This is a genomic window from Variovorax sp. Soil_C_33, from assembly GCF_057656935.1.
This window is the reverse complement of record NZ_JBDGJK010000004.1, coordinates 1-106,648: the sequence shown is the minus strand read 5'-3', so window position 1 is coordinate 106,648 and position 106,648 is coordinate 1. Positions and strand designations below refer to the sequence as shown.

Here is a 106,648-nt window from a genome sequence, read left to right as displayed (position 1 = left end):
CGAGCACGATGCGATCCGCTTCCTCGGCATCCGCAGCGTCGATGCCGACGAGAAGGCCGCGATTCGCGCGCTCGGCCTGCATGTGTTCGACATGCGCCACATCGACGAACACGGCATGCGCACGACGATGACCGAGGCGCTGCAGGACATCGACGAAGACACGCACCTGCACGTGAGCTTCGACCTCGACTGCCTCGACCCCGACTATGCGCCGGGCGTCGGCACCGGCGTGCGCGGCGGGCCGACCTGGCGCGAGATGCAGCTGTGCATGGAGATGATCGCCGACACCGGCCGGCTCGGCTCGCTCGACGTGGTCGAACTCAATCCGGCGCTCGACGTGCGCAACCGGACGGCGGAAGTGGCGGTGGAACTGATCGAGAGCCTGTTCGGCAAGTCGACGCTGGCGCGCTGAGGGAGCGCAAAAGCCACCGGAGCGTGACTTTTTCATCTCCGCCGAATAGACGCATAGTCTTACATTCTTTAGTACTCATTTCGACAACGGAGTACTGGACATGGACGTACGGAAGATTGGCTTGCTGGTGGAACAACCCTTCGACGGTTCTTATTACTGGGTGATTCACGAGGACGTGCGCCACGACGGCCATTTCGAGCCGCTGCACCGAGCCGAACGCTCCTTCGCCACCTATTCCGCCGCACTGGCCCAGGGCTACGGCGTGCTACAGCGCCTTTGCGGCCTGACCGGCCTGCCGGCCTACGCGGCGCGCACGGTCGCGCTTTGACTTCGAGTCAGCCCCGCGAGGGTGTCAGCGGCACCGGCCGCAGCGGCGCGTCGGTGCTCGGCCTCGGCGGCTCGGGCGGTGCGACCGGCATCACCTCGACCGACTCGGGCACGAGGAAACGGTCGATCAAGGCGAAGAAGCGGTCGTAGAAGCGCTCGTCGGTCAGCGTCTCGCTGGCCACCTTGACCAGCGCATCGTCGCTGGACGAGAACGGCAGCGACAGCGAACCCAGCGCGCCCACGCCCACGCTGGCCGAGTTGTTGACCTTCTTCAGGCTGTAGCGATCCTGCAGCGCGCTGGCGAAGGCGACCGTGCTGCTGGCGCCACCCTCGCGTGCGCAGACCACGCGCAATTCGACTTCCACGTGCACCTCGCCGGTCGGCTGGAAGCTCTTGCGGCCGGCCACCAGGTCGGCATTCGCGGCCGTCACCAGATAACCCTGGCTCAAGAGCGCGCGACGCGCGGCCTCGCAGGTCTGCGCCTGCGTGGCGCGGAAGACACGCGTGTGGGTGGTGGTCGAATCGAATTCCTCGGGATCGTAGGAGACGCGCTTGGCAGGCGAGGCGCAGCCCGCCAGGACGAGCGAGAACAGCAGCGCGGCGGTGCACGAGAACGGAAGGCGCATGTGAAGCATCGGAATGGGCGAGCCGCGAATGCTCGCGGCACGCCGCCGGCGTCGCCGGCTTTTCTTGGAGGGCCCGATGCGCGCGGCGTTCCCTCTTCAGCGCTCGTGCCGAACCACACGGTGCGCCCGGCCGCGCGTGGCGGCGATGCGGCGCGCATTGGGCTCGTCCGTGTCTGCCGCCCAGGCCAGCGCGGCTTCGCGGCTGCGGCCGAACTGCTGGTGGCGCTGCACCAGGCGCTCCACGCGCAGGCTGTCGTCGTCGACTTCCACGTACCAGACCTCGTCGAGCAGCGGCGCGACCTCGGCCCAGGCGCCTTCCTGCAGCAGCAGGTAGTTGCCTTCGGTGATGAGCAGCTGCGTCTGCGGCAGCACCGCGATCGCACCGGCGACCGACTCCTCGATCTCGCGGCGGAACTCGGGCGCATAGACGATCTCGTCCGCGCGCTGCTCGCGCAGGCGCCGCAGCAGCGCGACATAGCCCGCGGCGTCGAAGGTGTCGGGCGCGCCCTTGCGCCCGGCCCGGCCGAGTCGCTGCAACTCCGCGTTGGCGAGGTGGAAGCCGTCCATCGGCACCACCTGCGCGCGCCCGGGCAGGGCCTGCTGGAGCGCCAGCGCGAGCGTCGACTTGCCCGAGCCGGGCGCCCCGACCAGGCCGAGCAGCTTGCGCCGGCCGTCGGCCAGCAGGGCGTCGATGCGCGCGCTGTCGTCAGGCGTCATGGATAGAGGCCGCGCTCCTGCCGCGCCATCAGGATGCGTTCGCAAGCCACCGCGAAGGTGGCCGTGCGCAGCGTGATCCTGTGCTTGTCCGCCGTGTCCCAGATCTGGTTGAGCGCGTTCATCATGATGCGGTCGAGACGCACGTTGATCTCGTCCTCGTCCCAGAAGAAGGACGAGAAGTCCTGCACCCATTCGAAGTAGCTCACCGTCACGCCGCCGGCGTTGCAGATCACATCGGGCACCACGAGCACGCCGCGCTCGGCCAGGATGTCGTCGGCCGTCGGAACGGTCGGACCGTTGGCGCCTTCGAGGACCAGCTTCGCGGTGGTCTTCTGCGCGCGCTCCGCGGTCAGCTGGCCTTCCAGCGCGGCCGGGATCAGGATGTCGCAGGGGATTTCCCAGAAGGCCTCGTTGTTGATGACGTCGCCACCCTTGAAGCCCACCACGCCTTCGGTGCGCGAGAGCGGCACCAGTTCCTTCAGGTCGAGGCCCTTGCTGTTGACGATGGTGCCGGTGTGGTCCTGCACCGCGACGATCTTGGCGCCGGCCTCGGCGAACAGCTCGGCCGCGACCGAGCCCACGTTGCCGAAGCCCTGCACCGCGACGCGCGCGCCGCGCAGCTCGAGCCCGAGGCGCCGCGCCGCCTCGCGCCCCGTGACGAAGACGCCGCGGCCGGTGGCCTTGACGCGGCCCAGCGAGCCCCCAAGGTGCAGCGGCTTGCCGGTGACCACGCCGGTGGCCGTGCCGCCGACGTTCATCGAGTAGGTGTCCATCATCCAGGCCATGATCTGGGCGTTGGTGTTGACGTCGGGCGCCGGAATGTCCTGCTGCGGGCCGATGATGATGCCGATCTCGCTGGTGTAGCGGCGCGTGACCTTCTCGAGCTCCTGCAGCGACAGCTTCTTCGGATCGACGCGGATGCCGCCCTTGGCGCCGCCGTAGGGCAGGTTCACCGCGGCTGTCTTCACCGTCATCCAGGCCGACAGGGCCATCACTTCTTCCAGCGTCACGTCGGGGTGGAAGCGCACGCCGCCCTTGCCTGGGCCGCGCGACATGTTGTGCTGCACGCGGTAGCCCTCGAAGTGGGCGATGGTGCCGTCGTCCATCTCGATCGGCACGTCGACGATCAGCGCGCGCTTGGGGCGCTTGAGCGTCTCGACCCAGCGCGCCAGGCCGCCCAGGTAGGGAACGACGCGGTCGACCTGCGAGAGATAGGTGCCCCACGGGCTGTTGGCGGTCGGTTGAACGTAGGACAGATCGGCGCTCATGGCACTCCTGGTTGCTGTTGGGATGCCGCGGACGATAGCCGCGCGGCGTCCGCGGCGCCATGACCTATGCGCGTTGCGTTGCCCCTTATGCGCTTGCGGCAAGCAGCGCGGCATTGCCGCCGGCCGCAGTGGTGTTGATGGTGAGCGTCTGCTCCGCGCAGAAGCGCAGCAGGTAGTGCGGCCCGCCGGCCTTGGGCCCGGTGCCGCTCAGCCCCTCGCCGCCGAATGGCTGCACGCCGACCACCGCGCCGATGATGTTGCGGTTGACGTAGATGTTGCCGACATGGGCGCGCACGGCCATGGCCAGGGCGCGGCTGTCGATGCGCGTCTGGATGCCGAGCGTGAGGCCGAAGCCGAGCGCGTTGATCTGGTCGATCACGGCCTGCGGCTCGCCGGACCAGCGCACGATGTGCAGCACCGGGCCGAAGATCTCGGTCCTCACGTGCTCGATGGCGGGCAGTTCGTAGGCATGCGGCGCGATCAGGTTGGGCAGCGGCGATGCGGAAGACGCAGGCGCCACCAGCACGCGGGCCTCCGCGTTCAGGCGCTGCAGATGGCGCTGGATGCCTTCGAAGGCTTCACGGTCGATCACCGGGCCGACGTCGGTCGCGAGTTCGGACGGGTCGCCCGCTGCAAGCTCATTCGCCGCGCCGCGGATCATCTCGATCACCCCGTCGGCAATGCTCTCGTGCAGGAGCAGCAGGCGCAGCGCCGAGCAGCGCTGGCCGGCCGAGCGGAAGGCGCTCTGCACCACGGCATCGACCACCTGCTCGGGCAGCGCGCTGGAGTCGACCACCATCGCGTTGATGCCGCCGGTCTCGGCGATCAGCGGCACGATCGGGCCGTCCTTCGCGGCCAGCGCGCGGTGGATGAGCTTCGCCACCTGGGTCGAGCCGGTGAACACCACGCCGGCCACGCCGGGCGCCGCCACCAGCGCGGCGCCGACGGTGTCGCCGGGGCCGTGCAGCAGCTGCGCGGCATCGGCCGGCACGCCTGCGGCATGCAGCAGCCGGACGGCTTCGAGGGCGACGGCCGGCGTCTGCTCGGCCGGCTTGGCCAGCACCGTGTTGCCGGTCGCGAGCGCGGCCGCCACCTGGCCCAGGAAGATCGCGAGCGGGAAGTTCCAGGGGCTGATGCAAACCCAGGGGCCGCGCCCCGTGAGCCGCAGCTCGTTGCTCTCGCCGGTGGGGCCGGGCAGCACGACCGGCCGCATGACCCGCTCGGCCTCGTCGGCGTAGTAGCGCAGGAAGTCGACCGCCTCGCGCACCTCGGCGACCGCATCGCCCCAGGTCTTGAAGGCTTCCTTGACCAGCAAGGCGCAGAAGCGCGGCAGCTCGGCATCGAGCGCGTCGGCCGCGCAGCGCAGCACGGCGGCGCGCTGCGCCACGGGCGTCTTGCTCCACGTGCGATAGCCGGCCGCCGAGGCGGCGACGGCATCGGCGGCCCGCTCTGCATCGAACTCGGCCACGGCCGGCACGGTGCACTCATCGTAGGCGGCAAGAAGCGGCGCACGCATCGATTCGACCGCGAGGTCCACGCCGTTGCTGTTGCGGCGCGCCGGCGGCGGGCCGTAGAGCGCGCTCGGCAGGGGCAGCGAGGCATCGCGCTCGAGCCAGAGCGGCGACACCAGCAGTTCGTCGACGGCGATCGATTCGTCGCCCAGCTGGTTGACGAAGGAGGAATTGGCGCCGTTCTCCAGCAGCCGGCGCACCAGATAGGCCAGCAGGTCCTTGTGCTGGCCCACCGGCGCGTAGATGCGCACCGGTGCGGTGGTGCTCTTCATCACCTCGCGATAGATGCCCTCGCCCATGCCGTGCAGGCGCTGCAATTCGAATGTGGCCCCCACGCTCGCCACTGCGTGTGCTTCGCTGCCCCCCGAGGGGGCTGCTTTTCCTTGGGGCGGCCCGGCGGAAAAGCGGCGATCCCCCGCCATCTGCAGAATGGCCGCAATGGTCCCCGCGTTGTGCGTCGCGAACTGCGGATAGATCGCGTCCGGCGCGGCCAGCAGCGCGCGGGCGCAGGCCAGGTAGCTGACGTCGCTGTGGTGCTTGTGCGTGAACACAGGGTAGTGCGGCAGGCCCAGCTCCTGAGCGCGCTTGATCTCGGCATCCCAGTAGGCGCCCTTGACCAGGCGGCACATCAGGCGCAGCCGGTACTTGCGCGCGATCGCGGCGACGTGCTCGATCAGCTCCAGCGCGCGCGTCTGGTAGGCCTGCAGCGCGAGGCCGAAGCCGCGCCACTGCGGGCGCTGGGCCGCCACCTTCGCAGCGAGCGCCTCGAACACTTCGAGCGAGAGCTCGAGGCGGTCGACCTCCTCGGCATCGATGGTGAGGTTGAGATTCGCGTCGGCCGCGAGCTCGCACAGCTGCCACACGCGCGGCACCAGCTCGCGCATCACGCGTTCGCGCTGCGCGTCTTCGTAGCGCGGATGCAGCGCGCTGAGCTTGATCGAGATGCCGTCGTTGTGCTCGGGCATGCCCTCGCTGTCGGCGCCGGCCGAGATGGACCGGATCGCGTTGGCGTAGCTGTCGAGGTAGCGAAGCGCATCGGCATCGGTGCGTGCGCCCTCGCCCAGCATGTCATAGCTGAAGCGCAGGGCTTCCTGCTTCCGGTGCGCCGATCGGGCCTCGGTCATCGCTTCCTCGATGGTCTGGCCCAGCACGAACTGGCGGCCCAGCAGCTGCACCGCGCGCAGCGTGGCGGCGACCACGGTACGCGCGCCGAGGCGGGCCATCAGTCCCGGCTCCGATCCGGGGTGCCCCGGGTCGGGCAGGAAGCGCTTCGACAGCGCGATGGCCGACGAAGAGAGGCGCGACAGCGTCGAGTCGGCGGCGCCATCGAAGTCGGCGCGGCCCAATTGGTCGGCGGTGAGCGCGATGGCGGTCTCGGCATCGGGCACGCGCAGCAGCGCTTCGGCCAGGCGCATCAGCGCCAAGCCCTCGGCGCTGGAGATCGGGTATTCGCGCAGCAGGCTTTCCATGGCCCAGAAGGGCGGCGGCCGCTCGCGCACGGCGCGCACCCAGGGGGTGGCGACGGCTGCGGCCGCGGTCCAGTCGAGCGCGCCCTTCAGGGCGGCGAGGCGGTGCGAAACGATGTCGGCTTCCGGCCGATAGGGGGTAGGCAGGCGCATGAGAAAGCTCCGGTGTCGATGCAGCGATGGTCCGCCTTTCGCCGCCGAGTTATTCACCAAATATTGGCCTGCCGCTGGATAATTCTCCAGCCATGAGCAACGAACCAGCCAATCTCGACCGCATCGACATGAAACTCCTGAAGATTCTTCAGGAGGACGGTCGAATCTCCAACCTCAAGCTGGCCGAGACCGTCTCGCTGTCTCCGACCGCCGTGCTGGCGCGCGTGCAACGGCTCACACGCGAGGGCTTCATCCAGGGCTACGAGGCGCGGCTCGACCCGCACAAGCTCGGCCGCGGCTTCACCGTCTTCGTCGAGGTGCTGCTGGACCGCACCACGGCCAACGTGTTCGACCAGTTCAAGGCCGCGGTGCAGGTGCGCGACGAGATCATGGAATGCCACATGGTCGCGGGCGGCTTCGACTACCTGCTCAAGACCCGCATGGCCGACATGGCGGCCTACCGCGAATTCGCCGGCACGGTGCTGTGGCAGCTGCCCGGCGTGCGCGAGACGCGGACCTATGCGGTGATGGAAGAGGTGAAGAGCAGCGCGCGGATTCCGCTGGGCTTCTAGCGCGCGCCGAAGACCGCCGTGCCGACGCGCACCATGGTGCTGCCGGCCGCGACCGCCGCTTCGAGGTCGGCCGACATGCCCAGCGAAAGCGTGTCGAGCTCCAGTCCCGCCGTGCGCAATGTCTCGAAAAGAACGGCCGCGTGCAGGAACACCGCGCGCTGTGCCTCGAAATCCGGCGCCGGTTCGGGGATCGCCATCAGCCCGCGCAGCCGCAAACGTGGCAAGGCCGCCACAGCGCGCGCCAGTTGCAAGGCCTCCTCGGCCGGCACGCCGGACTTGTTGGCGCCGCCGTCCACGTTGACCTGCAGGCACACCGAAAGCGGCGGCAGATGCGCCGGCCGCTGCTCGGCCAAGCGCTCGGCGATCTTCAGCCGGTCGATGCTGTGCACCCAGTCGAAGTGCTCGGCCACCGGCCGCGTCTTGTTGCTCTGCAGAGGGCCGATGCAGTGCCATTCGAGCTCGCCGCGCAGATCGGCCAGGGCCTCGATCTTGGCCACGCCCTCTTGCACGTAGTTCTCGCCGAAGGCAATCTGTCCGGCGGCGCGGGCCTCGCGCACGGCCTCGGCCGGGAAGGTCTTGGACACTGCAAGCAAGCGCACGCTCGCCGGATCGCGGCCGGCGGCCGTGCATGCCGTCACGATCCGGGCCCGAACTTGCTGGAGCTTGTCACCAATCATCGTCATAATCGTCAAAAGCGTATCAAAACGTCACCGAGGAGCTTCGTGGACATCACCCAACTGCTGGCCTTCAGCGTCAAGAACAAGGCTTCGGACCTGCATCTCTCGTCCGGCCTGCCACCCATGATCCGGGTCCATGGCGACGTGCGGCGCATCAACGTCGACGCGCTCGATCACAAGGCGGTGCATGCCATGGTGTACGACATCATGAGCGACATGCACCGCAAGCACTACGAAGAGTTCCTCGAGGTCGACTTCTCGTTCGAGATCGACGGCCTGGCGCGCTTCCGCGTGAATGCCTTCAACCAGGCGCGCGGCGCGGCCGCTGTGTTCCGCACCATTCCCTCGAAGATCCTCACGCTGGAGCAGCTCAACGCGCCGAAGATTTTCGGCGACCTCGCGCTCAAGCCGCGCGGCCTAGTGCTGGTGACCGGGCCCACCGGTTCGGGCAAGTCGACCACGCTGGCGGCGATGGTCAACTACCTGAACGAGACCGAGTACGGCCACATCCTGACGGTGGAAGACCCGATCGAGTTCGTGCACGAATCGAAGAAGTGCCTGATCAACCAGCGCGAAGTCGGGCCGATGACGCTCTCCTTCGCCAACGCGCTGCGCTCGGCGCTGCGCGAAGACCCGGACGCGATCCTGGTCGGCGAAATGCGCGACCTCGAAACCATTCGCCTCGCGATGACCGCGGCCGAAACCGGCCACCTGGTGTTCGGCACCCTGCACACCTCCTCGGCCGCCAAGACCATCGACCGGATCATCGACGTGTTCCCGGGCGAGGAAAAGGACATGATCCGCGCCATGCTGTCGGAGTCGCTTCAGGCCGTGATTTCGCAGACACTGTGCAAGACCAAGGACGGCCAGGGCCGGGTGGCGGCGCACGAGATCATGCTCGGCACCTCCGCGATCCGGAACCTGATCCGCGAAGGCAAGGTCGCGCAGATGTATTCGACCATCCAGACCAGCAGCGGCCAGGGCATGCAGACCCTCGACCAGAACCTGACCGACCTGGTGCGCCGCAGCGTCATTTCCGCGGCCGAAGCGCGCGGCAAGGCCAAGATCCCAGAAAACTTCCCGGGCTGAAGAACAGCCCCGCCCGCACCGGAGTACCGACATGGAACGCGATCAGGCCAGCCAGTTCATCAACGAACTTCTCAAGCTCATGGTGAGCCGCAACGGCAGCGACCTCTTCATCACGGCCGAATTTCCGCCCGCGATCAAGGTCGACGGCAAGGTCACCAAGGTCTCGCAGCAGGCGCTCGGCGCGCAGCACACGCTGGCACTGACGCGTTCGATCATGAACGACCGCCAGACCGCCGAATTCGAGCGCACCAAGGAGTGCAACTTCGCCATCTCGCCCACCGGCATCGGCCGCTTCCGCGTCAACGCCTTCGTGCAGCAGGGCAAGGTCGGCATGGTGCTGCGGACCATTCCGGCCAAGCTGCCGACCATCGACGCGCTCGGCATGCCGCAGGTGCTCAAGGACGTGGCGATGACCAAGCGCGGCCTCACCATCCTGGTGGGCGCCACCGGCTCGGGCAAGTCGACCACGCTGGCCGCCATGATCGACTGGCGCAACGAGAACTCCTACGGCCACATCGTGACGGTGGAAGACCCGGTCGAGTTCGTGCATCCGCACAAGAACTGCGTGGTGACGCAGCGCGAGGTCGGCATCGACACCGACAGCTGGGAAGCCGCGCTCAAGAACACGCTGCGCCAGGCGCCCGACGTGATCCTGATGGGCGAGATCCGCGACCGCGAGACCATGGAGCACGCGGTGGCCTTCGCCGAGACCGGCCACCTGTGCATGGCCACGCTGCACGCCAACAGCGCCAACCAGGCGCTGGACCGGATCATCAATTTCTTCCCCGAAGAGCGCCGCGCCCAGCTCCTGATGGACTTGTCGCTGAATCTGCGCTCGCTGATTTCGCAGCGCCTGGTTCCGACCGAAGACGGCCATGGCCGCATCGCCGCGGTCGAGATCCTGCTCAATACGCCGCTGGTTGCCGACATGATCTTCAAGGGCGAAGTGGGCGAGATCAAGGAGATCATGAAGAAGAGCCGCAACCTCGGCATGCAGACCTTCGACCAGGCGCTGTTCGACCTTTTCGAAGCCAATGCGATCTCCTTTGAAGAAGCGATCCGCAACGCCGACTCGGCCAACGACCTGCGCCTGCAGATCAAGCTCAACAGCCAGCGCGCGCGTTCGACCGACTTGTCCGCAGGCACCGAGCACTTCGCCATTGTTTAGCTCTCCCCCAGGCTTCGCGCACTTCGTGTCGCTGCGCCAACCCCCTCACCGGGGGCAACACCAGCGGCCCGGCACGGTTCCGCGGTGTTCCCGGAACCAGCCCAGCAGCGGTGGGCGCTAAGCTAGCGCCCATGAGCAGCCTCAATCCCAAAACCTACGATCCCGTCCCCGCGCAAAAGCTCGCCTTCCTCGGCCTCGGCGTGATGGGCTTCCCCATGGCCGGCCACCTCGCGCTCGCGGGCCACGATGTCGCGGTCTACAACCGCACCGCCGCCAAGTCTGCGGACTGGCAGAAGGAATTCGCGTCCCAGGCCAAGGGCGCGCTGCGCCACGCGGCCACGCCGCGCGAAGCCGCCTCGGGCGCAAGCATCGTCTTCTGCTGCGTCGGCAACGACGACGACCTGCGCTCGGTGGTGCTCGGCGACGACGGCGCCTTCGCGGGCATGGCCCCGGGCTCGGTCTTCGTCGACCACACCACCGCGTCGGCGGACGTCGCGCGCGAACTCGCGAAGGCGGCACTGGAACGCGGCCTGCAGTTCATCGACGCGCCGGTCTCCGGCGGCCAGGCCGGCGCCCAGAACGGCGCGCTGACGGTGATGTGCGGCGGCGACGCGGCCGCCTTCGAACGCGTGAAGCCGGTGATCGCGACCTTCGCGCGCGCCGTCACCCTGCTCGGTGGCAGCGGCGCGGGCCAGCTTGCGAAGATGGTCAACCAGATCGCGATCGCCGGCCTAGTGCAAGGCCTGTCGGAGGCGATCGCCTTCGGCCAGCGTGCCGGCCTGGACATGAACGAGGTGCTGGCCGTGATCGGCAAGGGCGCGGCGCAGAGCTGGCAGATGGACAACCGCGGCAAGACCATGATCGAAGGCAAGTTCGACTACGGCTTCGCGGTCGACTGGATGCGCAAGGACCTGGGCCTGGTGCTCGACGAAGCCAAGCGCAACGGCGCGCGGCTGCCGGTGACCGCGCTGGTGGACCAGTTCTATGCCGACGTGCAGCAGGCCGGCGGGCGGCGCTGGGACACTTCGAGCCTGATCACCAGGCTCAAGTAGGAATCAGCGAACCGGCGTGGCGGTCGCGCCGCCGGCTGGCGGTGAACCCGCCGGCGGCAGCGGCTCCATCGGCGGCAGCGGCACGTTGGAACGCGAAGCCGGCGCCGGCCCGGTGCCGCCCTGCTGCGCCTGGTTCGCGAGCTCCGCTTCGCTGACGATCTCGACCACGCGCACCACCTTCTCCACGCCCGACACGCCGCGCGCGATGTCGGTCGCGCGATCGGTTTCGCGCCGCGTGGCCAGGCCCATCAGATACACCGTGCCGCGGTCGGCGACGACCTTGAAGGAATTGGCGAAGACATCCTTGGCATCGAGCAGCGAGGCCTTGATCTTGCCGACGATGAAGGCGTCGTTGGAACGCTGCGGGAAGGTGCTCGGCGGCCCCACCGTCAGCTCGTTGACCACCGAACGCACGTTGTCGACGCGGCGCACCACCTCCTCGACGCGCCGCCGGTCGGCGTCGCTGCCCACCGCGCCGGTCAGGAGCACCTGGCGGTTGTAGCTCGTGATGGTGACGTACATCTGGTCGTTGGCGATCTCGCGCACCCGCGCGCCGCCGCGCAGCTCGATGCCCTGGTCGTCGATCTGCGCGCCCGAGCTGCGGCGGTCGGTCGCGACCATGCCCGCACCGACGACCGCGGCGCCTCCGACCACCAGCGGCACGCAGGCGGAAAGGCCGACAGCCAGCGCGGCGCCCGCGGCCAGAGTCAACGCGAGGCGTCGGGTGGATGTCTTCGTCATGTGGAACCTTCCTGTTCTCCGAGTAACTGGGCGTCCACGCCGTCGCACAGGCAGTGCAGCGCGAGCAGGTGAACTTCATGGATTCGTGCCGCGCGTTCGTGCGGCACGCAGATCTGGACATCCGTTTCGCGCAGCGCGCGCCCCACGGCGCCGCCTGGGCTGCTGCTGGCGCCGCCGCCCGCGGCATTGCCCAGCAGGGCGACCACCGTCATGTCGCGTGCATGGGCCGCCTCGACCGCAGCGAGCACCGCGGCCGACTGGCCGCTGGCGCTCAGGGTCAGCAGCACGTCGCCGGCCTGGCCCAGGGCCCGCACCTGGCGCGCGAAGCGGTCCGCGTCGTTCGCGTCGGCGGTATCCGCGGCGGGGTCGGTGGTGTCGCCCGGCAGCGCGATCGCGCCGAGCTCGGGGCGCTCGCGCTCGAAACGGCCGACGAACTGGGCGGCGAACTGCGCAGCGAGAAGCCCCGAGACGCCGGAGCCGCAGGCCAGGATCTTGCCGCCGCTGGTGACGCAGGCGAGCAACGCCTGCATTGCCTGTGCAATCGGTTTGCTGAGTAGCGGGCCTGCCTGGTACTTGAGGTCCGCGCTGTCGATGAAGTGCTGCTGGATCCGTTGCTCGAGCATGGGCCGGGATGATAACTGCGGGTTCTGAAACAAGACGTAGGTGCTGCGCTTGAGTATGGGGCAACGCATCGGTTCCCTCGGCGGCTCAATCCGCGTCGAATGCGGCCTGCATCCACGCGATGCGCTCTTCCACCAACCCGACGTCGAAGCGGCAGGGCGGCAGCGTGCGCAGGCGGCTCAGATAGTGCCGGGCAGCGAACACGATGCGCCGCTTCTTCACGCCGGTGATGCTGCCGGCCGCGCCGCCATGCGTGGCGCTGGCGCGTTGGCGCACCTCGACGAACACCAAGTGCCGTCGCGCGGATCGCGCACGATCAGGTCGATCTCGCCGCCGCCGCGGCCCGTGGTTCGATAATTGCGCGCGACCAGCACCAGGCCGGCCGCCTGCAGATGGGCGAGCGCGGCGTCTTCCGCCGCATCGCCGCGCTGCTTGGTCGTCACTTGAATGCCTCCCTGCCGTCTTGTTCTGGAGAAAACTCATTGAACTCTCTCGCTCCCGCCTCGTTCGCCGCCGCCCTGCAGGCCGCGCGCGATGCTGCGGGTGCGCAGCATTATCCGGAAGGCGCGCTCTACGTGGTCGCGACGCCGATCGGCAACCTGGCGGACATCACGCTGCGCGCGTTGCAGGTGCTGCAGCTGGTCGATGCCGTCGCCTGCGAGGACACGCGCCACACGCAGAGCCTGCTGCGCGCCTACGGCATCGACCGCCCCTCGGCCCGGTTGCTCGCCGTGCACCAGCACAACGAAGCCGAGGCGGCGCAGGCCGTGATCGCGCGGCTTGCCCTCGGTGAACGCATCGCCTATGTCAGCGACGCCGGCACGCCCGGCGTGAGCGACCCGGGCGCGCGCCTGGTCGCGGCCGTGCGCGAGGCAGGCTACCGCGTGCTGCCCCTGCCTGGCGCGAGCAGCGTGACGACGCTGATCGGCGCGGCCGGGCTGGTTGCGACGGGCGATTCGAGCAGCGCCTTCGTGTTCGCCGGCTTCCTGCCCAGCAAGTCCGGCGAGCGCGATGCCGCCGTGCAGGCGCTGGCCGCCGAGCCGCGCAGCGTGGTTCTGCTCGAGGCGCCACATCGCATCGAAGCGCTGGCACGCGCGCTGGCCGTCCTGGGCGAGCGGCGCGTGACAGTTGGCCGCGAACTCACCAAGCAATTCGAGGAGATCGCCACCGTGGCCGCCGCCGCCCTGCCCGACTGGTTCGCGCGCAGCCGCGACCGCACGCGTGGCGAGTTTGCGCTGGTGCTGCATCCGAAGCCCGCGGCAGAAGATGACGGCAACGCCGAAGCCGAACGCGTGCTGCGCTTGCTGCTTGCGGAGCTGCCGCTCAAGAGCGCGGTGCGGCTGGCGGCCGAGATCAGCGGCGCGCCGCGCAATGCGCTCTACGACACCGCGCTGCGGCTGCGCGACGAACCGAGCGACTAGGGCCTGTTGACAGGCCCTAACCGTCGAGTTCCGGATAGCGCCGGAAAATGCCTTCCTCGTTGAAGGCGACGCGGCGCGGGCTCTGGAGGTAGTTGTGCACGCGCTGGCGGCGGCCCACGTTGGCATGCAGCTTGGCGACCGCGGGCGTCTCGGCCAGCACGCGTGCCGCGGCCTTCGGAAAGGCATAGCGCAGACCCGCCACCAGTTGGAACAGCGACAGATCGGCATAGGTCAGCGCATCGCCGACGAGGTGCAGATCGCCTGCGGGATTGCGCGCGAGCACGCGCTCGAACCAGCCGAGGAATTTCGGAATCCGCTCTTCGCGAAAGCACTTGGCGCGCTCCTGCGCGGCCTCGCGCTGCTCTTCGTAGTAGCGGCCGGTCGAGATCGGATGGTGCGTGTCGTGCGCCTCGGCCACCATGTCGGCGATGGTGAGCTGCAACTGGTGCGTCCAGAGCGCGTCGGCCTCGCCGATGCCGGCGAGCCCGAGCCGTGGGCCGAGATAGAGCAGGATCGCGGCGGTCTGGCCGACCACGATGTCGCCGTCGACGAGGAAGGGCGGCGCGAAGGCCGCGCGCGGGTTGTCCGGGTCGTCGAGCGATCGCGCCAGCGCCGCCTCGCCGCCGCCCTTGCCCGCCGGCTCGCGCGCCACGTCGACATACGCGGCGCCGGCCGCCTCGAGTGCCAGGCGCACGAACTCGCCGCGGCCCTGGATGCTGGGCCAGTAGTGGAGTTGGTAGGTCAAGGAAGGCCCTCCGCGAAGCCGCCAGGAATCGAACCTGGATCTCAGCCTTCGGAGGGCCGAATTCTATCCGTTGAAATACAGCGAGATGGGGCTCCAGCCAGCGGCCGGAGCCCGTCATTATCGCCCATCAGGCCGCGGCCTTGCAGTCTGCGTCGACGACCGCGGACGGGCGCTCGAACCCGAGGCCTGCCAGGTAGACGCGGAAGATGTGGCGGCCGGCCGGCACGAGGTCGAAGGCCTCGGGCTCCAGCAGCCAGTCCTGGATCAACCCGCTGATCACCGCATGCAGGCCGTAGGCCGCGGTCTTGACCGGGATCGGCAGCTGGATGCCCGCCTGCCGCGCCGCGTGCTGCAGCGCATTGCCGAAATCGACCACGCATTCGTTGCGCGCGCTGCGGTGGCGCTGCAGCACCGCCTCCATGTCGCTGGTGTATTCGACCTTGAGCGTGGCGACCTCGAACACGCGCCGCACCTGCGGGTCGCTGACCATCAGGCTCAGGGCCTGGACCATCACCCGCTCGATCGCCGCCAGCGGATCCTCGCCCGTCGTGCTGGCCTCGCGCGTCGCCGCCTCCAGCGGCAGCGTGACCCGCTCCATCATCGCGTTGAAGAGGTCTGCCTTGTCCTTGAAGTGCCAGTAGATTGCGCCGCGCGTGGCGCCGGCCTGCTGCGCGATCTGCTGCAATGAGGTCTGCGAAACGCCTTGGCCTTGAAACAGCACTTCGGCAGCATCGAGCAACCGGTGCCGTGTCGCCAGCGCCTCTTCCTTGGTACGTCGGACCACTATGCCCCTTTATTCATGTGAGGGTAATCACTATACATCCATGAATGTATGTAAACTCGGGTCCCTCCCGATGGCCTGACTCGCCGTGATGGTTTAAGCACCTCGCCGCGACGTACCGTCCCCCTTCTTTGCTCAAAGGATTCGCATGCCTCAACTGCATGTCTCGCGTCATTCGTTGTTTTCGCCGCGCCGCGCAGCCGTCGCGGCCGCGGTCGCTGCGGGGCTTGTGCTCGCAGCCTGCGGCAAGAGCGGAGCGCCGGCCGCTGCCGCCCAGGGCGGTGGTGCCGGCGGCGGTGCACCGCCGCCGCCCGAAGTCGGCGTGGTGGTTGCGACGCCGACCGACGTCGGCCTGGTGACCGAGCTGCCCGGCCGGCTCGAAGCCTCGCGCGTGGCCGAGGTGCGCGCCCGCGCCGCTGGCATCCTGCAGAAGCGGCTGTTCCGCGAAGGCAGCGACGTGAAGGCAGGCCAGCCGCTGTTCAACATCGACCCCGCGCCCTACGCCGCCGCGGCGCAGAGCGCACAGGCGAGCCTGGCGCGCGCCGAAGCCAACGCAGTGCAGGCCAAGGCCCTGGCCGAGCGCTACAAGCCGCTGGTGGAAGCCAACGCCGTCAGCAAGCAGGAATATCTCAATGCCGTGGCCGCGGCCAAGACGGCCGAGGCGGATGTCGCGGTGGGCCGCGCCTCGGTGCAGACCGCGAAGATCAATCTCGGCTACGCGAGCGTGACGGCCCCGATTTCCGGCCGCATCGGCCGCGCGCTGGTGACCGAAGGCGCACTGGTGGGCCAGGGCGATGCGACCGCGCTGGCCGTGGTCCAGCAGATCGACCCGATGTACGTGAACTTCACGCAGTCGGCCAGCGACGTGCTCAGGCTGCGCCGCGCGATGGAGGCCGGCCAGTTCAAGCGCGCCAGCGGCGCCGACGCAGCCAGCGTGCGCGTCGTGCTGGAAGACGGCAGCGAGTACGCGCTGCCCGGCAAGCTGCTGTTCTCCGACCTGACGGTCGACTCCACCACCGGCCAGGTCACGCTGCGCGCCGAGGTGCCGAATCCAAAGGGCGAGCTGCTGCCCGGCCTCTACGTGCGGGTGAAGGTGGAGCAGGCCCAGGCCACCAACGCAATCACCGTGCCGCAGCAGGCCGTCACGCGCACCCAGCAGGGCGACACGCTGACGGTGGTCGATGCCGAGGGCAAGATGCACAAGCGCACAGTGAAGATCAGCGCGGCCCAGAACAACCAGTGGATCGTGCTCGATGGCCTGAAGGCCGGCGAGCAGGTCATGGTCGACGGCTTCCAGAAGCTGATGATGATGCCGCCCGGCGCGCCGGTGAAGGCGGTGCCGTGGAAGGCGCCGACGCCGGCTTCCGCGGGCGCCGCGAACGCCGCTCCTGCTGCCACGGCAGCTGCTTCGGCTCCTGCCGCGAAGCAGTAAGGAGCGCCCCCGCATGGCTAAATTCTTTATCGACCGTCCGATCTTCGCGTGGGTGATCGCGCTGTTCATCATCGTGGTGGGCGCCGTGTCCATCACGCAGCTGCCGATCGCGCAGTACCCGCCGGTGGCACCGCCGGCCATCGTCGTCAACGTCGCCTATCCCGGCGCCTCGGCCCAGACGCTGGAGGACAGCGTGCTCTCGGTCATCGAGCGCGAGATGAACGGCTCGCCGGGCCTCATCTACATGGAATCGGTCGCGCAGGCGGATGGCACCGGCACCATCACCATCACCTTCGAGACCGGCACCAACGCCGAGCTCGCCCAGGTGGACGTGCAGAACCGGCTGTCGCGCGCCACGCCGCGGCTGCCGGCCGCCGTGACGCAGCAGGGCGTGCGCGTGGACAAGTCGCGCAACAACTTCCTGCTGTTCACGATGCTGTCCTCCGACAACCCGGCGATCGACACCACGGCGCTGGGCGATTACGCATCGCGCAACGTGGTGCCCGAGCTGCAGCGCGTGGCCGGGGTCGGCCAGGCCCAGCTCTTCGGCACCGAGCGCGCGATGCGCATCTGGATCGAGCCGGCCAAGCTGCAGGGCTACAACCTGTCGGCGGCCGACGTCAACGCGGCGATTCGCGCCCAGAACGCGCAGGTCTCCTCGGGCACCATCGGCGACCTGCCCAACGTGGCGGGCCAGGCCATCGCGGCCACCGTGGTGGTCAACGGCCAGCTCACCTCGACCTCGCAGTTCGGTGACATCGTGCTGCGCGCCAACACCGACGGCTCCAGCGTGCGGCTCAAGGACGTGGCGCGCATCGAGCTCGGCGGTCAGGCCTACTCGACCTCGGCGCGGCTCAACGGCGAGCAGGCGGTGGGCATCGGCGTGCAGCTCGCCCCCGGCGGCAACGCGCTGCAGTCGGCCAAGGCGATCCGCGCCAAGATGGCCGAGCTCGAGCGCTACTTCCCGCAGGGCGTGAAGTGGACCATCCCCTACGACAGCTCGCGCTTCGTGAACATCTCCATCACCGAGGTGGTGAAGACGCTGTTCGAGGCGGTGGCGCTGGTGTTCCTGGTGATGTTCCTGTTTCTGCAGAACTGGCGCTACACGCTCATCCCGACCGTGGTGGTGCCGATCGCGCTGCTGGGCACCTTCGGCATCCTGCTGGCGCTGGGCTTCTCGATCAACGTGCTGACCATGTTCGGCATGGTGCTGGTGATCGGCATCGTGGTGGACGACGCGATCGTGGTGGTGGAGAACGTCGAGCGCATCATGAGCGAGGAGGGGCTCTCGCCGCTCGAAGCCACGCGCAAGGCGATGCGCCAGATCTCCGGCGCCATCATCGGCGTGACCGTGGTGCTGATCTCGGTGTTCGTGCCGCTGGCCTTCTTCGCCGGCTCCACCGGCAACATCTATCGCCAGTTCTCGGCGGTGATGGTGGCCTCGATCGCCTTCTCGGCCTTCATGGCGCTGTCGCTCACGCCGGCCCTGTGCGCCACGCTGCTCAAGCCCGTGGAGGCCGGCCACCACCACGAGAAGCGCGGCTTCTTCGGCTGGTTCAACCGCAGCTTCGCCCGTACCGCCAAGGGCTATGAGAGCCTGGTGGCGCGCATCCTCAAGCGCGCGGCGCGCTACCTGGTGATCTACGTGGCCATCATCGGCGCCGTGGTGCTGGTCTACCGCCAGCTGCCCACCTCCTTCCTGCCGCAGGAAGACCAGGGCTACATCATCGTCAACGTGCAGCTGCCCCCGGGTGCGACGAAGGAGCGCATGCTGTCGGTGATGCAGGATGTCGAGAAGTACATCCTGAAGCAGCCCGAGGTGGAGAGCATGGTCGGGGTGCTGGGCTTCAGCTTCTCGGGCCAGGGCCAGAACGCCGGCCTCGCCTTCGTGACGCTCAAGGACTGGGACCAACGGCACGACCCGAGCCATTCGGCCGAGGCGGTGGCCGGCCGCGCCTTCGGGGCGCTGTCGGGCATCCGCGACGCCTTCATCTACCCGCTGTCGCCGCCGCCCATCCCCGAGCTGGGCAACGCCAGCGGCTTCAGCTTCCGCCTGCAGGACCGCGGCGGCGCCGGCCACGAGGCGCTGATCAACGCGCGCAACCAGCTGCTCGGCATGGCCAGCAAGAGCGCGATCCTGACGCAGGTGCGCCCGGACGGCCTGGAAGACGCGCCGCAGCTGCAGATCGACATCGATCGCGACAAGGCGAACGCGCTGGGCGTGAGCTTCGATGCCATCAACAGCACGCTGTCGACGGGGCTGGGCTCGACCTACGTGAACGACTTCCCGAACCAGGGGCGCCTGCAGCGGGTGGTGGTGCAGGCCGACGCGCCGGCGCGCATGCAACCCGAGGACCTGCTCAGGCTCAACGCCAGCAACACCAAGGGCGAGCCGGTGCCGCTGTCGGCCTTCGCGAGCACGCGCTGGATCACCGGCGCGCAGCAGACGGTGCGCTACAACGGCTACCCCGCGGTCCGCATCTCGGGCTCGGCCGCGCCGGGCTCCAGCTCGGGCGCCGCGATGGCCGAGATCGAAAAGCTCGCCGCGCAGCTGCCGCCAGGCTTCGGCTACGAGTGGACCGGCCAGTCGCGCGAAGAGAAGCTCGCCGGCGCGCAGGCCATCATCCTCTACGCCTTCTCGATCCTGGCCGTGTTCCTGTGCCTGGCCGCGCTGTACGAAAGCTGGACGATTCCGCTGTCCGTGATCATGGTGGTGCCGTTGGGCGTGCTGGGCGTGCTGCTCGCGACCCTGCTGCGCGCCTATTCGAACGACGTGTACTTCCAGGTCGGCCTGATCACCATCATCGGCCTGTCGGCCAAGAACGCGATTCTGATCATCGAGTTCGCCAAGGACCTGCAGGCGCAGGGCAAGGGCGTGGTCGAGTCGGCGCTGGCCGCCGCCCACCTGCGGTTCCGCCCGATCATCATGACCTCGCTGGCCTTCGGCCTCGGCGTGCTGCCACTGGTGCTGGCCTCGGGCGCGGGCTCGGCGAGCCAGCGCGCGATCGGCACCGGCGTGATCGGCGGCATGGTGACCGGCACCGTGCTCGCGGTGATTTTCGTGCCGGTCTTCTTCGTGGTCGTGCGCAGCCTGTTCAAGGGCAGCGAGCGCCAGCATGAGGTCGACAGGCGCCACGCGCAAGCCGCAGGCATCGAGGAAAGCCCCGCCCATGACTAAAAAGAAATTCCTTTCCACCGCGCTGGCCGGCGCCGCCGCGATGCTGATGGCCGGCTGCTCGCTGATCCCGGCCTACGAGCGCCCTGCCGCGCCCGTGCCGGCGGCCTATCCGGGCGCGCAGGCCGCCAGCAGTGCGCAATCGCCCGCCTCCACGCTCGCCTGGCAGGACTTCTTCACCGATGCGCGCCTTGCGAAGCTGATCGAGACCGCGCTGGCCAACAACCGCGACCTGCGCGTGTCCGTGCTCAACATCGAGCAGGCGCGCGCCCAGTTCCGGATTCAGCGCGCGGCCCAGTTCCCCGCGGTCGATCTCACGGCCAGCGGCTCGCGCTCGAGCCCGAACGCGCTCCAGGCCGTGGGCCTGGGCGGCAGCGTGGCATCGAGCTATTCGGTCAACCTCGGCATCACCGCCTGGGAACTCGACTTCTTCGGCCGCGTCGCCAGTCTCAAGGAACAGGCGCTGGCGCAGTTCCTCGCCACCGAGGAATCGCGCAAGGCGGCGCAGATCAGCCTCATCGGCGCGGTCGCCAGCGGCTGGCTCACGCTGATCGCGGACGACCAGCTGCTCGAGCTCACGCGCCAGACCCTGGCCACGCGCGAGGAGTCGCAGAAGCTCACGCGCATGCGCTTCGACAGCGGCGTGGTCTCGGAAATCGACCTGCGCCTGGCCGACACGCTGGCCGAATCCGCGCGTGCCTCCTACGCCGAGCAGCAACGCCTGCGCATGCAGGACGAGAACGCGCTGGCCCTGCTGCTCGGCGCGCCGGTGCCGGCCGAGGCGACCGAAGGCGGCCGCGGCCTCGATGCGATCGCGCTGATGCCGGAGCTGCCGGCCGGCCTGCCCTCCGACCTGCTGGGCGAGCGGCCCGACATCCGCGCCGCCGAGCAGCAGCTGATCGCGGCCAACGCCAACATCGGCGCCGCGCGCGCGGCCTTCTTCCCGCGCGTCACGCTGACCTCGTCGATCGGCACCGCGAGCAGCGAGTTCTCGGGGCTGTTCGACAAGGGCTCCAAGGCCTGGTCCTTCGCGCCGCAGGTCACGCTGCCGATCTTCGATGCGGGCGCCAACCAGGCCGGGCTGGATTCGGCCCGGGCCGGCCGCGAGATCGCGGTGGCGCAGTACGAGAAGTCGATCCAGACGGCCTTCCGCGAAGTCGCCGATGCGCTCGCCGGCCGCGCCACGCTCGGCGAGCAGTTGCGGGCCCTGCGCGCGCAGTCGAACGCCGAGGAGGTCCGCTTCAAGCTCTCCGACCTGCGCTACCGCAACGGCATCGCGAGCGCGCTCGACCTGCTCGATTCGCAGCGCTCGCTCTACAGCGTGCAGCAGGCCGCGGTGCAGACCCGGCTGCTGCAGTTGCAGAACCAGGTCGCGCTCTATAAAACGCTGGGCGGCGGCTGGGCCACGCGTTGAGGCGGGCGCCCCTGGGCGCCCTATCTATAATCGCCGGTTGATTTCGAAAACGCCCCCGAAGAGCCCCCGATATTGAGGACGCCAATGAGCGACGACCCGCACTACCAGGCCACAGAAGACGCCCACACCGGCCCGATCAAGAACCCGAAACAGCTGCTGCTCGCGGTCTTCTTCTCGTTCATCGCTCCCATCCTGATCATCGCGGGCCTCGTCTCCTACGTGGTCTCCGGCACCCATCCCTCGGGCGATGCGCAGGGCGACAGTATGTCGCTCTACGGCGTGTCGAAGGAAGCGCGCGACCGCGAGATCGCCGAACGCCTCAAGAAGGTCGGCTCGATCGAGATCCGCGACGCCAACCGGCCGTTGGCCGCTGGCGAAGCGGTGTTCAAGGCGCAATGCGTGGCCTGCCACGGCGCGCCCGGCATTCCGACGGCTCCGCACCTCAACGATGCCGCGGCCTGGGGCCCCCGCATCGGCCAGGGCTACGCCACGCTGCTCGAGCATGCGCTCAAGGGCAAGGGCGCCATGCCTCCCCAGGGCGGCGGCGACTTCGAGGATGTCGAGATCGGCCGCGCGGTGGTCTATCTGGCCAATTCGGGCGGCGCCAAGTTCCCGGTGCCGGACCGTCCAGCGGCGGCGGCGCCCGACGCGGCGGCATCCGATGCGGCTGCGCCGGCGAAGCCCTAGGCGCACCAGGCGCACTCTCGCCCCTCGACCAAAGAGCCCGCATGCGGGCTCTTTTTTATGGGTGCGCCGGCTGCCTGAGCGGCTGCCCGGCGGCCGGGCTCATGACATGGCCGAAGCGCGCGGGCAGCTCCGCGGCACGCACGTTCTGCGGCGCCCAGCGCCCCGCCTCGATCGCCTCGGCCGCCACGCCCACATCCTGCGTATGGACCAGGCCGAGCCCGAGCGGCGCCACCAGGTAGAGCCGGCCCTCCTCGTCGAGCAGGCAGGCCGAGGGTTCGACGTCCAGGCCGCTGTGCGAATGCACCGAGAAGTCTTCCGCGACGCGCCAGATCCACGGCGCGGCTTCGAGCTCGACGTAGACGCGCTGCGGGCCGTTCTGGAAGAACCACTGCCCGCGCTCGTCGTGCTCGTAGTTGCGCTGGATGAAATCGATCAGCTTGTCGTGCCTGAGCAGCGAGCCCTTGGCCGCCGGGAAAGGCCCCATGGCCTGGGTGCGGTCGTCGCGCATGTACCAATTGCCGCGCGCGTCCAGGCCGAGCCAGCCGTAGCAGTGCGGCACGTTGGGCCACTTGGCGAGCGCCTGTCTGACGATGTCGTCCATGAATCTCATTCTGGCGCGGATCGGGCCGCGCGGCTGTAGTTCAAGCGCTCAAGTGCTGCGCCAGCCAGCCGCCGACGCGCTCCGGCATGCCGCGCACATGGCCGGGCGGCGCGCCCAGCGGAAAGCCCACATGGCCGCCGTGGGCCGGCTGCCAGAGCGTGACGTGGCGGCCGACCTCGCTCTGGCGCGGCAGGCTGGCCGCCGGCACGAAGGGATCGTTGGTGGCGTTCACCGCCAGCGCGGGAATGCGGATCGCGTCCAGATGCGGCTTGGCCGAGCCGCGCGTCCAGTAGTCGTCGGTGTCGCGAAAGCCGTGCAGCGGCGCGGTGAACACGTTGTCGAAGGCGTAGAGGTCCTGGGCCGCGAGGAGCTTGTCGCGGTCGAACAGGCCCGGATGCTGGGCCAGCTTGGCCAGCGCCTTGGGCTTCATGGTCGACAGGAACATGCGCGTGTAGACCAGCCGGTTGAAGCCGCGGCCGATCGCCGCGCCGCCGGCGGCCAGGTCCAGCGGCGCCGAGATCGAGGCCACGGCGCTGACCAGCTTCGAGGCCTCGCCGCCCGCCTCCTCTGTCCAGCGCAAGAGCGCATTGCCGCCCAGCGACACACCGGCTGCCAGCATCGGCCCGCCATGCTGCGCATGCAGCCGCCCGAGGATCCAGCCGACCTCCTCGTAGTCGCCGGAATGGTAGGCGCGCGGCGCGCGGTTGAGCTCGCCGCTGCAGCCGCGGAAATGCGGCACCGCGTAGTCCCATCCGCGGACCCTCGCGAAGGCCGCGAAAGCCTCGGCGTAGTGGCTCTTCGACGAGCCTTCGAGGCCGTGGAACAGGATCAGCAGCGGCTTCGACCCGGGCCCGGCCGCATCGAGAAAGTCCACGTCGATGAAGTCGCCGTCCGGCGTGTTCCAGCGTTCGCGCCTGTAGGCCGGCAAGGGTGCGTCCACGCGCCGTGCATAGAGCGCGGGCCAGATGGTTTGGAGGTTGCCGCCGGGCAGCCAGAGGGGCGCGACGTATTGCATGTCAGTGAAGCGTCTGGGGCGCGGCGTCGTCCTCGTCCTCGGGCGCGTGCACGCTGCCCGGGCTTGCATGGTGCGCCACCATGCGCCAGCCCTGGGCGGTCTTGTGATAGACGTTGGTGGCCAGCACGAAGGCATGGCGCGGCCCCTCGGCGGTGAGCACCTCGATGCGCTCCAGCACGTTGTGCACCGCGCTCGCGAGCGACTCGACCCGGCGCACGCGCGCCGGCGTGGCGTGGATCGCGCCGTTGGCGAACATGTGCTCGAAGGCGGCGCGGATCGCCTCGGTGCCCACCAGCCGCGGGCCGCCGGGATGGACGCAGAACACCTCGTCCTCGTCGGCCCAGCAGGCCATCAAGGCGTCGATGTCGCCGCGCTGCAGCGCTTCGTAGAAGGCGGTCTCGACGTCGTCGGCGGTGCCGCCGACGGCTGCGGCGCGGAGTTTGGTCTTGGGCATGGCAGAGAAAACAGGCAACTGGCCGTGATTGTGCGGCGTCCTTGCACCAAAGCCGGCCGCGACCGGACAGACCAAACACTCCATTTTGGACCATTTGGTCCAATCCTGATCGATGCAAACGCGTAAGTGGTTGATTTCAAAAGGCTTGGCCGAGTGGCACGGCCTATGCATAAGAGCGTCGGCGCGCGTCCATCGACGTTGCGCCCGCAGCCCATCCCTCACCTTCGGTCCAGGAGCGCAACGCATGAACGTCGGCATCTTCATCCCCATCGGCAACAACGGCTGGCTGATCTCGGAGAACGCCCCCCAATACAAGCCGAGCTTCGAACTCAACAAGCAGATCACGCAGAAGGCCGAGCACTACGGCGTGGACTTCGCACTGTCGATGATCAAGCTGCGCGGCTTCGGAGGCAAGACCGAATTTTGGGATCACAACCTAGAAAGCTTCACGCTGATGGCCGGGCTGGCCGCGGTCACCTCGAAGATCAAGCTCTTCGCCACGGCGGCTTCGCTGGTCATGCCGCCGGCCATCGTGGCGCGCATGACCTCCACCATCGACTCGATCTCCAACGGCCGCTTCGGCCTCAACCTGATCACCGGCTGGCAGCGGCCCGAGTACTCGCAGATGGGCCTGTGGCCCGGCGACGAATTCTTCGCGACGCGCTACCGCTACCTGTCTGAATACGTGCAGGTACTGCGCGAGCTGTGGACCACCGGGCAGTCCGACTTCAAGGGCCAGCACTTCCAGATGGACGACTGCCGCGTGAGCCCGAAGCCGCAAGCCCAGATAAAGGTGATCTGCGCCGGGCAGAGCGATGCCGGCATGGACTTCTCCGCCAGGTACGCCGACTACAACTTCTGCTTCGGCAAGGGAGTGAACACGCCCAAGGCCTTTGCGCCGGCGGCCGAGAAGCTCGTCGAGGCGACGAAGAAGACGGGCCGCCACGTGACCTCCTACGTGCTCTTCATGGTGATCGCCGATGCCACCGACGAGGCGGCGCGCGCCAAATGGGAGCACTACAAGGCCGGCGCCGACCAGGAGGCGCTCGCCTGGCTCACGCAGCAGAGCGCGGCCGACACCAAGTCGGGCGCCGACACCAACGTGCGCCAGATGGCCGATCCGACCTCGGCCGTCAACATCAACATGGGCACGCTGGTCGGTTCCTACGCGACCATCGCGCGCCTGCTCGACGAAGTCGCCGAGGTGCCCGGCACCGAAGGCGTGCTCCTGACCTTCGACGACTTCGTGCCCGGCGTGGAGGCTTTCGGCGAGTACATCCAGCCCCTGATGAAGAGCCGCACGCACATCGCGAGCCCCGTGCCTTCGCGCGTCGCCGCCGAGCGCCTGGCCGCCTGAAACGCAAAGGCCGCTGCCATGAGCACCGCCAAGAACAACACCACCATCGCCTCCAGCACGCCGGTGGGCGTGCCGAACGCGCCCGGCGCGCCCGCACCGCTGGTGCTGCCGGCGCGGCCCGAGCCGCTGGCGCTGCATGCCGCCAACTCGGCGCTGATCGTCGTCGACATGCAGAACGCCTACGCCTCGATCGGCGGCTACGTGGACACGGCCGGCTTCGACATCTCGGGCGCGCAGGGCGTGATCGCCAACATCGCGCGCACCATCGCCGCCGCGCGCGCGGCCGGCATGCTGGCCGTCTTCCTGCAGAACGGCTGGGATGCGCACTACGTGGAAGCCGGCGGCCCCGGCTCGCCCAACTGGTACAAGTCCAACGCGCTCAAGACCATGCGCCAGAAGCCCGAGCTGCAAGGCCGCTTCCTCGCCAAGGGCGGCTGGGACTACGCGCTCGTCGATTCGCTGCGGCCGCAAGCGGGCGACATCGTCATCCCCAAGACCCGCTACAGCGGCTTCTTCAACAGCACGCTCGACAGCAGCCTGCGCGCACGCGGCATCCGCAACCTGGTCTTCACCGGCATCGCCACCAACGTGTGCGTGGAGTCCACGCTGCGCGATGCCTTCCACCTCGAGTACTTCGCCGTGATGCTCGAGGACGCAACGCACGAGCTCGGTGGGCCCGCGATCCAGCAGGCCGCGGTCTACAACGTCGAGACCTTCTTCGGCTGGGTCTCCAGGGTCGACGATTTCTGCAGAACCTTCGCGCCCGAGACCGCCACCCGACCCGTACCGGCCGAAGCGGCCGCCGTCTGATTCTTTTTTCGACAAGGACCCATCCATGCCCAAGCAAGCCATCATCCCGCCCGGCACCGGCGTGCCGCTCGCACCCTATGTTCCCGGCACGCTCGCCGACGGCGTGCTCTACGTGTCGGGCACCCTGCCCTTCGACAAGGACAACAACGTGGTCCACGTCGGCGACGCGAGCGCGCAGGCGCGCCATGTGCTCAGCACCATCCAGGGCGTGGTCGAGGCCGCCGGCGGCAGCATGGACGACGTGACCTTTAACATGATCATGATCAAGGACTGGGCCGACTACGCGAAGATCAACGCGGTCTATGCCGAGTTCTTCCCCGGCACCAAGCCGGCGCGCTATTGCATCCAGTGCGGCCTGGTGAAGCCCGACGCCTTGATCGAGATCGCCTCGATCGCGCACGTGGGCAAGAAGGCCTGAGCATGCCGTTGCACTACGAGGTGCACGGACCGGCCGAGGGCGAGGCGGTACTGCTGTCCTCGGGCCTCGGCGGCTCGGCCGGCTTCTGGTCGCCGCAGCTCGCTGCGCTGATCGAAGCCGGCCATCGCGTGATCGCCTACGACCAGCGCGGCACCGGCCGCAGCCCGGCGGAGCTGCAGGCCGGCTACGCGATCGCCGACATGGCGCGCGACGTGCTCGAGATCCTCGACGCCACCTCGACGCCGCGCTGCCACCTGGTGGGCCATGCGCTCGGCGGCCTGGTCGGGCTGCAGCTCGCGCTCGATGCGCCCTCGCGGGTGGCCAGCCTCGTGCTCGTCAATGCGTGGTCGAAGCCCAATGCGCATTCGGCCCGCTGCTTTGATGCGCGGCTGGCGCTGCTCGGCGCCTGCGGCCCGCGCGCCTATGTCGAGGCGCAACCCATTTTCCTCTACCCCGCCGCCTGGTGCGCCGCCCATGCGCAGCGCGTGGCCGACGAGGTCGAGCATGCGCTCGCGCATTTCCCGGGCGAGGCCAACATGCGCGCGCGCATCGCAGCGCTGCGCGCCTTCGATGTCGACGCGCGCCTGGCCGAGATCGCCGTGCCGGCGCTGGTGGCCGCCGCCACCGACGACACGCTGGTGCCCTGGACCTGCTCGCAGCGCCTCGCCGAAGGCCTGCCCCGCGCGCGCCTCGAATGCGTGCCCCATGGCGGACATGCGCACAGCGTGACCGGGGCCGAGCTCTTCAACCGCAGCCTGCTCGCCTTCCTGGCGCGCGTGAACGCATCGGGAGTCCCCGCATGAAAGCACTGGACGACGACGCCCTGGCGCTTCTTTTCACCGAAGCCCGCTCGCACAACGGCTGGCGCCCCGAGCCGGTCTCCGACGCCCTGCTCGAACAGGTCTACGCGCTCGCGCGCACCGGGCCGACCTCGGCCAACTGTTCGCCGGGCCGCTTCGTCTTCGTGCGCACGCCCGAAGGCAAGGCGCGCCTGGCGCCGGCCTTGTCGAAGGGCAATCTCGAGAAGACGATGAACGCGCCGGTCACCGTGATCGCCGCCTGGGACAGCGCCTTCTACGACAAGCTGCCCACGCTGTTCCCGCATGCCGACGCCAGAAGCTGGTTCACCGGCAGCGTCGAGGCCGCGCGCGAGACGGCCTTTCGAAACGCCACGCTGCAAGCCGCCTACCTGCTGCTCGCCGCGCGCGCGCTGGGGCTGGATGCGGGGCCGATGTCGGGCTTCGACAGGGCCAGGATCGACGCCGCGTTCTTCACCGGCACGCCCTGGACCACCAACTTCCTGATCAACCTGGGCCACGGCGACCCCGCGAAGCTGTTCGGCCGCCTGCCGCGGCTGGATTTCTCGCAAGCCTGCGCGCTCGCCTGAGGAAGGTACCGACGCCATGAACGCCTTGCCCAGGAGCGACTACCGCGATGCGATGGCCCGCCTCGGCGCGGCCGTCCATGTCATCACCACCGACGGCCCCGCTGGGCGCGCCGGCTTCACCGCATCGGCCGTGTGCAGCGTGACCGACGAGCCGCCGACGCTCCTGGTCTGCCTCAACCGCTCGGCCTCGGTCTATCCGGCCTTCCAGGCCAACGGCGTGCTCTGCGTGAACGCGCTGGCCGCCGGACAGCAGGCGCTGTCGGGCCTGTTCGGCGGCAAGACGCCGATGGACGAACGCTTCGCCGCGGGTCGCTGGAGCCGCAAGCGCACCGGCGCGCCGGTGCTCGAGGGTGCGGCCGTGTCTTTCGACTGCCGCTTGTCGCAGGTGACGCGCGTGGGTACGCACGACGTGCTGTTCTGCGAGGCCGTCGCCATCGCGATCGGCGGTACCGCGCACGGCCTGATCTACTTCGACCGCCGCTACCACGACATCGTCGCCGCGCCGCACTGAGCGCGCGGCGCGCTCAACGCGTGGTGATGCCGCCCAGGACGATGCGCTGCACGTTGTCCACCGTCTCCTCGAAGAACTCCGGGTCGTCCAGCGTGCGGCCGGTGATGGCCTGTACCTGCACGCCGAAGTCGGCGTAGTGCTGCGTGGTCGCCCATAGGGCGAAGATCAGGTGATGCGGATCGACCGGCGCGAGCTTGCCGGCGGCCACCCAGGCGCGGATCACTTCGGATTTGCGCGTCACCAGATCGCGCAGTTCGCGGTCGAGTTCGTCGCGCAGCAGCGGCGCGCCTTGGATCATCTCGAGGCAGAACAGGCGCGAGGCATCGGGCTGGTCGCGCGAGATCACCAGCTTGCGCCGGATGTAGTCGCCGATCGCCTGCCGCGGATCCTGCTCGGCGCTGAAGCCGCGCAGCGGCTCCAGCCACACGGCGAGCAGCTCGCGCAGCACCGAGACGTAGAGCTCCTCCTTGTTGGCGAAGTAGTAGAGCAGGTTGCTCTTCGAGACATCCGCGCGCGCCGCGACCTGGTCGACGCTGGTGCCGTGCAGGCCGAAGCGCGAGAAGAGTCCCAGCGCTGCGCGCAGGATCGCCGCGCGCTTGTCCTCGATCTGGCGCAGCCGCCGGTTCACCGACGTGACGCTGCGCGCCACGGGTGCGCGTTTCGGATGCACGCGCTTGGACTGCGGCGCTTCGGCGGCCAGCACGGCCGGCGCCTTGATGCTGCTGCTGCGTGTTTTCGGCATGGGTTGCTTTGCTTCCTTCTCCACCTGGGATTCTCGTTGCCTGCGACGCGGCCCGCACGCGCGAGCCGTACCGCCCATGGTACGCACGTACGCACCACGGCAACACCGGGCGCACGCATTCGCCGCGCCGCGCCGCTGCCCGCGCACCACGCCGATGCAGCAGTTCGCATTTGTCCATTTGGTCCAACTGGCATGGACGTTGCATGTCGAAGCGCCGCCACCGTCACACCGAAGGATTGAAAGCATGACCCTGCTGTCCGTACCGATCATCGATCTGGCACCCTTCTTTTCCGGAACGCCCGCAGGCAAGGCCGAGGTGGCGCGCAAGGTCGACGAGGCCTGCCGCAGCATCGGCTTCCTGGTCATCACCAACCACGGCATCGCGCCCGAACTCATCGCACGTGTCTCGGCGGCGTCGCGCGAATTCTTTGCCCTGCCGCTGGCCGAGAAGCGCAAGGTCGACCGCCCGCGCGACGATGCGGTGCGCGGCTACAGCGCGGTGGGCGAGGAAGGCTTGTCGTACAGCCTCGAAGAAGCGGCGCCGGGCGATCTGAAGGAGTCCTTCTCCATCGGCCCCTCCAATGTGCCGACCGACGAATACCACCGGGGCGTTGCGGCCGGCCCGCACTTCGAGCCCAACGTCTGGCCTCAACTGCCGGGCTTCCAGCCGGCCTTCGACGACTACTTCGAAGCGATGAGCGATCTCTCGCGTTCGCTGATGCGCATCTTCGCGCTCGCGCTGGAATTGCCCGAGACCTTCTTCGACGACAAGATCGACAAGCACATCAGCATGTTCCGCGTGCTGAGCTATCCGCCGCAGACCGAGGCTGCATTGCCGGGCCAGCTGCGCGCCGGCGCGCACAGCGACTACGGCAGCCTCACCGTCGTGCTACCCGACGACAAGGGGCTGCAGGTCTTCAACAAGGCCGGCCAATGGGTCGACGTGCCGATGGTCGAGGGCGGCCTGGTGGTGAACATCGCCGACCTCATGATGCAGTGGACCAACGATCTGTGGGTCTCGACGCTGCACCGCGTGGTCAACCCGCCGCCGGATGCGGCCAGCACCAACCGCCGGCAGTCGCTGGTGTTCTTCCACCAGCCCAACTACGACGCGATGGTCGAATGCCTGCCGAGCTGCCTCGCGCCCGGCGAGGCGCCGAAGTACGCGCCGATCTCTTCCGGCGACCACTTGAAGTCGAAGTTCCTGAAGCAAACGACTTTCGGCGGCACCAAGGTCACCGCCTGACCATGGCCCATCTCTCCTACGTCAACGTCTTCGCCAAAGACGTGGTCGCGCTCAGCGGCTTCTACCAGCGCGTGTTCGGTTTCCCCGAGATCGAGGCCATCCGCTCGCCGATCTTTCGCGGCCTGGACACGGGAAAGTCCAGCCTGGGCTTCAACGCGCTCGATGCCTACGAGCTCTTGCAGCTGGCCGAGTTCTCCGACACGCGCGGCGTCAAGTTCCTGCTGAACATCGATGTCGATTCGCAAGAGGAAGTCGATTCGCTGGTACCGACCGCCGTCGCCGCCGGCGCCACGCTCGTCAAGCCGCCCTACCTCACCTACTACCACTGGTACCAGTCGGTGCTGCTCGACCCCGAGGGCAATGTGTTCCGTATCAATTTCATGATGAAAGGTCCGAGTGATGTTGCGTAAACCGATTTCCTGCGCCGTGGCAGCGCTCTTGGCATGTGCAGCGCTGGCCGGCCCGGCCGCGGCGGCCGACGGCTTCACCCTCAAGGGCAAGCCCAAGATCGCGATGCTGTACTTCGGCCCCAAGAACGACGGCGGCTGGACGCAGGCCTTCGACGAGGCGCGCATCAAGGTCGAGAAGGAAACCGGCGAGAAGATCCAGTTCGTCGAGAACGTGCCGGAAGACGCCTCCGCCATCAAGCCCGCGGCCGAGAAGTTCATCCAGCGCGGCGCCAACATCATCATCGGCACCGCCTTCGGCTATTCCGACAGCTTCAAGGAGCTCGCGGCCAAGTACCCGGACGTGGCCTTCCTCAACGGCTCGGGCACCAGCAACGGCGCCAACCTCGAATCCTTCTACGGCCGCACCTACGAGAGCCAGTACCTGTGCGGCATGGCCGCGGGCGCGGCATCGAAGACGGGCAAGCTCGGCTTCGTCGCGGCCAACCCCTTCGGCGTCGTCAACTGGACCATCAACGCCTTCGCGCTCGGCGCCCAGAAGATGAACCCGAACGCCACGGTGAACGTGATCTACACCGGCTCGTGGAACGACCCCGTGAAGGAGCGCGCCGCAGCGGCTGCCCTGATCGACCAGGGCGCCGACGTGATCGGCCAGCACGTCGACAGCCCGACGCCGCAGATCGTGGCGCAGGAGCGCGGCGTCTACGGCACCGGCCACCACCGCGACCTGCGGCAGTTCGCGCCCAAGGCCACGCTGTGCTCCTCGGTCTGGGTCTGGGACAAGTTCCTCACGCCGGAGCTGAAGAAGATCATGGCAGGCAACTGGAAGCCGGCGCCCTACGGTGCCTTCATTCCGATGAGCGCGGGCGGCACCGACATCGCGGGCTTCGGCCCAGGGGTGCCGAAGGACAAGGCCGCCGCCATCAGCGCCGAGCGCGACGCGCTGCTCAAGGGCAAGCAGATCTATGCCGGCCCGCTGACCGACCGCGACGGAAAGGAACGCGTCGCCAAGGGCGCCGTGCTGTCGGACGCCGATCTGTGGAAGATGGACTGGTTCGTCAAGGGCGTCGTCACGCAGAAATGACGACCGCACTTCAGCTCAGCGGCATCCACAAGTCCTTCGACGGATTTGCGGCGCTTACCGACGCGCACTTCTCGGCGCGCTGGGGCGAGGTGCATGCACTGCTGGGCGAAAACGGCGCGGGCAAGTCCTCGCTGATGAACATCGCGGCCGGTCTTTATGCGGCGGAGGCCGGCGCCATGCTGGTCGACGACAACCCGGTGCGCTTCAGCGGGCCGCGCGATGCCGCGAAGGCGCGCATCGGTATGGTCCACCAGCACTTCAGGCTGGTGCTTCCCTTCACGGTGGCGCAGAACATCCTCCTGACCGTGCCGCGGTCCGAGCGCTTCGAAGGCCACGGCAAACGCCTGCGCCGCGTCGAAGAGGCCATCCGCGACAAGGCGCGCGAGCTCGGCTTCGACATCGACCCGGCGCAACGCGTGGACCGACTGTCGGTCGCCGAGCAGCAACGCGTCGAGATCCTCAAGGTGCTCCTGGCCGGCGCGCGCATCCTGATCCTCGACGAGCCCACCGCCGTGCTGACCGACCAGGAAGCCGAGCGCCTGCTCTCGACCGTGCACGGGCTCGCGCGCCGCGGCGCGGCGGTAGTGCTGGTCACGCACAAGATGGCCGACGTCAAGCGCCATGCCGACCGCGTGAGCGTGATGCGCGGCGGCCGCACGGTCGCGACGGTCGACCCGCAGCAGATGCCGGTGGGCGAACTGGTCCGGCTCACGGTCGGCGAATCGATCACCGCGCCCGCTGCCGGCGCGACGCGCGCGACACCGGGCGCGGTGCGACTCACGGTGCGCGGATTGCGTTCGCCCGAAGTGCAGGGCCGCCGCGTGCTCGACGGTGTCGACCTCGATCTGCGCGCGGGCGAGATCTACGGGCTGGCCGGCGTCGGCGGCAACGGCCAGGGCGAACTCGCGGGCGCGATCATGGGCCTGCCGGGCCAGACCGAAGGCGAGATCGCGCTCGACGGCCATGGCGATCTCAAGGCCACGCCGACGACGGCGCGCCGCGCGCTGGGGCTGGCCACCATTCCCGCCGACCGCTACGGCCTCGCGCTGGCGGGCGGCCTCTCGGTCTCCGAGAACCATGGCATCGGCCAGGTCCACAGCGGGCGCTACGGCTCGGCCTGGCGCCTGAAGCGCCGCGAGATGGACAAGGACGCACAGGCCGCCTGCGCCGCCTTCGATGTGCAGGGCGTGCGCTCGATCGCGCAGAAGGCCGCGCTGTTGTCGGGCGGCAATGCGCAGAAGCTGGTGCTGGCGCGCGAGTTCGGCAAGTCGCCGCGGCTGGTGCTGGCCCACAGCCCGAGCCGCGGACTGGACGTGCGCGCCGGCGCCGAGGTGCATGCGCGGCTGCGCGCGGCGCGCGATGCCGGCGCGGCCGTTCTGCTGATCAGCGAAGACCTCGACGAGGTGCTGGCACTGGCCGACCGGGTGGGCGTGATGACGCGCGGCCGCATCGTGGCCGAGTTCGCGCAGCCGGCCAATCGGCAAGCCGTCGGTCAGGCCATGGTGGACCATGGCTGAGCCTTCGCTCGCGATGCCGACGCAGGCGGCGCCGACCGCTCGGGCCGAGCCTGTCGAAGCCTGCGCCGGCCCTTCGACGGGCTCGGGGCGACCGGAGGCAGGCGCGGCACGCCAGCCTTGGGTCGCGCGCCGCTATGCGCTCGAGATCCGGCAGCACATGGCCTGGCACTGGCAGGCGCTCATCCTCGCCGCCGCCATCGGCATGGGGCTCCTGCTCTCGGCCGCCATCCTGGTGGCCGCGGGCGTGCCGGCCGCCGAGTTGGCGAACGAGTTCATCGTCCAGACCTTCCTCGATGGCCAGAACTTCCGCGCGGTGCTGTTCCAGGCAGCGCCGATGATCCTGGTCGGGCTGGCCGGTGCGATGGCCTTCCGCGCACGCTTCTGGAACCTCGGCCTGGAGGGCCAGATGATCTGGGGCGCGATCGGCGCGACGGCCGTTTCCGTCTTCGAGATCGGCCCGCCTTCCTTGCGCCTGCCGCTGATGTTCGTCGCCGCGCTGGCCGCCGGGTTGCTGTGGGTGCTGGGCCCGGCGCTGCTCAAGCTCAGGCTGGGCGTCAACGAGATCATCTCGACCTTGATGCTCAACTACATGGCGGCCAACTTCCTGCTGCACCTGGTGTACGGCAGTTGGAAGGACCCGAAGGACAACTTTCCCTATTCGCCGCAGTTCCGCGCCTTCGAGCGGCTGCCCGATCTTTTCGCGGGCGTGAACAGCGCGATCGGGCTGGCGGCGATCGTCGCGCTCCTCGGATGGTGGCTGGTCGGCGTGAGCCGCGCCGGCCTCTACCTTCGCTTCGTCGACGCCAACCCGCGCATGGCGCAGGCGGCCGGCGTGCCGGTGGCGCGCGTCATCTACGGCGCGGTGCTGCTCTCGGGCGCGATGGCCGGTCTCGCGGGCTTCGCCGTCGCCGCGGGGCAGGAGGGCCGGCTCACGCAGGCCTTCTACCAGGGCTATGGCTTCTCCGGCATCCTGATCGCCTTCCTCGCGCGCAACAATCCGCTGGCCGCCAGCGTCGTCGCGCTGATGGTCGCCGCGCTGTTCGTGACCGGGCGCAGCCTGCAGGTGTTCTACCAGGTGCCCTTCTCGATGGTGCAGCTGATCCAGGCCGTGATCGTGGTGTGCGTGGCGTCGAGCGATTTCTTTATCCGGCATCGGCTGCGCCGCTTGGGGGCTGGAGCCGCGTGATGGACATCGTGCTCAACTGGCTCGCCAACACCCCCGACTTCGCGGTGCCCTATGCATTGGCCGCACTGGGCCTGATCGTCTGCGAGCGCGCGGGCGTGCTCTCGCTCGGCGCCGAAGGGTTGATGCTGGTCGGCGCGCTGGCCGGCATCGGTGCGCAACTCGCGTTCGGCGAGCCGGCGGTGTCGCTGCTGCTGGCCATGCTGGCGGCCGCCGTCGTCTCGATGCTGTTCGCGGTGATGGTGATCTGGCTGCGCGTCAACCAGGTGATCGCGGGCCTGGCGCTGGTGTTCTTCTGCCAGGGGCTCACGGCACTGATCGGCACGCTGGCCCAGTGGACCAACCAGGCCACGCCAGGCATCGGCACACTGGCGCTGTGGCCCTTGTCGATGCTGCCCGTCGTGGGGCGCCTGTTCCAGCAGAACGCGATGGTCTGGCTCACGCTGCCGGTCTTTGCGGCCGTCACCTGGTTCCTGCTGCGCACCGATGCGGGCCTGCGGCTGCGCGCGGTGGGCGAGAACCCGCAGGCCGCCGATGCGGCCGGCCTCTCAGTCTCGGCCTGGCGCTTCGCGGCGGTGCTGGCCGGCTCAGCCCTCGTCGGCCTGGCCGGCGCCTACATCTCGGTGGTCAGCACCAAGCTGTGGATCGCCGGCATGACCGGCGGGCGCGGCTGGATCGCGGTCGGCCTCGTGATCTTCGCGCGCTGGTCGCCGTGGAAGGCGCTCGTCGGTGCCCTGCTCTTCGGCTGCATCGAGGCGTTGATCCCGCAGCTGGCCGCGGCCGGCGTGCAACTGCCGCAGTACTTCGTGCTGATGACGCCCTATGCGGTGACGCTGGGCGTGATGGTCTGGGTGGCGCTGGCCCGACGCGGCGGCGATGGCGAACCGGGCGCCTTGGGCGTGCCCTACGTGCGGGAGGAAAGGCGATGAAGGCCTACGTCTACGAGAAGCCGCGCGAGCTGGACGCGGGCTTCGAGGACTACCTCGACCCGGCGGCCACCGCCGTGATCTCGATCGACATGCACCGCGGTCATCTCGACGAAGGCCCCGACTGCCCCTGCCCGGCCCCGCGCGCACGCGAGCTGGTGGCGCCGATCGACGCCTTCCACGACCAGGCTCGCGCACTGGGCGTGCCGATCGTGCACGTGAAGTCGGTGCTCAGGCCCGACGGCGCCGACGACCTGCGCGGCATCCCGGCCGCATGGCGGCGCACCTTTCCGCTGCACGTGGGCGAGATCCCGAACGCCGATGCCCATGCGATCGAGGGCAGCCGCTGGACCGAGTGGGTCACGCGCGTCGAGCCCGGCGACCTGCGGGTGGAGAACAAGCGCCGCCTCTCGGCCTTCTATCCCACCGATCTCGACTTCCTGCTGCGCAACCAGGGCATCCGCACCGTCGTGCTCAACGGCGGCTTCACCGACTGCTGCGTGCTCAACACCGCCTTCGACGCCAACAACCACAACTACCGCGTGATCGTGCTGCGCGACCTGGTGCGAGGCACCGACGCGCACCTCGAGGCCGCGGCGCTCAGCATGGTGTCGCTGCACCTGGGGCTGGTCGTGGAGGCGGCGGACCTGCTGGCGCACTGGCAGCAGTACTTCTCGTTCGAAGTTCATCCATGAGCCGCCGGGCCGTTCCCAAGGCGAATACCGTAGCGCGCAGCGCGAAGGCTATCCAATGACATCCATTCCCCTCATCGATCTACACGGCAACATCGACCCGCAGGCACCGCTGGCGCGCGAGACCGCGGCGCGTCTTCACGAGGCGCTCAGCACCATCGGCTTCGCCTACATCGCGGGGCACAACGTGGCGGCCGCTTCGCGCGACGCGGCCTTCGCGGCCTCGCGCGAGTTCCATGCCTCGCCGCTCGAACGCAAGCAGTCGATCGCGATCAACGGCTTTCATCGCGGCTACATGGGCATGGCCACTTCCACCATCGTCACCTCCTCGGTGGCGAAGGTGACGCGGCCGAACATGAGCGAGTCGCTGATGCTCATGCACGAGCTGCCGCCGGACGATCACCGCCTGCTGGCCGGCCTGCCGCTGCAGGGGCCCAACCAGTGGCCCGGCTGGGTGCCGGACTTCCAGGTGCGCATCGAGCGCTACATCGCCGAAGTCGACGCGCTCTCCCGCTACCTCGTGCAGCTGATCGCGATGAGCCTGGGGCTGCCGGCGCATGCGCTGGATCATCACTTCGAGAAGCCCACCACCTTCCTGCGCCTCTTGCACTACCCGCCGCAGCCGCCGCTGGAAGACGAGCAGATCGGTTCGGCCCCGCACACCGACTACGGCGTCGTCACGCTGCTGGCGCAGGACGACGCGGGCGGCCTGCAGGTGCGCCCGCGCGGCGGCGACTGGATCGAGGCGCCGCCGATTGCGAACACCTACGTGCTGAACGTCGGCGACATGCTCGCGCGCTGGACCAACATGCGCTTCGTCTCCACGCCGCACCGCGTCATCAACCGCTCCGGCGGTGACCGCTATTCGCTGCCTTACTTCTTCGACCCGGGCATGGACGCGCTGATCGAATGCCTGCCGAGCTGCACCGGCGAGGCGAACCCGCCGAAGCACGCGCCGGTGCGCTACGGCGACTACCTGCTCGACCGCCTGAACCGCAACTACGACTACCGCCGCGCACCGGCCGGCGATGCCGTCACCGCCTGATTCCTTCACTTGCCGCCTGAAAGATTCCATGCACGCCTTCTCCAACCGTCGCGACCTTCTTCTTCGCAGCCTCGGCGCTGCCGCCGGCCTCGCGCTGCCCGCCCTGCCCTCCTTCGCCGCTTCGCCGCTGGTGGTCAACACGTACGGCGGCCGCTGGGAGAAGTTCTGGCGCAGCGACCTGCTGCCGATGCTCGACAAGACGAGCGGCGTGCAGCCCACGCTCGACGTCGGGCTGGGCAAGAACTTCATCGCCAACCTGCGCGCCGCCGGCATCGAGAAGCCGCCCTACAGCGTGCTGATGGTCAACGAGAACATCGCGAGCGTGGTGCGCGGCGAGGGCTACTTCGAGCCCATTCCCGCCGCCAAGGTGCCCAACCTCGCGAACGTCTATCCGAACCTGCGCAACGCGGGCGACAACGGCGTGCGCGGCATCGTGTCGACCATCGGCATCGGCTACCGCAAGGACCTGGTGAAGACGCCGCCCAAGTCCTGGACCGACCTCTGGAGCAACCCCGAGTTCAAGGGCAAGATCGGCCTCTACCAGATCGGCAACACGGCCGCGATGCTGTTCCTGCTGATGACCGCCAAGATCCACGGCGGCTCGCAGGACGCGATCGACCGCGCCTTCGTCGAGATCAAGAAGCTGCTGCCCTTCACGCAGGCCGATTGGAGCGGCACGCTCTCCACCATGCTCACGCGCGGCGACGTGACGGTGGCGGTGATCGACTTCCCCGAGATCGTCGCGTTGAAGAAGAAGGGCGTGCCGGTCGAGATGGTGGTGCCGAGCGAGGGCGTGGTGGCCTTCGAGCAGTCCTTCAACATCCTCAAGAATGCGCCCAACAAGGAGGATGCCTACAAGTACCTGAACTTCATCCTGCAGCCCGAGGTGCAGGAAATGATGGCCAAGGAGTTCTTCACTTCGCCCACCAACACCAGGGTACAGCTGGCATCGTCGATGGCGGCCGACGTGCCGGTCAGCGGCAAGGCGATGGCATCGATCGTCGGCTTCGACTGGAGCAAGGTCAATCCGCAGCTGCCGGCCATCACCGACCGCTGGAACCGGGAGATCAAGTGAGCGCGGTGCTGCCGGCCGGCACGCGGCCGGCGGATTCGGACGCGGCCGCCGCGGTGCGCGCACGCCGCATGACGCGGCTGACGCTGAAGGGCCTCGGCAAGAGCTTCCAGGCCATGACGGCGCTGCACGCGCTGGAACTGCACACCGAGCCCGGCGAGTTCATCTCGCTGCTAGGGCCGAGCGGCTGCGGCAAGACCACCACGCTGCGCTGCGTGGCCGGCTTCGAGTACCCCGACGAGGGCGCAGTGCTGCTCGACGGCGAGGACATCACCGGCCTGCCGCCGGAGCGCCGCGACATCGGCATGGTGTTCCAGAACTACGCGCTGTTCCCGCACCTCACGGTGCGGCGCAACCTTGCCTTCGGCCTGGAGATGCGCAACGTCCCCAAGGCCGAGATGGCGCGCCGCATCGACGCGGTGCTGGCGATGGTGCAGCTCACCAGCATGGCCGAGCGCTATCCGCGCCAGCTCTCGGGCGGCCAGCAGCAGCGCGTGGCGCTGGCCCGCGCGCTGGTGATCGAGCCGCGCCTGCTGCTGCTCGACGAACCGCTGGCCAACCTCGACGCGGTGCTGCGCGAGGACATGCGCGTCTTCATCCGCGAGCTGCAGAAGCGCGTCGGCATCACCACGCTCTACGTCACGCACGACCAGGCCGAGGCGATGGTGATGTCCGACCGCGTGGCGGTGATGCTGGGCGGCCGGCTGCAGCAGTTCGATGCGCCCGAAGCCATCTACCTGCGCCCGCGCAGCGTGGACGTGGCGCGCTTCATCGGCCGCTCCAACCTGATCGAGGGCCGCGTCGAATCGATGCTGCCCAGCGAAGTCCCGTGGCTGCGCTTTCGCCTCGACACCGCGCTCGGCACCGTGGAGGCCGACCATGACCAGCCGCTCGCGCCCGGCCAGGCCGTGCACGTCACGATCCGCCCCGAGGCCATCCATTTCGATGCCGGCGGCCCCTACCAGGGCCAGGTGGCCACCAGCTACTTCCTCGGCAGCAGCGTGGAGCACACGGTGCAATGCGCCGGCGGCCCCTCGCTGCTGGTGCAGACCGCACCGGGCCAGCGGGTCGCGGCCGGAGCTTCGAGCGGCATGCGCTTCGAGCCGGGGCATGCCTGGATCATTGCGGAGGGCGAATGAGCGCGGTCGCTTCCGTCGCCGCGGCACCGAACGCGACGCGCGCCGTGCCCCTTGCCCGCCGCGCCTTCTGGCTGATCGCGCCAGCGCTGGTGCTGATCGGCGTCTTCCTGGTCCTGCCCTACCTCAACATCGTGCTGATGAGCCTGCGCCCGCCGGCCGTCGGCGCACCCTACGGCGCGGGCCTCACGCTCGCCAACTATGGCCGCGCGCTCTCCGACGGCTACCTGCTCGGCGTGCTGGGCGACACGCTGCTCCTGGGCCTCACCGTCACGCCGATCTGCCTGCTGCTGGGCTACCCGGTGGCCTACCACCTCGCGCGCACGACTTCGCGCTGGGGCAGTGTGCTCTACGTGCTGGTGCTCTCGCCGCTGCTGGTGGGCGTGGTGGTGCGCAGCTTCGGCTGGCTGATCCTGCTGTCGGGCAACGGCGTGGTCAACCGCGTGCTGCTCGACCTCGGCCTGGTCGAGACCGGCCTGCAGCTGATGAACAACCGGCTCGGCGTGACCATTGCGCTGGTGCACGTGTTCCTGCCCTTCATGATCCTGCCGCTGGTCGGCGTGATCCAGAGCATCGATCCCTCGCTCGAAGCGGCCGCGCGCTCGCTCGGCGCCTCGCGGCTCAAGGTCTTCTGGCGCCTCGTGCTGCCCTTGTCGTGGCCCGGCATCCAGGCCGGCACGATCCTGGTCTTCGTGCTCGCGCTGAGCGCCTACGTGACGCCGGTGATGCTCGGCGGCGCGCAGGTCAAGACCATGTCGGTGCTGGTGGTACAGAACCTGATCGACAACTTCCAGTGGCCCGTCGGCGCGGCGCAGGCGCTGGTGCTCACGGCCTGCGGCATGGCGGCGGTGGCGCTCTATGGGAAGCTGACCGGCCGCTTCATGAAGGGCCTGTCATGACCCGCCACGCACCGCTGTCGCATCGCGTCGCCGACGGCTTCGGCCTCTTCTACGTAGGCGCCGTCTACGCCTTTTTGCTGCTGCCGATCGCGATCATCGTGCTGATGTCGCTCAACGCCGGCGAGTTCATGACTTTCCCGCCGCAGGGCATCTCGTTGCGCTGGTTCAGCGCGCTGTTCGTCAACGAGGCCTTCATGCGCGCCATCCGCAGCTCGCTGCTGCTGGCGGCGACCGCGACGCTGATCTCGTCGGTCATCGGCATCGCCGGCGCGCTCTACGTGGTGAGGTATGCGCAGCGGCTGCGTGAACCCCTGCGCATGCTGCTGATGATGCCGCTCATGCTGCCCGAGATCCTGACCGCCATCGCGCTGCTGTTTTTCCTCTACGCGAGCGGCATCGGCACGCGCACGATGTTCGGCCTGGTCGTCGGCCACGTGCTGGTCACGCTGCCCTATGTGTTCACCAACGTGGCTTCGGCGCTCTACAACCAGGACGCCTCGCTGGAGCAGGCGGCGCGCAGCCTTGGTGCCTCGCCGTGGCGCGCTTTCGTGCGCGTGACGCTGCCGCTGATCAAGCCCGGCATCATCACCGGCGCGCTGTTCGCCTTCGTGATCTCCTTCGACCTCTTCAACATGTCGCTGCTATTGAAGGGCATCGGCATGACGACGCTGCCGCTGCAGCTCTTCGACTACCTGCGCTGGGACTTCGACCCGACCGCGGCCGCGGTGTCCACGGTCAGCATCGTGCTCACGCTGGCGGTGGTGGTGTGGGTGGACCGGACGGTGGGGCTGCGCTCGCTGCGCTTCGGCTAGCGCGCACGCAACCAGCCTTCGGCCACCGCCTGCAGCTCGCCCTGTGCCGCCTGCCACACCAGCTCGGGCGCCGCCACGTGCACGCCCGGCGGCGCGATGCGCAGCGCGACGTCGACCAGTTCCGCCACCTTGGTGGCCCGCACCGGCTGCTCGCTGGTCGGCACCATGAAGCGGGCGATGGACAGCATCCATGCCGCGAGCCGCTCGGCCGGATTCGCGAAGCGCGCCGCGGCGGGCTTGCGCGCCGAGCGCACGATGACCACGCGCTCGAAGCCCAGCGCGACCACCGCCTCTTCGTCGAGGCTGGCCAGCCCGCGCTTCAGCGCTTCCGGCAGCCGCCCCTGGTCGTGCGGCTGCACGATGGCCAGCGTGCCTACGCCGCAGGCCCGCAGCCAGCGCGCGAGCGCGGGCAGCTGCGCCGGCTCGGGCGTCCACAGCGCACGCTCGCGGTCGTAGTACAGACGCGGCGGCTCGAACAGGACCAGCGCCGTATCGGCCGCGACGAGCGGCCATTGCGCGATCTCCTCGGCCGGCGCGAGCAAGGTCTCGACGCCGCGCAGGCCGTCGCGAATGGGTTCGCGCGCCAGCACGCGCGTGTGGTCGAAGCGATGCCGGCCCGCCAGGCGCCGCACCAGTTCCTGGCCCAGCGCGCCGGTGGCGCCGGCGATCAGCAGCGTGCCCTCGCCCGCGCCGGCGGAAGGCAGCGCGCGGTTCGCGGCCTGCAGGACTTGAAGCGGGTCGGCCGACATTCATCTATGCTACCTTCGCCCACTTCGCACCCCGGAGAGTTCGACATGGTGAAACGCTGGCTCCTGATCATCCTCGCGGCGCTGTCGCTCGCAGGCTGCGGCTACAACGACTTCCAGCGCCTCGACGAGGCCAGCAAGTCGGCCTGGAGCGAGGTGCTCAACCAGTACCAGCGCCGCGCGGACCTGGTGCCGAACATCGTGGCCACGGTCAAGGGCGAAGCCAACTTCGAGCAGGAAACGCTGACCAAGGTGATCGAAGCGCGCGCCAAGGCGACCTCGATCCAGGTCACGCCCGAAACGCTCAACAACCCCGAGGCCTTCAACAAGTTCCAGCAGGCGCAGGGCGAGCTCTCCAGCGCGCTGTCGCGCCTGATGGTGGTGGCCGAGCAATACCCGAACCTCAAGGCCAACCAGGCCTTCCGCGACCTGCGCGTGACGCTGGAAGGCACCGAGAACCGCATCACCGTGGCGCGCAACCGCTATATCCAGACGGTCCAGGAATACAACGTGCTCGCGCGCAGCTTCCCGACCATCATCACGGCCAAGGTGTTCAGCTACGACCCGAAGCCCAACTTCAGCGTCCAGAACGAGGCCCAGATCTCGACGCCGCCGACGGTGGATTTCGGCGCGCCGAAAAAATAATCTTCAATGATCGCCGCCCGCATCCGGCGCGCGCTGACAGCCCTCTTCCTGCTGGCCGTCGCGCTCGCCGGCGTGCAGGCCCAGGACCTGTTGCCGGTGCCGGCGCTCACCGCTCGGGTGATCGACCAGACCGGCACGCTCGATGCGCAGCAGCGCCAGGCGCTCGAAGCCAAGCTCCAGGCCTTCGAGCAGCAGAAAGGCTCGCAGATCGTGATGCTGATGGTCCCGACCACGGCGCCCGAGGACATCGCGAGCTACGCCAACCGCGTGGGCAATGCCTGGAAGATCGGCCGCAAGGAAGTGGGCGACGGCATCCTCGTCATCGTCGCCAAAAACGACCGCAAGATGCGCATCGAGGTCGCGAAGACGCTCGAAGGCGCAGTACCCGACATCGCGGCGGCGCGCATCATCGACCACGCGATGAAGCCGCGCTTTCGCGAGAACGACTTCGCGGGCGGGCTCGACGCGGCGGCCGACCAGCTGATCGCGCGCGTCAAGGGCGAGGCGCTGCCCGAGGTCGACAACAAGAGCGGCGACTTCGGCAACGGCGAGCGCGACGACAGTGGATTCGACTGGCAGGACCTCGCCATCTTCCTGTTCTTCGGCGTGCTGATCGGCGGCCCGATCGCGCGCGCCATCCTCGGCAAGGTGCTGGGGCCGCTGGCGCTGGGCGGCGCGACGGGCGTGCTGGTGATGGTGCTGACCTCCAGCCTGGTGGTCGCCGTGCTGGCCGGGCTCGGTGCGCTGCTCTTCACGCTGTTGTCGACGGCCTTCGGCGCCGGCGCCGGCCGGCGCGGCGGTGGCTTGGGCGGAGGCGGTTTCGGTGGTTGGGGCGGCGGCAGTGGCGGCGGCTGGGGCGGCGGCTCCTTGGGCGGCGGCTTCAGCTCCGGCGGCGGTGGCGATTTCGGCGGCGGCGGCGCCTCGGGGGACTGGTAGCCATGGCCGCGACGTCATCCTTCTTCTCGAAGCTCGCGCGCCTCTGGCGCCATCGCTGGATCGACGCGGCCGACGTGCGGCGCGCGCTGCCGCCCGAAGCGCTCGAGCGCCTCTCGCGACGGGTCGCGGCCAGCGAGCGCCGCCACAGCGGCGAGGTGCGCATCTGCGTCGAGGCCGGCCTGCCGTTGTCCTACATCTGGCGCGGCGCCGCGGCGCGCGAGCGCGCGATCATGATGTTCGGCAAGCTGCGCGTGTGGGATACGGCGGACAACAACGGCGTGCTGATCTACCTGCTCATGGCCGAGCACGCGATCGAGATCGTGGCCGACCGCGGCATCGACGCGCACGTGAGCACCGAGGAATGGGCTGCGATGGCGCAGCGCATGGCCGCCGCCTTTCGCGAGGGGCGCTTCGAGGACGGCCTCACGCAGGCGCTGGAAGAGATGTCGGCGCTGCTGGTCACGCACTTTCCGCTGGCCGAGGGCCAGGCCGACCGCAACGAGCTGCCCGACGAGCCGGTCATGCTGATCTGAGGCTCAGCGGCGACCCTGCGCGTCGAGAAGGCGGCGGTTCACGGCATGCGCCGCGTCCAGCTCCGACTGCAGCGCACGCGTGACCCGCGACAGCGTGCGCAAGCGCCGGTTGCCCTCGCGCAGCCGCTCGGCCAGGCCCTTGGCAACGCCCAGCATCAGGCGGGCTGCGGCGCCGGGGTGCGTCTCGACCAGCTCCAGCAGCGATGTCCGCGACAGCACGCCGAGCTTGACGTCGGTCAGCGCCGTGCAGCTCGCGGAGCGCGGTCCGCCATCGATCACGCCCATTTCGCCGACCAGGCTGCCCGGGCCGATGACCGAGATCACGACCTCGTCGCCGGCTACGCCGTTGCTGCTGACCACGCGCAGCTGGCCATCGAGCACCAGGACCATGTAGTCGTTGTCGACCGCATCGCCTTCCTCGAACAGCAGGGTGTCGGCCAGCAGATGCAGCGGCCGCATGGCATCGACCACGACCCGCGCCTCGTGCAGCCCCATGCCGGCCAGCGGTGCGGCCTGCATCAGCAGCTGAACGGCGTGCTCGCGCAGATCGGTGCCGGGACGAGGATTGCGGTGATCGTGCATGAATGGGAGTGCCGAGTTTCTCAGAACTGCGTCGTCGGGTCCTGCAGTTTGCCGCGGTGCGCTCAAGTAGCCGCCGAGGCTGAGAACTTCTTCTCTTTCTGCGCGATGCGTCTTCACGCGGGCAGCAGCGCCGCCAGCGTCTGCAGGGTATCGGCCTCCTCCACCGGCTTGTCCTCGCGCCAGCGCAGCATGCGCGGAAAGCGCACCGCGATGCCGCTCTTGTGGCGCGTGCTCTTCGCGATGCCTTCGAAACCGAGCTCGAAGACCAGCGTGGGCTGCACGCTCCTCACCGGACCGAAGCTCTCGATGGTGGTCTTCCTGATGACCGCGTCGACGCGCGCCATCTCGGCGTCGGTCAGGCCCGAGTAGGCCTTGGCGAAGGGCACGAGCTTGCGCTCCGGCGCTTCGGGCGGCCCGTCCCAGACCGCGAAGGTGTAGTCGCTGTAGAGGCTGGCGCGGCGGCCATGGCCGCGCTGCGCGTAGACCAGCACGGCATCGACGGAGAGCGGATCGATCTTCCACTTCCACCACAGGCCCACGTCCTTGGTGCGGCCGACGCCGTAGTGCGCCTCGCGCTGCTTGAGCATCATCCCTTCGACGCCCATCGAGCGCGCGGCTTCGCGTTGGCGCGCGAAGTCCTGCCAGCTCTCGCCGTGCAGCATGGGGCTCGCGACCAGCGAGGGATGCTGCGCCGCGGTCAGCAGATCGTCGAGCAGCACGCGGCGCTCGGCCTGCGGCAGCGCGCGCAGGTCGTGGCCCTCCCATTCGAGCAGGTCGTAGGCCAGCAGCACCGCGGGGATCTCGCGCAGCAGCTTGGGGCTGAGCGTCTTGCGGCCGATGCGCTTCTGCAGCTCGGCAAAGGGCTGGACGCGGCCCTCGCGCCAGACCACGATCTCGCCGTCGAGCACCGTCCCGTCGGGCAGCGTTTCGCCCATCTGCGCGAGCTCGGGAAAGCGCTCGGTCACGAGCTCTTCGCCGCGCGACCACAGCCAGACCCGGCCGGCGCGCTTGACCAGCTGGGCGCGGATGCCGTCCCACTTCCACTCGATGAGCCAATGCGAGGGCGGCCCGAGCGCCGCATCGAACTGTTGGAGCGGCAGGTTGAACGGATGTGCGAGGAAGAAGGGATAGGGCTGTCCGCTCGCCTGCTGGTCGAGCTCGCCGCTGCTCTCGGGCGCAATCAGCGCGGCATAGTCGGCCGCGGTGGGCTGGCCGGCGATGTGCGTGTAGCCCATCAAGCGCTGGGCGACGCGCTTGGGGCCGAGTCCGCCGACTACCGACAGCGCTTGCGTGACCTGCAGGCGCGAGACGCCGACGCGGAAGCCGCCGGTGATGAGCTTGAAATAGACCAGCCGCTCCTCGGGCGCGAGGCGGCGCCATTGCGCGCGCAGCGCATCGGAAAGCTGCTCCGGCGCCATGCCCCGCAAGGGCAGCAGGTGCTTTTCGATCCAGACCGCGAGCCCCAGGTCGTGCGCCTCGGTCGGTGGCGGCAGCAGCAGGGAAATGGTTTCGGCCAGATCGCCGACCGCCTCGTAGCTTTCGACGAACAACCATTCCGGCAGGCCGGCGGCCTCCTGCGCGAGCAGCCTCAGCAGCTTGGTCGGCACCAGTTGCCGCGGCTTGCCGCCGGCCAGGAAGTACACGGTCCAGGCGGCGTCGGCCGGCGCGGCGCTTAGCAGGTAGCGCTGCAGCGCAGCCTGCTTGGCCAGGCTCGAGGTGCTCGCATCGAGCGCGCGGTAGAGCGCGGCGAACTGCTTCATGGCGCAGGCGTCGCTTCCATGTCCTCGTCTCCATACTCCGTCTTGAATCCCTGCGCATCGAGCCCGCTCTCGCTCAACCAGCGCACCATCACCGCCACGCTGCCGTGCGTCACGAACACGCGCTCGGCGCCGGTGCCCGCGATGGCCTGCTGCAGCCCCGGCCAGTCGGCATGGTCGGACATCACGAAGCCGCGATCGACGCCGCGCCGCCTTCGCGTGCCGCGCAGCTGCATCCAGCCGCTGGCGAAGGCATCCGAGTAGTTTCCGAAGCGCCGCATCCACGGCGTGCCGTGCGCCGAGGGCGGCGCGAGCACCAGTGCGCGCTGGAGCAGCGCGGCATCGACGCCCGGGTCGGTCACGCGCAAGGTCGGCGCCAGCGCCACGCCGGCCGCGCGGTAGACCGCATTCAAGGGCTCGACCGCGCCGTGCACCACGATCGGACCGATGCCCGCATCGACGCCGTGCAGGATGCGCTGCGCCTTGCCGAAGGCGTAGCAAAGCAGCACCGAGGCCCGACCCTGTTCGGCGTTGGCGCGCCACCAGCCATTGATCTCAGCGAACAGCTCGGCTTGCGACGGCCAGCGGTAGATCGGCAGGCCGAAGGTCGATTCGGTGATGAAGGTGTCACAGGGCACCGGCTCGAAGGGCGTGCAGGTGCCGTCGGGCTCGGTCTTGTAGTCGCCCGAGACGACCCACACGCGGCCGCCGTGCTCGAGCCGCACCTGCGCGGAGCCCAGCACGTGGCCGGCCGGATGCAGCGAAAGCTTCACGCCGTGGTGGACGATGGCCTCGCCGTAGTCCAGCGTCTGCAGGCTGATCTCGCCCAACCGCGCGGCGAGCGTGCCGGCGCTGTCGCGATGCGCGAGGTAGTGGCCATGGCCGACACGCGCATGGTCCGAGTGGGCGTGCGTGATGACGGCGCGATCGACCGGCCGCCACGGATCGATGTAGAAGTCGCCCGGCGGGCAGTAGAGGCCTTCGGGGCGGGCGATGACCAGGTCGTCGGGCATGGCGGACATCGTAGGTCGATGCCGCACCATGCACGCAGACGAGCCGACGCGAAGCGCTGTCGGCGGCAGCCTACTTCTTCTTCTGGGCGCCCATCATGTCCAGCACGTTCATCTTCATGCCGTTCGACATCACCATGTCGCCCGGCTTCTGGCCGGCCTTGCAGGGCCCGACCCACTTGGCCTCGATGACGGCCGTGCCCTCCTTGCGGCCCGCGAGCGGCGGGTTGTAGCTGGAGCGGCTTTCCATGCGGTAGCCGGTGCCCATGTCGCCCGAGACCACCGAATGCGTGGTGGCGGTGGTGGTGCCGATCTTGCACACCGAATCGACCACCATCTTGCCGCCCTCGGTGCGCATGTCCTGCTTCGAGCAGGCTTGCTGGCCGGTGCTGCTGCCCATCTCGCGCATCGCCTTGTCGGTGGCGGCGTCGATGCATTGCTGGGTCTGCATCGGTGGCGTCTTGGACGCGCCGTCGTCCGACTGGATCGTCATTTCCCACAGGCCGGGCTTCCGCGGCGGATAGTCGAGCGCGCTCGCCGCGCCAGCGAACAAAAGGCAGGCCGCGGCGGCGATCCCGAGGCGGGGGGTGTAAGTCCTCATCGTGTACTCCAGCAAAGACGGATTGGAAATGAAAGCCAGCCGCTTTCTAACCCACGCACCGGTTCGGCGGAATAGAGCGATCGGCCGGCCGGCTCCCGCCTTCCGTCCGCTTGACGCGGCGGGCAATGCCGTGGCCTGATTTCCTACAAGCGGGAGATGGTGCATCTCCTAGGGTGCGACGACGACAGGAGCCAACGCATGAAGAAAGCCAGCACGAGCGGCGGCATTCAGTCCGACCGCATCGACATCAGCACCAGCCGCGAGCTCGACAAATGGTCGAGGAAGCTGGACGTCACGCACGACCGCCTGCGCGAAGCCGTGCGCGCGGTGGGCAGCCGCGCATCGGACATCGAATGGCATCTGCGGGGAAGCCGCCAGGCCGGCGCCGGAAGGCGTTCCAGCGCGTCGCACTGAGATCCGCGCTCAATCCGACTCGGGAACCCGCTTCAAGTCCTCCAGCCAGACCTCCGCTTCCGAATCGCTGGGCGCGCGCCAGTCGCCGCGCGGAGACAGCGAACCGCCCGAACCGACCTTGGGTGCGTTCGGCACGCACGAGCGCTTGAACTGGCTGATCTTGAAGAAGCGGTAGAGGAAGGTGCCGAGGTGGCGCTTGATGTCGACCAGCGCGTACTCGTTGCGCGCCGGCTGCAGTTCGTCCTCGGGCCAGCGCCCGCGCGTGCGGTCGCCCCAGGCCGCGTGCGCGAGGAAGGCGACCTTGGTCGGCCTGAAGCCGTAGCGCAGCGTGTAGTAGAGGTGGAAGTCCTGCAGCTCGTAGGGGCCGATCACGTCCTCGGTCCGCTGGCCGGGCTGCTTCGACGCCTCGGTGCCGGCCTCGGCCTTGGCGTCGTCGGGAATCAGCTCGGGGCTGACCTCGGTCTCGAGGATGTCGCGCAGCACCGCGCTGCCGTCGGCCCCCAGCACCTCGGTCGCTGCGACCCAGCGCACCAGGTGCTTGATCAACGTCTTGGGCACGCTCGCGTTCACGTTGTAGTGCGACATGTGGTCGCCGACGCCGTAGGTGCACCAGCCCAGCGCGAGCTCGCTCAGGTCGCCGGTGCCGACCACGATGCCGTTGTGATGGTTGGCCAGGCGGAAAAGGTGGCTGGTGCGCTCGCCGGCCTGCACGTTCTCGAAGGTGATGTCGTACTGCGGCACGCCCTGGCCGAAGGGATGGCCCAAGTCTTCCAGCATCTGGCGGCAGCTTGGGCGGATGTCGATCTCGCGCGCCGTACAGCCGATGCTGGCCATGAGCCGGTGCGCCTGCGCCAGCGTGCGCCCGCTGGTCGCGAAGCCGGGCATGGTGAAGCCGAGGATGTTGGCGCGCGGCAGGCCCAGCCGGTCCATGGCTTGCGCGCAGACCAGGAGCGCGTGCGTCGAGTCGAGCCCGCCCGAGACGCCGATCACGAGCTTGTCGATATGGCTCGCTTCCAGCCGCTGCACCAGTGACTGCACCTGGATATTGAACACCTCGCTGCAGCGCTCGTCGCGCCGCGCCGGGTCGGCGGGCACGTAGGGAAAGCGCTCCACCGTGCGCAACAGGCCGCGCGGAAGCTGCTGCGGCGGCGCGAGGTCGAATTCGACGGTGCGCCAGTTGGCGAGCGCGCCCTTGTGCTTCTGGACCGAGGTGCCGAAGCTGTTCTGCCGCATGCGCTCGCGCGACAGGCGCTCGAGGTCGACGTCGGCCGCGACGAAGTGCGAGCTGTTGCTGAAGCGCTCGCTCTCGGCCAGCATGTCGCCGCTCTCGCAGATCAGCGCCTGCCCGTCCCAGGCCAGGTCGGTGGTCGATTCGCCGATGCCGGCCGACGAGTAGAGGTAGGCCGCGAGGCAGCGCGCCGACTGCAGGCTCACCAGCCGATGCCGGTAGTCCGCCTTGCCGATCGTGATGTTGGAGGCCGACAGGTTGACCAGCACCGTCGCGCCGGCCAGCGCCGCGTAGCTCGAGGGCGGAATGGGCACCCACACGTCTTCGCAGATTTCCACGTGCAGCTTGAAGAGCGGCATCTGCCGCGACTGGAACAGGAGCTCGCTGCCGAAGGGCACGCGTTCGCCGCCGAGCTCGACCTCGGTGGAGAGCGCGGTGTCGGCGCCGTTGAACTGCCGGCCCTCGTAGAACTCGCCGTAGTTCGGCAGGTAGGTCTTGGGCAGCACGCCCAGCACGCGTCCGTCGGCGATCACGGCGGCGCAATTGAAGAGGCGGTGGTCCACGCGCAGCGGCAGGCCGACAACGGCAACGGCGCCGACGTCGCGCGAAGCCGCGGCGACTTCCAGCAGGGCGCGCTCGCAGGCGTCGAGCAGGGCCGCCTGGTGGAACAGGTCGTCGCAGGTGTAGGCCGAGAGCCCCAGCTCGGGGAAGGCGACCAGCACCGCGCCGTCCGCCGCCGTCTCGCGGTACATGCGAATGGTCTCGGCCACGTTGAACACCGGATCGGCCACGCGATTGCGCGGCACCGCCACGGCGACGCGCGCGAAACCGTGGGTGTAGGGATTGAGGAACTCGTGTTCGGTCATGGGCCGGATTGTGGCGGTTGTGCGTGTCGCTCGCTCCCAATCCGGATTTGGACCCACGCCGGCGCTTGAAGCGCCGGCCGGGCCTCAAAGAGAAAGCAGCCGCTGGAAGAACGAGCGATAGCGCCGCAAGGCCATGCGCAACTGCTCCGTGGTCGCCTGTTCCGCCCCGGTCGTCCCGCCGTCCGCCGCGCCGCGATCAACGGAGAAGCTCTGCGTCAGGTTCTCGAGAACCTGGCGGACCAGTTCGTCGGCCTTGCGCACCGCCTGCTGCGGGTCATCGACGAAGCCGATCTGAACCGCGTCCCAGCTCGCGCGAAAGTCGCGGGCTGCGTCGGGTGAGAAAAGCGGTTCCAGGGACTCGTCTTCGCTCCTCGCCAGTGCCTGTTTCTCCGCCACCGGCTGTTTCAGATCGTCAGGCGCGACGCCTTCCCGTGTCGATTCGCGATTCATGATCGTGCCTCCACCGGTCGGGCCGGCATGCTCTGTCGCTGGTCCACCTCAGGCCGTACTTCGAGCAGCTCGTCGAACAGCGCCCGGTAGTGGACCACCGCCTTGCGCAGTTCCTCGGTATCGGCTTCCCCGCGCAGGTCGCGCGCCCGGATCTCCTGCGCCGCACGGTAGTTGCTCACCACGTCGGGATGGTCGACCGAAATGTCGGCGGCGCGGTGCTCGAAATCGCCCATCGGGTAGCCGCGCTGCTGCATCAGCTCGCGCACCAGCTGATCCGCCTGGTTGACCACCCCCGCCGGGTTGTCGACGAACTCAGCCTGCAAGCGCTTCCAGTCCCTGCTGAACCTGGCGGCTTCGCCCGGCGCCAGCGCCACGATGTCCAGGGCTTCGACGCGCGCTTCGCGCCGCCTGAGCTCGGCCTCGGCCTTGCTGCGGCTGCCGAGTTCCTCGACCGCATGACCGTACTCCGAGCCGAAGCGATTCGCGAGCCGGCGCGACTGTCGTTTTCGATAGGAAAAGTAGGCGGCCAGCGCGGCCAGGACGAGGATCACGACGATCCCGAGGGCCAGCCATGCCTGCGTGTTCGTGGTATCCATACGCATCTCCCTTCCATCGGGACACTCGCGGTCCACCGCGATCGGCGGTCATCGCGGGTGTCTTGGTGGGATGCTGTCCCGGCGGCCGCGCCAAGTCAGCGGCTGAGCGGACATTCAGCTGTGGGAAGGTACCTACAGCGCGGCATGCGGACTGCGCGCATGCAGGCTCACCAGGCCGTCCACTTCGCCTCGCTCTTCGCGGAGGCCACCGTGCGCTCGATGAAACGAACGCCGCGCGCGCCGTCCTCGACGCGCGGGTAGTCGGCTTCCAGCGGATCGGCCGCAAGGCCCGCGAGCCGCGCGCGGATGTCGGCCACGACGCCGCCGTACACATTGGCGAAGGCTTCGATGAAGCCCTCCGGATGGCCGCTCGGCAAGCGGCTCGCGCGCTTGGCCGACTCGCCGAGCCACGGCGATCCGCGCGTCAGGATGCGGCGCGGTCCGTCGTGCGGCAGATGCAGCAGTTCGCTCGGCTGCTCCTGCCGCCATACCAGCGTGCCGAGCGTTCCGGAGACGCGTAGCCGCAGGTCGTTCTCCAGCCCGGTGTTGACCTGCGAGGCGATCAGCACGCCGCGCGCGCCGCCGCGGAAGCGCAGCAGCAGGCTGCCGTCGTCGTCGAGCGCCCGCCCCGGCACCAGCGCGCTCAGATCGGCGCAGAGGCTTTCGATCTCGAGGCCGGTCACGGTCGCGACCAGGTTCTCGGCATGCGAGCCGATGTCGCCGATGGCGCCGGCCGCGCCGCTCATGGCCGGGTCGCTGCGCCAGGCGGCCTGCTTGTTGCCTTCGCTCTCGAGCTGGGTCGAAAGCCAGCCCTGGTTGTATTCGACCACCACCTTGCGGATCTCGCCGAGGCGGCCCGAGCGCACCATCTCGCGCGCCTCGCGCACCATCGGGTAGCCGGTGTAGTTGTAGGTGACCGCGAACACCGTGCCCTTGCGCGCCGCGGCCGCGACCAATGCATCGGCCTGCTCGCGCGTGTGGACCAGCGGCTTGTCGCACACCACGTGGAAGCCGGCCTCGACGAAGGCCTGCGCCACCGGGAAGTGCACGTGGTTCGGGGTGACGATGGACACGAAGTCGATGCGCTCATGCTCCGGGCGCTTCAATTCGTCGTCGAGCAGGCTTCGCCAGTCGCCGTGATTGCGATCGTCCGCCAGCAGCAGGTCGCGGCCCGAAGCCCGGGCCTTCTCGGCGCTCGACGACAGCGCGCCGGCCACCAGCTCGGCCTGGCCGTCGATCGCGATCGCCTTGCGGTGCACCGCACCGATGAAGGCGTCGCGCCCGCCGCCGACCATGGCGTAGCGCAGCTTGCGCAGGGAGGTGTCGGTCATCGGCCTCAGAACGGCGAGTTGGGGTGGTAGAAGTCCTTAGCGTTCTCCTTGGTGATCAGCACCGAGGGAATGATCGTCGTCGCCGGCAGCTTCTCGCCCTTCAACCGCGCCTCGGCCGTGAGCTTGATCGCGTCGTAGATGAATTTGGGCGAGTAGCTCACGTCGGCGTCGATGCGCTTGTCCTTGCCGTCGAGGATGGTCTTGACCATGCCCTTGGCGCCGGCGCCGCCGAAGATGATCTTGATGTCGTCGCGCTTGGCCTGCTCGATGGCCTTGAGCACGCCCACCGCCATGTCGTCATCGGCGGCCCAGATGGCGTCGATGTTCTTGAAGCGCGTGAGGTAGTCCTGCGTGACCTTGAAGGCGTCGTCGCGGTTCCAGTTGGCGTACTTGGCGTCGAGCAGCTTGATGTCGGGGTAGTTCTTGAGCACGCTGTTGAAGGCGTCCATGCGCTCGTTGTCCAGCGTGGTGGCGATGCCGCGCAGCGCGACGATGTTGCCCTTGCCGTTGAGCTTCTTCGCGATGTACTCGGCCGGGATCTTGCCGAAGGCGGTGTTGTCGCCGGCGACATAGGCGTCCTGCGCGCTGGTGTCGGTCAGGCCGCGGTCGACCACGGTGACATAGGTGCCCTTGGCCTTGACCTGGGCCACCGGCTTGGTGAGAGCGGCCGATTCAAAGGGGAAGATCACCAGCGCGTTGATCTTGGTCACGGTCGACAGGTCCTGCAGCTGGTTGGCCTGCTCGGGCGCGTTGGCCGCCGTCTTGATCGTGATCTTGAGGTCCTTGTGCTGCTTCTCGAGATCCTTCTTCGCCTGGTTGGCCCAGTAGTTGATGCCGCCCATGAAGCTGTGCGTGGCGGCGGGGATCGAGACGCCGAGGTTGACCTTCTCGGCAGCGAGGGCCGGGAAGGCCGCGAAGCTCGCGGCTGCGACGGCGGTGAATGCGATGCGTCGGGTGATGAGATTCATGCTTGTTGTCTCCGTGGTTGAAAGGGAAATGGGCGCTTAGCGGCGTCCGCGCTGAAGAAAGGCGACGACGATGATCACGATGCCCTGCACCGCGGCATTGAGGTACACGCTGATGATGCTGGTGAGGTTCAGGATGTTGCTGATGACCGAGAGCAGGATGGCGCCGATCACGGTGCCGGTGATGCTGCCGGCGCCGCCCTTGAGCGCGGTGCCGCCGACGATGACCGCGGCGATGGCTTCGAGCTCCCACAACAGGCCGGTGGTCGGCGACGCAGAGCCCAGGCGCGGCACGTAGAGCAGCGTCGCGATGCCGACGCAGACACCGAGCAGCACGTAGGTGAGGATCTTCACGCCGTCGACGCCGACCGCGGCATAGCGCGCGACCTGCTCGTTGGAGCCGATGGCCTGTACGTAGCGGCCGTAGGCGGTGCGGTTCAGGATCACGCCGCCGATGATCGCGACGATCAGGAACACCCACACCGGCACCGGGATGCCCAGGAGACTTGCGTAGTAGACCGGTGCGTAGAGGTCCGACAGCTCGTTGTCGAGCGTGAGCGCGCCGCCGTCGGCGAAGTAGGTCAGGTAGGCGCGGAAGATGCCCAGCGTTCCCAGCGTCACGATGAAGGGCTCGATGCGCCCCTTGGTGATGAGCAGGCCGTGCGCGAGCCCGAAGGCCGCGCCCAGCGCTACCGCGAGCACGGCGCCGAGCACCACCGCCAGCAGCGGCGAGCCGAACATGGGGCCCATCGCGTTGATGAACATGATCACGCAACCGGCGATCAGCGCCGCCATCGAGCCCACCGAGAGGTCGATGCCGCCCGAGATAATCACAAAGCACATGCCCACCGCGATGATGCCGATGAAGGCGGTGCGCGTGAGCACGTTCATCGCGTTGTCGACAGTGGCGAAGTCGCTGTTGAGCAAGGTGCCGGCGATGCACAGCAGCACCAGGCCGATGACCGGGCCGAGCCCATGCAGGCGCTCGGTCCAGCGCGGCTTGCTTTCAGCGCGATGCGCGGCGCCTGCGGCCGTCGCGGCTTCAGGCGTGGCTGGTTGAGGTTCCGGTGGCATGAGCGATGAGCTCCTCTTCGGTCAGTTGGTCTGCGTTGAGCGTGCTGACGAGCCGGCCCGCGCGCATCACCGCGACGCGGTGGCACAGGCCGATCAGCTCCATCAGCTCCGACGAGACGACGATCACGGCCAGCCCCTCGCGGGCCAGCTTCTGGATCAGGAAATAGATGTCGCGCTTGGCGCCGACGTCGACGCCGCGCGTCGGCTCGTCGAGCACCACCACCTTGGGCTGCGGCTGCAGCACCTTGGCGAGCGCCAGCTTCTGCTGGTTGCCGCCCGAGAGCGACGAGGCGCGCGCGTCGAGGTCGCCGGTGCGGATGCCGTAGTCCTTCACCGCCGCGGCCAGCGCGCTGCGTTCGGCCTCGGGGTGCAGCCACGGCGTGGCGTAGCGCTCGAGCGCCATCAGCGTGAGGTTCTGGCGCAGGCCCAGGTGCACGTGCAGGCCCTTGCCCTTGCGATCTTCGCTCAAGTAGGTGAAGCCGTGCCTGGCGGCATCGCGCGGGTTGCGCAGCTGCACCGGGCGACCCAGGATCTCGACGCTGCCGCTCGCGGGCCGGAGGCCCATCAGGCCTTCGAAGAGCTCGGTGCGGCCGGCCCCGACCAGGCCGGCGAAGCCGAGGATCTCGCCGGGGCGCACCTCGAAGCTCGCGTCCTCGGCCCAGCCGGGCACGCTGAAGTTGCGCACCTGCATCGCAGGCGCCGCGTCCACGACCACGGCATCGCGCGGCGGGTACAGGTCGGCGAGCTCGCGGCCGACCATCAGGTTGGCCATCTGGTGGCGCGTGAGTTCGGAGGTCGGCGCGCGCGTCACGAAGCGGCCGTCGCGCATCACGATCACTTCGTCGGTGATGCGCTCGACCTCGTCGAGCTTGTGCGAGATGTAGACGATGGTCACGCCGTCGGCGCGCAGCTGCGCGATCAGCTTGAACAGGCGCTCGGTCTCGCCGGGTGTGAGCGTGGCGGTCGGCTCGTCCATGATCAGGAGACGCGCATGGCGCGAGACCGCCTTCGCGATCTCGACCAGCTGCTTCTCGGCGACGATCAGGCGGCGCACCTTGGTGCGCGGGTCGACCTTGAGGCCCACTGCGGCGAGTGCAGTCGCCGCTTCGCGCTCCATCGCCGCGTCGTCGAGCAGCCAGCCCTTCCTTTTCTCGTGGCCGAGGAAGATGTTCTGCGCCACGCTCAGGTCTTCGGCCAGGTTGAACTCCTGGTGGATCAGCACGATGCCGAGCGCTTCCGCATCGCGCGAACTGACGAAGTGCTGCGGCTCGCCGTTGACGCGCACGACGCCGCCGGTGATCGATTCGTAGCCGGCGAGGATCTTCATCAGCGTGGACTTGCCCGCGCCGTTCTCGCCGAGCAGGCCGTAGACGCGGCCCGGTTCGATGGCGAAGCTCACGCCGTGCAGCACCTGCACCGGGCCGAAGGCCTTCACGACCTTGTCGAATTCGACGGCGACGCTGCGCCTGGGCTGCTGCTGCGTCATGGCGCGACCCCGCGAACCTTGAGCGTCTCGTGCATGGCCAGCACGCCGGCGCCGATCAGCCCGGCCTGCGTGCCGAGCGGCGTGTACTGGATTTCGAGATGCCGTGTCGAGAGCGCGAGCGAGCGCTGGTAGACGCTCTGGCGCAGGGCAGCGAGAAACAGCGGCCCGATGCGCGTGATGCCACCACCGATGAACACGTGCGACGGATTGAAGAAATTCACGATCGACGCCAGCATCTGGCCGATCAGGTTGCCGGCGCGCTGCACGATCGCGTTGGCCGCCGCATCGCCGGCGCGGCTGGCCTGGCCGACGTCGATGGCATCGATCCGGCCCTGCGCGCGCAGCCGCTCGGCCAGGGCGGCGCTCTCGCCGGCTTCCGCGGCCTGCACGGCCATGCGCGTGATGGCCGGGCCGGCCGCCATGGCCTCCACGCAGCCGAGATTGCCGCAGTGGCAGCGCGGGCCTTCCTGGTCGACGCAGATGTGGCCGACGTCGCCGGCCGATCCGGCGGCGCCGCGGTACACCTCTCCGTGGCAGACGATGCCGCAGCCGATGCCGGTGCCGATCTTGATGACGAGGAAGTTGGAGAGCGAGCGCTTCAGGCGCCAGAGCTCGCCGAGCGCCATCAGGTTCACGTCGTTGTCGACGAAGACCGGCGCCGCGTAGTCCTCGCGCAGGTAGTCGCGAATCGAGAAGCTGTCCCAGGCCGGCATCAGCGGCGGGTTCACGAGCTGGCCGATCTCGAAGTTGACCGGACCCGGCACGCCGATGCCGATGCCGATCACCTGCTTGGCCTCGAAGCCGCATCGGCCCAGCAACTCGCGCATCAGCACGCGCACGCGGGCCAGCACCACGCCCGGGCCTTCGCGCACATCGGCCGGCTCCGCATGCTGGGCCAGCACCGTCAGGTCGGGCCGCAGCACCGCGACGTCGAGGCTGGTGGCGCCGATGTCCACGCCGACCAGCACGCCGAGCCCCGCGTGGAGTTGGAGATTCTCGGCCCGCCGGCCGCCGGAGGAGCGCTGCAGGCCGGCTTCGGCCAAGAGGCCCTGCTCCACCAGCCCGGCGATCAGCGCATTGGCCTTGCTCTTGGAGAAGCCCAGCCTTTCGGCCATGCCATGGCGCGAGCCGCCGGCCGACCAGAAGGTCGTTTCCAGCAGCTGCATCTCGTCGGCAGTGAGGCCGCTCCAGGTGCCCAAGCTTCGTCTCCAGAATTTGTTCTTGTCGCCCTGTGGACCCGGGCGAAGGCGAATACTAGGCGCTGGGCTTCAGCCGAACAAGATTGAACTTCGGCCTGATTCAAACCGAAGGGCATGAAAAAAGCCGCCCGGAGGCGGCTTTTTCGAAGAACAGCGCTGCTGTTCTTATTTTTTCTGCCGGTATTTGCGGAGTGCCGCGATCTGCGCGGCCATCACGGCCAGTTCCGACTGCGCCAGCGCGATGTCGATGTCGCTCCTGGCGTTCTTGAGCGCTTCCTCGGCCGCGGCCTTCGCCTTGCTGGCCTTCTCGTCGTCGAGGTCCTTGCCGCGGATCGCGGTGTCGGACAGCACGGTCACCGTGCTGGGCTGCACTTCCAGGATGCCGCCGGCCACGAAGACGAATTCCTCGCCGCCGTCGGCCGTCTCGATGCGCACCGCACCCGGACGGATGCGCGTGATCAGCGGCGTGTGGCGCGGATAGATGCCGAGCTCGCCGGCTTCGCCGGGCAGCGCGACGAACTTGGCCTCGCCCGAGAAGATGGACTCCTCGGCACTGACCACGTCGACGTGAATGGTGTTTGCCATCTGGATTCCTATGCCGCCTTAGGCGACCTTCTTGGCCTTTTCGAACGCTTCGTCAATGCCGCCGACCATGTAGAACGCCTGTTCCGGCAGGTGGTCGGCTTCGCCGTTCACGATCATCTTGAAGCCGCGGATGGTTTCGGCCAGCGGCACGTACTTGCCTGGCGAGCCGGTGAACACTTCGGCCACGTGGAAGGGCTGCGACAGGAAGCGCTGGATCTTGCGGGCGCGGGCCACGGCCAGCTTGTCGTCGGGAGCCAGTTCGTCCATGCCCAGAATCGCGATGATGTCGCGCAGTTCCTTGTAGCGCTGCAGCGTGCCCTGCACGGCACGGGCCACGTTGTAATGCTCTTCGCCGACCACGTGCGGGTCGAGCTGGCGCGAGGTCGAATCGAGCGGGTCCACGGCCGGGTAGATGCCGAGCGAAGCGATGTCGCGCGACAGCACCACGGTGGAGTCCAGGTGGGCGAAGGTGGTGGCGGGCGAGGGGTCGGTCAAGTCGTCGGCCGGCACGTACACGGCCTGGATCGAGGTGATCGAGCCGACCTTGGTCGAGGTGATGCGCTCCTGCAGGCGGCCCATTTCCTCGGCCAGTGTCGGCTGGTAGCCCACGGCGGAAGGCATGCGGCCCAGCAGAGCCGACACTTCGGTACCGGCCAGCGTGTAGCGGTAGATGTTGTCGACGAAGAAGAGCACGTCACGGCCTTCGTCGCGGAACGATTCGGCGATGGTCAGGCCGGTCAGCGCCACGCGCAGGCGGTTGCCCGGGGGCTCGTTCATCTGGCCGTAGACCATGGCGACCTTCGACTCGCCGAGGTTCTCGAGGTTCACCACGCCCGAGTCAGACATCTCGTGATAGAAGTCGTTGCCCTCGCGGGTGCGCTCACCCACGCCGGCGAACACCGACAGACCCGAGTGGGCCTTGGCGATGTTGTTGATGAGTTCCATCATGTTCACGGTCTTGCCCACGCCGGCGCCGCCGAACAGGCCCACCTTGCCGCCCTTGGCGAAGGGGCAGACCAGGTCGATCACCTTGATGCCGGTTTCCAAGAGGTCGGTCGACGGCGAGAGCTCGTCGTACGCCGGTGCCTTGCGGTGGATCGAAGCAGTAACTTCCTGGCCGACCGGGCCGCGCTCGTCGATCGGGCGACCGAGCACGTCCATGATCCGGCCCAGGGTCGCCTTGCCCACGGGCACGGTGATCGGGTTGCCGGTGTTGGTCACGACGAGGCCGCGACGCAGGCCGTCGGACGAGCCGAGCGCAATGGTGCGCACCACGCCGTCGCCGAGCTGCTGCTGCACTTCGAGGGTCAGCGTGCCGCCTTCGTATTGCAGGGCGTCGTACACCTTGGGCATCTGGTCGCGCGGGAATTCCACGTCGACCACGGCGCCGATACATTGAACGATCTTGCCTTCTGCTGCGTTTGCTTGAGCCATCATCTGCTCCGATAAAAATTAAATCTGGTTGAGGTCGAAGGACCGAAGGTCTTCAGACGCCTGCGGCCGCCGCAGCGCCCGAAACGATCTCCGACAGCTCTTTGGTGATGCCGGCCTGGCGGGTCTTGTTGTAGACCAGCTTGAGTTCGTCGATCACGTTGCCGGCGTTGTCGGTCGCGGACTTCATCGCGACCATGCGCGCCGACTGTTCCGACGCCATGTTCTCGGCCACCGCCTGGTACACCAGCGACTCGACGTAGCGCACCAGCAGTTCGTCGATCACGCTCTGTGCATCGGGCTCGTAGATGTAGTCCCAGGAGTGCTGGCCCTTTTCCATCTTCATCGACTCGGCGGCCAGCGGCAGCAGCTGCTCGACCACCGACTCCTGGCGCATCGTGTTGATGAACTTGGTGTAGCAGAGATAGACGGCGCTGAGCTTGCCCTCGGCATAAGCGTCGAGCAGCACCTTGACCGGGCCGATCAGCTTGTCGAGATGCGGCGTGTCGCCCAGCTGGGTGACATGCGAGACCACGCGGGCGCCGATGCGGTTGAGAAAACCCAGGCCCTTGTTGCCGATCGCCACCGCCTCGACGGCGACGCCGGCGGCCTGCTGCTCGCGCAGCTTGGTGGTCACGACGCGCAGCACGTTGGTGTTCATGCCGCCGCACAGGCCCTTGTCGGTCGTCACGACGATGAAGCCCGCGGCCTTCACGTCGTTGACCTTCATGAAGGCGTGCGTGTACTCCGGGTTCGCCTGGCCGAGGTTGGCCGCGATGTTGCGGATCTTCTCGCTGTAGGGGCGGGCGGCGCGCATGCGTTCCTGCGCCTTGCGCATCTTCGACGCGGCCACCATTTCCATGGCCTTGGTGATCTTCTTGGTGTTCTCCACCGATTTGATCTTGCCGCGGATTTCCTTACCAGCTGCCATTGGGACTCCTTGGGTCGATCAGGCGAACGACTTCTTGAACGCCGTGACGGCGGCCGTCAGCTCGGCCTCGGTGTCCTTGTCGATCGCCTTGGCTTGTTCGATCTTGTCGAGCAAGGGGGCATGGCTGGACTTGAGGAACTGGTGCAGGCCGTGTTCGAACGACAGCAGTTTCTTCACGTCGATGTCGTCCAGGAAGCCCTTGTTCACCGCGAACAGCGAGGCACCCATCAGCGAGATGGGCAGCGGGCTGTACTGGGCCTGCTTCAGCAGTTCGGTCACGCGGGCACCGCGGTCGAGCTGCTTGCGGGTGGCTTCGTCGAGGTCGGAGGCGAACTGCGCGAAGGCCGCGAGTTCACGGTACTGCGCGAGGTCGGTACGGATACCGCCCGACAGGCCCTTGATGACCTTGGTCTGCGCCGACGAACCCACGCGCGACACCGAGATACCGGCGTTGATGGCGGGCCGGATGCCGGCGTTGAACAGGTTGGTTTCCAGGAAGATCTGGCCGTCGGTGATCGAGATCACGTTGGTCGGCACGAAAGCGGACACGTCGCCGGCCTGCGTTTCGATGATCGGCAGCGCGGTCAGCGACCCGGTCTTGCCCTTGACTTCGCCCTTGGTGAAGGCTTCGACGTAGTCGGCGTTCACGCGGGCTGCGCGTTCGAGCAGGCGGCTGTGGAGATAGAACACGTCGCCGGGGTAGGCTTCGCGGCCCGGCGGGCGGCGCAGCAGCAGCGAAACCTGGCGGTAGGCCACGGCCTGCTTGGACAGGTCGTCATAGACGATCAGCGCGTCCTGGCCGCGGTCGCGGAAGTACTCGCCCATCGTGCAGCCCGAATACGCGCTCACGTACTGCATGGCGGCCGATTCGGAAGCCGAGGCGGCCACGACGATGGTGTAGTCCATCGCACCGGCCTGCTCCAGGGCGCGCACCACGTTCTTGATCGACGAAGCCTTCTGGCCGATCGCAACGTAGACGCAGGTCATGTTCTGACCCTTCTGGTTGATGATCGCGTCGATCGCCACCGCGGTCTTGCCGGTCTGGCGGTCGCCGATGATCAGCTCGCGCTGGCCACGACCGATCGGCACCATCGAGTCGATGGACTTGAGGCCGGTCTGCATCGGCTGGTCGACCGACTTGCGGGCGATCACGCCCGGGGCGACCTTTTCGATCACGTCGGTCATCTTGGCGTTGATCGGACCCTTGCCGTCGATCGGCTGGCCCAGCGCGTTGACCACGCGGCCGATGAGTTCGGGGCCGACCGGCACTTCCAGGATGCGGCCGGTGCACTTGACCGTGTCGCCTTCCGAGATGTGCTCGTACTCGCCCAGAATCACGGCGCCGACCGAGTCGCGCTCGAGATTCAGCGCCAGGCCGAAGGACGGCGTGCCGTCCGCCGTGGGCGGGAACTCGAGCATTTCGCCCTGCATCGCGTCCGACAGGCCGTGCACGCGCACGATGCCGTCGGTCACCGACACCACGGTGCCTTCGTTGCGGATGTTCGCGCTGACGCCGAGGCCTTCGATGCGGCTCTTGATCAGTTCGGAAATTTCTGCGGGATTGAGTTGCATGACTCTTTCCTTCTTTCTTTAAGGGGGCTGGCGGCCTCAGGCTGCCAGCGCAACTTTCATTTGTTCGAGGCGCGCTTTGACGGAAGTGTCGAGCACCTCGTCGCCGACCACCACACGAATGCCGCCGATCAGGGCCGGCTCCTGCTGGACCGTGACCTGCAGCTTGCGGCCGAATCGCTTTTCGAGCGCAGCGGCAACGCCATTCAGCGCCGAGGCATCGATCGGGAAGGCGCTGTACACCACGGCGTCGGACGAACCGCTTTGCGCATTCGCCAGGGCCCGGAACTGCTTCGCGATTTCCGTCAGCGCCGAAAAGCGCCCGTTCTCGAGCAGGGCCATCAGGAAGTTGTTGGCGGCAGCCGGCAACTCAGCGCCGTAAGCGCCGGCGATGACGCCGAGCACCTGCTCTGGCGTGACCTTGGGGTTGTCCGCGAACTGCTGGAGTTCGGGGCTGGCGGCGATGGCGGCGACTTTTTCGAGCCAGGCGCCGGCGCCTGCCAGGTCCGACGAAGACGCCTTGAAAAGCGCTTCGGCGTAGGGACGTGCAATGGTGGCGAGTTCTGCCATGGCTTCGATCAGAGTTCGGTCTGCAGGCGGGCGAGCAAATCGGCGTGCACGGCCGGATTCACTTCCTTGCGCAGGATCTGCTCGGCGCCCTTGACGGCCAGCGCGGCGACCTGCTCGCGCAGCACCTCGCGCGCCTTCACGGCCTGCTGCTCGGCTTCGGCGCGAGCGGCGGCGACGATCTTGTTGCCTTCTTCCGTGGCGCGGGCCTTGGCCTCTTCAACGATGGCCTGCGCACGACGTTCGGCATCGGCAAGACGTTGCGCGGACTCGTTGCGCGCCTTGCTCAGTTCGACTTCCACCCGCTTGTCCGCATCGGACAGCGCAGCCTTGGCCTTGTCGGCAGCGGCCAGGCCGTCGGCGATCTTCTGGGCACGCTCATCCAGCGCCTTTGCGATCGGCGGCCACACGAACTTCATCGTGAACCCGACAAGGATCAGGAACACGATCATCTGGACGATCAGGGTACCGGTAATGCTCACTTTTCACCCTCTCTTTGGGATTGAATCCGACGAGAAGCCGGGCCCCCGATTACTTCGGCAGGTTGGCGATTTGCGAGAGGAACGGGTTGGCCGTTGCGAACCACAGCGCGATACCGGTACCGATGATGAACGCGGCGTCGATCAGACCGGCCAGCAGGAACATCTTGGTCTGGAGTTCACCCATGAGCTCGGGCTGGCGTGCGGCCGACTCGAGGTACTTGCTGCCCATGATGCCGATGCCGATACATGCGCCCACAGCGCCCAGACCGATGATCAGGCCGGCGGCCAGTGCAACAAAGCTAATAACTTCCATGATGACTCCTAGAGGACTTTGGTTGAAGAGAAAAGAAAAAACGGAAAACTAAAAAGAGCGGATCAGTGGTGATCGTGCGCCTGGCCCACGTACACCAGCGCCAGCATCATGAACACGAAGGCCTGCAGCGTGATGATCAGGATGTGGAAGATGGCCCACGCAGTGCCCGCGACGACATGGCCGAGCGCCAGGAACACGCCCGTGGCCGACAGCGTCCAGGCGCCGCCCATCAGCGCGATGAGCAGGAAGATCAGTTCGCCGGCGTACATGTTGCCGAACAGACGCATGCCGTGCGACACGGTCTTGGCGATGAACTCGATCAGTTGCATCGCGAAGTTGAAGGGATAGAGCGCCCAATGGTTGCCGAAGGGCGCAGTGAACAGCTCATGAATCCAGCCGCCCAGGCCCTTGATCTTGACGTTGTAGTACAGGCAGATCAGCAGCACCGAGACCGACATGCCCATCGCCACCGAGAGGTCGGCCGTGGGAACCACGCGCAGGTAGGCATGGTGCGGATCGCCGTGGATCAGGCCCCAGATCCAGGGCAGCAGATCGACGGGCAGCAAGTCCATCGCGTTGAGCATGAAGATCCACACGAAGATCGTGAGCGCCAGGGGTGCCACGAACTTGCGGCTGTTGGCGTTATGGACGATGCCCTTGGCCTGCTGGTCGACCACTTCGACCAGGATTTCGACCGCGGCCTGGAAACGACCGGGCACACCCGAAGTGGCCTTGCGCGCAGCCGACCACAGCACCCAGCAGCCCAGCACGCCGAGCAGGATCGAGAAGAACAGGGAGTCGAAGTTGAAGACCGAGAAGTCGGCGACACCTGCCGGCTTGGAGCTCTGAAGATGCGTCAAGTGGTGAACGATGTATTCACCAGCGGTCTGACCATGTTCCGCAGCGTTTTCAGCAGCCATCCGTTACTCGTCTTTAAGTTTCAAGCGCCGGGGAGCCAGCATCACTGCCACCCACGCCGCCTTCATTGTCACCACCAGGCCGACCAGCATCGCCGGCCAGCTCAGCGCCGTTACCAACCTTGGCGCGGCGATCAGCATCGCCACCGTCAAGGCCATCTTGACCATTTCCCACAAGAAGAATCCGAACACCGCAGTGCCCGGATTCAGGGAAGAGAACCTCCCGGTGAGTCCCCGCGCGAACACCGCAGCGGGAATGACCACTGCCAGTGCGCCGTATCCGGCGGACCACCCCAGATTTTGCCTCCCTGTCAGGCCCCAGGCGGCCAACGCCACCAGCAGCCCCGCTCCGATCTGAACCGCGATCACGCGCCAGGGCGAGATCGACGGTTTCTTTTCGCGCAGCCGCTGGGCCTCTTCGGCGGTCAACGGCTTGAAGTCAGCATCCGGGTCTCGAGCGTCCTCTCGGACTTCCCTCTCTCTCACATCGCGGGCGATTGTTTTCATTTCGAATGAAGCCCGGATGACGACCCAGAATTTCTACAAAGCCATTGATTATAAGTAAAAACCCATGCCTCTCCGCCATGTTCCGGGCCGAGCTCGCAAAACATCCTTGCCCCGCGCTGCGGCAAGCGCGCAGCGCTTGGAAAGCAAGGGAGAGCCCCCACCATAATCTCTTATGCATCCGATCGCCGCCGCTCTCCCCGACTCTCTCTGCTATCTCGACGGTACCTACGCGCCGCTTCGCGACACCAAGGTCAGCGTGCTCGACCGCGGCTTCATCTTCGGCGACGGCGTCTATGAAGTGGTGCCGGTCTACGGCGGCGTGCCTTTCTGCTTCGAGGAACACATGGCGCGGCTCGATCGCTCGCTGGGCGAACTGCGCATCGCCAATCCGTTGACGCATGCGCAATGGCGCGCGATCGCGATGCACCTCGTCGAGGCCAGCCCGCCTTCCGAGCGCGCGGCCGTGCAGGCAATCTACATCCAGGTCACGCGCGGCGTTGCCCCGCGCGAGCATGCGATGGTGCAGGGCCTCGTGCCCACCGTCTTCGTCATGCTGAACCCGATGAAGCCGGTGTCCGACGCGATGCGCGTCAAGGGCGTCGCGTGCGTGAGCGCGCACGACTTCCGCTGGCAGAAGGCCCACATCAAGAGCACCAGCCTGCTGGGCGCGGTGCTGGCGCGGCAGATCAGCGTCGAGGCCGGCGCGGCCGAGACCATCATGTTCCGCGGCGACTGGCTCAGCGAGGCATCGTCGAGCAACGTCTGGATGGTGAAGGATGGCGCGGTCTACGGACCGCCTAAGGACGAGCTGGTGCTGACCGGCATCCGCTACGGCCTGATCGAGCGCATCAGCGCAGAGGCGAACATCCCCTTCTCGCTGCGCCGCATCGCACGCGATGAAGTCTTCGGCGCCGACGAACTGCTGCTGTCTTCGGCCAGCAAGGAAGTGCTGCCGGTGGTCACGCTCGATGGCCAATCGATCGGCAACGGCCGTCCCGGCGCGGTCTTCCAGGCACTGCATGCCGGCTACCAGAGGGCCATCGAGCGCAGCGTGCAAGATCAAGGAGTCCACGCATGAGCACAGCCCCCGACACCCCGCCGATCGACGCGCGCAAGGAGTCGCTGATCGAGTACCCCTCGCAGTTTCCGATCAAGGTCATGGGCGTCAAGGCCGATGGCTTCGTGCACGCGGTCACGCTGATCGCCGAGCAGTTCGATCCGAACTTCGACGCCAGCACCATCGAACTGCGCAACAGCAAGGCCGGCAACTACCTGGGCGTGACCATCACCGTCACCGCCACCAGCCGCGAGCAGCTCGACGCCATCTACATGGCGCTGTCCGCGCATCCGATGGTCAAGGTGGTGCTCTGAGCACAGCGCTCGAAGCCGTGTGGCTCGGCCGCGTCGCCTACGCGCCGACCTACGCGGCGATGCAGCAGGCGACACGGGAGCGCACGCCGGACACGCCCGATGCGCTCTGGGTCTGCGAGCATCCTCCGGTCTACACCCAGGGCTTGGCCGGCAAAGCCGACCACGTGCTGAACCCCGGCGACATCCCGATCGTGCAGACCGACCGCGGCGGCCAGGTGACCTACCACGGCCCCGGCCAAGTGGTGGCCTATCCGCTGGTCGACCTGCGGCGCGCCGGCTACTACGTGAAGGAATACGTCTATCGCATCGAGGAGTCGGTGCTCCGCACGCTGGCGCACTTCGGCGTCACCGGCCACCGCGTGGGCGGGGCGCCGGGCATCTATGTGCGGCTCGACGATCCGTTCTCGCATGCCGCGCTGACCGGCCCGATGCATCCCGCCGACCCGTTCCGCGGCCTCGGCAAGATCGCCGCGCTGGGCATCAAGGTCAGCCGCCACTGCACCTACCACGGCGTCGCGCTCAACGTCGCGATGGATCTGGAACCCTTCTCGCGCATCAACCCCTGCGGCTACGCAGGGCTCGAAACCGTCGATCTTTCTACAATCGGCGTTCAAACAACCTGGGACGAAGCCGCGCAGGTGCTGGCCAACAAGCTGGCCGCCTACCTCGCGCCTTGAGCCCCACTCAAGAGAAGCCATGAGCACCCCCGAAGTCGTCCGCGATGCCCAAGGTCCCGACAGCTACAACCCCTTGGCCAAGCAGAAGGCCGCGGCCAAGCTGTCGCGCATCCCGGTCAAGGTGATCCAGCAGGGCGAAGCGCTCAAGAAGCCCGACTGGATCCGCGTCAAGGCCGGCAGCCCGACCACCCGCTTCTACGAGATCAAGCAGATCCTGCGCGAGAGCAACCTCCACACGGTGTGCGAGGAAGCCTCCTGCCCCAACATCGGCGAGTGCTTCGGCAACGGCACGGCCACCTTCATGATCATGGGCGACAAGTGCACGCGGCGCTGCCCCTTCTGCGACGTCGGCCACGGCCGGCCCGATCCACTGGACAAGGACGAGCCGCTGAACCTCGCGAAGACCATTGCCAAGCTGCGCCTCAAGTACGTGGTGATCACCAGCGTCGACCGCGACGACCTGCGCGATGGCGGCAGCCAGCACTTCGTCGACTGCATCCGCAACATCCGCGAGCTCTCGCCGCAAACGCAGATCGAGATCCTGGTGCCCGATTTCCGCGGCCGCGACGACCGCGCGCTCGAGATCCTCAAGGCCGCGCCGCCCGATGTGATGAACCACAACCTCGAGACCGCGCCGCGCCTCTACAAGGAAGCGCGCCCCGGCAGCGACTACCAGTTCAGCCTCAATCTCTTGAAAAAGTTCAAGGCCCTGCATCCCGAGGTGCCGACCAAGAGCGGCATCATGGTCGGCCTCGGGGAGACCGACGAAGAGATCCTGCAGGTGATGCGCGACATGCGCGCGCACGACATCGACATGCTGACCATCGGCCAGTACCTCGCGCCCAGCAGCAGCCACCTGCCGGTGCGCCGCTACGTGCATCCCGACACCTTCAAGATGTTCGAGGAAGAGGCCTACAAGATGGGCTTCAGCCATGCCGCCGTGGGCGCGATGGTGCGCAGCAGCTACCACGCCGACCAGCAGGCGCACGCGGCCGGCGTCTAGGCCTCGACCGGAAGCCTGCTCGGGGCTTCAGCGCGCGAGCGCATTCGCCACTGCCGGCAGGTGCCTTGCGCACTCGGCCTGCTCAACGTAAAAAACCACTGCGGATTCTCGTGGCGCAAGCAGATCGCGTGCGTCGCGCCCCTGTGCGTGTAACTCTTTTTTGTTCATTTGACAGGCCTTGAAGGCTGCGCCTTCACCCGCGCCGCCCAGGCGTGAACTTGTGCGCGAAAAAGCCTTCTCGTCGAATGTGAATTTTTCACATTGTTGACATACAGTCACGTTTTTGAATTTCTGGGCGCTCGAAGGGATTGGCCTCCATGCATCAGTTTCTGGAACTGCCGTCGGCTGCATTCACGCTGCCAAGCCGGCGTGCGCGCTGCAATGCGCGAATGCAATCGCGTGGCTTCACCCTGATCGAGTTGATGGTGACGGTGGCGATCGTCGCGATCCTGGCCGCGATCGCCTATCCCTCGTACACCAATTACATCGTTCGTTCTAATCGATCGGCTGCCCAGGGCTACATGCTCGAGCTCAGCAACCTGGAGCAGCGCTACCTCTTGGACGCGCGGAGCTACGCCCCGGATCTGGCTGCGTTGAACTATCCACCGCCGTCGAACGTGTCGTCCAACTACTCGTTCACAGCGGTCCCCAAAGCCGGCACGACACCGCCGGGATTCACGATCACCGCCACGCCGATCGGTAGTCAGCTGGCCAGGGACACCGCCTGCGCGACGCTGACCATCGACGAAGCGGGAGCGAAGGGCGCGTCGACTGGAGCTGCGGGATGCTGGTAGGCCGTCGCCGCACGCGCCGCCACGTCCGCGGCTTCACCCTGATCGAACTGGTCACCGTGATCACGGTGATGGGCGTTCTCGCTGCGCTTGCGCTGCCCTCGTTTCGCGCCTTCGTTGCGAACCAGCGCATCCGCAACGTTTCCTTCGACTTGATGGCGGCGCTCACGCTTGCTCGCAGCGAGGCCGTGACCCGCAATCGCAGCGTCGATCTGGCGAAGACAGGCAGCGCCTGGGACGAAGGCTGGGAAGTGAAGGACAGCGTCAACGTCTTCCACAGCCAGCAGGCCTACAAGAACCTCGCCATCAGCGACTCGAGCGACCTGGACGTCATCACCTATGGCAAGGACGGCCGCACCGTGACCACGAGCACCAAGTTCACCATCGCGCCGCCGGCCACCATGGCAGGCGTCAATTCGCGCTGCATCTCCATTGGGCTGAGCGGCCTCCCGAGCAGCAGCATGGGGGCCTGCTAGATGGCGCCGCGGATTCCGGCTCGCGCGCGTCGCATGGCCGCCCCCCAGCATGGGGTCGCACTGATCGAAGTCCTGATCACGCTCGTGATCCTGCTCTTCGGGTTGCTCGGCCTGGCAGGCGTGAGCAGCCGCGCCAACGTTGCCGAGATGGAGGCCTACCAGCGGATCAAGGCCCTGCAGCTCGTGCAGGACATGGCCGATCGTCTCAATGCGAACCGGAAGGTCGCGAGCTGCTATTCGAATGGCGCCACGGGCGTGCAGTTGAGCGCGACCAGCACCACCGTGCCGACCTGCACCGCCGGCAACGTGCAGCAGCAAACCCAGGCTGCTGCCGATCTCACGGCCTGGAAGGATTTGATCAGTGGCCAAGCCGAAACCCAGTCGGGCGCCAAGCTCGGCGCCATGATCGGAGCGATCGGCTGCGTGACCCTCGACGACGCCGCCAACAACATCTATCTGATCGCCGTCTCGTGGCAAGGCCTGGCCAAGACGGCCGCGCCGACCCTGGCCGACGGCAGCACCGCCTTTCCTTGCGGCAACGGAGCCTACGGCGACGAAAAACTGCACCGGGTGGTCACGACCAAGGTGCGGATCGGGGCGTTGTCGTGAGAGCGCGCATGCATTCCGGCTACCGGCGGCACAACCGCGGCTTCACGCTGGTCGAGCTGATGGTGGCCATCACGCTCGGCCTGTTCCTGATGATCGGCCTGATCAGCCTGCTGGTCTCGACCGTGAGCTCGCGCACCGAGCTCGACAAGACCGGGCGCCAGATCGAGAACGGCCGCTACGCACTCCAACTGCTCAGCGAAGACATCCAGATGGCCGGTTTCGTCGGCGCTTCCTCGAGCACCGCTTTCGCGACAGTGGCGCCGGTGGCCTGCCCCACGAACATCGCCGCCCTCGGCTACTTCGCAATGACGAGCCCGGGCACCTCCACCGTTCCCTTGCCGGTCTACGGGCTGAGCAGCACGCCGAGCTGCATCAGCAATGTCATGGCGGGCACCGCGATGCTGATCGTCACGCGCGTCAGCACCAACGCCGTGACTCCCGCATCGGCCGTCGCGGCCGAGGCCTACCTGCAGGTTTCCACCTGCTCGAACGACACGCTGCCCTTTGCGGCTGCAGCCGGCGCCTCCGCGGCCAGCTTTCCGCTGATGCAGAAGGACTGCCTGCCCAGCGCCCTTGCGCCGCTGCGCAAGATCGTGCAGCACGTGTACTTCGTGAGCACCTGCAATGTGTGCGGCACCGACACCATCCCCACCCTCAAGATGGCCGAGTACCTGAACGGCGAGATGAAGATCACCCCGCTGGTCGAAGGCATCGAGAACCTGCAGCTCGACTACGGAATCGACATGGACGCCAACGGCTCCCCGGACTGCTACACCAGCAATCCGGCCAGCCCGCCGGCGTCGGAAATTGCCGTCGCCGTATGCCCGCAAACCACGCCGGCCTACGACTGGACCGCGGCGCTGGCCAACTGGGCCAACGTGATGGCCATTCGCATCCACGTGCTGGCGCGCAACACCGAGCCGAGCGGCGGCTGGACGGACGCCAGAACCTACGACATGGGCCTGGCCGTGCCGACCGCAGGCCCCTTCAACGACCGCATCAAGCGGCACGTCTACAGCACGGTCGCGCGCCTGTACAACAGCTCGGGCCAGAGGGAAACACCATGAACCGCTTCAGGCGCAGCGCCGCGCCGCGTACTCAGGCAGGCGCCACCTTGCTGGTCTCGATGATCTTTCTGATGGTGATCACGCTGATCGTCGTTTCGTCCATCAAGGCCGTCAACGTCAACACCAAGCTGGTCGGCAACATGCAGACCCAGAAGGAGGCCGGCGCGGCCGCGCAGCAGGCGATCGAAAGCACGATCAGCGCCGACTTCACCTCGCTGCCGACGCCCAGCACCCCGGTGATCGACATCAACAACAGCGGCCAGGCCGGCTCGGCCTACACCGTTGTCGTGCCGGCGCCGCTTTGTACCGGCGTCAAGCCGATCAAGCTGAGCGAGCTGGACGCCACCAACACGGACGACCAGCCCTGCTATGCCAGCGGCGCGGCGCAGAACACGGGCATCGTCGGCTCGGGCGCGGGCGGCAATTCGCTGTGCTCGCACTCGAACTGGGAAGTCAATGCCACCGCCACGCCGCCCGGGAGCACGGAGCCGGCCCCGACCGTGCACCAGGGCATCGCCGTGCGCGTGGCCGTTGGCGCCGCATGCTGATCAATCAGGAGTAGGACCGATGCGCCCCTCGCAATTTTCACAACTGGGTGCCTTGGCCCTGCTGACGCTGGCCAGCGCCGCGGTGCGGGCCGAGGACATCGACATCTACCAGGGCACGTCCGGCGGCGGCGCCCCGAACATGCTGATTATTCTCGACAACGCCGCGGCGGCCAGTGCGAGCTCGAGCTTCACATGCCCATCCCTGACGGTCAACGACCCGAACAAGAATCTCGGCTTCGAACAATGCGGCCTGCACAGCGCGGTCTCCAAGATCGGGACCAACGCAGCACTCAACGGCAACATCAATCTGGGCTTGATGTACTTCCCCGGGGGCCCCACCGACGGGGGCACCTTCGTCCTGCCCCCGCCATCGCCGGCGCCCGACTCGCTGCGTCTCATGAACGGCACCAGCTCCGGCAACGAGGGCGTCGGCGAGATGCTCCGGCGCATCGAGGCGCTGAGTCTCAACAAGGACAAGGGCAACAACAACCAGATCGCGCAGGCGATGCAGGAAGCCTGGGCCTTCTACCAGGGCAAGACCGGCCTCTCGGGCACCAGGTACCCGGGGCTGGCGAACCAGCAAGCCTGCGGCAAGAACTTCGTTCTCTACATCACGCTCGCCACCAACAACCAGAAACCGCAGGACAGCGGCACCCGGGGCGGCACGGCCTTGCAGGCCGCAGCAGGCTTGAGCGCACTCCCTGCGCAATTGAATCTGTCGCCCTGGCCGTCGGCCTCCGGCAAGTACCGCAGCGACTATGCGGACGAATGGGCGAACTTCATGTACACGGGCAGCTCGCCCAATCTTGCGACGACGTACCCGGGGATCACGACCTACACCATCATCCTCAGGGATGGCAGCAACCCCGACTACGAACAGCTCATGGTCAGCATGGCCGAGCGGGGCGGCGGCAAGTATTTCCCGGTGGAGCTCGGAGACGTCCAGGGCCTGATCGACGCCATCGTCCAGATCTTCAACGAGGTTCAGGCCGTCAACAGCGTGTTCGCGGCGCCGGTGCTGCCGGTGAGCGCCAACACGCAAGGCACCTACCTCAACCAGATCTACATGGGCATGTTCCGCCCCGATGGCGACGTCAACCCGCGATGGCAGGGCAACCTCAAGCAATACCAGTTCGGCGTCGACATCACCGACCCGACGGCGCCGCAGTTGTTCCTGGCCGACGCCTCCTGGGGGAAGTACTCGATCGGCACCAACGCCAACCGGGCACTGAGCGCAGCGGGCACGGGCTTCATCTCGCCCTCGGCAGTGAGCTTCTGGACCTCCAAGTCCATCGCTTCCCTGCCCGACTCCAAAGGCGGCTTCTGGCTCAACGCCTTCAAGGAGCAAGGCGCCAAGGACGGGTACGACTGGGAGGATGGACAGGTCGTCGAGAAGGGTGGCGTCGGGCAACAGATTCGGCTCAAGTACCTGACGGACAGCTATTCGGCCACCGCGGCCGTCACCGCGCCCACCACCGCGCGCAACGTATTCACCTGCATCGGCACCGGTTGCAGCGCCAACGCGGCCTTGAGCACGATGCCCTTCAAGGCCGACAACACGAATCTCAGCGCGACCGCCCTGGGCATCACGGACAGCAAGCTGACCCCGGCCAACCTGATCAACTGGGTACGCGGGGAAGACACCTACGCGGCCGGCGACACCGCAGCGGGCCGCGAATCGAGCAGCCCGCCCGACGCCAGCATCAAGATCCGCGGCTCCGTCCACGGCGACGTCCTGCATTCGCGCCCCGCGGTGATCAACTACGGCGGCACGACCGGCGTGGTGGTGTTCTACGGCGCCAACGACGGCATGTTCCGCGCCATCAACGGCAACCAGCCGAACAACCCCACCGACACCAGCAAGCCCAAGGGCAACTGCACGGTGTCGTCGACCTGCGCCCTCACCATGAAGGACGCGACCGGCGCCACCACCAGCATCCCGCCGGGCGGCGAATTGTGGAGCTTCGTGCCCTCGGAGTTCTACCCGGGCCTGCAGCGGCTCTACGAAAACAGTCCGACCCTGAAGCTGGGCACCTTGACCACCGGCACCCCGAAGAACTACTTCTTCGACGGCGCACCCAGCGTCTACCAGAACAGCGCCACCGGGAAGGCCTATATCTTCCTCTCGGCGCGTCGCGGCGGCCGCCTGCTCTATGCGCTCGACGTGAGCGATCCCACGAACCCCAAGTTCATGTGGAAGCGCAGCAATGCGAGCACAGGCTTCGCGGAACTCGGGCAGACATGGTCGCAGCCGAAGGTGGCGATGATCAAGGGCCATGCCAACCCGGTGCTGATCTTCGGTGCGGGCTACGACACCAACGAGGATGTCGAGCCGCCCAACGCCGATACCATGGGCCGCGGGATCTTCATCGTCGACGCGGTGACCGGCAACGTGCTGTGGCAGGCCGGCCCGGGCGGCGCCGGCAGCAGCTGCACGGGCAACCCTTGCAAGCTGGCCGAGATGACTTATTCGATCCCCGCCGACGTCACGCTGGTGGATCGCGACTTCGATGGCCTCATCGACCGGCTCTATGCGGCCGATACCGGCGGCAACATCTGGCGCGTGGACCTGCAGCCCACAGGCAGCGGCGACATGAGCACTTGGCAGGCCACCCACTTCGCCGCTCTGGGCGGAAGCGCCACCAGCGCCACCAAGCGCAAGTTCTTCTTTCCGCCGGACGTGGTGCTGACGAAGATGTACGACGTGGTGCTCGACATCACCGGTGACCGGGAGCACCCGCTGCTGTCCCACAAGGAGGCCACCGGCATCGTGAACCGCTTCTACATGATCAAGGACACCAAGGTCGGCATGAGCGCGAGCGGCTGGACGACGGTGCGCGACGACACCAGCAGCAGCGCCGACCTCGCGCCGGCGGCGCTGTTCAAGGCCACCAACACGATTCCGTACGACGGCTCGCTGAACGGTTTCTACGTCACCCTGGCCGGGGCTGGAGAAAAAGGCGTGAACGCGCCGACGACCGTCGGCGGCCTGGTCTACTTCGGCACCAACCAGCCCATCGTTCCCAGCGCCACCACCTGCCAGGCCAATCTCGGCACGGCACGCAGCTACTCGGTGAACTTCCTCACCGGCGCTTCGAGCTTCCGTGTGCTCGATGGCGGCGGGCTGGCGCCCTCGCCCGTGTTCGGCATCGTCACGGTCAACGTCGGCGGCACGGACCGCCAGCTGCCCTTCCTGATCGGCGGCGGCGGCGGCTCCGGCGCCGACGGCAAGTCCGGCCTGGGGGCGCAAAAGCCGGTCATCCCGATCAAGAACGTGCGCAAGCGGACCTACTGGTATCGAGAGACGGACGCCCGCTGAGGCGGCGGATGCCGAAGCCGGCATCCGATCCCTGGCCGCCAGGACTTCGGTATCCTGTGCGTGCCACATCCTTCTCACCACGTATGACCGACTTCCATGCGGCGATGGACCGCGACTTCGGCGCCATCGCCGAGCTGATCCGCCTTCACGCGCATGAATCGCCCGAGCGGCCCGCGCTGGTCGACGGCACGCGCACGCTGAGCTACGGCGCGCTCGACGCGCTGATGGACCGCATCGCGGCCAGCCTTCAACGCGACGGCCTGCGCGCAGGCGATGCGATCGCGATCTGCGCTGCATCGAGCGTGAACTATGCGGCCGTGTTCCTGGGCGCCCTGCGCGCCGGTGTCGCGGTCGCGCCGCTGGCACCGGGCTCCACCCCCGCCAGCCTGGCGCGGATGATCGAGGACGCCGAGGCGCGCATCCTGTTCGTCGATGCGGCGGCGGCCGAGGTGATCGGCGATGCGGCAGCGGCAGGCGTCCCGCGCATCGCGCTCGACGGCGGCGCGGCCGCTCGCGCGCTCGAAGCCTGGCTCGCGCCGGCCGGTACGCGGCCCGCGGCCGTCGAGCCGCAGCCCGCCTGGCCCTTCAACATCATCTATTCCTCGGGCACCACCGGCGAACCCAAGGGCATCGTGCAGGGCCACGGCATGCGCTGGGCCCATGTGCGGCGCGGCGCGAAGTACGAATACGGGCGCGACACGGTCACGCTGCTGTCGACGCCGCTCTACTCCAACACCACGCTGGTGGTGTTCTTTCCGACCATCGCGTGCGGCGGCTGCGTGATCCTGATGCCGAAGTTCGATGCCGCCGGCTACCTGAAGCTGGCCGAGCAGCATCGCGTGACGCACACGATGCTGGTGCCGGTGCAGTACCAGCGCCTGATGGCGCATCCGGCCTTCGATGCGCACGATCTCTCGAGCTTCCGCTTCAAGTTCAGCACCAGCGCGCCTTTCAATGCGGCCCTCAAGGCCGACGTGCTGAAGCGCTGGCCCGGTGGCCTGATCGAGTTCTACGGCATGACCGAGGGCGGCGGCACCTGCATCCTCGAGGCGCACCTGCACCCGGACAAGCTGCACACGGTCGGCCAGCCGGCCGAGGGCAGCGACATCCGCTTGATCGACGAAAGCGGCCGTGAAGTCGCACGCGGCGAGGCCGGCGAAGTGGTGGGCCATTCGGCCGGCATGATGGTCGGCTACCACCGCCAGCCGAAGAAGACGCGCGAAGCCGAGTGGTTCGACCCCGCGGGCAAGCGCTTCATCCGCACCGGCGACGTCGGACGCTTCGACGAAGAGGGCTTCCTCACGCTCTTCGACCGCAAGAAGGACATGATCATCAGCGGCGGCTTCAACATCTACCCGAGTGACCTCGAGACGGTGCTGCGCGGCCATGCGGCGGTGGCCGATGTCGCGGTGGTCGGCGTGCCTTCCGAGCAATGGGGCGAGACGCCGGTGGCCTTCGTGGTGCGGCGCGCGGGCGACGACACGAGCGCCGACGCGCTGCTGCAATGGGCCAACACCCAGCTCGGCAAGACGCAGCGGCTCGCGCGCCTGCAGCTCATCGACGAGCTTCCGCGCAGCGCGATCGGCAAGGTGCTCAAGCGCGAGTTGCGTGAGCGCGATACCACGCGCTGAAGCCGCGCCCGTGCACGGCGGCGGCAACACGCTGCTGTGGGTGCTGGCACTGGTCGCCATCGGGTTCGCGATCGCACGGCCGCGTGCGCCGGCGGACTACCTGCTGCTGATCGACTGGCAGACCATCGGCGCGCTGGCCGGCCTGCTGGTCATCACCCAGGGCGTGGAGAAGAGCGGGATGCTGCAGGCCGCCGCCGCGCGGCTGCTCGCGCGCACCACCGAGCTGCGCACCCTCGTCTTTCTGCTCACCGGGAGCGCGGCGCTGCTCTCGGCGCTGGTCACCAACGACGTGAGCCTGTTCCTCCTGGTGCCGCTCACGCGCGTGCTGGCCGCGCAGGCCCATCTGCCGCTGGCGCGGCTGGTGGTGCTGGAGGCTCTGGCTGTCAACGCGGGCTCGGCGCTCACGCCGATCGGCAATCCGCAGAACCTCTTTCTCTGGCATCGCTCGGGCGAGAGCTTCGCCGGCTTCATGGGCATGATGGCCCCGACCGTGGCCCTGATGCTGTTCTGGCTCTTCCTCGCCATCCGCTTCCTGGTGCCGCGCGCGCCGATCCTGCTCAAGCCGGCCGGCGACGAGGCGCCGATGCAGCCGCGGCTGCTCGCGCTGTCGGGGCTGCTCTTCGTCGGCTTCGTGATCGCGCTCGATCGCCATTGGCTCGCGGCCGGGCTGGCCGTCGTGTTCGGCGCCTTCCTGCTGCTGCGCCCGCGCGTGCTGCTGGGCGTCGACTGGGCGCTGCTCGCGATCATCGCGCTGATGTTCGTCGACCTGCGGCAGCTGGCCGAGCTGCCCGCGGTCGCGTCGCTGCTGGGCCAATGGACCATCGGCGAAGGCTGGCGCGCCTACCTCGCCGCGATCGCCACGTCGCAGTTCATCAGCAACGTGCCCGCGGCCATCCTGCTGGAGCGCTACGTGCACGACCTGCCGGCGCTGGCGGCCGGCGTGAGCGTCGGCGGCTTCGGCTGCGTGCTGGGATCGCTGGCCAACCTGATCGCGCTCAGGCTGGCCAGGGTGCCGCACGGGCTGCGCGAGTTCCATCGCATCAGCATTCCCTTCCTGCTGGTCTGCGCCGCCTCGGCGCTGCTGCTGCGCCTGGGGTGACAGGCGCGCGCGGGCCGAGGACAATCGGCGCCCTCCCATGCACTTCGACAGCACGTCCCCGTCGCCTCCGCACGGTCTTTCGCTGCGGCGCTACGGCGCCTCGCGCGGCAGCCACGCGCACGAGCACTTCCAGGTGCTGGTGGGGCTCGATGGCGTGCTGGACCTGGAGGTCGAGGGGCGCGGCCGACGTGTCGGCGCCGGCGAGGGCTGGGTGGTGACGCCCGGCGAGCGCCACGACTTCGAATCGCGCACCGGCAGCCGCTGCCTCGTGCTCGACACCACGCAGGACCTGTGGGCGCAGTGTGCGGGACGCTCGCCGATGGCACCACAGCTGCTGTCGCTGGCGCGCTACCTGGCACTGTGCGTGACGCAGGATTCGCCGCCCGCGACGGCGCTGCATCACGCGCCGGCGCTGCTGCTGGAAGCCTGGGGCCCCATCGTTGCGAACGGCCGCCGGCGCGCCATCGACTGGCCGGCCCTTGCCGCGTGGGCGCAGGCGCGCTGGCATCGGCCCTTGAGCGTCGCCGACCTCGCAGCGGTCGCGTGCCTGAGCCCCAGCCAGTTCGCCCAGCGCTGCCGCGACGAGCAGGGCGTCGCTGCGATGCAATGGCTGAGAAGCCAGCGACTGCTGCAGGCGCGGCAGCTGCGCAGCGGCGGCATGAGCGTCGCGGAGACCGCGCGCCGCACGGGTTACCGCTCGCCTTCGGCGCTCACCGCTGCATTGCGAAAGAGCTGAAGACCGTTGTCTCTCGACGACGGCCCGTCGTTGCGCGACGAGCCTGCCGCGTAAGCTCGACGAATGTCCGCCACGCTGTACGCCCTCGCCGCCATCGCCCTCTGGGGCACGCTCGCCTCGCTGGGCACTTCACTCTCGCACCTGCCGCCCTTCCTGCTGACCGGGCTCGCGCTGATGATCGGCAGCGTCATGAGCTGGCCGGCCGTGCTGCGCGACCGCCGGGCCTGGGCCGTGCCGGCGCGCACGCTGGCGCTGGGCGTCTACGGGCTGTTCGGCTTTCACTTCCTGCTCTTCATCGCGCTGCGGCACGCGCCACCGGTGGAGGCCAACCTGGTCAACTACCTGTGGCCGCTCTTCATGGTCGTGCTGGCGCCGGCGCTGCTGCCGGGCGTGTGGCTGCGGCCGCTGCATGTGGTCGCGGCCCTGCTGGGCTTCGCGGGCGCCGCCATCGCGATCCTCGGCACGCGCGGCGCCGGCGCCGCCTCGGCCGGCAGCGCCTACTGGGGCTTCGCGCCGGCCCTGGGCTCAGCCTTCATCTGGGCCAGCTATTCGCTCTGGACCCGGCGCGTGCCCGCGTTCCCGACCGCGGCCATCGGGCTCTTCGGCCTGGTGTCGGGCGCGCTGTCGCTCTTGTGCCATGTCCTGCTGGAGCCGGCCGCGGCGCTGTCCTCTCGCGACTGGCTGCTGGTCGCGCTGTGCGGCCTCGGCCCCCTGGGCGCCGCCTTCTTCCTCTGGGACATGGCGCTCAAGCGCGGCGACGTGCGCCAGATCGGCATCCTGAGCTACATCACGCCGCTGGCCTCGACGGCGCTGCTGCTGGTGGTCACGGCGCGGCCGCTGAGCTGGACCATCGCGTTCGCGGCGGCCCTGATCATCTCCGCGGCGGTGATGGGGTCACGCGCCCGGTAGGCAGGTCAATCAGAGACCTTGAGCACCAGCTTGCCGAAGTTCTGGCCGGTGAACAGGCGCGTCAGCGCCTCGGGGAAGGTGTCGATGCCTTCGACCACGTCCTCGCGGCTCTTCATGCGGCCATCCTTCAGGTACACCGCCATCTCGGCTACCGCCTCGTGGTAGCGATCGGCATAGTCGAACACCACCATGCCCTGCATGCGCGCCCGGTTCACCAGCAGGCTCAGGTAGTTCTTCGGGCCCTGCGCGGGTGCGCTGTTGGCGTTGTTGTACTGGCTGATCGCGCCGCAGATGATGATGCGCGCGCCGCGCGCGAGCCGCGCCAGAGCGGCATCGAGGATCTCGCCGCCAACGTTGTCGAAGTAGATGTCGATGCCCTTGGGACAATGGGCCTTGAGGCCATCGCGCACCGCCGAGGGGCCGGCCTTGTAGTCGATGCAGGCATCGAAGCCGAGCTCCTTCACCACCCAGTCGCACTTCTCCTGGCCGCCGGCGATGCCGACGGCGCGGCAGCCCTTGATCTTCGCGAGCTGGCCCACGGTCTGGCCGACCGCGCCGGCGGCGCCCGAGACGACGACCGTCTCGCCCGGCTTCGGCTGGCCGATGTCCATCAGGCCGAAGTAGCCGGTCATGCCCGGCATGCCGAGCACGTTGAGCCATTGCGTGATCGAGCCGGCGCGCAGGTCGATCTTGGTGAGCCCGTTGCGCTTGATGTCCTCCTGCGGAATCACGATGTATTCCTGCACGCCCAGCGTGCCGTAGACCGTGTCGCCGACCGCGAAGGCCGGGTTGCGCGAGGCGATCACGCGGCCGACGCCGCCGGCGCGCATGACGGCGCCGATCTCGACCGGCGCGATGTAGCTCTTGCCCTCGTTCATCCAGCCGCGCATCGCGGGGTCGAGCGAGAGCGACAGGGTCTTGACCAGGACGCCGCCATCGGCCGGCTCGCCGACCGGCTCGGTCGTGAACTGCCAGTTGTCGCGCGTGGCCGCGCCTTCGGGGCGCTTGGCGAGTCGGACCTGGTGGTTGGTGAGGGTGCTGCTCATGTGCGTGTCTCCTGCATGCGGGGTATACGGGGAGCGCATCGTAGTCCCGCCCGGCTCGCGCACCGGTAGCGCAGGCGACAAGGCCCGGCCGTTCAGAACGGGTAGTGCCGCGGCGTGGTCTGCACCGTGATCCAGCGCAGCTCGGTGAAGGCTTCCACGCCGGCCTTGCCGCCGAAGCGGCCATAGCCCGAGGCCTTGACGCCACCGAAGGGCATCTGCGCCTCGTCGTGCACCGTGGGCCCGTTCACATGGCAGATGCCGGCCTCGATGCGGCGTGCCACGTTCCAGGCCCGCGCGACGTCGCGGCCGAACACGGCCGAGGAGAGGCCGAACTCGTTGTCGTTGGCCGTGGTGACCGCCTCCTCGACGCCGCGCACGCGCACCACCGCCTTCACTGGGCCGAAGGATTCCTCGCGGTAGATCCGCATCGCAGGCGTCACATGGTCGAGCACCGTGGCCGGCATCAGCGTGCTGTCGGCGCGGCCGCCGCAGACCAGCGTGGCGCCCTTGGCAAGCGCGTCGTCGATGAGCGCGTTGCAGCGCGCCACCGTGCTGCGGTCGACCACCGAGCCGAGCACCACCGGCCCTTCGCGCGGATCGCCCAGCGGCAGGCTTTGCGCCTTGGCCGCGAACGTGGCGACGAACTCGTCGGCGACGGCCGCATCGACCACGATGCGCTCGGTCGACATGCAGATCTGGCCCGAGTTGGCAAAAGCGCCGAAGGCGGCCGCGTTCACCGCCGCACCGATGTCGGCATCGTCCAACACCACCAGCGGCGCCTTGCCGCCGAGTTCGAGCACCACTGGCTTCAGGTATTTGGCGCAGGTCTGCGCGATGATCCGGCCGACCTTGGTCGAGCCGGTGAAGTTGACGCGCCGCACCGCCGGATGCGCGACCATGGCTTCGACCACGGCGCCCGCGTCGGCCGGCGCGTTGGTGACGAAATTCAGCACGCCGGGCGGCAGGGCGGCTTCGTTGAGCGCCTCGACGATCAGCGCATGCGTCTGCGGGCACAGCTCCGAGCCCTTCAGCACCACCGTGTTGCCGCAGGCCAGCGGCGTCGCAATGGCGCGCACGCCGAGGATCACCGGCGCGTTCCACGGCGCGATGCCGATCACCACGCCGGCCGCCTGACGCACGCCCATGGCCAGGCTCCCCGGCACGTCCGAGGGGATGACTTCGCCGCCGATCTGCGTGGTCAGTGCGGCGGCCTCGACCAGGATGCCGCCCGCGAGATGCACGTTGAAGCCGGCCCACATGGCCGAGGCGCCGGTCTCGCGCGCCATGGCCTGCACGAACGCCTCGGTGCGCGCCTCGAGCGCCTGCGCCGCCTTCAGCAGCAGCGCGCGGCGCTGGCCGGGGCCGGTCTGCGACCAGCTGGCAAAGGCCTGCGCCGCAGCATCGACCGCGGCGATCGCATCCGCGGGCGTGGCCGCGGGCGCGACGGTGGCGACGCTGTCGTCCAGCGGGTTGCGGCGCTCGAAAGTGGCGCCGCCCTCGGCCGAGCGGCGCTCGCCGTTGACGAGCATGGAAATGGTGGCGGGCATGCGAAGGTCCTCCAGAAAGGAAAGGGGTTTAGGCCACGCCGAGGTAGGCCTGGCGAATCACGTCGGAGTCGAGCAGCGTCTTCGCATCGCCGGAAGCGACGATACGGCCGCGTTCGAGCACGTAGCCGCGGTCGGCCGCCGAAAGCGCCTTGCGCACGTTCTGCTCGACCATCAGCACCGTCACGCCCTGGGCCGCGATGCGGCGCACGATGGCCAGCAGCTCGTCGACCATGCGCGGCGCCAGGCCGAGCGAGGGCTCGTCGAGCATCAGCAGGCGCGGGCCGCTCATCATGGCGCGCGCCACCGCCACCATCTGCTGCTCGCCCCCGCTCATGGTGCCGACCAGCTGCGTGGCGCGTTCCGCGAGGCGCGGAAAGTCGTCGAAGGCGCGCGCCAGGCGCTCGCTGCGCAGCCGCGCGGGCGCGAGCCAGGCGCCGAGCTCGAGGTTCTCGGTCACGCTCATCTGCGGGAAGAGCTGCCGGCCTTCGGCGACCAGCGCGAGGCCCTGGCGCACGCAGGCCGTGGCGTCGTTGGAAGGCAGCGCCGCGCCATCGAGCACGGCCTCGCCCGCGCGCGGCAGCAGCCCGGCGAGCGCCTTGAGCAGCGTGGTCTTGCCCGCGCCGTTGGGGCCCAGCACGACGGTGATGCCGGGCAGCACGCCGATGTCCAGCCCCTGGATGACCTGGAAGCCGTGGTGGCCCGCCGCCAGCCCACGTACGCGCAACTCACTCGCACTCATCGCGCATGCTCCATCTCGTCGCCCAGATAGGCCTCGACCACTTCGGCATTGCGCACCACTTCCGCCGGCGGCCCGTCGGCGATCTTGCGGCCCTGGTGCAGCACCAGCACGCGCTCGACGTAGCGCAGCAGCGTGGTCACCGCATGCTCGATCCAGACGACGGTGAGCCCGTGCGCGTCGCGCAGGCTGCGGATGCGCCGCGCCATCGCATCGACCTCGGCCTCGGTGAGCCCGGCCGCCACTTCGTCGAGCAGCAGCACGCGCGGCCGGGTGCCGAGCGCCATGCCGATCTCGAGCAGGCGCTGCTGCGAAGGCGTGACGTTGGCGGCCATGCGATCGGCCAGCGCGCCGAGCCCCAGCATGTCGAGAATGTCGCCCTCGCTCTTCAACTCCGCGAGCGGCGTGCGGTGGCGTCCCGCGAACTGCATGCCGAAGCGCACGTTGTCGGCCAGCGTCATTTCGGCCATGACGCGCGGCGTCTGGAAGGTGCGCGCGATGCCGTGCGCCGCGTAGTGCTGCGGGCCGCGGCCGGTGAGATCGATGGTGCCCTGCACCAGCAGCTTGCCGGACGTCGGCGCGATCACGCCCGAGATGGCGTTGAAGAAGGTGGTCTTGCCCGCGCCGTTGGGCCCGATGATGCCGACCAGCTCCCCCGCATGCAGCCGCGCGCTGACCGCGTCGACGGCCGTCAGTCCGCCGAAGCGCACGCTGAGCTCGCGTGCTTCGAGCAGAGGAATCACCGCGTCATTCATTTCTCTGCCTTTGCCACAGCGTCGCGAGGCCGTTGGGCAGGTACATCACGCACAGGATCAGCAGGAGCCCCAGCACCATCATGTAGCCGTAGGGCAGTTGCAGCCGCAGCGTCTCGGCCAGCAGGCTGAAGACGATCGCCGCGACGATCGGCCCGCCGATGCTGGCGGCGCCTCCGATCAGCGCGATCAGCACGGTCTGGAAGCCGATGAAGGGGCTGAATACCGCGGCCGGCTCGATGTAGGTCCAGCGCACGGCCATCGCAGCGCCGGCGGCGCCGGCGAAGGCGGCGGTGAGCGCGAAGCCCGTGATCTTGATGCGGCGCGTGTCGACCCCCAGCGTCTGCGCACGCTGCTCGTCGGCGCCGATGCCCGCGAGCGCCAAGCCGAAGCGGCTGCGCCTGACGAGGATCGCCGTCGCGATCGCGGCGCCGGCGATCGCGAGCACCGTGAGGTACACCGTCTCGTTGGCAGGCACCACCGTCAGCACGCGGCCGACCGTGCCCGAGACCTGCTTCTCCACGAAAGTGACGGCATGGCGGATTAGCTCGGTCATGCCGAAGGTCAGCACCGCGAAGTAGGTGCCGCGCAGGTGCAGCACGGCCGCACCCATCGCCACTGCAACCGCGCTCGCCAGCGCCGCGCCGCAGAGGATCACGAGCGGCCAGGGCAGCACGCCCAGCAGCGTCGCGCTGGCGTACGCGCCGAGCCCGAAGAAGGCGGAGGTCGCCAGCGACAGGTAGCGCGTCGCGCCGCAGAACAGCGACCAGCTGGTGGCGAGCGAGATGTACATGAGGCAGCTCAGTGCGACCGCGCTCACGAAGTCCGAAGCCACCCATGGCAGCCCGGCCGCGAGCAGCAGCCCGATGGAGAGCCAGAGCCAGGGCCTGTTGGCGAGCGCGGCCTTCATCGCGAGAACAACCCGTTGGGGCGCCAGATCAGGACGCCGATGAACACCGCATAGGACAGCAGCATCTTGAACGAGGGGCTGGTGAAATGCATGCCCAGCGCCTCGACCACGCCCAGCAGCAGGCCGCCGACCAGGCTGCCCGCGATGCTGCCGAAGCCGCCGAGCGTGATGACGATCAGCGCCGTCACGGTGTAGGGCTCGCCCATCGAGGGCGAAATCTCGTAGGTCATCGACAGCAGCGCGCCGGCCACGCCCGAGAGCCCGAGTCCGATGCCGAACATCAGCGGATGCAGCCGCTTCGTGTTGATGCCCACCAGCTGCGCGCCTACGGGCGACTGCATCAGCGCGCGCACCGCCTTGCCCAGCAGCGTGAACCTGAGCAGCGCGATGAGCACCAGGCTCAGGGCGAGCGCGATGCCGAAGAGCACCAGCTTGTTGGCGGTGAATCGCATGTCCGCGACCTGCACCGGCTCGGCCAGGTAGTCGTAGCCGCGCAGGTCGCCGCCCCAGATCAGGAGCGCCGTGTTCTGCACAAAGAACATCAGGCCGAAACCGACCATCAGGCTGCGCGCCTCGAACACTTCGACGCTGGGCGCGCGCGCCGCGACTTGGCGAAAGCACAGCCGGTGCACCGCCATGCCGATCCCCATCAGCACCACGAAGGCGGCCGGCAGGAAGACGAGCGGCGAGATGCCCCAGGCGGTGTGCGCCCACCAGGTCAGGAAGGCGCCCAGCATCAGGAACTCGCCGTGCGAGATGTTCATGATTCGCATCAGGCCGTACTGCAGGTTCAGCCCGATCGCGACCAGCGCATAGATGCCGCCCGTGATCAAGCCGCCGGCCAGGAGCTCGGCCCATCCGGTAATGGACACGTTATTTCCAGGCCGGCTTCGGCATCAAAGAAGCCGTGGCGCGGTTCTTCGGCCACACCACCTCGAACTCGCCGCCCTGCCATTGCGCCACGGTGCCGGGAATGGAGGCGTTCTCGCTGCCCTCGAAGCGCATCGGCCCGAGGATGGTCCTGAACTCGTTCTTGGCGATCTGCTCGCGCAGCGCCTTGCGATCGAGGCCTGCCTTGGCCACCGCCTGCTGCAGGATCTCGAGGCCGGCCCAGCAATGGCCGCTGGCCCAGCGGTCGGGCTCCTTGCCGAACTTCTTGGTGTGCGCATCGAAATACGCCTTGGCCTCGGGGCTGGTCTTGGCGTTCCACGAGCCCATGCCGATCACGCCCTCGGTGTTGGCCGCCATCACGTTCTTGTAGAGCTGGAAGGCGGTGCCGACGGAAGCGTAGAAATACTTCGGATTGAAGCCCACCTCGCGCGCCTGCCGGCTGGCGAGGATGGTGTCTGGCGGGTAGGTGATGCCGATGAAGGCATCGGGGTTCATGTCCTTCATGGTGCGCAGCACCGGCGCCAGGTCCTTCACGCCGAGCGGGTAGCTCTTGCGCTCCAGCACCTGGATGCTGGTCTTCTTGAGCGCGGCATTCAGCGCGGCGAAGTTCTCCAGCCCGAACAGGTCGTCCATGTAGACGATGGCGATCGTCTTCACGCCGTTCGCGACCAGCATGTCGACCAGCGCGCCCATCATCTTGTCGGGCTGCTGCAGCAGCGAGAAGAAGTACGGCAGCTGCATGTCGATCAGCTTGCGCGAGAGCGCGGTGGGCGCCAGCATCGGATAGCCGAAGCGGTTGGCCAGCGGCGCGACCGCGAAGTTGGCGCCCGAGCCCCAGGGCGGCAGGATGAGGTCGACCTTGTCGCTGCCCATCAGCTTCTCGAAGGTGCGCACGCAAGTCTCGGTCTCGCTGCGGTCGTCGTAGCCGACGAGCTCGATGGGCCGCTTCGCCCCCTTCACCGACAGCCCGCCGGCCGCATTGACCTGCTCGGCCCATAGCAGGTAGTTGGGCTCCTGGCTGACCTGCGCGCCGGCCGCCCAGGGGCCGGTGCGGGCGATGGCATAGCCGATCTTCACCGGCGCACCTTGTGCGAACAGGCGCGGCGCGACGGCGGCGGCTCCGACCGCGGTGGCGGCTTGCTGGATCCAGCGGCGGCGATTGGCATCTGTCATGGCGAGTCTCCTTGCGGGCGTCGATTGCGTCCGATGCCGTGATCGTAGGAAGTGCAACGCCGCGCCGCTGTGCCCGCTGCGCACAAAGCATTTGACGCAGCGCGCACGCCGCTAGTGGTTAACCCGCAAAGCCCGCCAGCCGCAGCCCACCAGACAATAGGCGCATGACCGCATCGCTCCTGCTGTCGACCGACGAAGTCCCGCCGCGCGAGCGCGCGCCGGTCTGGCGCGAATGGGTCTGGCGCCATTTCGGCGGCCTCGATTCCGAGCTCTACGGCGACAGCGAATTCGACGGCCACATCGCGGCCTCGCATGCCGGCGACGTGATCCTCACGCGGCTGGAAGCCAACCGGCACCGCGTGCTGCGCACGCCGCAGATGGCGCGCAGCAGCGAAGCGGCCTACCTCAAGATCGTCGCGCCCTGGCAGGGCTCGGCCGCGGTGACGCAGCGCGGCCGCGAGGCCTCGGTACGCACCGGCGGCTGGACGCTCTACGACACCACCGCCGACTACACGGTGGCCAACCCGGAGCGCAGCGACCACCTGATCGTGATGCTGCCCAAGGACCAGCTGGCGGTGCCCGAGCTGCCGCTGGGCGAGCTGGTGGCGCGCCGCGTCGGCGGCGCGAGCGGCATCTCGCGCGTGGCGCTGGAGACCATGCGCAACACCTACCTCGAGCTGCCCTACATGAGCGAAGCGGCGGCGCGCGGCGCCGGCGAGCTGATCATCCAGCTGGTGCGGCTGTCGCTGATGGAGCTGGCCGGCCAGGAGACGCCGCGCACCCAGCGCGAGGCGCTGAAGGACCGCATCCGCCAGCATGTGGCACAGCATCTGCGCGACCCTTCTCTGTCGATCGACGGCATCGCGCAGGCGCTGCGCTGCAGCAAGCGCCATCTGCACAACGCCTTTGCCGGCGACGAGGACACGCTGGCCGGCTACATCCTGCACCAGCGCCTGGCCTGCTGCATCCGCGACCTGGTGGATCCGGTGAACGCGGCGCGGCCGATCACCGACATCGCGCTGGCCTCGGGCTTCTCCAATCTCTCGCATTTCAGCCGCGTGTTCCGCGAACACACCGGCGGCAGCCCGAGCGAGTTCAGGCGCCAGGCAGCACGGCGCTGACCGCCAGGCCCGGCTGTGCATTGCGCACGCGAAGCGTGCCGCCATGCGCTTCGGCCACCAGGCGGCACAGGTACATGCCGAGACCGACGCCGCCGGTGGCGCGCTGGCGGGCGCTGTCGGTGCGGTAGAAGGGTTCGGTCAGGCGCTCGAGCTGCGCCGGCTCGACGCCAGGCCCGAAATCGCGCACCTCCAGTTCGATGCCGCCCTGCCCCGCCGCGCGCAGCGCGATGTGCGGCGGCTCCGCGGCTTCGGCGCCGTAGCGCAGCGCGTTGTCGAGCAGGTTGCGCACCAGGAGACGGATGCGCAGGCGGTCCAGCGGCAGCACCGGCAGTCTTTCTGCAAGTTCCAGCACGACGTGCCCACCCTCGGGATGTTCGGCCACCAGCTCGCGCAGCAGCGCCGCGAGATCCACCGGCTCGCGCTGCAGCGCCGCATGCGGACTGGCGAGGCGCTCGCTTTCGAGCAGGTCGCTGATCAGGTCGCGCATCTCGGCCAGGTCGCGCAGGAGCGCCGCGCGCTCGGTCTCGCCTTCGGGCGTGGCCGGCAGCAGCTCGGCGTTGAGGCGCGCGCGCGTCAGCGGCGAGCGCAGCTCGTGGCTCAGCGCCAGCAGCAGCGCGCGCTTGGCGTCGAGCATGGCATGGATGTCGTGCGCCATGGTGTTGATGCGCTGGGCCAGGTCGCCCAGCTCGTCGCGCCGGCGCAGCGGGATCGGCTGGTCGAAGGCGCCGCGGCCGAAGCGCTCGGCGCCGGCGCGGATGTCGTCGAGCGGCCGCAGCAGCCTGCGCACATAGACGTACGCGAGCACGATCAGGCCCAGCAGCAGCGCCAGCGTGAACCAGCCGATGCCGTGCGGCTCGCGCTGCCATGGCAGGGTGCCGAGGCCGAAGCTCACGCGGTGGCCGTCGGCGGTGCTGCGCGTGAGCCAGTCGCTGTTGCCGCGCGGGCCGAAGCCGCGCTGCCGGCGCTGGGGATGCGACTCCCAGTTGACTCGCGGGCCTTCGATGCGGATCGAGATCGGCAGCCGCGTCACCATCGCCTCGGCGCGCGCCACATCGGGCGGCGTGCCGAGCTCGGCCACCAACCGGTCCATGTAGTCGGCCACCAGCGGCTGCGCCGCCTCGCGCCAGCCGCTGGAGAAGGCACGCTGCATGCCGCCCAGGAACACGGCCGCCATCGCCATCGCGAGCAGCACGAACACGGTGATCAGCCGCAGCCGCAGCGAATGGCGCCAGCGGTGGCCCCACTGGCGCGGCGTGCCGTGCCTTCGCCTCACGGCCGGCCCTTGCCGACGGCGAGCGTGTAGCCCGCGTTGCGCAGGGTCTTGATGCAGTCCAGCGGCTCCAGCTTCTTGCGCAGCCGGCTCACGACGATGTCGACCGCGCGCGTGTAGAGGTCGGCCTCGTGGCCGCGCAGGCGGTTGAGGATGTCGTCGCGGCTCCAGACCTTGCCGGGCTGGTCGGCCAGCAGCGCCAGCAGTTCGAACTCGGTGCCGGTCAGTTCCACCCGCTCGCCCTGGCGCAGCACCTCGCGCTTGTCGAGATCGATCGACAGGCCTTCGAACACGCGGCGCTGCGTGGCCGCTGCCGGCGCCGGCGCGCGCTGTCGGCGCAGGATGGTCTGCACGCGCGCCACCAGCTCGCGCGGCTCGAAGGGCTTGGGCAGGTAGTCGTCGGCGCCGAGCTCGAGGCCCACCACGCGGTCCATCACCTCGCCGCGCGCGGTCAGCATGACGATCGGGATGTCGCTCTCCTTGCGGATCTCGCGGCACAGCGCAAAGCCGTCCATCTCGGGCAGCATCACGTCGAGGATGGCGGCGTCGTAGCGGCCGGCGCGCAGCTTGGCGAGGCCTTCGCTCGGCCGCGTGGCGCTCTCGAGCGCGCAGTCGAAGCGCGCGAAGTAGCTGGCCAGCGGCGCGGCGAGATGCTCGTCGTCATCGATCAGCAGGATGCGGGGCATTCCACGATTGTGCATACCGGCGAACACAAGGCTGCAGATCAGGCCGGCCGGCATCGGATGGCAGAGCTCACCACGGGTCGGTGCGACCGATGCGCCCGAGGTGCGTGGCGCCGAACTCGCTGCCGTACTTGAGTCCGTAGCCGAGCGCGCGGTCGAAGCCGATGTGTGCGCACCAGATCAGCCCGAGGGCGAGCGCGGCAGGCATGTCGCCGACGAAGCCGAGCGTCAGCAGCGCGACCGGCCCGACGTACGAATGCGCAGTGTTGTAGGCGATGGCGCCCGCGCGCGGCCCGCCGAGGTAGCCAAGGAAGGACAGGTCGGGCAGCAGGAACAGCATGGCGAAGGCGCCCCAGCCCGCGCCCAGTTGGGTGTAGGCGGCCACGGCCGCCGCGAGCACGACGAAGCCCTCGAGGCGCAGCACGATGCGCACGCCGCCCAGCGTGGCGCCGGACGACGAGCCTTCGACCGGGGCCTGCCGGGCCCAGGGCGCGCTCGGCACCCGCGACGCCACGAAGCGCGGCGCAGAGGCTTCAGCCATGACGGCCCCAGCGGCGGCCGCCGCGCTCCATGAACTCGCGCACCTTCTGCTGCTGCGCCGGGTTCAGGTTGTCGAAGAAGTCAGCCGCGGCCGTGATCACTTCGGGGCTGCCGGCCTGGATGGCGGCGGTCTTGTCTTCCACCAGCTTCTTCGCGCGCTCCTGGTCGAGCTTGGCGCCGGCGAACAGGGCACGGAACTCGGCGCGCGGATCGCCGCCGCCGCGCAGCGCTGCACGCTGAGCCTGGATTTTCTCGCTCAGCACCGCGAGCTTCTGCTTCTGCGCGGCATCGAGATCGAGCCTGCTGCCGACGCGCTCGACCATCCTGGCACGGAACTCGGCGCGGTCCTGCTCGGAAGCACCGCTCCAGCCGTGGCGATGACCGCAGCCGACCAGGCTGCCCGCGACCAGCGCCGCGCCGGCCACACCGAAAAGTGAACGTTTGAACCAGGGTTTCATCAGAGTCTTCCTTTTGGACTGATCGGACGTCGATCAGGAAGACTCGATGGTGCGATGGCGCCGCCGCGAAGTCCTTTCGCGCCGGTTTCGCCGTGTTTCGTTTTATTTCGGCAGTGGGGCGGACATGAGCCCCGCCCGGCCGCCCGAAGGGGCTCGCACCGTAGTGCACAGCACGAAGGTGTTACCTGATGAGCGCGGCGCCCGGTTCCTCGGCCTCGAGCACCTGCTGCGCCCAGGCCTCGAGCTTGCTCGTGTCGGCGCGCAGCACCTCCTGCTTGACGGCCAGGATCTGCGACGGGTGCATCGAGAAGCTGCGCAGCCCCATGCCCAGCAGGAGCCGCGTGAACATGACGTCGCCCGCCATCTCGCCGCACACGCTCACGCCCTTGCCCTGGCGCCGGCACTCGGCGATGGTCTCGGCCACCAGGCGCAGTACCGCGGGATGGGCCGGGTCGTAGAGGTGCGCCACCGATTCGTCGGCGCGGTCGATGGCCAGCGTGTACTGGATCAGGTCATTGGTGCCGATCGACAGGAAGTCGAAGTACTTCAGGAAAGTCTTGAGCGTGAGCGCGGCGGCCGGAATCTCGATCATGGCGCCGAGCTTCACGTTGCCGTGCACCACGCCGCGGTTGTCGAGCTCGGCGCGCGCGAAGTCGATCAGCGAGAGCGTCTGGCGGATCTCGCTCGCGTGCGCGAGCATGGGGATCAGGAGATGGATCTCGCCGTGCGCGGCAGCGCGCAGGATGGCGCGCAGCTGGGTCAGGAACATGGCGGGGTCGGCCAGGCTCCAGCGGATCGCGCGCAGGCCCAGCGCCGGATTCAGGTGGCCGTCGTCGCGCACCGACTTGCCGTCCAGCGGCTTGTCGGCGCCGACGTCGATGGTGCGGATCGTGACCGGCATGCCCTGCATGCCCTCGACCGCGCGCTTGTAGGCCTGGTACTGCTCGTCCTCGTCGGGCAGCCGCGTGAGGCGCTGGGCTTCGCGGCCCATGAACAGGAACTCGCTGCGGAACAGGCCGACGCCGACGGCGCCGGCCTTGACGGCACCGAGGGTGTCCTCTGGCATCTCGATGTTGGCCAGCAGGTCGACGCGCTGGCCGTCGAGCGTGACGGCAGGCTTGTGGCGCAGGCGCGAAAGCCGCCCGCGCTCCAGGTCGTTCTGGCGCTGCTTGAAGCCGTAATCGGCCAGGATGATCGGCGAGGGGTCGACGATCACCACGCCGGAATCGCCGTCGATGATGACCCAGTCGTCCTGCCGCACCAGCTGGCTCGCGCTGCGCGCGCCGACCACGGCTGGGATGTCCATGCTGCGCGCGACGATCGCGGTGTGCGAGGTGCGGCCGCCGACGTCGGTCACGAAGCCGGCGAACACGCTCTTCTTGAACTGCAGCATGTCGGCCGGCGAGAGATCGTGCGCGATCAGCACCAGCGGGGCGTCGATGGCGTCGTTGGCGGTCGGATCGGCGTCGTCGTCCTCGGTCCTGCGCTTGCGGCGCGGCGGGGTCGGCGCCAGAACCGCGGCGGTGCCCTTCATGCGGTGCAGCAGCCGTTCGACCACCTGTTCGAGGTCGGCCTTGCGTTCGCGCAGATATTCGTCCTCCATCTCGTCGAACTGGCGCGCGATCACTTCGAGCTGCGTCGTGAGCGCCCATTCGGCGTTGTAGAGGCGCTCCACGATCCAGTGCTTGACGCCGCCGGTGAGCACCTCGTCCTGCAGCAGCATCTGGTGCACCTCGAGCAGCGCCGCGAGTTCGTGCGGCGCGTCGTTCGGCCCCATCAGCGCGACGCTGGCCTGCAGCTTCTGCAGTTCCTCGGCCACCGCGTTGCGCGCGGTGCGCACGCGGTCGATCTCGGTCTCGACTTCCTCGGGCTTGATGAAATAGTGCGCCACGTCGATGCGGCTCGAGACCACGAGGACGGCGCGGCCGATGGCAATGCCACGCGCTACTGGCAGGCCATGGACAGCAAAGGTCATGGGCGAGCCTTCAGGACAAGGGCGCAGGCAGCGCGCGGATCGCAGGCGGGAGATGCCGTGGAACCGGCTTTGCCGGGCCACTGGCATCGCCCCCTGGAAGGGGGTTGGCGTCTACACGAAGTGAGAAAGCCTCGGGGTGAGCCATCTCTATTCGCCTTCTCCGAATTTGTCGTTCATCAACGCGACGATCGCGTCAAGCGCTTCCTGCTCCCGTTCGCCGTTGGTTTCGATTTCCACCGTCACGCCGATACCCGCTGCCAGCATCATCACGCCCATGATGCTCTTGGCATTGACGCGGCGATCGCCGCGCGAGAGCCAGACCTCGCACGGATAGCTTCCGGCGAGCTTGGTGAGTTTGGCCGAGGCGCGTGCATGCAGCCCCAGCTTATTGCTGATGGTCACGGATGTCTTGATCACTGTGCTTTCTTCTTGCCTGATTCTGGGGTGCCGCCACCGCCACCTGCATCACGCCCGCGGTACCGCCGGTGAGCGCGCGCTGCACCAGGGTCTCGAGCGGCTCGTTGCGGTAGCTCACGGCGCGCAGCAGCATCGGCAGGTTGACGCCGGCCACGAGGCGCGAACGCACGCCGTCGACCAGCTTCTGCGCCACGTTGCAGGGCGTGGCTCCGAACACGTCGGCCAGCACCAGCACCTGCGAGCGCGGCGCGCGCTGCAGCTGGGCCAGCGTGATGCGCGCCGCCGCCAGGGTTTCGTCCGGCGACACGTTGGGCAGCACGTCGAGCGCGACGACCGAGGTCTCGCTGTCGGGGAACACATGCAGCGCGCACTGCCGCAGCGCCTGGGCGAGCGGCGAGTGGGCGATGATGAAGATGCTGTTCATGCGGGTCCGAAGGCTGCCTGTCGATTATGCGGGGGCGCCCACAGGAAGTAGAAATAAGACAACAAACAGCATCCCAGAAACAGGCCCAGCGCGCCACGAAAGGCGCCCACCGTGTCGAAGCCGGCACGACCGAACAGGTCGATCAGGAGGCCAACGCCCCACTGAACCACGAAAACGCCGAGAAACACCACCAGGTTGTACGCCGACAGGGCGCGCCCTGCCAGCGTGGCGGGCAGGGCCATTGCGACCGCGGGCTGTGCCAGCGCCACCACGGTCGAGCTGCAGAGGTAGATCGCCCAGGCCAGGGTGCCCGCTGCAGCGCCGAGCACCAGGATGGCGGCGAGCGCCAGCATGGCGAGCGGCAGGCCCCAGCCGATCAGCCGGGCCGCGGCGACGCCCCGGCGCGCCAGCCACGGGTTGGCGGCGCCCCAGAGCCAGTAGGTGGCGAGCATCGCGATGCTGATCCAGAACAGTGCATCCGCGGCCTGCGCCGGCTCATAGCCGGCGACACGCGTGAGCCAGGGCACGACCCAGAGCGTCAGCATGGCGACGAAGCCGCCGTAGTTGAAGAAGCCGATCGGCATGAGCTTGCGGAAGAATGGGTCGCGCCATACGGCGGCGTAGCCGGCACCCCGGCGAGGAGTCGCGACTTCCTGAACGTTCGCAGCGCGGGCGGCGTTGTCCCAGGCCGGCGCCGCCCAGGCGATCAGCAGCATCGAGACCAGCACGCCGGCCGCGAGCAGCCAGAAAAGTGGCCGCCAGCCGACCAGCGGCATCAGCCACTGCACCGGCAGCGTGGCGGCGACCAGGCCGAGCGAGCCGACCATCAGCATCCAGGAGTTGCTGCGCAGCTGCAGCGCCGGGTCGAACCAGCGGCGGTAGCCGGTCAGCGGCGCCATCAGGCAGGCGCTGACGCCCACGCCGGTGAGGACGCGCGCCGCCAGCAGCAGCCAGAACTGCGTCGCCATCGAGAACAGCAGGCAGCCGGCAACCGCCACCGACAGGAACGAGAGGATCACGCGCTTGGGGCCATGCCGATCGAGCCAGCTGCCCATGGGCAGCTGCGTGAACGCGAAGCCGAGGAAATAGCCGCCCGCGAGCAGCCCGAGGTCGCGCGAATGGAGCGAGAACTCCGCCGTCAGCGTGGGCGACAGCGTGGCGGTGATGGCCCGCACCAGCGTCGAGAGAAAGTAGGCGAAAGCGAAGGCCAGGAAGACCGCCGCGATCCGGCCGCGGCCCGCCAGGGCGCCGCTCATGGAAGACGCAAGCCCTCGAAGAAGATCGCGAGCGCCTCGGTCGAGGAAGGCTTGCCGAGCACGGTCGCCTGGTAGAGCGCCACCTTTCCGGCGCGCTGCTGGGCGAACCAGAGCACGTGGGTCGGCGCGCTGGCGCCGGGCTGGGTATCGAGCCGCACGGGCCCGGGCGAGTCGGCGGCGCGGGCCAGCACGACCGGCGTCTCGGCAACCGGGGCGCTGCCCAGCTGCGTGCGCGTTGCCGCGCGCCAGGCGCGCATCCAGGCTTCGGCCTGCGCCGCGTCGCTGGCCGCGGCATGGGCGACGGCAAAGGTGGCGCCGCCGGCCTCGCAACCTGTCACGTTGACGCTGATCAGCTCGGTACCGAGCGGCAGCATGCGTGTCGCCCGGTCGGCCTTGCAGGGCAGGAGCGCGATCAAGCCATCGTCCGCGATCGGCATTTCGCGCCAATTGAAGACGGGACTGCAAGCGCCGAGGGCTGCAGCGGCCAGCGCGAGCGCCGCGAATCGGGGACGGAGCGGAAAGGGCATCGAAACGCGATTATCGAGCGGCGCCCTCCCCTTCGGCTCGGGACTAACGCAATGCGCCGAACACCTTCTGCAAAATGGCGCTGCCGCTTGCGACCGGGTCCTGCCGGATCTTGCGCTCTTCCTCGCCGATCATCAGGTAGAGGCCGTCCAGCGACTTGCCGGTCACATAGCGCTGGATGTTGGCGTCTTCCTTTTTCACCAGCCCGTAGCCGGCTGCCTTGCCGGCAAGGCTGTTGTACTTCTCGGCCAGCTTGACCTTGACGGTCGCGTAGGTCACGACGGGCAGGAATCGTTCGGTGAGCGGCGCGCGGGTCTTGCCGGCGAAGAACTGGGTGACCGAGGTGTCGCCGCCGACCAGGATGCCCTTGGCATCGGCCACGCTCATGGTGCGCACCGCATTCACCAGCAGGTCCTTGGCCGCGGGGACCGCCTGCTCGGCGGCACGGTTCATCGCGGTCACGAGCTCGTCGATGCGGCTGCCCTGGCCCACCATGCGCAGCATCTTGCCCGCGTCTTCGAGGTAGCCGGGCAGCGGAATGCGGACCTTGGGATTGCCCAGAAAGCCGTCCTGGCGCCCCAGCAGACTGACGGCTGCGGTGGCGCCTTTTTCGAGCGCGGCCTTGAGCCCCTTCGAGGCGTCGCCGGCGCTGAGGTCGTCGATCGTCAGCGCATGAGCCTGCCGCATCGCCAGCAATGCCAGGGCGGCGGGCGCGGCGAGGAAGGCGGAACTAAAATCTCGGCGGTCCATCCATTGTTCTCCCATGAAAAAAATCATCTACGCCGCCGCCGTCGCGATCGCCCTGGCCGTCGGCGTGGGCGTGTATCTGAATACGGGGGTGTCGGCGGCGCCGGCGTCGACCTTCGTGCTGCTCGACGGCAGCAAGAAGAGCACGGACGATCTTAAGGGCAAGGTCACGCTGGTCAATTTCTGGGCCACCAGCTGCGTCACCTGCGTGGCCGAGATGCCCAAGGTGATCGCCACCTACGACAAGTACAAGGGCCGGGGCTATGACACGCTGGCGGTGGCCATGAGCTACGACCCGCCGAGCTACGTGGTCAACTTCGTCGAGACGCGCAAGCTGCCGTTCAAGGTGGCGATCGACAACACCGGCGCGGTGGCGCAGGCCTGGGGCGACGTGAAGCTCACGCCGACTACCTATATCGTCAACAAGCGCGGCGAGATCGTGAAGCGCTATGTGGGCGAACCCGACTTCGCCGAGCTGCACAAGCTGATCGAGAAGCTGCTGGCCGAGGCCTGAGCGGCCTGATCAGTCCTTGCGGAAAGTGTCGTGACACGACTTGCACGTGTCGCCCACCGATGCCATCGCGGCCTTGAGCGTATCCAGGTTGCCGGCAGCGGCTGGCAGCTTGCTGGTCTCGGCCATCAGCTTCTCGCTGAGCTCCTTGAATTTCGCCTGCTCCTTCCAGATTTCCGGCTTGGCCTTGCCGCCCTCGGTCCCGGAGCCGAATCCGGCCCAGGGCAGCTTGGAAATCTCGGCCACCACCTGGGCATTGGCGGCGGCTGCCGCCGCGTCAAACGGTGCGCGACCGCTGGCCATGGCGCCCAGGCGGGCCACGTGCTGGTTCTGGATGAACATCGCGCTCTGGCGATACTTGATGGCGTCTTCTTTTTTGGCAAACTGGGCGATCGCAGGCAGGCAAAGGGCTGCGCCGGCCGCTGCCAGGGTGAACGAGGCAAGGCGATTCATCGTGTTTTCCTTGTTAGACAGCGCCGCGGGGCCGGCACCGTGCCAAGTGTCCGGGGCTGGTCGAGCGCGGTGCATAGAGACAACCCGAAGGCGCGGCGGCCGCGACTTTGCTAATCTGCGCTTCCCGCAGCCTCGCGCCCCCCGTCCTCCCGATGTCCGACACCCTCGAGCCCAGCACGCGCCGCGCGAGCCTGGGTGACGCCAGCGCGACCCGTACGCGGGTCTGGGACCTGCCGACGCGCGTGTTTCACTGGGCGCTCACGGCGGCGGTGATCAGCCAGCTCGTGACCGGCTTCGCCGGCATCATGGAGTGGCACTTCCGCGGGGGCTACACGGTGCTTTCGCTGCTGCTGTTCCGCCTGGTCTGGGGCTTCATCGGCGGGCGTTGGTCGCGCTTCGCCGCCTTCGTCTATTCGCCCGGCTCTCTCATGAACTACCTGCGGGGGCGCGCTCATCCGGACCACCTCATCGGCCATACCCCGCTCGGCGCATTCTCGGTTTTCGCGCTGCTCGCGATCCTGGCCCTGCAGGTGGCGAGCGGCCTGATGGCCGACGACGAGATCACCGCGTCCGGCCCGCTCACGCGCTTCGTCTCCGGCGCGACGGTGAGCCTGGCCACGGGCTGGCACACCGCCCCGGGCAAATGGTTCGTGATGGCGCTGGCCGGCCTGCATGTGCTGGCGGTGCTCTACTACGTGCTCGTCAAGCGCCGCCGCCTGGTGCGGTCGATGATCTCGGGCGACAAGCTGGTGACGGACGGCAGCGCTGCGCCGAGCCGCGACGATGCCGCCTCGCGGCTGCTGGCCCTGATGGTGTTTGCGGCGTGCGCGGCCTTTGCGGCCTGGATCGCGTCGTTGAGAGCATGAGCTTCTCGGCTTCACGTCCCCTGCCGCTGGCCGATACGCCGGCCATCGTGCTGATCACGCCCGACGAACGGCAGGAGATCGAGGCGACGCGCGCGATCTTCAAGGACTACGCGGCGTCGCTGGACATCGACCTCTGCTTTCAGAACTTCGACGCGGAGCTCGCGAACCTGCCCGGAGACTACGCGGAGCCGCGCGGCGCGCTGCTGCTGGCGCTGGTCGATATCAAGGACGCCGCCGCGATGGCCGATGTGCCGCTGATTCAACGGCCGCAGGGCGGCCTGGCCCACGTCGCCGGCTGTTGCGCTCTGCGCCCCCTGGACACGACGGATTATCCGAACGCGGCCGAAATGAAGCGGCTCTACGTGCGGCCCGCCTTCCGCGGCCTGGGGCTCGGCCGCCAGCTGGCCGAAGCCATCCTGGACGCAGCACGCGGCGCGGGCTATGCCTGCGTGCTGCTGGACACGCTGGACGACATGGAATCGGCGCGCGCCCTCTACGAAGACCTGGGCTTCGAAGAGGTCCCGCCCTACTATCACAACCCGATCGCCGGGTCGCACTACCTCAAGGTGGATCTCTAGGGCTTGTTAACGCCCCTACGCTCAGCCGCGCGCCTGGGCCAGCAGCGTGTCGGCGTCGCTGACCTCGAACTTGCCCGGCGCTTCAACATTGAGCGTCGCCACCTTGCCGTCCTTCACCAGCATCGAATAGCGATTGCTGCGCACGCCCATGCCGCGCGCCGTCAGGTCCAAGGTGAGGCCGGTCGCATTCGCGAACGCGCCGCTGCCGTCGGCCAGCATGCGCACCTTGGTGCCGGTCTTCTGGTCGCGCGCCCAGGCGCCCATGACGAAGGCATCGTTGACGCTCACGCACCAGATCTCGTCCACGCCGGCCGACTTGAAGTCATCGAAGTGCTGCACATAACCCGGCACATGCTTGGCCGAGCAGGTCGGCGTGAAGGCGCCGGGCAGAGCGAACAGCGCGATGGTCTTGCCTGCGGCCGCCTTGGTGACGTCGACCGGGTTCGGCCCGATGCTGCAACCCTCGCCTTCGACCTCTGAATATTCCTGCAGGGTCGCGGGAGGAAGGGTGTCGCCGACTTTGATCATGGGATCTGCTCCTGAAAAAGAAAAACGGCCCACATTGTGGGCCGCTTTTGCTTTGGCTGCGTCGCCGGGATCAGACCAGCACGGCCTTTTCGACCAGGCGGGTCACGACCCAGTTCTTCGACTTCGAGATCGGCCGGCTTTCGGTGATCTCGATGGTGTCGCCCATCTTGTACTCGCCCTTTTCGTCGTGGGCGTGGTACTTGCTCGTCTTGGCCACGATCTTGCCGTAGAGCTCGTGCTTCACACGACGCTCGACCAGCACGGTCACGGTCTTCTCGCGCTTGTCGCTGACCACCTTGCCGATCAAGGTGCGCTTGAGGGATTTTTTAGCTTCCGTCATGTTCACTCCTTACTTGGCGGCTTGGGTTTCTTGCTGCTGCTTCTGCGCAAGAATGGTCTTGGCACGAGCGATGTCGCGGCGCGTGACGCGCAGCGTCGACGTGTTCGACAGTTGTTGCGTAGCCTTCTGCATGCGCAGGCCGAAATGGGCCTTCTGCAGATCCTTGATTTCGGTCTGCAGGCCGGCGACGTCCTTGTCGCGCAGCGCTTGCGCCTTCGACACCTTGGCCGGCGTGGCCGCGGCGTCCTTCTTCTTACGTGTTGCCATCAGTGTTCTCCTCGATCAGGCGCCGAGCTGGCGCGCGACGAAGGTGGTGCGCAGCGGCAGCTTGGCGGCAGCCAGGCGGAACGCTTCGCGGGCGAGTTCTTCGGGCACGCCGACGATCTCGTAGATCACCTTGCCAGGCTGGATTTCGGCGACGTAGTACTCGGGGTTACCCTTGCCGTTACCCATCCGCACTTCGGCGGGCTTGTGGGAGATCGGCTTGTCGGGGAACACACGAATCCAGATGCGGCCACCGCGCTTGACGTGGCGCGAGATCGCGCGACGAGCGGCTTCGATCTGGCGCGCCGTCAGGCGGCCGCGGTCGATCGACTTCAGGCCGAAGTCACCGAAGGACACCGCGTTGCCGCGGGTCGCGATGCCGGTGTTGCGGCCCTTTTGTTCCTTGCGGAACTTTCTGCGTGCAGGTTGCAGCATGTTTGTTACTCCGTGGATCTAAGAACGATCACTCGTTCTTGGCACCGTCAGCTGCTGCAGCTGGCGCGGGCTTGCGCACGCGCTTAACGGCGGGTTTCGAGTCTGCACCCGGTGCTGCCGGAGCACCACCAGTGGCTTCTGCGGGCTTGTCGCTGCCGTCGGCCGGAGCGACGTTGCCGCCGATCGGACCACGGGCACCGGCGCGCGGGCCGGGGCCGCGGCGGTCGGAACCGGGGCGGCCATCGCGGCGCGGACCACGCGGGCGGCGCTCTTCTTCGGGACGCGGCGTTTCGACGGCCGGCAGGTCGTTGCGACCCAGCGTGTCGCCCTTGTAGACCCAGACCTTGACGCCGATGACGCCGTAGGTGGTCTTGGCTTCCGAGGTGCCGTAGTCGATGTCAGCGCGCAGCGTGTGAAGCGGCACGCGACCTTCGCGGTACCACTCGGTGCGGGCGATTTCGATGCCGTTCAGGCGGCCGGCCGACATGATCTTGATGCCCTGGGCACCCAGACGCATGGCGTTCTGCATGGCGCGCTTCATGGCGCGGCGGAACATGATCCGCTTCTCGAGCTGCTGCGTGATGCTGTCGGCGATCAGCTGCGCATCGATTTCGGGCTTGCGCACTTCCTCGATGTTCACTGCGACCGGCACGCCCAGCTGCTTGCCGAGCTCGCGCTTGAGGTTCTCGATGTCCTCGCCCTTCTTGCCGATCACGACGCCCGGACGTGCCGAGTAGATCGTGATGCGCGCGTTCTTGGCGGGACGCTCGATCAGCACGCGCGAAACGGACGCGTTCTTGAGCTTCTTCTTCAGGTACTCGCGCACCTTGATGTCTTCGGCCAGCATGCCGGCGAAGTCGCGATTGCTTGCGTACCAGCGGCTGGACCAGTTACGGCTGACCGCGAGGCGGAAGCCGGTAGGGTGGATTTTCTGTCCCATATTTCTTCCAGCCTCTTAGTTGCCGACCGTCACGTACACATGGCACGTCGGCTTGCTGATGCGATTGCCGCGACCCTTGGCGCGCGCGGTGAAGCGCTTGAGCGTGGCGCCTTGCTCGACGTAGATGGTCTTGACCTTCAGTTCGTCGATGTCGGCACCGTCGTTGTGCTCGGCGTTGGCGATGGCCGACTCGAGCACCTTCTTCACGATCACAGCGGCCTTCTTCTGCGTGAACTGCAGGATGTTGAGCGCTTGATCGACCTTCTTGCCGCGGATCAGGTCGGCGACCAGACGGCCCTTGTCGACCGAGAGGCGGACGCCGCGGAGGACTGCACGTGTTTCAGACATGGTCGTTCCTTACTTCTTCTGGACTTTCTTGTCCGCGGGGTGCCCCTTGAACGTGCGCGTGAGCGCAAATTCGCCGAGCTTGTGGCCGACCATCTGGTCGGTGATGTAGACAGGCACGTGCTGCTTGCCGTTGTGCACGGCAATGGTCAGACCGATGAACTCGGGCAGAACCATCGAACGGCGCGACCAGGTCTTGATCGGCTTCTTGTCCTTGGTCGTCACGGCCTTGTCGGCCTTGGCCACCAGGTGGTGATCGACGAACGGACCCTTTTTGAGAGAGCGAGTCATTGTGCTGTCCCTTACTTCTTGCGACGCGACACGATGAAGACCTGCGTGCGCTTGTTGTTGCGGGTGCGATAACCCTTGGTGAGATTGCCCCACGGATCGACAGGATGGCGGCCTTCGCCGGTCTTGCCTTCGCCGCCGCCGTGCGGGTGGTCGACCGGGTTCATCACCACGCCGCGAACGGTCGGGCGGATACCCATCCAGCGCTTCACACCGGCCTTGCCGAGCTGGCGCAGGCTGTGTTCTTCGTTGGCGACTTCACCGATGGTCGCGCGGCACTCGACGTGCACGCGGCGAACTTCACCCGAGCGCATGCGGACCTGGGCGTAGACGCCTTCGCGGGCCAGCAGCGTGGCCGAGGTACCGGCCGAGCGGGCGATCTGCGCGCCCTTGCCGGGCTGCAGTTCGATGCAGTGGATCGTCGAACCCACGGGAATGTTGCGGATCGGCAGCGTGTTGCCGGCGCGGATCGGGGCTTCCGAACCGGAGAGCAGCGTTGCACCGGCTTCCAGACCGCGCGGGGCGATGATGTAGCGGCGCTCGCCGTCGGCGTAGCACACGAGCGCGATGTGGGCGGTGCGATTCGGGTCGTACTCGATGCGTTCGACCTTGGCCGGGATGCCGTCCTTGTTGCGCACGAAGTCCACCACGCGGTAGTGGTGCTTGTGGCCACCGCCCTTGTGACGGGTCGTGATGTGACCGTTGTTGTTGCGCCCGGCCTTCTGGAACTGGGGTTCCAGCAGGGCAGCGTGCGGCGCACCCTTGTACAGGTGGTCCCGCGAGATCTTCACCGCGCCGCGTTGGCCCGGCGAAGTGGGTTTCATCTTGATGACGGCCATGATTAAGCGCCTTCCCCAACGAGGTTGAGCTCTTGACCGGCCTTCAGGGTCACATAGGCCTTGCGAACGTTGTCGCGGCGGCCGACGGACTTGCCGAAGCGCTTGGTCTTGCCCTTGGTGTTGAGCACCGACACGCCCTGGACCTCGACCTTGAACATCAGTTCGACGGCGGCCTTGATCTCGGGCTTGGTGGCGTCCTGCAACACCTTGAAAGTGACTGCGTTCGACTTCTCGCCGACCATCGTGGCCTTTTCGGACACGATCGGGGCGACCAGAACGCTCATCAGACGACCTTCGTCGAACTGACGCTGCTGCGGAGTCGGGTTCATGCGGCTCATGCGAACATCTCCTTGAGCTTGTCGACGGCGCCCTTGGTGACCAGCACCTTCTTGTAGTGGACCAGCGACACCGGGTCGGCGTAACGCGGCTCGACGACGAGCACGTTCACCAGGTTGCGCGAGGCCAGGTACAGGTTCTCGTCGACTTCCTCGGCGATCACGAGCACGGACTCGAGATTCATCGCCTTGAACTTGGCGGCCAGCGGCTTGGTCTTGGGCGAGTCGACCTTGATCGAATCGACCACGGCCAGGCGGCCTTCGCGAGCGAGCTGCGAGAAGATGGCGGCCATGCCGGCGCGGTACATCTTCTTGTTGATCTTCTGCGAGAAGTTTTCGTCGGGCATGTTCGGGAAAATCCGGCCGCCCCCACGCCACAGCGGCGAGGAAGTCATACCGGCGCGGGCGCGGCCCGTTCCCTTTTGCTTGAAAGGCTTCTTGGTCGAGTGCTTGACCTGCTCGCGGTCCTTCTGGGCGCGCGTGCCTTGGCGGGCGTTGGCCTGGAATGCGACGACGATCTGGTGGACCAGGTCTTCGTTGTAGTCACGGCCGAACACGGTCTCGGGGGCGTCGTACTTCGACGCGGCCTGGCCTTGTTCGTTCAGGAGTTCGAGTTGCATTTACTTCGCTCCTTCAGCCGCTTGCGGCTTGGCCTTGACGGCCGGACGCACGGTGACGAAGCCACCCTTGGAGCCCGGGATCGCGCCCTTGATCAGAAGCAGCTGGCGCGCTTCGTCGATACGGATGACGTCGAGGTTCTGGGTCGTCACGGTGACGTCGCCCAGGTGGCCCGTCATGCGCTTGCCCGGAAACACGCGACCGGGATCCTGCGCCATGCCGATGGAGCCGGGAACGTTGTGCGAACGGCTGTTGCCGTGCGACGCCCGCTGCGAGCTCATGTTGTGGCGCTTGATGGTGCCGGCGTAGCCCTTGCCGATCGAAGTGCCTTGCACGTCGACCTTCTGGCCAACCGCAAACACGCTGGCCGCGGCAATCACGCCGCCGGCCTTGTGCTGACCTGCCGTATCGGCGGTCACGCGGAATTCCTGGATGATTTCGCCGGCTTCGACGCCAGCCTTGGCGAGGTGGCCTGCTTCGGGCTTGGTGACGCGCGATGCCTTGCGCGAGCCGAACGTCACTTGCAGTGCGACGTAGCCATCGGTCTCTTGGGTTTTGATCTGGGTCACGCGGTTGTTCGACACATCCACCACCGTGACGGGAACTGCATCCCCGTCATCGGTGAAGAGACGCATCATCCCCACCTTGCGGCCCAGCAACCCGAGGGAGTTGCTCAGACTCATTGGTTTTTCTCCAAAACTCCCGCCGCTGCCACTTCAATTGGCGACAGCGTTTGGTATGCGGAAGAAGGTTAATAAAGCTCTGCGCAGCCAGCACCCAAAAGGCGCAAGTTAGGCAGAGCCGAAGATTATAGCCCGCGGATGGCCGCAAGAGCAAGCGGCCGAAAGGGAAGGCGCAGCGCGCTCTATTTCACCGGCATCGGCCGGATCTTGTCGCCGTCCGGCGTCTGCTTGAGGGTGTCGCTCGTGGGCATGGCGGAAGCGGCCTTGCCCACCTGCACGGGGACCGAGGTGGCGCTGGTGGCGCCGCGCTGGGTCGTGAACACGTGGAGATAGCCGACGCCTTCGGCGCCAGGCACGACCTGGACCGTCAATGTCGTCGGCTGGCCGGCGGACAGCGCCTGCGTTCCCCCGGCGCCGCTCAGCGACAGGCCGCCCTCGGCCGTCAGGCGAACGGAGGCGCCGGCGGGATCGGTGATGCCGTCGAAGCTCAACACGACTGGAAGGGCAACCCCGGCCTGCGGGATGCCGTCGACGCGGTACTGGACTGAAACGCCGGAGCCGTTCGATTTGGCCGGCGCCGCGGTCATCTTGGGCGCGCTGCGCTCCGGCTTGCTGTCGGCGCAGGCTTGCAAGGACACGCCCATCGCCAGCGATGCGACGACGATGGCTGCCAAGCTGCGGTTTGCACGCATGGATGCGCTCCTCAATTGATGGTGACGGTGAAACATGTGTTCGCCGACGAGTTGTTGAAGTCGTTCAAGACCAGAACGGCCTCGCCGCCCGGCAGGCTGACAGTGGCGGTTTCGCTCGCACCCAGGCCGTCGGCCTCGGCGATTTGGCGTCCCGCGTAAACGACGAAATCCGGATCCGCGGCGGGAGGCCCTGTGACCGTGATGGGGTGATTGCCCGCTGGCGCGGTAAACCGCAGGTAGACGTAGCTGCCCAGCTTGTTGCCTGCCCCGGCCCTGTTGGTCACACATGCAGAAGTACTGCCGCCAACGCTCGCCGGCTGGTACATCGGCAAGGCCTCCGGAACGCCGCCGTTGTTGACCGTTTCCGAAGTGCCGAAAGGATCGTTCGGCGCGGCACTGATGTTTTGGCCGACGAGCAATGTGGTCAGGGCAGCAGCGCTTCCCGGTGCCGCAACGTTGAAAGCTGCAGTGAACGGATGAATGGAGGTAACCGCCACGCCGTTCTTGAAGGGTCCGGTCAGGGTGTCGTGAATCGGCTTGAAGCCGACCTGGTTGTTCAGGTTCCACAGAATCGAATGGATCGAAGCCTCGCGGAACCAGCCTGGATTGGACGGCGCACCTGCGGCCAGGTTGAGGTTGCCCCCCTGCGCCTGGCTCGGGCCGGTGGAATCGGTGTAGTTGCTGCGTCCCAGCGCGATGCCCGACCAGGCATTGCCCCAGCCTTCCGAAAACGCCAGCCGCCGATCGAGAAGCTCGCTCAGAGAATGGCTGCCACCGGGAGAATCGTCCCGGCTGAAGGCCGACTGGTAGTAATGGCCCCACTCGTGCGCCACTACAGGCGCGTCGTATTCGTCGGTATCGACGTTCTCCTTGCCCAGCACGTAGATGGCGCGGCCCGTGCTTCTGTTGGTGAAGAAGGTCGTTCCGATCTGTCCCAGCGCCGGATTGCCGGACGCCGGCACGTTGTTGACGCTCCAGAACACCCGCAGCAGCGGAAAGGCCGTGTTCGGCGCCACCGAGAGAACCTTGGCCTGGGTCGTATAGATCGTGTCGAGTAGTGCGAAAGGCCCGGCGACGCGGGTCGATGCGTAGCTCGCGCCATCCCAGCCGGAGGGCGCATGAACATTGCGCGTGAGCGTGCCCACGGCGGCGGTGGAAAACGCGGGCGTTTCCATCGCGTAGATTGCATCGGACTGGGTGTTGTCGCGGACAGTGACGTCCCAGCTCGCGCCCGAGCCGGTTTGCAGCATCTGGGCCTTGACACGCACCATGACGGACGTATTCGCGGGAACCGAAACGGAATAGGCGCCGTTGGCGTCGGTGCTCGCCGTCGCCACGACCGCCGAAGCGCCGTTGACCACTTCGACCACAGCGCCGCGAACCGGCTTGACCGTGACGGCCGAATAGTTCAGCGTCCCCGTCGCATTCGGCACCGAATCGAAAGTAGCGGTGCCGTTCAGCGTGACGGTCGTCGCGCCTGGCAGCCCCGTGATCGGAAAGCCGCCGCCCCCGCCTCCGCCGCCACATGCGCCAAGCACCACCGCGACAGCCACCGCAAAGGCCCGCAAGAGCCATGTTCTAGTCTTCATCTTCGCCCTCTGAGCGTTCACGTCCCGGCCAATCGCCGCCCACCCGGAGAATGCCACAGCCAAGTGTAAAAAAACAAAACCCGCCGGCATTTCTGCAGGCGGGCTTTGGCGAAGTAACCGAAGTTGCTTATTGAAGCTTGATCTCGACGTCCACGCCGGCCGGCAGGTCGAGCTTCATCAGCGCGTCCACGGTCTTGTCGGTCGGGTCGACGATGTCCATCAGGCGCTGGTGCGTGCGGATCTCGAACTGGTCGCGGCTCGTCTTGTTGACGTGCGGCGAACGCAGGATGTCGAAACGCTTCATGCGGGTCGGCAGGGGCACGGGGCCCTTGACGATCGCGCCGGTGCGCTTGGCGGTGTCCACGATTTCGGCGGCCGACTGGTCGATCAGCTTGTAGTCGAACGCCTTCAGGCGGATGCGGATTTTTTGCTTGGTGGCCATGGTGATTCCTTTGTGCGCTCGATCAGATGTCGAGGATCTTCGCCACCACGCCCGAACCCACGGTGCGGCCGCCTTCGCGGATCGCGAAGCGCAGGCCTTCTTCCA

Annotated in this window: 120 protein-coding genes and 1 pseudogene (1 of these 121 cut by a window edge); 51 read left to right on the top strand and 70 right to left on the bottom strand. The window is 68.0% G+C overall.

Features of this window, described 5'->3' with window-relative positions:
• Positions 1–412, top strand: the end of a protein-coding gene (gene rocF, locus AC3A6B_RS08210; RefSeq protein WP_487836236.1) for an arginase. It extends 503 nt beyond the left edge of the window; 412 of the gene's 915 nt are visible here — the last part of the coding sequence; its start codon lies beyond the left edge, outside the window; it ends in the stop codon at positions 410–412.
• Positions 413–512: 100 nt separating this feature from the next.
• Entirely contained in the window at positions 513–740 is a 228-nt protein-coding gene (locus AC3A6B_RS08205) for a hypothetical protein (protein ID WP_487836235.1), read from the top strand.
• A gap of 7 nt (positions 741–747) precedes the next feature.
• Here the strand turns inward: AC3A6B_RS08205 and AC3A6B_RS08200 are convergent, their stop codons facing one another.
• From AC3A6B_RS08200 to AC3A6B_RS08185, 4 genes are all read right to left on the bottom strand, one after another.
• Positions 748–1,365 carry a DUF2242 domain-containing protein gene (locus tag AC3A6B_RS08200; protein WP_487836234.1) on the bottom strand — a complete coding sequence of 206 codons (618 nt, stop codon included), beginning with the start codon at positions 1,363–1,365 and terminating at the stop codon, positions 748–750.
• Between the two features lie 96 nt (positions 1,366–1,461).
• A complete protein-coding gene (locus AC3A6B_RS08195; RefSeq protein WP_487836233.1) occupies positions 1,462–2,082 on the bottom strand; it encodes a nucleoside/nucleotide kinase family protein in 621 nt (206 codons plus the stop codon).
• Positions 2,079–3,350 carry a Glu/Leu/Phe/Val family dehydrogenase gene (locus AC3A6B_RS08190; protein ID WP_487836232.1) on the bottom strand — a complete coding sequence of 424 codons (1,272 nt, stop codon included), beginning with the start codon at positions 3,348–3,350 and terminating at the stop codon, positions 2,079–2,081. The genes AC3A6B_RS08195 and AC3A6B_RS08190 overlap by 4 nt, the downstream gene beginning before the upstream one ends.
• An 85-nt stretch (positions 3,351–3,435) precedes the next feature.
• Complete coding sequence (locus AC3A6B_RS08185; protein WP_487836231.1) at positions 3,436–6,480, bottom strand: L-glutamate gamma-semialdehyde dehydrogenase; 3,045 nt, start codon at positions 6,478–6,480, stop codon at positions 3,436–3,438.
• Between the two features lie 92 nt (positions 6,481–6,572).
• Between AC3A6B_RS08185 and AC3A6B_RS08180 the strand changes: the two genes are divergently transcribed.
• Complete coding sequence (locus AC3A6B_RS08180; protein WP_487836230.1) at positions 6,573–7,052, top strand: Lrp/AsnC ligand binding domain-containing protein; 480 nt, start codon at positions 6,573–6,575, stop codon at positions 7,050–7,052.
• Here the strand turns inward: AC3A6B_RS08180 and AC3A6B_RS08175 are convergent.
• Positions 7,049–7,735, bottom strand: a complete 687-nt coding sequence (locus tag AC3A6B_RS08175) for a YggS family pyridoxal phosphate-dependent enzyme (protein ID WP_487836229.1) — start codon at positions 7,733–7,735, stop codon at positions 7,049–7,051. The genes AC3A6B_RS08180 and AC3A6B_RS08175 overlap by 4 nt on opposite strands.
• A gap of 39 nt (positions 7,736–7,774) precedes the next feature.
• Between AC3A6B_RS08175 and AC3A6B_RS08170 the strand changes: the two genes are divergently transcribed.
• The 3 genes from AC3A6B_RS08170 (at position 7,775) to AC3A6B_RS08160 (ending at position 11,038) form a co-directional block, all read left to right on the top strand.
• Positions 7,775–8,818, top strand: a complete 1,044-nt coding sequence (locus AC3A6B_RS08170) for a type IV pilus twitching motility protein PilT (protein ID WP_126838096.1) — start codon at positions 7,775–7,777, stop codon at positions 8,816–8,818.
• Between the two features lie 31 nt (positions 8,819–8,849).
• Positions 8,850–9,986, top strand: coding sequence for a PilT/PilU family type 4a pilus ATPase (locus AC3A6B_RS08165; RefSeq protein ID WP_214695927.1), 1,137 nt, complete (start codon positions 8,850–8,852; stop codon positions 9,984–9,986).
• Between the two features lie 131 nt (positions 9,987–10,117).
• Positions 10,118–11,038, top strand: coding sequence for an NAD(P)-dependent oxidoreductase (locus AC3A6B_RS08160; RefSeq protein ID WP_487836228.1), 921 nt, complete (start codon positions 10,118–10,120; stop codon positions 11,036–11,038).
• Positions 11,039–11,041: 3 nt separating this feature from the next.
• Here AC3A6B_RS08160 and AC3A6B_RS08155 read toward each other — a convergent pair whose 3' ends face one another.
• The 3 genes and pseudogenes from AC3A6B_RS08155 to AC3A6B_RS08145 all read right to left on the bottom strand — a co-directional run bounded on the left by AC3A6B_RS08155 (position 11,042) and on the right by AC3A6B_RS08145 (position 12,883).
• Positions 11,042–11,779, bottom strand: coding sequence for a BON domain-containing protein (locus AC3A6B_RS08155; RefSeq protein WP_487836227.1), 738 nt, complete (start codon positions 11,777–11,779; stop codon positions 11,042–11,044).
• Positions 11,776–12,402: an SIS domain-containing protein gene (locus AC3A6B_RS08150; RefSeq protein WP_487836226.1), complete on the bottom strand. Its 627-nt coding sequence runs from the start codon at positions 12,400–12,402 to the stop codon at positions 11,776–11,778. The genes AC3A6B_RS08155 and AC3A6B_RS08150 overlap by 4 nt, the downstream gene beginning before the upstream one ends.
• Positions 12,403–12,487: 85 nt before the next feature.
• Positions 12,488–12,883, bottom strand: a pseudogene (locus AC3A6B_RS08145) (YraN family protein).
• Here AC3A6B_RS08145 and rsmI point away from each other — a divergent pair.
• Positions 12,883–13,821 carry a 16S rRNA (cytidine(1402)-2'-O)-methyltransferase gene (gene rsmI, locus AC3A6B_RS08140; RefSeq protein ID WP_487836225.1) on the top strand — a complete coding sequence of 313 codons (939 nt, stop codon included), beginning with the start codon at positions 12,883–12,885 and terminating at the stop codon, positions 13,819–13,821. The pseudogene AC3A6B_RS08145 and the gene rsmI overlap by 1 nt on opposite strands.
• Before the next feature lie 16 nt (positions 13,822–13,837).
• Here rsmI and AC3A6B_RS08135 read toward each other — a convergent pair whose 3' ends face one another.
• Positions 13,838–14,566, bottom strand: a complete 729-nt coding sequence (locus AC3A6B_RS08135) for a glutathione S-transferase (RefSeq protein ID WP_487836224.1) — start codon at positions 14,564–14,566, stop codon at positions 13,838–13,840.
• Between the two features lie 127 nt (positions 14,567–14,693).
• Positions 14,694–15,350 carry a TetR family transcriptional regulator gene (locus AC3A6B_RS08130; RefSeq protein ID WP_487836223.1) on the bottom strand — a complete coding sequence of 219 codons (657 nt, stop codon included), beginning with the start codon at positions 15,348–15,350 and terminating at the stop codon, positions 14,694–14,696.
• A gap of 145 nt (positions 15,351–15,495) precedes the next feature.
• Here AC3A6B_RS08130 and AC3A6B_RS08125 point away from each other — a divergent pair, with 145 nt between their 5' ends.
• From AC3A6B_RS08125 to AC3A6B_RS08110, 4 genes are all read left to right on the top strand, one after another.
• On the top strand, positions 15,496–16,779 hold the full coding sequence (locus tag AC3A6B_RS08125) for an efflux RND transporter periplasmic adaptor subunit (RefSeq protein WP_487836222.1): 1,284 nt from the start codon (positions 15,496–15,498) through the stop codon (positions 16,777–16,779).
• A gap of 13 nt (positions 16,780–16,792) precedes the next feature.
• Positions 16,793–19,957, top strand: a complete 3,165-nt coding sequence (locus tag AC3A6B_RS08120; RefSeq protein ID WP_487836221.1) for an efflux RND transporter permease subunit — start codon at positions 16,793–16,795, stop codon at positions 19,955–19,957.
• Entirely contained in the window at positions 19,950–21,368 is a 1,419-nt protein-coding gene (locus AC3A6B_RS08115) for an efflux transporter outer membrane subunit (RefSeq protein ID WP_487836220.1), read from the top strand. The genes AC3A6B_RS08120 and AC3A6B_RS08115 overlap by 8 nt, the downstream gene beginning before the upstream one ends.
• Before the next feature lie 84 nt (positions 21,369–21,452).
• Positions 21,453–22,055 carry a c-type cytochrome gene (locus AC3A6B_RS08110; RefSeq protein WP_487836219.1) on the top strand — a complete coding sequence of 201 codons (603 nt, stop codon included), beginning with the start codon at positions 21,453–21,455 and terminating at the stop codon, positions 22,053–22,055.
• A gap of 55 nt (positions 22,056–22,110) precedes the next feature.
• Here the strand turns inward: AC3A6B_RS08110 and AC3A6B_RS08105 are convergent, their stop codons facing one another.
• The 3 genes from AC3A6B_RS08105 to AC3A6B_RS08095 are packed head-to-tail and all read right to left on the bottom strand — an operon-like array spanning position 22,111 to position 24,125.
• A complete protein-coding gene (locus AC3A6B_RS08105) occupies positions 22,111–22,656 on the bottom strand; it encodes a DUF2946 family protein (RefSeq protein WP_487836218.1) in 546 nt (181 codons plus the stop codon).
• A 40-nt stretch (positions 22,657–22,696) separates the two neighbouring features.
• Positions 22,697–23,671, bottom strand: a complete 975-nt coding sequence (locus AC3A6B_RS08100) for a YheT family hydrolase (protein ID WP_487836217.1) — start codon at positions 23,669–23,671, stop codon at positions 22,697–22,699.
• A gap of 1 nt (position 23,672) precedes the next feature.
• The gene (locus tag AC3A6B_RS08095; RefSeq protein WP_487836216.1) at positions 23,673–24,125 is read right to left on the bottom strand and encodes a YybH family protein; all 453 of its coding nucleotides are present in this window, start codon (positions 24,123–24,125) and stop codon (positions 23,673–23,675) included.
• Positions 24,126–24,369: 244 nt separating this feature from the next.
• On the opposite strand from AC3A6B_RS08095, the gene rutA reads away from it, so the two are divergent.
• From rutA to rutF, 6 genes are read left to right on the top strand one after another with little or no spacing between them, the layout of a single operon-like run.
• Positions 24,370–25,482, top strand: a complete 1,113-nt coding sequence (gene rutA / locus AC3A6B_RS08090; RefSeq protein WP_487836215.1) for a pyrimidine utilization protein A — start codon at positions 24,370–24,372, stop codon at positions 25,480–25,482.
• 18 nt (positions 25,483–25,500) lie between these two features.
• Positions 25,501–26,292 carry a pyrimidine utilization protein B gene (rutB, locus tag AC3A6B_RS08085; protein WP_487836214.1) on the top strand — a complete coding sequence of 264 codons (792 nt, stop codon included), beginning with the start codon at positions 25,501–25,503 and terminating at the stop codon, positions 26,290–26,292.
• A gap of 25 nt (positions 26,293–26,317) precedes the next feature.
• Entirely contained in the window at positions 26,318–26,710 is a 393-nt protein-coding gene (gene rutC / locus AC3A6B_RS08080) for a pyrimidine utilization protein C (protein WP_126839402.1), read from the top strand.
• Positions 26,711–26,712: 2 nt separating this feature from the next.
• Positions 26,713–27,513, top strand: coding sequence for a pyrimidine utilization protein D (gene rutD / locus AC3A6B_RS08075; RefSeq protein ID WP_487836213.1), 801 nt, complete (start codon positions 26,713–26,715; stop codon positions 27,511–27,513).
• Entirely contained in the window at positions 27,510–28,097 is a 588-nt protein-coding gene (locus tag AC3A6B_RS08070; protein ID WP_126839400.1) for a malonic semialdehyde reductase, read from the top strand. The genes rutD and AC3A6B_RS08070 overlap by 4 nt, the downstream gene beginning before the upstream one ends.
• A gap of 16 nt (positions 28,098–28,113) precedes the next feature.
• Positions 28,114–28,608, top strand: coding sequence for an NADH-dependent FMN reductase RutF (gene rutF / locus AC3A6B_RS08065; RefSeq protein ID WP_487836212.1), 495 nt, complete (start codon positions 28,114–28,116; stop codon positions 28,606–28,608).
• A 13-nt stretch (positions 28,609–28,621) separates the two neighbouring features.
• On the opposite strand, the gene rutR is transcribed toward rutF, so the two are convergent.
• The gene (rutR, locus tag AC3A6B_RS08060) at positions 28,622–29,350 is read right to left on the bottom strand and encodes an HTH-type transcriptional regulator RutR (RefSeq protein WP_487836211.1); all 729 of its coding nucleotides are present in this window, start codon (positions 29,348–29,350) and stop codon (positions 28,622–28,624) included.
• A 244-nt stretch (positions 29,351–29,594) separates the two neighbouring features.
• On the opposite strand from rutR, the gene AC3A6B_RS08055 reads away from it, so the two are divergent.
• The 12 genes from AC3A6B_RS08055 to AC3A6B_RS08000 all read left to right on the top strand — a co-directional run bounded on the left by AC3A6B_RS08055 (position 29,595) and on the right by AC3A6B_RS08000 (position 41,369).
• A complete protein-coding gene (locus AC3A6B_RS08055) occupies positions 29,595–30,596 on the top strand; it encodes an isopenicillin N synthase family dioxygenase (RefSeq protein WP_487836210.1) in 1,002 nt (333 codons plus the stop codon).
• A gap of 2 nt (positions 30,597–30,598) precedes the next feature.
• Positions 30,599–31,006: a VOC family protein gene (locus AC3A6B_RS08050; RefSeq protein ID WP_487836209.1), complete on the top strand. Its 408-nt coding sequence runs from the start codon at positions 30,599–30,601 to the stop codon at positions 31,004–31,006.
• Positions 30,996–32,087, top strand: coding sequence for a BMP family ABC transporter substrate-binding protein (locus tag AC3A6B_RS08045; RefSeq protein ID WP_487836208.1), 1,092 nt, complete (start codon positions 30,996–30,998; stop codon positions 32,085–32,087). Before AC3A6B_RS08050 ends, AC3A6B_RS08045 begins: the two co-directional genes overlap by 11 nt.
• On the top strand, positions 32,084–33,604 hold the full coding sequence (locus AC3A6B_RS08040) for an ABC transporter ATP-binding protein (protein WP_487836207.1): 1,521 nt from the start codon (positions 32,084–32,086) through the stop codon (positions 33,602–33,604). Before AC3A6B_RS08045 ends, AC3A6B_RS08040 begins: the two co-directional genes overlap by 4 nt.
• A gap of 157 nt (positions 33,605–33,761) precedes the next feature.
• Positions 33,762–34,790 (top strand): ABC transporter permease, encoded by a 1,029-nt coding sequence (locus AC3A6B_RS08035; RefSeq protein ID WP_487836425.1) that lies wholly within the window; start codon positions 33,762–33,764, stop codon positions 34,788–34,790.
• Positions 34,790–35,716: an ABC transporter permease gene (locus tag AC3A6B_RS08030; protein ID WP_487836206.1), complete on the top strand. Its 927-nt coding sequence runs from the start codon at positions 34,790–34,792 to the stop codon at positions 35,714–35,716. Before AC3A6B_RS08035 ends, AC3A6B_RS08030 begins: the two co-directional genes overlap by 1 nt.
• Positions 35,713–36,408 carry a cysteine hydrolase family protein gene (locus tag AC3A6B_RS08025; RefSeq protein WP_487836205.1) on the top strand — a complete coding sequence of 232 codons (696 nt, stop codon included), beginning with the start codon at positions 35,713–35,715 and terminating at the stop codon, positions 36,406–36,408. The genes AC3A6B_RS08030 and AC3A6B_RS08025 overlap by 4 nt, the downstream gene beginning before the upstream one ends.
• Positions 36,409–36,463: 55 nt before the next feature.
• Complete coding sequence (locus AC3A6B_RS08020; protein WP_487836204.1) at positions 36,464–37,450, top strand: isopenicillin N synthase family dioxygenase; 987 nt, start codon at positions 36,464–36,466, stop codon at positions 37,448–37,450.
• 28 nt (positions 37,451–37,478) lie between these two features.
• Entirely contained in the window at positions 37,479–38,525 is a 1,047-nt protein-coding gene (locus tag AC3A6B_RS08015; protein WP_487836203.1) for an ABC transporter substrate-binding protein, read from the top strand.
• Positions 38,522–39,661 carry an ABC transporter ATP-binding protein gene (locus AC3A6B_RS08010; protein WP_487836202.1) on the top strand — a complete coding sequence of 380 codons (1,140 nt, stop codon included), beginning with the start codon at positions 38,522–38,524 and terminating at the stop codon, positions 39,659–39,661. Before AC3A6B_RS08015 ends, AC3A6B_RS08010 begins: the two co-directional genes overlap by 4 nt.
• Entirely contained in the window at positions 39,658–40,557 is a 900-nt protein-coding gene (locus tag AC3A6B_RS08005) for an ABC transporter permease (RefSeq protein ID WP_487836201.1), read from the top strand. Before AC3A6B_RS08010 ends, AC3A6B_RS08005 begins: the two co-directional genes overlap by 4 nt.
• A complete protein-coding gene (locus AC3A6B_RS08000) occupies positions 40,554–41,369 on the top strand; it encodes an ABC transporter permease (protein ID WP_487836200.1) in 816 nt (271 codons plus the stop codon). The genes AC3A6B_RS08005 and AC3A6B_RS08000 overlap by 4 nt, the downstream gene beginning before the upstream one ends.
• Here the strand turns inward: AC3A6B_RS08000 and AC3A6B_RS07995 are convergent.
• Positions 41,366–42,118, bottom strand: a complete 753-nt coding sequence (locus AC3A6B_RS07995; RefSeq protein WP_487836199.1) for a hypothetical protein — start codon at positions 42,116–42,118, stop codon at positions 41,366–41,368. The genes AC3A6B_RS08000 and AC3A6B_RS07995 overlap by 4 nt on opposite strands.
• 45 nt (positions 42,119–42,163) lie before the next feature.
• Between AC3A6B_RS07995 and AC3A6B_RS07990 the strand changes: the two genes are divergently transcribed.
• Genes AC3A6B_RS07990 through AC3A6B_RS07980 form a run of 3 tightly spaced genes read left to right on the top strand, consistent with a single transcriptional unit; the run spans position 42,164 to position 44,229 of the window.
• Positions 42,164–42,760, top strand: a complete 597-nt coding sequence (locus AC3A6B_RS07990) for a LemA family protein (RefSeq protein WP_487836198.1) — start codon at positions 42,164–42,166, stop codon at positions 42,758–42,760.
• Between the two features lie 6 nt (positions 42,761–42,766).
• Complete coding sequence (locus AC3A6B_RS07985; protein WP_487836197.1) at positions 42,767–43,696, top strand: TPM domain-containing protein; 930 nt, start codon at positions 42,767–42,769, stop codon at positions 43,694–43,696.
• A 2-nt stretch (positions 43,697–43,698) separates the two neighbouring features.
• Positions 43,699–44,229 (top strand): TPM domain-containing protein, encoded by a 531-nt coding sequence (locus AC3A6B_RS07980; RefSeq protein ID WP_487836196.1) that lies wholly within the window; start codon positions 43,699–43,701, stop codon positions 44,227–44,229.
• A 3-nt stretch (positions 44,230–44,232) separates the two neighbouring features.
• Here the strand turns inward: AC3A6B_RS07980 and AC3A6B_RS07975 are convergent, their stop codons facing one another.
• From AC3A6B_RS07975 to AC3A6B_RS07960, 4 genes are all read right to left on the bottom strand, one after another.
• On the bottom strand, positions 44,233–44,811 hold the full coding sequence (locus AC3A6B_RS07975; RefSeq protein WP_487836195.1) for a cyclic nucleotide-binding domain-containing protein: 579 nt from the start codon (positions 44,809–44,811) through the stop codon (positions 44,233–44,235).
• 113 nt (positions 44,812–44,924) lie between these two features.
• Positions 44,925–46,571 carry an ATP-dependent DNA ligase gene (locus tag AC3A6B_RS07970; protein WP_487836194.1) on the bottom strand — a complete coding sequence of 549 codons (1,647 nt, stop codon included), beginning with the start codon at positions 46,569–46,571 and terminating at the stop codon, positions 44,925–44,927.
• Entirely contained in the window at positions 46,568–47,581 is a 1,014-nt protein-coding gene (locus AC3A6B_RS07965) for a ligase-associated DNA damage response exonuclease (protein ID WP_487836424.1), read from the bottom strand. Before AC3A6B_RS07965 ends, AC3A6B_RS07970 begins: the two co-directional genes overlap by 4 nt.
• A gap of 70 nt (positions 47,582–47,651) precedes the next feature.
• Positions 47,652–48,179 (bottom strand): DUF3617 domain-containing protein, encoded by a 528-nt coding sequence (locus AC3A6B_RS07960; protein WP_487836193.1) that lies wholly within the window; start codon positions 48,177–48,179, stop codon positions 47,652–47,654.
• Positions 48,180–48,377: 198 nt separating this feature from the next.
• Here AC3A6B_RS07960 and AC3A6B_RS07955 point away from each other — a divergent pair, with 198 nt between their 5' ends.
• Positions 48,378–48,593 (top strand): DUF3606 domain-containing protein, encoded by a 216-nt coding sequence (locus tag AC3A6B_RS07955; RefSeq protein WP_487836192.1) that lies wholly within the window; start codon positions 48,378–48,380, stop codon positions 48,591–48,593.
• Between the two features lie 9 nt (positions 48,594–48,602).
• Here the strand turns inward: AC3A6B_RS07955 and AC3A6B_RS07950 are convergent, their stop codons facing one another.
• From AC3A6B_RS07950 to AC3A6B_RS07870, 17 genes are all read right to left on the bottom strand, one after another.
• Positions 48,603–50,687: an NAD(+) synthase gene (locus AC3A6B_RS07950; RefSeq protein ID WP_487836191.1), complete on the bottom strand. Its 2,085-nt coding sequence runs from the start codon at positions 50,685–50,687 to the stop codon at positions 48,603–48,605.
• Between the two features lie 84 nt (positions 50,688–50,771).
• Positions 50,772–51,137, bottom strand: coding sequence for a hypothetical protein (locus AC3A6B_RS07945; RefSeq protein ID WP_487836190.1), 366 nt, complete (start codon positions 51,135–51,137; stop codon positions 50,772–50,774).
• A complete protein-coding gene (locus AC3A6B_RS07940) occupies positions 51,134–51,733 on the bottom strand; it encodes a hypothetical protein (RefSeq protein ID WP_487836189.1) in 600 nt (199 codons plus the stop codon). The genes AC3A6B_RS07945 and AC3A6B_RS07940 overlap by 4 nt, the downstream gene beginning before the upstream one ends.
• A gap of 167 nt (positions 51,734–51,900) precedes the next feature.
• The gene (locus tag AC3A6B_RS07935) at positions 51,901–53,064 is read right to left on the bottom strand and encodes a Gfo/Idh/MocA family protein (RefSeq protein ID WP_487836188.1); all 1,164 of its coding nucleotides are present in this window, start codon (positions 53,062–53,064) and stop codon (positions 51,901–51,903) included.
• Between the two features lie 5 nt (positions 53,065–53,069).
• The gene (locus AC3A6B_RS07930) at positions 53,070–54,032 is read right to left on the bottom strand and encodes a substrate-binding domain-containing protein (RefSeq protein ID WP_487836187.1); all 963 of its coding nucleotides are present in this window, start codon (positions 54,030–54,032) and stop codon (positions 53,070–53,072) included.
• A 36-nt stretch (positions 54,033–54,068) separates the two neighbouring features.
• Positions 54,069–55,103 carry an ABC transporter permease gene (locus AC3A6B_RS07925; RefSeq protein ID WP_487836186.1) on the bottom strand — a complete coding sequence of 345 codons (1,035 nt, stop codon included), beginning with the start codon at positions 55,101–55,103 and terminating at the stop codon, positions 54,069–54,071.
• The gene (locus tag AC3A6B_RS07920; protein WP_487836185.1) at positions 55,072–56,589 is read right to left on the bottom strand and encodes a sugar ABC transporter ATP-binding protein; all 1,518 of its coding nucleotides are present in this window, start codon (positions 56,587–56,589) and stop codon (positions 55,072–55,074) included. Before AC3A6B_RS07920 ends, AC3A6B_RS07925 begins: the two co-directional genes overlap by 32 nt.
• Positions 56,586–57,755: an ROK family protein gene (locus AC3A6B_RS07915; protein ID WP_487836423.1), complete on the bottom strand. Its 1,170-nt coding sequence runs from the start codon at positions 57,753–57,755 to the stop codon at positions 56,586–56,588. The genes AC3A6B_RS07920 and AC3A6B_RS07915 overlap by 4 nt, the downstream gene beginning before the upstream one ends.
• A gap of 198 nt (positions 57,756–57,953) precedes the next feature.
• Positions 57,954–58,373, bottom strand: coding sequence for a F0F1 ATP synthase subunit epsilon (locus tag AC3A6B_RS07910; RefSeq protein WP_214696541.1), 420 nt, complete (start codon positions 58,371–58,373; stop codon positions 57,954–57,956).
• An 18-nt stretch (positions 58,374–58,391) separates the two neighbouring features.
• Positions 58,392–59,807 carry a F0F1 ATP synthase subunit beta gene (gene atpD / locus AC3A6B_RS07905; protein WP_487836184.1) on the bottom strand — a complete coding sequence of 472 codons (1,416 nt, stop codon included), beginning with the start codon at positions 59,805–59,807 and terminating at the stop codon, positions 58,392–58,394.
• A 52-nt stretch (positions 59,808–59,859) separates the two neighbouring features.
• Entirely contained in the window at positions 59,860–60,735 is an 876-nt protein-coding gene (gene atpG / locus AC3A6B_RS07900; RefSeq protein ID WP_487836183.1) for a F0F1 ATP synthase subunit gamma, read from the bottom strand.
• Positions 60,736–60,753: 18 nt separating this feature from the next.
• Positions 60,754–62,307 (bottom strand): F0F1 ATP synthase subunit alpha, encoded by a 1,554-nt coding sequence (atpA, locus tag AC3A6B_RS07895; RefSeq protein WP_487836182.1) that lies wholly within the window; start codon positions 62,305–62,307, stop codon positions 60,754–60,756.
• A 36-nt stretch (positions 62,308–62,343) separates the two neighbouring features.
• Positions 62,344–62,874, bottom strand: a complete 531-nt coding sequence (locus AC3A6B_RS07890) for a F0F1 ATP synthase subunit delta (protein ID WP_487836181.1) — start codon at positions 62,872–62,874, stop codon at positions 62,344–62,346.
• Between the two features lie 8 nt (positions 62,875–62,882).
• Positions 62,883–63,353, bottom strand: coding sequence for a F0F1 ATP synthase subunit B (locus tag AC3A6B_RS07885; protein WP_487836180.1), 471 nt, complete (start codon positions 63,351–63,353; stop codon positions 62,883–62,885).
• 49 nt (positions 63,354–63,402) lie between these two features.
• Complete coding sequence (atpE, locus tag AC3A6B_RS07880) at positions 63,403–63,666, bottom strand: F0F1 ATP synthase subunit C (RefSeq protein WP_019657641.1); 264 nt, start codon at positions 63,664–63,666, stop codon at positions 63,403–63,405.
• A 62-nt stretch (positions 63,667–63,728) separates the two neighbouring features.
• Positions 63,729–64,586 (bottom strand): F0F1 ATP synthase subunit A, encoded by an 858-nt coding sequence (gene atpB / locus AC3A6B_RS07875; protein WP_487836179.1) that lies wholly within the window; start codon positions 64,584–64,586, stop codon positions 63,729–63,731.
• Between the two features lie 3 nt (positions 64,587–64,589).
• Positions 64,590–65,090, bottom strand: a complete 501-nt coding sequence (locus AC3A6B_RS07870; protein ID WP_487836178.1) for an ATP synthase subunit I — start codon at positions 65,088–65,090, stop codon at positions 64,590–64,592.
• A 172-nt stretch (positions 65,091–65,262) separates the two neighbouring features.
• Here AC3A6B_RS07870 and AC3A6B_RS07865 point away from each other — a divergent pair, with 172 nt between their 5' ends.
• From AC3A6B_RS07865 to lipA, 4 genes are read left to right on the top strand one after another with little or no spacing between them, the layout of a single operon-like run.
• Positions 65,263–66,168: an aminotransferase class IV gene (locus tag AC3A6B_RS07865; RefSeq protein ID WP_487836177.1), complete on the top strand. Its 906-nt coding sequence runs from the start codon at positions 65,263–65,265 to the stop codon at positions 66,166–66,168.
• The gene (locus tag AC3A6B_RS07860; protein ID WP_093104854.1) at positions 66,165–66,461 is read left to right on the top strand and encodes a YbeD family protein; all 297 of its coding nucleotides are present in this window, start codon (positions 66,165–66,167) and stop codon (positions 66,459–66,461) included. Before AC3A6B_RS07865 ends, AC3A6B_RS07860 begins: the two co-directional genes overlap by 4 nt.
• A complete protein-coding gene (gene lipB / locus AC3A6B_RS07855) occupies positions 66,458–67,138 on the top strand; it encodes a lipoyl(octanoyl) transferase LipB (RefSeq protein WP_487836422.1) in 681 nt (226 codons plus the stop codon). The genes AC3A6B_RS07860 and lipB overlap by 4 nt, the downstream gene beginning before the upstream one ends.
• Before the next feature lie 19 nt (positions 67,139–67,157).
• Positions 67,158–68,141, top strand: a complete 984-nt coding sequence (gene lipA / locus AC3A6B_RS07850) for a lipoyl synthase (RefSeq protein WP_487836176.1) — start codon at positions 67,158–67,160, stop codon at positions 68,139–68,141.
• 27 nt (positions 68,142–68,168) lie between these two features.
• Here lipA and AC3A6B_RS07845 read toward each other — a convergent pair whose 3' ends face one another.
• The gene (locus AC3A6B_RS07845; RefSeq protein WP_487836175.1) at positions 68,169–68,420 is read right to left on the bottom strand and encodes a hypothetical protein; all 252 of its coding nucleotides are present in this window, start codon (positions 68,418–68,420) and stop codon (positions 68,169–68,171) included.
• A 38-nt stretch (positions 68,421–68,458) separates the two neighbouring features.
• Here AC3A6B_RS07845 and AC3A6B_RS07840 point away from each other — a divergent pair, with 38 nt between their 5' ends.
• From AC3A6B_RS07840 to AC3A6B_RS07795, 10 genes are all read left to right on the top strand, one after another.
• Positions 68,459–68,935 carry a type IV pilin protein gene (locus tag AC3A6B_RS07840; RefSeq protein ID WP_487836174.1) on the top strand — a complete coding sequence of 159 codons (477 nt, stop codon included), beginning with the start codon at positions 68,459–68,461 and terminating at the stop codon, positions 68,933–68,935.
• Positions 68,926–69,408, top strand: coding sequence for a GspH/FimT family pseudopilin (locus AC3A6B_RS07835; protein WP_487836173.1), 483 nt, complete (start codon positions 68,926–68,928; stop codon positions 69,406–69,408). Before AC3A6B_RS07840 ends, AC3A6B_RS07835 begins: the two co-directional genes overlap by 10 nt.
• Positions 69,409–69,441: 33 nt before the next feature.
• A complete protein-coding gene (gene pilV, locus AC3A6B_RS07830) occupies positions 69,442–70,017 on the top strand; it encodes a type IV pilus modification protein PilV (RefSeq protein WP_487836172.1) in 576 nt (191 codons plus the stop codon).
• Between the two features lie 8 nt (positions 70,018–70,025).
• Positions 70,026–71,084: a PilW family protein gene (locus AC3A6B_RS07825; RefSeq protein WP_487836171.1), complete on the top strand. Its 1,059-nt coding sequence runs from the start codon at positions 70,026–70,028 to the stop codon at positions 71,082–71,084.
• Entirely contained in the window at positions 71,081–71,632 is a 552-nt protein-coding gene (locus tag AC3A6B_RS07820; RefSeq protein WP_487836170.1) for a pilus assembly PilX family protein, read from the top strand. The genes AC3A6B_RS07825 and AC3A6B_RS07820 overlap by 4 nt, the downstream gene beginning before the upstream one ends.
• A gap of 19 nt (positions 71,633–71,651) precedes the next feature.
• Entirely contained in the window at positions 71,652–74,951 is a 3,300-nt protein-coding gene (locus AC3A6B_RS07815) for a pilus assembly protein (RefSeq protein WP_487836169.1), read from the top strand.
• A gap of 104 nt (positions 74,952–75,055) precedes the next feature.
• Positions 75,056–76,582: a class I adenylate-forming enzyme family protein gene (locus tag AC3A6B_RS07810; protein WP_487836421.1), complete on the top strand. Its 1,527-nt coding sequence runs from the start codon at positions 75,056–75,058 to the stop codon at positions 76,580–76,582.
• Positions 76,560–77,681, top strand: coding sequence for an SLC13 family permease (locus AC3A6B_RS07805; protein WP_487836168.1), 1,122 nt, complete (start codon positions 76,560–76,562; stop codon positions 77,679–77,681). Before AC3A6B_RS07810 ends, AC3A6B_RS07805 begins: the two co-directional genes overlap by 23 nt.
• 37 nt (positions 77,682–77,718) lie before the next feature.
• Positions 77,719–78,417 carry an AraC family transcriptional regulator gene (locus tag AC3A6B_RS07800; RefSeq protein ID WP_487836167.1) on the top strand — a complete coding sequence of 233 codons (699 nt, stop codon included), beginning with the start codon at positions 77,719–77,721 and terminating at the stop codon, positions 78,415–78,417.
• A 63-nt stretch (positions 78,418–78,480) separates the two neighbouring features.
• Positions 78,481–79,326: a DMT family transporter gene (locus tag AC3A6B_RS07795; protein ID WP_487836166.1), complete on the top strand. Its 846-nt coding sequence runs from the start codon at positions 78,481–78,483 to the stop codon at positions 79,324–79,326.
• A 5-nt stretch (positions 79,327–79,331) separates the two neighbouring features.
• Here AC3A6B_RS07795 and AC3A6B_RS07790 read toward each other — a convergent pair whose 3' ends face one another.
• The 7 genes from AC3A6B_RS07790 to AC3A6B_RS07760 all read right to left on the bottom strand — a co-directional run bounded on the left by AC3A6B_RS07790 (position 79,332) and on the right by AC3A6B_RS07760 (position 86,381).
• Positions 79,332–80,372, bottom strand: coding sequence for an NADP-dependent oxidoreductase (locus AC3A6B_RS07790; protein WP_487836165.1), 1,041 nt, complete (start codon positions 80,370–80,372; stop codon positions 79,332–79,334).
• Between the two features lie 92 nt (positions 80,373–80,464).
• Positions 80,465–81,919: an aldehyde dehydrogenase gene (locus tag AC3A6B_RS07785; protein ID WP_487836164.1), complete on the bottom strand. Its 1,455-nt coding sequence runs from the start codon at positions 81,917–81,919 to the stop codon at positions 80,465–80,467.
• A 28-nt stretch (positions 81,920–81,947) separates the two neighbouring features.
• Positions 81,948–82,658 (bottom strand): ABC transporter ATP-binding protein, encoded by a 711-nt coding sequence (locus tag AC3A6B_RS07780; RefSeq protein WP_487836163.1) that lies wholly within the window; start codon positions 82,656–82,658, stop codon positions 81,948–81,950.
• The gene (locus tag AC3A6B_RS07775) at positions 82,655–83,410 is read right to left on the bottom strand and encodes an ABC transporter ATP-binding protein (RefSeq protein ID WP_487836162.1); all 756 of its coding nucleotides are present in this window, start codon (positions 83,408–83,410) and stop codon (positions 82,655–82,657) included. The genes AC3A6B_RS07780 and AC3A6B_RS07775 overlap by 4 nt, the downstream gene beginning before the upstream one ends.
• Positions 83,403–84,317, bottom strand: a complete 915-nt coding sequence (locus AC3A6B_RS07770; protein ID WP_487836161.1) for a branched-chain amino acid ABC transporter permease — start codon at positions 84,315–84,317, stop codon at positions 83,403–83,405. Before AC3A6B_RS07770 ends, AC3A6B_RS07775 begins: the two co-directional genes overlap by 8 nt.
• The gene (locus tag AC3A6B_RS07765) at positions 84,314–85,189 is read right to left on the bottom strand and encodes a branched-chain amino acid ABC transporter permease (RefSeq protein WP_487836160.1); all 876 of its coding nucleotides are present in this window, start codon (positions 85,187–85,189) and stop codon (positions 84,314–84,316) included. The genes AC3A6B_RS07770 and AC3A6B_RS07765 overlap by 4 nt, the downstream gene beginning before the upstream one ends.
• A gap of 1 nt (position 85,190) precedes the next feature.
• Positions 85,191–86,381 carry an amino acid ABC transporter substrate-binding protein gene (locus tag AC3A6B_RS07760; RefSeq protein ID WP_487836159.1) on the bottom strand — a complete coding sequence of 397 codons (1,191 nt, stop codon included), beginning with the start codon at positions 86,379–86,381 and terminating at the stop codon, positions 85,191–85,193.
• Between the two features lie 164 nt (positions 86,382–86,545).
• Here AC3A6B_RS07760 and AC3A6B_RS07755 point away from each other — a divergent pair, with 164 nt between their 5' ends.
• Positions 86,546–87,502 (top strand): AraC-like ligand-binding domain-containing protein, encoded by a 957-nt coding sequence (locus AC3A6B_RS07755; RefSeq protein WP_487836158.1) that lies wholly within the window; start codon positions 86,546–86,548, stop codon positions 87,500–87,502.
• Here AC3A6B_RS07755 and AC3A6B_RS07750 read toward each other — a convergent pair.
• From AC3A6B_RS07750 to AC3A6B_RS07705, 10 genes are all read right to left on the bottom strand, one after another.
• On the bottom strand, positions 87,477–88,775 hold the full coding sequence (locus AC3A6B_RS07750; RefSeq protein ID WP_487836157.1) for a HAMP domain-containing sensor histidine kinase: 1,299 nt from the start codon (positions 88,773–88,775) through the stop codon (positions 87,477–87,479). The genes AC3A6B_RS07755 and AC3A6B_RS07750 overlap by 26 nt on opposite strands.
• On the bottom strand, positions 88,772–89,458 hold the full coding sequence (locus tag AC3A6B_RS07745) for a response regulator transcription factor (protein WP_487836156.1): 687 nt from the start codon (positions 89,456–89,458) through the stop codon (positions 88,772–88,774). The genes AC3A6B_RS07750 and AC3A6B_RS07745 overlap by 4 nt, the downstream gene beginning before the upstream one ends.
• A gap of 67 nt (positions 89,459–89,525) precedes the next feature.
• Complete coding sequence (locus tag AC3A6B_RS07740) at positions 89,526–89,996, bottom strand: DUF4260 domain-containing protein (RefSeq protein ID WP_487836155.1); 471 nt, start codon at positions 89,994–89,996, stop codon at positions 89,526–89,528.
• A complete protein-coding gene (locus tag AC3A6B_RS07735) occupies positions 89,989–90,453 on the bottom strand; it encodes a Spy/CpxP family protein refolding chaperone (RefSeq protein ID WP_487836154.1) in 465 nt (154 codons plus the stop codon). The genes AC3A6B_RS07740 and AC3A6B_RS07735 overlap by 8 nt, the downstream gene beginning before the upstream one ends.
• 181 nt (positions 90,454–90,634) lie before the next feature.
• Complete coding sequence (gene ptsP, locus AC3A6B_RS07730) at positions 90,635–92,428, bottom strand: phosphoenolpyruvate--protein phosphotransferase (RefSeq protein WP_487836153.1); 1,794 nt, start codon at positions 92,426–92,428, stop codon at positions 90,635–90,637.
• Positions 92,429–92,575: 147 nt separating this feature from the next.
• The gene (locus tag AC3A6B_RS07725; RefSeq protein ID WP_086919635.1) at positions 92,576–92,845 is read right to left on the bottom strand and encodes an HPr family phosphocarrier protein; all 270 of its coding nucleotides are present in this window, start codon (positions 92,843–92,845) and stop codon (positions 92,576–92,578) included.
• The gene (locus tag AC3A6B_RS07720) at positions 92,814–93,269 is read right to left on the bottom strand and encodes a PTS sugar transporter subunit IIA (RefSeq protein WP_214696586.1); all 456 of its coding nucleotides are present in this window, start codon (positions 93,267–93,269) and stop codon (positions 92,814–92,816) included. Before AC3A6B_RS07720 ends, AC3A6B_RS07725 begins: the two co-directional genes overlap by 32 nt.
• Positions 93,266–94,525 carry an MFS transporter gene (locus AC3A6B_RS07715; protein ID WP_487836152.1) on the bottom strand — a complete coding sequence of 420 codons (1,260 nt, stop codon included), beginning with the start codon at positions 94,523–94,525 and terminating at the stop codon, positions 93,266–93,268. Before AC3A6B_RS07715 ends, AC3A6B_RS07720 begins: the two co-directional genes overlap by 4 nt.
• Positions 94,522–95,052: a hypothetical protein gene (locus tag AC3A6B_RS07710; protein ID WP_487836151.1), complete on the bottom strand. Its 531-nt coding sequence runs from the start codon at positions 95,050–95,052 to the stop codon at positions 94,522–94,524. The genes AC3A6B_RS07715 and AC3A6B_RS07710 overlap by 4 nt, the downstream gene beginning before the upstream one ends.
• Positions 95,053–95,095: 43 nt before the next feature.
• Positions 95,096–95,800, bottom strand: coding sequence for a DUF4197 domain-containing protein (locus tag AC3A6B_RS07705; protein WP_487836150.1), 705 nt, complete (start codon positions 95,798–95,800; stop codon positions 95,096–95,098).
• A gap of 13 nt (positions 95,801–95,813) precedes the next feature.
• On the opposite strand from AC3A6B_RS07705, the gene AC3A6B_RS07700 reads away from it, so the two are divergent.
• Complete coding sequence (locus tag AC3A6B_RS07700; protein WP_487836149.1) at positions 95,814–96,311, top strand: TlpA disulfide reductase family protein; 498 nt, start codon at positions 95,814–95,816, stop codon at positions 96,309–96,311.
• A 9-nt stretch (positions 96,312–96,320) separates the two neighbouring features.
• Here the strand turns inward: AC3A6B_RS07700 and AC3A6B_RS07695 are convergent, their stop codons facing one another.
• Positions 96,321–96,761, bottom strand: a complete 441-nt coding sequence (locus tag AC3A6B_RS07695) for a c-type cytochrome (protein WP_487836148.1) — start codon at positions 96,759–96,761, stop codon at positions 96,321–96,323.
• 152 nt (positions 96,762–96,913) lie between these two features.
• On the opposite strand from AC3A6B_RS07695, the gene AC3A6B_RS07690 reads away from it, so the two are divergent.
• Positions 96,914–97,627 carry a cytochrome b/b6 domain-containing protein gene (locus tag AC3A6B_RS07690; protein ID WP_487836147.1) on the top strand — a complete coding sequence of 238 codons (714 nt, stop codon included), beginning with the start codon at positions 96,914–96,916 and terminating at the stop codon, positions 97,625–97,627.
• The gene (locus AC3A6B_RS07685) at positions 97,624–98,205 is read left to right on the top strand and encodes a GNAT family N-acetyltransferase (protein WP_487836146.1); all 582 of its coding nucleotides are present in this window, start codon (positions 97,624–97,626) and stop codon (positions 98,203–98,205) included. The genes AC3A6B_RS07690 and AC3A6B_RS07685 overlap by 4 nt, the downstream gene beginning before the upstream one ends.
• Positions 98,206–98,226: 21 nt before the next feature.
• On the opposite strand, the gene AC3A6B_RS07680 is transcribed toward AC3A6B_RS07685, so the two are convergent.
• From AC3A6B_RS07680 to AC3A6B_RS07610, 15 genes are all read right to left on the bottom strand, one after another.
• Entirely contained in the window at positions 98,227–98,733 is a 507-nt protein-coding gene (locus tag AC3A6B_RS07680; RefSeq protein WP_487836145.1) for a redoxin family protein, read from the bottom strand.
• Between the two features lie 70 nt (positions 98,734–98,803).
• Positions 98,804–99,073 carry a 30S ribosomal protein S17 gene (gene rpsQ, locus AC3A6B_RS07675; protein WP_093104757.1) on the bottom strand — a complete coding sequence of 90 codons (270 nt, stop codon included), beginning with the start codon at positions 99,071–99,073 and terminating at the stop codon, positions 98,804–98,806.
• Between the two features lie 9 nt (positions 99,074–99,082).
• Positions 99,083–99,340, bottom strand: coding sequence for a 50S ribosomal protein L29 (gene rpmC, locus AC3A6B_RS07670; protein ID WP_436295015.1), 258 nt, complete (start codon positions 99,338–99,340; stop codon positions 99,083–99,085).
• Positions 99,341–99,355: 15 nt separating this feature from the next.
• A complete protein-coding gene (rplP, locus tag AC3A6B_RS07665; protein ID WP_028250943.1) occupies positions 99,356–99,772 on the bottom strand; it encodes a 50S ribosomal protein L16 in 417 nt (138 codons plus the stop codon).
• A gap of 28 nt (positions 99,773–99,800) precedes the next feature.
• Entirely contained in the window at positions 99,801–100,712 is a 912-nt protein-coding gene (rpsC, locus tag AC3A6B_RS07660; RefSeq protein ID WP_487836144.1) for a 30S ribosomal protein S3, read from the bottom strand.
• A gap of 15 nt (positions 100,713–100,727) precedes the next feature.
• On the bottom strand, positions 100,728–101,060 hold the full coding sequence (gene rplV, locus AC3A6B_RS07655; protein WP_019657678.1) for a 50S ribosomal protein L22: 333 nt from the start codon (positions 101,058–101,060) through the stop codon (positions 100,728–100,730).
• Positions 101,061–101,069: 9 nt separating this feature from the next.
• On the bottom strand, positions 101,070–101,348 hold the full coding sequence (rpsS, locus tag AC3A6B_RS07650; RefSeq protein WP_007838132.1) for a 30S ribosomal protein S19: 279 nt from the start codon (positions 101,346–101,348) through the stop codon (positions 101,070–101,072).
• Positions 101,349–101,359: 11 nt separating this feature from the next.
• The gene (gene rplB / locus AC3A6B_RS07645) at positions 101,360–102,184 is read right to left on the bottom strand and encodes a 50S ribosomal protein L2 (RefSeq protein ID WP_028250945.1); all 825 of its coding nucleotides are present in this window, start codon (positions 102,182–102,184) and stop codon (positions 101,360–101,362) included.
• A gap of 2 nt (positions 102,185–102,186) precedes the next feature.
• Complete coding sequence (gene rplW / locus AC3A6B_RS07640) at positions 102,187–102,513, bottom strand: 50S ribosomal protein L23 (RefSeq protein WP_185878941.1); 327 nt, start codon at positions 102,511–102,513, stop codon at positions 102,187–102,189.
• A gap of 5 nt (positions 102,514–102,518) precedes the next feature.
• Positions 102,519–103,139 (bottom strand): 50S ribosomal protein L4, encoded by a 621-nt coding sequence (gene rplD / locus AC3A6B_RS07635; protein WP_126837984.1) that lies wholly within the window; start codon positions 103,137–103,139, stop codon positions 102,519–102,521.
• Complete coding sequence (gene rplC / locus AC3A6B_RS07630; protein WP_126838203.1) at positions 103,140–103,820, bottom strand: 50S ribosomal protein L3; 681 nt, start codon at positions 103,818–103,820, stop codon at positions 103,140–103,142. It abuts the gene before it with no gap.
• A gap of 182 nt (positions 103,821–104,002) precedes the next feature.
• Positions 104,003–104,512 carry a hypothetical protein gene (locus tag AC3A6B_RS07625; protein ID WP_487836143.1) on the bottom strand — a complete coding sequence of 170 codons (510 nt, stop codon included), beginning with the start codon at positions 104,510–104,512 and terminating at the stop codon, positions 104,003–104,005.
• Positions 104,513–104,523: 11 nt separating this feature from the next.
• A complete protein-coding gene (locus tag AC3A6B_RS07620) occupies positions 104,524–106,101 on the bottom strand; it encodes a hypothetical protein (RefSeq protein ID WP_487836142.1) in 1,578 nt (525 codons plus the stop codon).
• A 127-nt stretch (positions 106,102–106,228) separates the two neighbouring features.
• Positions 106,229–106,543 carry a 30S ribosomal protein S10 gene (gene rpsJ, locus AC3A6B_RS07615; protein WP_028250951.1) on the bottom strand — a complete coding sequence of 105 codons (315 nt, stop codon included), beginning with the start codon at positions 106,541–106,543 and terminating at the stop codon, positions 106,229–106,231.
• 22 nt (positions 106,544–106,565) lie between these two features.
• Positions 106,566–106,648, bottom strand: an 83-nt coding sequence (locus AC3A6B_RS07610) for an EF-Tu C-terminal domain-related protein (protein ID WP_487836420.1), incomplete at its 5' end; no start/stop codon positions are given.

What these genes read in the sequence shown, in the direction of transcription:
- AC3A6B_RS08205 (WP_487836235.1), top strand. Translation starts at nt 513, where the DNA reads ATGGACGTACGGAAGATTGGCTTGCTGGTGGAACAACCCTTCGACGGT.
- AC3A6B_RS08200 (WP_487836234.1), bottom strand. Translation starts at nt 1,365, where the DNA reads ATGCGCCTTCCGTTCTCGTGCACCGCCGCGCTGCTGTTCTCGCTCGTC.
- AC3A6B_RS08195 (WP_487836233.1), bottom strand. Translation starts at nt 2,082, where the DNA reads ATGACGCCTGACGACAGCGCGCGCATCGACGCCCTGCTGGCCGACGGC.
- AC3A6B_RS08190 (WP_487836232.1), bottom strand. Translation starts at nt 3,350, where the DNA reads ATGAGCGCCGATCTGTCCTACGTTCAACCGACCGCCAACAGCCCGTGG.
- AC3A6B_RS08185 (WP_487836231.1), bottom strand. Translation starts at nt 6,480, where the DNA reads ATGCGCCTGCCTACCCCCTATCGGCCGGAAGCCGACATCGTTTCGCAC.
- AC3A6B_RS08180 (WP_487836230.1), top strand. Translation starts at nt 6,573, where the DNA reads ATGAGCAACGAACCAGCCAATCTCGACCGCATCGACATGAAACTCCTG.
- AC3A6B_RS08175 (WP_487836229.1), bottom strand. Translation starts at nt 7,735, where the DNA reads ATGACGATGATTGGTGACAAGCTCCAGCAAGTTCGGGCCCGGATCGTG.
- AC3A6B_RS08165 (WP_214695927.1), top strand. Translation starts at nt 8,850, where the DNA reads ATGGAACGCGATCAGGCCAGCCAGTTCATCAACGAACTTCTCAAGCTC.
- AC3A6B_RS08160 (WP_487836228.1), top strand. Translation starts at nt 10,118, where the DNA reads ATGAGCAGCCTCAATCCCAAAACCTACGATCCCGTCCCCGCGCAAAAG.
- AC3A6B_RS08155 (WP_487836227.1), bottom strand. Translation starts at nt 11,779, where the DNA reads ATGACGAAGACATCCACCCGACGCCTCGCGTTGACTCTGGCCGCGGGC.
- AC3A6B_RS08150 (WP_487836226.1), bottom strand. Translation starts at nt 12,402, where the DNA reads ATGCTCGAGCAACGGATCCAGCAGCACTTCATCGACAGCGCGGACCTC.
- AC3A6B_RS08125 (WP_487836222.1), top strand. Translation starts at nt 15,496, where the DNA reads ATGCCTCAACTGCATGTCTCGCGTCATTCGTTGTTTTCGCCGCGCCGC.
- AC3A6B_RS08120 (WP_487836221.1), top strand. Translation starts at nt 16,793, where the DNA reads ATGGCTAAATTCTTTATCGACCGTCCGATCTTCGCGTGGGTGATCGCG.
- AC3A6B_RS08115 (WP_487836220.1), top strand. Translation starts at nt 19,950, where the DNA reads ATGACTAAAAAGAAATTCCTTTCCACCGCGCTGGCCGGCGCCGCCGCG.
- AC3A6B_RS08110 (WP_487836219.1), top strand. Translation starts at nt 21,453, where the DNA reads ATGAGCGACGACCCGCACTACCAGGCCACAGAAGACGCCCACACCGGC.
- AC3A6B_RS08105 (WP_487836218.1), bottom strand. Translation starts at nt 22,656, where the DNA reads ATGGACGACATCGTCAGACAGGCGCTCGCCAAGTGGCCCAACGTGCCG.
- AC3A6B_RS08100 (WP_487836217.1), bottom strand. Translation starts at nt 23,671, where the DNA reads ATGCAATACGTCGCGCCCCTCTGGCTGCCCGGCGGCAACCTCCAAACC.
- AC3A6B_RS08095 (WP_487836216.1), bottom strand. Translation starts at nt 24,125, where the DNA reads ATGCCCAAGACCAAACTCCGCGCCGCAGCCGTCGGCGGCACCGCCGAC.
- rutA (WP_487836215.1), top strand. Translation starts at nt 24,370, where the DNA reads ATGAACGTCGGCATCTTCATCCCCATCGGCAACAACGGCTGGCTGATC.
- rutB (WP_487836214.1), top strand. Translation starts at nt 25,501, where the DNA reads ATGAGCACCGCCAAGAACAACACCACCATCGCCTCCAGCACGCCGGTG.
- rutC (WP_126839402.1), top strand. Translation starts at nt 26,318, where the DNA reads ATGCCCAAGCAAGCCATCATCCCGCCCGGCACCGGCGTGCCGCTCGCA.
- rutD (WP_487836213.1), top strand. Translation starts at nt 26,713, where the DNA reads ATGCCGTTGCACTACGAGGTGCACGGACCGGCCGAGGGCGAGGCGGTA.
- AC3A6B_RS08070 (WP_126839400.1), top strand. Translation starts at nt 27,510, where the DNA reads ATGAAAGCACTGGACGACGACGCCCTGGCGCTTCTTTTCACCGAAGCC.
- rutF (WP_487836212.1), top strand. Translation starts at nt 28,114, where the DNA reads ATGAACGCCTTGCCCAGGAGCGACTACCGCGATGCGATGGCCCGCCTC.
- rutR (WP_487836211.1), bottom strand. Translation starts at nt 29,350, where the DNA reads ATGCCGAAAACACGCAGCAGCAGCATCAAGGCGCCGGCCGTGCTGGCC.
- AC3A6B_RS08055 (WP_487836210.1), top strand. Translation starts at nt 29,595, where the DNA reads ATGACCCTGCTGTCCGTACCGATCATCGATCTGGCACCCTTCTTTTCC.
- AC3A6B_RS08050 (WP_487836209.1), top strand. Translation starts at nt 30,599, where the DNA reads ATGGCCCATCTCTCCTACGTCAACGTCTTCGCCAAAGACGTGGTCGCG.
- AC3A6B_RS08045 (WP_487836208.1), top strand. Translation starts at nt 30,996, where the DNA reads ATGTTGCGTAAACCGATTTCCTGCGCCGTGGCAGCGCTCTTGGCATGT.
- AC3A6B_RS08040 (WP_487836207.1), top strand. Translation starts at nt 32,084, where the DNA reads ATGACGACCGCACTTCAGCTCAGCGGCATCCACAAGTCCTTCGACGGA.
- AC3A6B_RS08035 (WP_487836425.1), top strand. Translation starts at nt 33,762, where the DNA reads ATGGCCTGGCACTGGCAGGCGCTCATCCTCGCCGCCGCCATCGGCATG.
- AC3A6B_RS08030 (WP_487836206.1), top strand. Translation starts at nt 34,790, where the DNA reads ATGGACATCGTGCTCAACTGGCTCGCCAACACCCCCGACTTCGCGGTG.
- AC3A6B_RS08025 (WP_487836205.1), top strand. Translation starts at nt 35,713, where the DNA reads ATGAAGGCCTACGTCTACGAGAAGCCGCGCGAGCTGGACGCGGGCTTC.
- AC3A6B_RS08020 (WP_487836204.1), top strand. Translation starts at nt 36,464, where the DNA reads ATGACATCCATTCCCCTCATCGATCTACACGGCAACATCGACCCGCAG.
- AC3A6B_RS08015 (WP_487836203.1), top strand. Translation starts at nt 37,479, where the DNA reads ATGCACGCCTTCTCCAACCGTCGCGACCTTCTTCTTCGCAGCCTCGGC.
- AC3A6B_RS08005 (WP_487836201.1), top strand. Translation starts at nt 39,658, where the DNA reads ATGAGCGCGGTCGCTTCCGTCGCCGCGGCACCGAACGCGACGCGCGCC.
- AC3A6B_RS08000 (WP_487836200.1), top strand. Translation starts at nt 40,554, where the DNA reads ATGACCCGCCACGCACCGCTGTCGCATCGCGTCGCCGACGGCTTCGGC.
- AC3A6B_RS07995 (WP_487836199.1), bottom strand. Translation starts at nt 42,118, where the DNA reads ATGTCGGCCGACCCGCTTCAAGTCCTGCAGGCCGCGAACCGCGCGCTG.
- AC3A6B_RS07990 (WP_487836198.1), top strand. Translation starts at nt 42,164, where the DNA reads ATGGTGAAACGCTGGCTCCTGATCATCCTCGCGGCGCTGTCGCTCGCA.
- AC3A6B_RS07985 (WP_487836197.1), top strand. Translation starts at nt 42,767, where the DNA reads ATGATCGCCGCCCGCATCCGGCGCGCGCTGACAGCCCTCTTCCTGCTG.
- AC3A6B_RS07980 (WP_487836196.1), top strand. Translation starts at nt 43,699, where the DNA reads ATGGCCGCGACGTCATCCTTCTTCTCGAAGCTCGCGCGCCTCTGGCGC.
- AC3A6B_RS07975 (WP_487836195.1), bottom strand. Translation starts at nt 44,811, where the DNA reads ATGCACGATCACCGCAATCCTCGTCCCGGCACCGATCTGCGCGAGCAC.
- AC3A6B_RS07970 (WP_487836194.1), bottom strand. Translation starts at nt 46,571, where the DNA reads ATGAAGCAGTTCGCCGCGCTCTACCGCGCGCTCGATGCGAGCACCTCG.
- AC3A6B_RS07965 (WP_487836424.1), bottom strand. Translation starts at nt 47,581, where the DNA reads ATGCCCGACGACCTGGTCATCGCCCGCCCCGAAGGCCTCTACTGCCCG.
- AC3A6B_RS07960 (WP_487836193.1), bottom strand. Translation starts at nt 48,179, where the DNA reads ATGAGGACTTACACCCCCCGCCTCGGGATCGCCGCCGCGGCCTGCCTT.
- AC3A6B_RS07955 (WP_487836192.1), top strand. Translation starts at nt 48,378, where the DNA reads ATGAAGAAAGCCAGCACGAGCGGCGGCATTCAGTCCGACCGCATCGAC.
- AC3A6B_RS07950 (WP_487836191.1), bottom strand. Translation starts at nt 50,687, where the DNA reads ATGACCGAACACGAGTTCCTCAATCCCTACACCCACGGTTTCGCGCGC.
- AC3A6B_RS07945 (WP_487836190.1), bottom strand. Translation starts at nt 51,137, where the DNA reads ATGAATCGCGAATCGACACGGGAAGGCGTCGCGCCTGACGATCTGAAA.
- AC3A6B_RS07940 (WP_487836189.1), bottom strand. Translation starts at nt 51,733, where the DNA reads ATGGATACCACGAACACGCAGGCATGGCTGGCCCTCGGGATCGTCGTG.
- AC3A6B_RS07935 (WP_487836188.1), bottom strand. Translation starts at nt 53,064, where the DNA reads ATGACCGACACCTCCCTGCGCAAGCTGCGCTACGCCATGGTCGGCGGC.
- AC3A6B_RS07930 (WP_487836187.1), bottom strand. Translation starts at nt 54,032, where the DNA reads ATGAATCTCATCACCCGACGCATCGCATTCACCGCCGTCGCAGCCGCG.
- AC3A6B_RS07925 (WP_487836186.1), bottom strand. Translation starts at nt 55,103, where the DNA reads ATGCCACCGGAACCTCAACCAGCCACGCCTGAAGCCGCGACGGCCGCA.
- AC3A6B_RS07920 (WP_487836185.1), bottom strand. Translation starts at nt 56,589, where the DNA reads ATGACGCAGCAGCAGCCCAGGCGCAGCGTCGCCGTCGAATTCGACAAG.
- AC3A6B_RS07915 (WP_487836423.1), bottom strand. Translation starts at nt 57,755, where the DNA reads ATGCAGCTGCTGGAAACGACCTTCTGGTCGGCCGGCGGCTCGCGCCAT.
- AC3A6B_RS07910 (WP_214696541.1), bottom strand. Translation starts at nt 58,373, where the DNA reads ATGGCAAACACCATTCACGTCGACGTGGTCAGTGCCGAGGAGTCCATC.
- atpD (WP_487836184.1), bottom strand. Translation starts at nt 59,807, where the DNA reads ATGGCTCAAGCAAACGCAGCAGAAGGCAAGATCGTTCAATGTATCGGC.
- atpG (WP_487836183.1), bottom strand. Translation starts at nt 60,735, where the DNA reads ATGGCAGCTGGTAAGGAAATCCGCGGCAAGATCAAATCGGTGGAGAAC.
- atpA (WP_487836182.1), bottom strand. Translation starts at nt 62,307, where the DNA reads ATGCAACTCAATCCCGCAGAAATTTCCGAACTGATCAAGAGCCGCATC.
- AC3A6B_RS07890 (WP_487836181.1), bottom strand. Translation starts at nt 62,874, where the DNA reads ATGGCAGAACTCGCCACCATTGCACGTCCCTACGCCGAAGCGCTTTTC.
- atpE (WP_019657641.1), bottom strand. Translation starts at nt 63,666, where the DNA reads ATGGAAGTTATTAGCTTTGTTGCACTGGCCGCCGGCCTGATCATCGGT.
- atpB (WP_487836179.1), bottom strand. Translation starts at nt 64,586, where the DNA reads ATGGCTGCTGAAAACGCTGCGGAACATGGTCAGACCGCTGGTGAATAC.
- AC3A6B_RS07870 (WP_487836178.1), bottom strand. Translation starts at nt 65,090, where the DNA reads ATGAAAACAATCGCCCGCGATGTGAGAGAGAGGGAAGTCCGAGAGGAC.
- AC3A6B_RS07865 (WP_487836177.1), top strand. Translation starts at nt 65,263, where the DNA reads ATGCATCCGATCGCCGCCGCTCTCCCCGACTCTCTCTGCTATCTCGAC.
- AC3A6B_RS07860 (WP_093104854.1), top strand. Translation starts at nt 66,165, where the DNA reads ATGAGCACAGCCCCCGACACCCCGCCGATCGACGCGCGCAAGGAGTCG.
- lipA (WP_487836176.1), top strand. Translation starts at nt 67,158, where the DNA reads ATGAGCACCCCCGAAGTCGTCCGCGATGCCCAAGGTCCCGACAGCTAC.
- AC3A6B_RS07840 (WP_487836174.1), top strand. Translation starts at nt 68,459, where the DNA reads ATGCATCAGTTTCTGGAACTGCCGTCGGCTGCATTCACGCTGCCAAGC.
- AC3A6B_RS07835 (WP_487836173.1), top strand. Translation starts at nt 68,926, where the DNA reads ATGCTGGTAGGCCGTCGCCGCACGCGCCGCCACGTCCGCGGCTTCACC.
- pilV (WP_487836172.1), top strand. Translation starts at nt 69,442, where the DNA reads ATGGCCGCCCCCCAGCATGGGGTCGCACTGATCGAAGTCCTGATCACG.
- AC3A6B_RS07825 (WP_487836171.1), top strand. Translation starts at nt 70,026, where the DNA reads ATGCATTCCGGCTACCGGCGGCACAACCGCGGCTTCACGCTGGTCGAG.
- AC3A6B_RS07820 (WP_487836170.1), top strand. Translation starts at nt 71,081, where the DNA reads ATGAACCGCTTCAGGCGCAGCGCCGCGCCGCGTACTCAGGCAGGCGCC.
- AC3A6B_RS07815 (WP_487836169.1), top strand. Translation starts at nt 71,652, where the DNA reads ATGCGCCCCTCGCAATTTTCACAACTGGGTGCCTTGGCCCTGCTGACG.
- AC3A6B_RS07810 (WP_487836421.1), top strand. Translation starts at nt 75,056, where the DNA reads ATGGACCGCGACTTCGGCGCCATCGCCGAGCTGATCCGCCTTCACGCG.
- AC3A6B_RS07800 (WP_487836167.1), top strand. Translation starts at nt 77,719, where the DNA reads ATGCACTTCGACAGCACGTCCCCGTCGCCTCCGCACGGTCTTTCGCTG.
- AC3A6B_RS07795 (WP_487836166.1), top strand. Translation starts at nt 78,481, where the DNA reads ATGTCCGCCACGCTGTACGCCCTCGCCGCCATCGCCCTCTGGGGCACG.
- AC3A6B_RS07790 (WP_487836165.1), bottom strand. Translation starts at nt 80,372, where the DNA reads ATGAGCAGCACCCTCACCAACCACCAGGTCCGACTCGCCAAGCGCCCC.
- AC3A6B_RS07785 (WP_487836164.1), bottom strand. Translation starts at nt 81,919, where the DNA reads ATGCCCGCCACCATTTCCATGCTCGTCAACGGCGAGCGCCGCTCGGCC.
- AC3A6B_RS07780 (WP_487836163.1), bottom strand. Translation starts at nt 82,658, where the DNA reads ATGAGTGCGAGTGAGTTGCGCGTACGTGGGCTGGCGGCGGGCCACCAC.
- AC3A6B_RS07775 (WP_487836162.1), bottom strand. Translation starts at nt 83,410, where the DNA reads ATGAATGACGCGGTGATTCCTCTGCTCGAAGCACGCGAGCTCAGCGTG.
- AC3A6B_RS07770 (WP_487836161.1), bottom strand. Translation starts at nt 84,317, where the DNA reads ATGAAGGCCGCGCTCGCCAACAGGCCCTGGCTCTGGCTCTCCATCGGG.
- AC3A6B_RS07760 (WP_487836159.1), bottom strand. Translation starts at nt 86,381, where the DNA reads ATGACAGATGCCAATCGCCGCCGCTGGATCCAGCAAGCCGCCACCGCG.
- AC3A6B_RS07755 (WP_487836158.1), top strand. Translation starts at nt 86,546, where the DNA reads ATGACCGCATCGCTCCTGCTGTCGACCGACGAAGTCCCGCCGCGCGAG.
- AC3A6B_RS07745 (WP_487836156.1), bottom strand. Translation starts at nt 89,458, where the DNA reads ATGCCCCGCATCCTGCTGATCGATGACGACGAGCATCTCGCCGCGCCG.
- AC3A6B_RS07740 (WP_487836155.1), bottom strand. Translation starts at nt 89,996, where the DNA reads ATGGCTGAAGCCTCTGCGCCGCGCTTCGTGGCGTCGCGGGTGCCGAGC.
- AC3A6B_RS07735 (WP_487836154.1), bottom strand. Translation starts at nt 90,453, where the DNA reads ATGAAACCCTGGTTCAAACGTTCACTTTTCGGTGTGGCCGGCGCGGCG.
- ptsP (WP_487836153.1), bottom strand. Translation starts at nt 92,428, where the DNA reads ATGACCTTTGCTGTCCATGGCCTGCCAGTAGCGCGTGGCATTGCCATC.
- AC3A6B_RS07720 (WP_214696586.1), bottom strand. Translation starts at nt 93,269, where the DNA reads ATGAACAGCATCTTCATCATCGCCCACTCGCCGCTCGCCCAGGCGCTG.
- AC3A6B_RS07715 (WP_487836152.1), bottom strand. Translation starts at nt 94,525, where the DNA reads ATGAGCGGCGCCCTGGCGGGCCGCGGCCGGATCGCGGCGGTCTTCCTG.
- AC3A6B_RS07710 (WP_487836151.1), bottom strand. Translation starts at nt 95,052, where the DNA reads ATGCCCTTTCCGCTCCGTCCCCGATTCGCGGCGCTCGCGCTGGCCGCT.
- AC3A6B_RS07705 (WP_487836150.1), bottom strand. Translation starts at nt 95,800, where the DNA reads ATGGACCGCCGAGATTTTAGTTCCGCCTTCCTCGCCGCGCCCGCCGCC.
- AC3A6B_RS07700 (WP_487836149.1), top strand. Translation starts at nt 95,814, where the DNA reads ATGAAAAAAATCATCTACGCCGCCGCCGTCGCGATCGCCCTGGCCGTC.
- AC3A6B_RS07695 (WP_487836148.1), bottom strand. Translation starts at nt 96,761, where the DNA reads ATGAATCGCCTTGCCTCGTTCACCCTGGCAGCGGCCGGCGCAGCCCTT.
- AC3A6B_RS07690 (WP_487836147.1), top strand. Translation starts at nt 96,914, where the DNA reads ATGTCCGACACCCTCGAGCCCAGCACGCGCCGCGCGAGCCTGGGTGAC.
- AC3A6B_RS07685 (WP_487836146.1), top strand. Translation starts at nt 97,624, where the DNA reads ATGAGCTTCTCGGCTTCACGTCCCCTGCCGCTGGCCGATACGCCGGCC.
- AC3A6B_RS07680 (WP_487836145.1), bottom strand. Translation starts at nt 98,733, where the DNA reads ATGATCAAAGTCGGCGACACCCTTCCTCCCGCGACCCTGCAGGAATAT.
- rpsQ (WP_093104757.1), bottom strand. Translation starts at nt 99,073, where the DNA reads ATGACGGAAGCTAAAAAATCCCTCAAGCGCACCTTGATCGGCAAGGTG.
- rpmC (WP_436295015.1), bottom strand. Translation starts at nt 99,340, where the DNA reads ATGGCAACACGTAAGAAGAAGGACGCCGCGGCCACGCCGGCCAAGGTG.
- rplP (WP_028250943.1), bottom strand. Translation starts at nt 99,772, where the DNA reads ATGCTGCAACCTGCACGCAGAAAGTTCCGCAAGGAACAAAAGGGCCGC.
- rpsC (WP_487836144.1), bottom strand. Translation starts at nt 100,712, where the DNA reads ATGGGACAGAAAATCCACCCTACCGGCTTCCGCCTCGCGGTCAGCCGT.
- rplV (WP_019657678.1), bottom strand. Translation starts at nt 101,060, where the DNA reads ATGTCTGAAACACGTGCAGTCCTCCGCGGCGTCCGCCTCTCGGTCGAC.
- rpsS (WP_007838132.1), bottom strand. Translation starts at nt 101,348, where the DNA reads ATGACTCGCTCTCTCAAAAAGGGTCCGTTCGTCGATCACCACCTGGTG.
- rplB (WP_028250945.1), bottom strand. Translation starts at nt 102,184, where the DNA reads ATGGCCGTCATCAAGATGAAACCCACTTCGCCGGGCCAACGCGGCGCG.
- rplW (WP_185878941.1), bottom strand. Translation starts at nt 102,513, where the DNA reads ATGAACCCGACTCCGCAGCAGCGTCAGTTCGACGAAGGTCGTCTGATG.
- rplD (WP_126837984.1), bottom strand. Translation starts at nt 103,139, where the DNA reads ATGCAACTCGAACTCCTGAACGAACAAGGCCAGGCCGCGTCGAAGTAC.
- rplC (WP_126838203.1), bottom strand. Translation starts at nt 103,820, where the DNA reads ATGAGTCTGAGCAACTCCCTCGGGTTGCTGGGCCGCAAGGTGGGGATG.
- AC3A6B_RS07625 (WP_487836143.1), bottom strand. Translation starts at nt 104,512, where the DNA reads ATGCGTGCAAACCGCAGCTTGGCAGCCATCGTCGTCGCATCGCTGGCG.
- AC3A6B_RS07620 (WP_487836142.1), bottom strand. Translation starts at nt 106,101, where the DNA reads ATGAAGACTAGAACATGGCTCTTGCGGGCCTTTGCGGTGGCTGTCGCG.
- rpsJ (WP_028250951.1), bottom strand. Translation starts at nt 106,543, where the DNA reads ATGGCCACCAAGCAAAAAATCCGCATCCGCCTGAAGGCGTTCGACTAC.